The 82,371-nt window shown below is 66.7% G+C and carries 76 protein-coding genes; 43 read left to right on the forward strand and 33 right to left on the reverse strand.

Annotated elements, in window-relative coordinates:
* The first annotated feature begins 234 nt into the window (after positions 1-234).
* The 3 genes from AC07M7_RS01080 (at position 235) to AC07M7_RS01090 (ending at position 3,871) form a co-directional block, all read left to right on the forward strand.
* Positions 235-1,713: an AlkA N-terminal domain-containing protein gene (locus AC07M7_RS01080; RefSeq protein ID WP_295381972.1), complete on the forward strand. Its 1,479-nt coding sequence runs from the start codon at positions 235-237 to the stop codon at positions 1,711-1,713.
* Positions 1,710-2,201: a methylated-DNA--[protein]-cysteine S-methyltransferase gene (locus tag AC07M7_RS01085; RefSeq protein ID WP_012510484.1), complete on the forward strand. Its 492-nt coding sequence runs from the start codon at positions 1,710-1,712 to the stop codon at positions 2,199-2,201. The genes AC07M7_RS01080 and AC07M7_RS01085 overlap by 4 nt, the downstream gene beginning before the upstream one ends.
* Before the next feature lie 410 nt (positions 2,202-2,611).
* Positions 2,612-3,871 carry an alkaline phosphatase family protein gene (locus AC07M7_RS01090; protein ID WP_337302003.1) on the forward strand — a complete coding sequence of 420 codons (1,260 nt, stop codon included), beginning with the start codon at positions 2,612-2,614 and terminating at the stop codon, positions 3,869-3,871.
* 153 nt (positions 3,872-4,024) lie between these two features.
* On the opposite strand, the gene AC07M7_RS01095 is transcribed toward AC07M7_RS01090, so the two are convergent.
* Both AC07M7_RS01095 and AC07M7_RS01100 read right to left on the reverse strand, forming a co-directional pair.
* Positions 4,025-4,204, reverse strand: a complete 180-nt coding sequence (locus tag AC07M7_RS01095) for a 30S ribosomal protein THX (protein WP_004150462.1) — start codon at positions 4,202-4,204, stop codon at positions 4,025-4,027.
* 110 nt (positions 4,205-4,314) lie between these two features.
* Complete coding sequence (locus AC07M7_RS01100; RefSeq protein WP_136640070.1) at positions 4,315-4,728, reverse strand: MerC domain-containing protein; 414 nt, start codon at positions 4,726-4,728, stop codon at positions 4,315-4,317.
* Between the two features lie 136 nt (positions 4,729-4,864).
* Between AC07M7_RS01100 and AC07M7_RS01105 the strand changes: the two genes are divergently transcribed.
* The 4 genes from AC07M7_RS01105 to AC07M7_RS01120 all read left to right on the forward strand — a co-directional run bounded on the left by AC07M7_RS01105 (position 4,865) and on the right by AC07M7_RS01120 (position 10,679).
* Positions 4,865-7,069 carry a TonB-dependent receptor gene (locus tag AC07M7_RS01105; RefSeq protein ID WP_495206557.1) on the forward strand — a complete coding sequence of 735 codons (2,205 nt, stop codon included), beginning with the start codon at positions 4,865-4,867 and terminating at the stop codon, positions 7,067-7,069.
* A 199-nt stretch (positions 7,070-7,268) separates the two neighbouring features.
* Positions 7,269-7,835, forward strand: a complete 567-nt coding sequence (locus AC07M7_RS01110; RefSeq protein WP_010483118.1) for a TetR/AcrR family transcriptional regulator — start codon at positions 7,269-7,271, stop codon at positions 7,833-7,835.
* Positions 7,835-9,508 (forward strand): MFS transporter, encoded by a 1,674-nt coding sequence (locus AC07M7_RS01115; protein ID WP_136640073.1) that lies wholly within the window; start codon positions 7,835-7,837, stop codon positions 9,506-9,508. The genes AC07M7_RS01110 and AC07M7_RS01115 overlap by 1 nt, the downstream gene beginning before the upstream one ends.
* Positions 9,509-9,518: 10 nt before the next feature.
* A complete protein-coding gene (locus tag AC07M7_RS01120; RefSeq protein WP_136640152.1) occupies positions 9,519-10,679 on the forward strand; it encodes an HlyD family secretion protein in 1,161 nt (386 codons plus the stop codon).
* Positions 10,680-10,773: 94 nt separating this feature from the next.
* Here AC07M7_RS01120 and AC07M7_RS01125 read toward each other — a convergent pair whose 3' ends face one another.
* The 7 genes from AC07M7_RS01125 to creB form a co-directional block, all read right to left on the reverse strand.
* A complete protein-coding gene (locus AC07M7_RS01125; protein ID WP_004150412.1) occupies positions 10,774-11,265 on the reverse strand; it encodes a Fur family transcriptional regulator in 492 nt (163 codons plus the stop codon).
* Between the two features lie 34 nt (positions 11,266-11,299).
* The gene (gene gltX, locus AC07M7_RS01130; RefSeq protein WP_495206558.1) at positions 11,300-12,703 is read right to left on the reverse strand and encodes a glutamate--tRNA ligase; all 1,404 of its coding nucleotides are present in this window, start codon (positions 12,701-12,703) and stop codon (positions 11,300-11,302) included.
* Positions 12,704-12,860: 157 nt separating this feature from the next.
* On the reverse strand, positions 12,861-14,444 hold the full coding sequence (locus tag AC07M7_RS01135; protein WP_495206658.1) for a M28 family metallopeptidase: 1,584 nt from the start codon (positions 14,442-14,444) through the stop codon (positions 12,861-12,863).
* A gap of 190 nt (positions 14,445-14,634) precedes the next feature.
* Positions 14,635-15,045, reverse strand: coding sequence for a hypothetical protein (locus AC07M7_RS01140; protein WP_004150406.1), 411 nt, complete (start codon positions 15,043-15,045; stop codon positions 14,635-14,637).
* Positions 15,046-15,055: 10 nt separating this feature from the next.
* Positions 15,056-16,375 (reverse strand): cell envelope integrity protein CreD, encoded by a 1,320-nt coding sequence (gene creD, locus AC07M7_RS01145; protein WP_253077670.1) that lies wholly within the window; start codon positions 16,373-16,375, stop codon positions 15,056-15,058.
* An 81-nt stretch (positions 16,376-16,456) separates the two neighbouring features.
* Complete coding sequence (gene creC / locus AC07M7_RS01150; protein WP_253077671.1) at positions 16,457-17,917, reverse strand: two-component system sensor histidine kinase CreC; 1,461 nt, start codon at positions 17,915-17,917, stop codon at positions 16,457-16,459.
* A 2-nt stretch (positions 17,918-17,919) separates the two neighbouring features.
* Positions 17,920-18,648 carry a two-component system response regulator CreB gene (gene creB, locus AC07M7_RS01155; RefSeq protein ID WP_495206559.1) on the reverse strand — a complete coding sequence of 243 codons (729 nt, stop codon included), beginning with the start codon at positions 18,646-18,648 and terminating at the stop codon, positions 17,920-17,922.
* A 35-nt stretch (positions 18,649-18,683) separates the two neighbouring features.
* On the opposite strand from creB, the gene AC07M7_RS01160 reads away from it, so the two are divergent.
* The 4 genes from AC07M7_RS01160 to AC07M7_RS01175 all read left to right on the forward strand — a co-directional run bounded on the left by AC07M7_RS01160 (position 18,684) and on the right by AC07M7_RS01175 (position 24,458).
* A complete protein-coding gene (locus AC07M7_RS01160) occupies positions 18,684-19,541 on the forward strand; it encodes a 23S rRNA (adenine(2030)-N(6))-methyltransferase RlmJ (protein WP_046987671.1) in 858 nt (285 codons plus the stop codon).
* Positions 19,542-19,636: 95 nt separating this feature from the next.
* Positions 19,637-20,182 carry a GNAT family N-acetyltransferase gene (locus AC07M7_RS01165; RefSeq protein ID WP_046987672.1) on the forward strand — a complete coding sequence of 182 codons (546 nt, stop codon included), beginning with the start codon at positions 19,637-19,639 and terminating at the stop codon, positions 20,180-20,182.
* A gap of 148 nt (positions 20,183-20,330) precedes the next feature.
* On the forward strand, positions 20,331-23,795 hold the full coding sequence (mfd, locus tag AC07M7_RS01170; RefSeq protein ID WP_495206560.1) for a transcription-repair coupling factor: 3,465 nt from the start codon (positions 20,331-20,333) through the stop codon (positions 23,793-23,795).
* A gap of 45 nt (positions 23,796-23,840) precedes the next feature.
* Positions 23,841-24,458: an HD-GYP domain-containing protein gene (locus tag AC07M7_RS01175; RefSeq protein ID WP_495206561.1), complete on the forward strand. Its 618-nt coding sequence runs from the start codon at positions 23,841-23,843 to the stop codon at positions 24,456-24,458.
* Between the two features lie 92 nt (positions 24,459-24,550).
* Here the strand turns inward: AC07M7_RS01175 and AC07M7_RS01180 are convergent, their stop codons facing one another.
* Positions 24,551-26,644 (reverse strand): M13 family metallopeptidase, encoded by a 2,094-nt coding sequence (locus AC07M7_RS01180; RefSeq protein WP_495206562.1) that lies wholly within the window; start codon positions 26,642-26,644, stop codon positions 24,551-24,553.
* Positions 26,645-26,780: 136 nt separating this feature from the next.
* Between AC07M7_RS01180 and AC07M7_RS01185 the strand changes: the two genes are divergently transcribed.
* Positions 26,781-27,242, forward strand: a complete 462-nt coding sequence (locus AC07M7_RS01185; RefSeq protein WP_495206563.1) for a hypothetical protein — start codon at positions 26,781-26,783, stop codon at positions 27,240-27,242.
* Positions 27,243-27,353: 111 nt separating this feature from the next.
* Here the strand turns inward: AC07M7_RS01185 and gpmA are convergent, their stop codons facing one another.
* Positions 27,354-28,103, reverse strand: a complete 750-nt coding sequence (gpmA, locus tag AC07M7_RS01190) for a 2,3-diphosphoglycerate-dependent phosphoglycerate mutase (RefSeq protein ID WP_495206564.1) — start codon at positions 28,101-28,103, stop codon at positions 27,354-27,356.
* Positions 28,104-28,197: 94 nt separating this feature from the next.
* On the opposite strand from gpmA, the gene nfi reads away from it, so the two are divergent.
* A complete protein-coding gene (gene nfi, locus AC07M7_RS01195; protein ID WP_495206565.1) occupies positions 28,198-28,872 on the forward strand; it encodes a deoxyribonuclease V in 675 nt (224 codons plus the stop codon).
* Positions 28,873-28,910: 38 nt separating this feature from the next.
* Here the strand turns inward: nfi and AC07M7_RS01200 are convergent, their stop codons facing one another.
* Entirely contained in the window at positions 28,911-29,891 is a 981-nt protein-coding gene (locus AC07M7_RS01200; RefSeq protein WP_495206566.1) for a cation diffusion facilitator family transporter, read from the reverse strand.
* 218 nt (positions 29,892-30,109) lie between these two features.
* Positions 30,110-32,359, reverse strand: coding sequence for a TonB-dependent siderophore receptor (locus tag AC07M7_RS01205; RefSeq protein WP_495206567.1), 2,250 nt, complete (start codon positions 32,357-32,359; stop codon positions 30,110-30,112).
* 286 nt (positions 32,360-32,645) lie between these two features.
* Between AC07M7_RS01205 and AC07M7_RS01210 the strand changes: the two genes are divergently transcribed.
* Entirely contained in the window at positions 32,646-34,061 is a 1,416-nt protein-coding gene (locus tag AC07M7_RS01210) for a GGDEF domain-containing protein (RefSeq protein WP_253077679.1), read from the forward strand.
* Positions 34,062-34,085: 24 nt separating this feature from the next.
* On the opposite strand, the gene AC07M7_RS01215 is transcribed toward AC07M7_RS01210, so the two are convergent.
* Complete coding sequence (locus tag AC07M7_RS01215; protein ID WP_136638301.1) at positions 34,086-35,270, reverse strand: MFS transporter; 1,185 nt, start codon at positions 35,268-35,270, stop codon at positions 34,086-34,088.
* Positions 35,271-35,347: 77 nt separating this feature from the next.
* Between AC07M7_RS01215 and AC07M7_RS01220 the strand changes: the two genes are divergently transcribed.
* The 18 genes from AC07M7_RS01220 (at position 35,348) to AC07M7_RS01305 (ending at position 52,282) form a co-directional block, all read left to right on the forward strand.
* Entirely contained in the window at positions 35,348-35,797 is a 450-nt protein-coding gene (locus AC07M7_RS01220; RefSeq protein ID WP_136638302.1) for a winged helix-turn-helix transcriptional regulator, read from the forward strand.
* Positions 35,798-35,870: 73 nt separating this feature from the next.
* The gene (locus tag AC07M7_RS01225) at positions 35,871-36,998 is read left to right on the forward strand and encodes a metallophosphoesterase (protein WP_495206568.1); all 1,128 of its coding nucleotides are present in this window, start codon (positions 35,871-35,873) and stop codon (positions 36,996-36,998) included.
* A gap of 132 nt (positions 36,999-37,130) precedes the next feature.
* Positions 37,131-37,814 carry a response regulator gene (locus AC07M7_RS01230; RefSeq protein ID WP_004150098.1) on the forward strand — a complete coding sequence of 228 codons (684 nt, stop codon included), beginning with the start codon at positions 37,131-37,133 and terminating at the stop codon, positions 37,812-37,814.
* Positions 37,811-39,190 (forward strand): sensor histidine kinase, encoded by a 1,380-nt coding sequence (locus AC07M7_RS01235; protein ID WP_428709212.1) that lies wholly within the window; start codon positions 37,811-37,813, stop codon positions 39,188-39,190. The genes AC07M7_RS01230 and AC07M7_RS01235 overlap by 4 nt, the downstream gene beginning before the upstream one ends.
* 80 nt (positions 39,191-39,270) lie before the next feature.
* A complete protein-coding gene (locus tag AC07M7_RS01240; protein WP_046983242.1) occupies positions 39,271-40,107 on the forward strand; it encodes an alpha/beta hydrolase in 837 nt (278 codons plus the stop codon).
* A gap of 1 nt (position 40,108) precedes the next feature.
* Positions 40,109-40,468 carry an EamA family transporter gene (locus tag AC07M7_RS01245; RefSeq protein ID WP_012510464.1) on the forward strand — a complete coding sequence of 120 codons (360 nt, stop codon included), beginning with the start codon at positions 40,109-40,111 and terminating at the stop codon, positions 40,466-40,468.
* Positions 40,465-40,863: a DMT family transporter gene (locus tag AC07M7_RS01250; RefSeq protein ID WP_041864489.1), complete on the forward strand. Its 399-nt coding sequence runs from the start codon at positions 40,465-40,467 to the stop codon at positions 40,861-40,863. Before AC07M7_RS01245 ends, AC07M7_RS01250 begins: the two co-directional genes overlap by 4 nt.
* Positions 40,864-40,873: 10 nt before the next feature.
* Complete coding sequence (locus AC07M7_RS01255; protein ID WP_495206569.1) at positions 40,874-42,076, forward strand: DegT/DnrJ/EryC1/StrS family aminotransferase; 1,203 nt, start codon at positions 40,874-40,876, stop codon at positions 42,074-42,076.
* 174 nt (positions 42,077-42,250) lie between these two features.
* On the forward strand, positions 42,251-42,967 hold the full coding sequence (locus tag AC07M7_RS01260; RefSeq protein WP_046983244.1) for an MtnX-like HAD-IB family phosphatase: 717 nt from the start codon (positions 42,251-42,253) through the stop codon (positions 42,965-42,967).
* Positions 42,968-43,031: 64 nt separating this feature from the next.
* Complete coding sequence (locus tag AC07M7_RS01265) at positions 43,032-44,432, forward strand: aspartate aminotransferase family protein (RefSeq protein ID WP_046983245.1); 1,401 nt, start codon at positions 43,032-43,034, stop codon at positions 44,430-44,432.
* Between the two features lie 29 nt (positions 44,433-44,461).
* On the forward strand, positions 44,462-45,526 hold the full coding sequence (locus AC07M7_RS01270; protein WP_495206570.1) for a GNAT family N-acetyltransferase: 1,065 nt from the start codon (positions 44,462-44,464) through the stop codon (positions 45,524-45,526).
* Between the two features lie 3 nt (positions 45,527-45,529).
* Positions 45,530-46,414: a hypothetical protein gene (locus tag AC07M7_RS01275; protein ID WP_046983247.1), complete on the forward strand. Its 885-nt coding sequence runs from the start codon at positions 45,530-45,532 to the stop codon at positions 46,412-46,414.
* Positions 46,415-46,590: 176 nt separating this feature from the next.
* Positions 46,591-46,950, forward strand: coding sequence for a bleomycin resistance protein (locus AC07M7_RS01280; protein WP_046983248.1), 360 nt, complete (start codon positions 46,591-46,593; stop codon positions 46,948-46,950).
* Positions 46,951-47,018: 68 nt separating this feature from the next.
* Positions 47,019-47,231 (forward strand): ParD-like family protein, encoded by a 213-nt coding sequence (locus tag AC07M7_RS01285; RefSeq protein WP_478474990.1) that lies wholly within the window; start codon positions 47,019-47,021, stop codon positions 47,229-47,231.
* A gap of 10 nt (positions 47,232-47,241) precedes the next feature.
* Complete coding sequence (map, locus tag AC07M7_RS01290) at positions 47,242-48,033, forward strand: type I methionyl aminopeptidase (RefSeq protein WP_428709304.1); 792 nt, start codon at positions 47,242-47,244, stop codon at positions 48,031-48,033.
* A 91-nt stretch (positions 48,034-48,124) separates the two neighbouring features.
* A complete protein-coding gene (locus AC07M7_RS01295; protein ID WP_495206571.1) occupies positions 48,125-48,508 on the forward strand; it encodes a BlaI/MecI/CopY family transcriptional regulator in 384 nt (127 codons plus the stop codon).
* Entirely contained in the window at positions 48,505-49,974 is a 1,470-nt protein-coding gene (locus AC07M7_RS01300) for a M23/M56 family metallopeptidase (RefSeq protein WP_136638311.1), read from the forward strand. Before AC07M7_RS01295 ends, AC07M7_RS01300 begins: the two co-directional genes overlap by 4 nt.
* A gap of 253 nt (positions 49,975-50,227) precedes the next feature.
* Positions 50,228-52,282, forward strand: a complete 2,055-nt coding sequence (locus AC07M7_RS01305; RefSeq protein ID WP_495206572.1) for a TonB-dependent receptor plug domain-containing protein — start codon at positions 50,228-50,230, stop codon at positions 52,280-52,282.
* Between the two features lie 96 nt (positions 52,283-52,378).
* On the opposite strand, the gene AC07M7_RS01310 is transcribed toward AC07M7_RS01305, so the two are convergent.
* Positions 52,379-52,999, reverse strand: coding sequence for a LysE/ArgO family amino acid transporter (locus AC07M7_RS01310; RefSeq protein WP_046983254.1), 621 nt, complete (start codon positions 52,997-52,999; stop codon positions 52,379-52,381).
* Between the two features lie 107 nt (positions 53,000-53,106).
* Here AC07M7_RS01310 and AC07M7_RS01315 point away from each other — a divergent pair, with 107 nt between their 5' ends.
* The 5 genes from AC07M7_RS01315 to AC07M7_RS01335 all read left to right on the forward strand — a co-directional run bounded on the left by AC07M7_RS01315 (position 53,107) and on the right by AC07M7_RS01335 (position 58,781).
* Positions 53,107-54,000, forward strand: a complete 894-nt coding sequence (locus tag AC07M7_RS01315; RefSeq protein WP_046983255.1) for a LysR family transcriptional regulator ArgP — start codon at positions 53,107-53,109, stop codon at positions 53,998-54,000.
* A 78-nt stretch (positions 54,001-54,078) separates the two neighbouring features.
* A complete protein-coding gene (locus tag AC07M7_RS01320) occupies positions 54,079-55,479 on the forward strand; it encodes a TolC family protein (protein WP_495206573.1) in 1,401 nt (466 codons plus the stop codon).
* Positions 55,472-56,485, forward strand: coding sequence for an HlyD family secretion protein (locus AC07M7_RS01325; RefSeq protein ID WP_495206574.1), 1,014 nt, complete (start codon positions 55,472-55,474; stop codon positions 56,483-56,485). Before AC07M7_RS01320 ends, AC07M7_RS01325 begins: the two co-directional genes overlap by 8 nt.
* Positions 56,470-57,657 (forward strand): ABC transporter permease, encoded by a 1,188-nt coding sequence (locus tag AC07M7_RS01330; RefSeq protein WP_495206575.1) that lies wholly within the window; start codon positions 56,470-56,472, stop codon positions 57,655-57,657. Before AC07M7_RS01325 ends, AC07M7_RS01330 begins: the two co-directional genes overlap by 16 nt.
* On the forward strand, positions 57,654-58,781 hold the full coding sequence (locus tag AC07M7_RS01335) for an ABC transporter permease (RefSeq protein ID WP_428709294.1): 1,128 nt from the start codon (positions 57,654-57,656) through the stop codon (positions 58,779-58,781). Before AC07M7_RS01330 ends, AC07M7_RS01335 begins: the two co-directional genes overlap by 4 nt.
* A gap of 119 nt (positions 58,782-58,900) precedes the next feature.
* Here AC07M7_RS01335 and AC07M7_RS01340 read toward each other — a convergent pair whose 3' ends face one another.
* Both AC07M7_RS01340 and AC07M7_RS01345 read right to left on the reverse strand, forming a co-directional pair.
* Entirely contained in the window at positions 58,901-59,269 is a 369-nt protein-coding gene (locus AC07M7_RS01340; RefSeq protein ID WP_032127541.1) for a glycine zipper 2TM domain-containing protein, read from the reverse strand.
* 167 nt (positions 59,270-59,436) lie between these two features.
* A complete protein-coding gene (locus tag AC07M7_RS01345; RefSeq protein WP_447780998.1) occupies positions 59,437-61,659 on the reverse strand; it encodes a methyl-accepting chemotaxis protein in 2,223 nt (740 codons plus the stop codon).
* Positions 61,660-61,972: 313 nt separating this feature from the next.
* Between AC07M7_RS01345 and AC07M7_RS01350 the strand changes: the two genes are divergently transcribed.
* Positions 61,973-62,365, forward strand: a complete 393-nt coding sequence (locus AC07M7_RS01350) for a barstar family protein (RefSeq protein WP_495206576.1) — start codon at positions 61,973-61,975, stop codon at positions 62,363-62,365.
* A gap of 27 nt (positions 62,366-62,392) precedes the next feature.
* Here AC07M7_RS01350 and AC07M7_RS01355 read toward each other — a convergent pair whose 3' ends face one another.
* Both AC07M7_RS01355 and AC07M7_RS01360 read right to left on the reverse strand, forming a co-directional pair.
* The gene (locus AC07M7_RS01355) at positions 62,393-63,385 is read right to left on the reverse strand and encodes a glycosyltransferase family protein (protein WP_447780997.1); all 993 of its coding nucleotides are present in this window, start codon (positions 63,383-63,385) and stop codon (positions 62,393-62,395) included.
* The gene (locus tag AC07M7_RS01360) at positions 63,385-64,662 is read right to left on the reverse strand and encodes an O-antigen ligase family protein (RefSeq protein ID WP_447780996.1); all 1,278 of its coding nucleotides are present in this window, start codon (positions 64,660-64,662) and stop codon (positions 63,385-63,387) included. Before AC07M7_RS01360 ends, AC07M7_RS01355 begins: the two co-directional genes overlap by 1 nt.
* A 350-nt stretch (positions 64,663-65,012) precedes the next feature.
* Between AC07M7_RS01360 and mutS the strand changes: the two genes are divergently transcribed.
* The 3 genes from mutS to AC07M7_RS01375 all read left to right on the forward strand — a co-directional run bounded on the left by mutS (position 65,013) and on the right by AC07M7_RS01375 (position 70,117).
* The gene (gene mutS, locus AC07M7_RS01365) at positions 65,013-67,568 is read left to right on the forward strand and encodes a DNA mismatch repair protein MutS (RefSeq protein WP_295377622.1); all 2,556 of its coding nucleotides are present in this window, start codon (positions 65,013-65,015) and stop codon (positions 67,566-67,568) included.
* A gap of 194 nt (positions 67,569-67,762) precedes the next feature.
* The gene (locus tag AC07M7_RS01370) at positions 67,763-69,406 is read left to right on the forward strand and encodes a catalase (protein ID WP_447780995.1); all 1,644 of its coding nucleotides are present in this window, start codon (positions 67,763-67,765) and stop codon (positions 69,404-69,406) included.
* A 108-nt stretch (positions 69,407-69,514) separates the two neighbouring features.
* On the forward strand, positions 69,515-70,117 hold the full coding sequence (locus AC07M7_RS01375) for a DUF937 domain-containing protein (protein ID WP_295377619.1): 603 nt from the start codon (positions 69,515-69,517) through the stop codon (positions 70,115-70,117).
* Positions 70,118-70,189: 72 nt separating this feature from the next.
* Here the strand turns inward: AC07M7_RS01375 and AC07M7_RS01380 are convergent, their stop codons facing one another.
* From AC07M7_RS01380 to AC07M7_RS01390, 3 genes are all read right to left on the reverse strand, one after another.
* Positions 70,190-71,377, reverse strand: a complete 1,188-nt coding sequence (locus AC07M7_RS01380) for a glycoside hydrolase family 5 protein (RefSeq protein WP_482997615.1) — start codon at positions 71,375-71,377, stop codon at positions 70,190-70,192.
* Between the two features lie 113 nt (positions 71,378-71,490).
* Positions 71,491-71,898, reverse strand: coding sequence for an RNA-binding S4 domain-containing protein (locus AC07M7_RS01385; protein WP_004149153.1), 408 nt, complete (start codon positions 71,896-71,898; stop codon positions 71,491-71,493).
* Between the two features lie 9 nt (positions 71,899-71,907).
* Positions 71,908-72,147 carry a hypothetical protein gene (locus tag AC07M7_RS01390; RefSeq protein WP_317233314.1) on the reverse strand — a complete coding sequence of 80 codons (240 nt, stop codon included), beginning with the start codon at positions 72,145-72,147 and terminating at the stop codon, positions 71,908-71,910.
* 62 nt (positions 72,148-72,209) lie between these two features.
* Here AC07M7_RS01390 and AC07M7_RS01395 point away from each other — a divergent pair, with 62 nt between their 5' ends.
* Positions 72,210-73,682 carry an MATE family efflux transporter gene (locus tag AC07M7_RS01395; protein WP_046983268.1) on the forward strand — a complete coding sequence of 491 codons (1,473 nt, stop codon included), beginning with the start codon at positions 72,210-72,212 and terminating at the stop codon, positions 73,680-73,682.
* Between the two features lie 97 nt (positions 73,683-73,779).
* On the opposite strand, the gene AC07M7_RS01400 is transcribed toward AC07M7_RS01395, so the two are convergent.
* From AC07M7_RS01400 to ffh, 10 genes are all read right to left on the reverse strand, one after another.
* The gene (locus AC07M7_RS01400; RefSeq protein WP_495206577.1) at positions 73,780-74,187 is read right to left on the reverse strand and encodes a DUF1801 domain-containing protein; all 408 of its coding nucleotides are present in this window, start codon (positions 74,185-74,187) and stop codon (positions 73,780-73,782) included.
* Positions 74,188-74,225: 38 nt separating this feature from the next.
* Complete coding sequence (locus tag AC07M7_RS01405; RefSeq protein WP_495206578.1) at positions 74,226-74,660, reverse strand: DUF1801 domain-containing protein; 435 nt, start codon at positions 74,658-74,660, stop codon at positions 74,226-74,228.
* Between the two features lie 79 nt (positions 74,661-74,739).
* Positions 74,740-75,120, reverse strand: coding sequence for a DUF6404 family protein (locus AC07M7_RS01410; protein WP_012510438.1), 381 nt, complete (start codon positions 75,118-75,120; stop codon positions 74,740-74,742).
* An 82-nt stretch (positions 75,121-75,202) separates the two neighbouring features.
* Complete coding sequence (gene rplS / locus AC07M7_RS01415; protein ID WP_004149090.1) at positions 75,203-75,604, reverse strand: 50S ribosomal protein L19; 402 nt, start codon at positions 75,602-75,604, stop codon at positions 75,203-75,205.
* 154 nt (positions 75,605-75,758) lie between these two features.
* A complete protein-coding gene (gene trmD, locus AC07M7_RS01420) occupies positions 75,759-76,517 on the reverse strand; it encodes a tRNA (guanosine(37)-N1)-methyltransferase TrmD (protein WP_136638325.1) in 759 nt (252 codons plus the stop codon).
* Between the two features lie 8 nt (positions 76,518-76,525).
* Positions 76,526-77,038 carry a ribosome maturation factor RimM gene (rimM, locus tag AC07M7_RS01425; RefSeq protein ID WP_004149035.1) on the reverse strand — a complete coding sequence of 171 codons (513 nt, stop codon included), beginning with the start codon at positions 77,036-77,038 and terminating at the stop codon, positions 76,526-76,528.
* Positions 77,039-77,082: 44 nt separating this feature from the next.
* Positions 77,083-77,343, reverse strand: coding sequence for a 30S ribosomal protein S16 (gene rpsP / locus AC07M7_RS01430; protein ID WP_004149033.1), 261 nt, complete (start codon positions 77,341-77,343; stop codon positions 77,083-77,085).
* Between the two features lie 100 nt (positions 77,344-77,443).
* Positions 77,444-78,256: an aminotransferase class IV family protein gene (locus AC07M7_RS01435; protein WP_495206579.1), complete on the reverse strand. Its 813-nt coding sequence runs from the start codon at positions 78,254-78,256 to the stop codon at positions 77,444-77,446.
* Positions 78,253-79,329, reverse strand: a complete 1,077-nt coding sequence (locus tag AC07M7_RS01440) for an NAD(P)H-dependent flavin oxidoreductase (protein WP_295377587.1) — start codon at positions 79,327-79,329, stop codon at positions 78,253-78,255. Before AC07M7_RS01440 ends, AC07M7_RS01435 begins: the two co-directional genes overlap by 4 nt.
* Before the next feature lie 145 nt (positions 79,330-79,474).
* Positions 79,475-80,851, reverse strand: a complete 1,377-nt coding sequence (ffh, locus tag AC07M7_RS01445) for a signal recognition particle protein (RefSeq protein WP_004149025.1) — start codon at positions 80,849-80,851, stop codon at positions 79,475-79,477.
* Between the two features lie 122 nt (positions 80,852-80,973).
* On the opposite strand from ffh, the gene AC07M7_RS01450 reads away from it, so the two are divergent.
* On the forward strand, positions 80,974-81,768 hold the full coding sequence (locus tag AC07M7_RS01450; protein ID WP_495206580.1) for a cytochrome C assembly family protein: 795 nt from the start codon (positions 80,974-80,976) through the stop codon (positions 81,766-81,768).
* Between the two features lie 102 nt (positions 81,769-81,870).
* Here AC07M7_RS01450 and AC07M7_RS01455 read toward each other — a convergent pair whose 3' ends face one another.
* Entirely contained in the window at positions 81,871-82,335 is a 465-nt protein-coding gene (locus tag AC07M7_RS01455; protein WP_495206581.1) for a YqhG/Tai3 family protein, read from the reverse strand.
* Positions 82,336-82,371: the final 36 nt, after the last annotated feature.

Here is an 82,371-nt window from a genome sequence, read left to right on the forward strand (position 1 = left end):
CACCCACCAACAGCAGTGCAGAACGCCGTCCCGACAGGTCGCAGGAACCTGTCGAAGGCGGGGTGGGTCTTGCAGCGCCCCCTGCAACCGGACCCACCCCGCCCTCCCGGAAGTCCGCTGTTGCTGTTGCTCTGGCCTCGGCGGGTGCAGGGCGCGGCCCTGCCAGAACCCCCCTCCAGCATCCATGTCCGAATCCGGCGAGTATCCCCGCCCGCACGCGCCTAGACTGGCGCCATGGACACCGCCCTCGCCCTCGACACCGCCGCCTGCGACCGCGCCCGCCTGGCCCGCGACGCACGCTTCGACGGCGTGTTCTTTACCGCGGTGCGCAGCACCGGCATCTATTGCCGCCCTGTGTGCCCGGCACCGCCACCGAAGCCGCGCAACATCACCTACTACCCGACGGCGGCCGCTGCTGCGGCAGCCGGTTACCGCCCGTGCCTGCGCTGTCGCCCCGAGCTGGCACCGCAGGCGCAGCAGGCATTGGCCGGGCAGACCGTGCAGCGCGCACTGGCCCTGATCCATGGCGGCTTCCTGCAGGAGCAGCCAGTAGCCGACCTCGCAGAGAAGATCGGACTCAGCGCGCGCCAGCTGCAGCGCCTGTTCGTCGAACATCTGGGCGCAACGCCAGGGCAGATCCACGCCACCCATCGACTGCTGCTGGCCAAGCAGCTGCTGACCGAAACCACGCTTCCGGTGACCGATGTCGCACTGGCCGCCGGCTACAACAGCCTGCGCCGTTTCAATACCGCGTTCCTGCAAGGCTGCGGCATGGCGCCGACCGCACTGCGTCGCCAGCACCAGCCGCTGGCCACCGACGATGGCTGCCTGGTGCTGCGTCTGGCATACCGGCCACCACTGGATTTCCCGCGCATGCTGGCTTTCCTGCGCAAGCGCAGCCTGCCCGGCATCGAGCTGATCGGCGAAGACAACTACCAGCGCGTGCTCGGCACACCGGAGCGCTCCACCCTGCTGCGCGTCACCGCCGACCCGAAACGCCCGGAACTGCGGCTGCAGCTGGGCGCGGTCGATCCGCGACTGATCCCGGACATCGTGCGCCGCGTACGTCGCGTGTTCGATCTGGACGCCGACCTGCAGCAGGTACACACCGCGCTCGGCGAAGAGCCGCTGCTGGCGCGCGGCATTGCCGAACGCCCCGGGCTGCGCGTGCCCGGCGGCTGGGATGGTTTCGAAGTAGGCGTGCGCGCAGTGCTCGGCCAACAGGTCAGCGTGGCTGCGGCCACTACCTTCGCGCGGCGGCTGGTGGATGCCTATGGCGCGCACCTGCCGGGCATGCCGCCGGAATTCGATCGCCAGTTCCCGGCCCCCGAGCTTCTGGCCGAAGCGCCGCTGGAATCGATCGGCCTGCCACGCAGCCGCGCCGCCACCGTACGTGCGCTTGCCGCCGCCTGTGCCAGTGGCGCGCTCGACTTCGGCCCGGGCCAGGCGCTGGAAGAGTTCGTTTCCCGCTGTGTGGCACTGCCTGGCATCGGACCGTGGACTGCGCAGTACATCGCCCTGCGCGGGCTCGGCCAGCCCGATGCCTTCCCCGCCGGCGACCTCGTACTGCAGCAGGTGCTCGGCCATGCGCAGGGCCAGCGCCTGAGCGAACGTGCCACCGAAGCACGCTCGCAACCGTGGCGCCCTTGGCGCGCCTATGCCGTGCTGCATCTTTGGCACCTGTCCGGCACATTCGTTGGAGAACCGACATGACCCTGTTGTTCGACCGTTTCGACAGCCCGATCGGCGTGCTGACCATCGCCGGTGACGAGCGTGGTCTGTCGCACGTGCTGTTCCCGGAAAACCGTCACCCGGCACGCGGCCGCGACGACTGGCACTACGCGCCGGATGCGCTGCCGGAAGCACGCGAGCAGCTGCTGCAGTTCCTGCACGGCGAACGCAGCAGCTTCGACCTTGAACTGGCGCCACGCGGTACGCCGTTCCAGCTGCGCGTGTGGCAGGCGCTGGCGCTGATCCCGTTCGGTCAGACCTGGAGCTACCTGCAGTTGGCGCAGCATCTGGGGCAGCCCAGCGCGACCCGTGCCGTCGGCGCCGCCAATGGACGCAATCCGCTGCCGATCATCCTGCCCTGCCATCGTGTGATCGGCAGCAACGGCGCGCTGACCGGCTTCGGTGGCGGACTGGAAACCAAGGCCGCACTGCTGCGACTGGAACAACGCCAGGCTCCGCTGTTCGCCTGAGAGGGCTGGCCGGGCTGCGCCCGGCACCCGCAGAGGCAAGGGCAAGGTCAATAGCCAATACAGCTCCGATTTTCTACGCGTTGGGCGGGGCGGTATGGGTGGGCAGGACACGCCGTGAACCCGTCCATGGGGGCTGGATGGCGCCATCCATGGCGCCAACGGTCCTGCCCCCCCCCATACCGCCCCACCTGCGACAGATTCCCGCGGCGGTGGGTAGGTGTCGACCTTGGTCGACACGACAGATCCACGCCATGCGTGGATGGAAGCATCAGGAACATGTCTGAGGAAAAGCCCCTTCTTGTTGAAGACGGCGCGCAGACAGGCGCGGGGACAAGGAAAAATGCGCGGACACGGCGCGCGATAGCGCGCCGTGTCTTGGGCGCGTCATTGCACCCGCTTATCATGGGCGGATGACTTCCGTACGCCTGACCTGCGCGCTGGCGCTGCTGCTGCCATTGGCCGCCTGCACCACCACCGCGCCCGCCCCTTCCGCCTCCGCCTCCGCTTCCACTTCCGTCGCTGCGGCTGTGCCGCCGAAGCTGCTGCTGATCTCCATCGACGGCCTGCGCGCCGATGCGCTGGACCGCGGCCTGACCCCGAACCTGCAGCGACTGATCGATGGCGGTGTGCGTGCTCGCTGGATGACCCCGTCCTATCCGTCGCTGACGTTCCCCAACCACTACACCATCGTCACCGGCCTGCGCCCGGACCACCACGGCATCGTCAACAACAGCATGGACGATGCAACGCTGGGCAGGTTCGAGCTGAGCAACCGTGAGGCGGTCACCACCAGCGGCTGGTGGGGCGGTGAACCGATCTGGGTCGGCGCCGAAAACGCCGGCGTACGTTCGGCCACCACCTCGTGGCCGGGCAGCGAATCGGAAATCCGTGGCGTGCGCCCGAGCCAGTGGCGCGTGTACGACGGCAAGGAACCGCTGGAACAACGCGCGGGCACCGTGCTGGACTGGCTTGCACAGACCGATGCCGACGCACCGCGCCTGACCACGCTGTACATGGAGCACGTGGACAAGGCCGGCCACAATCACGGCCCCGAATCGAAGCAGTACGCCGACGCCATCGTGCGCGCCGACCAGATCATCGGGCAGGTACTCGACGGCCTGCTGCAACGAGGCCTGGCCGCGACCACCAACGTCATCGTGGTCTCCGACCATGGCATGGCCAGCGTCCCGGTCGGCCAGGTGATCTCCACCGAATCAATGGTCGACCCGGCCATCGCGCGCAATGTCAGCCAGGGCCAGTCGGTGGGTTTTGCGCCGTTGGCCGGTCACGAAGCCGCCGCCGAGCGCGCCCTGCTCGGTCGTCACGACCGGTACGAGTGCTGGAAGAAAGAGAACCTGCCGGCGCGCCTGCACTACGGCACTCACCCGCGCATTCCCGCCATCGTCTGCGTGATGGATGAAGGCTGGGATGCCCTGCATCAGGAGAAGATCGCCAAGCGCGACCATCAGGATCGTGGCTCGCACGGCTATGACAATGCCCTGCCGTCGATGCGTGCAGTGTTCGTGGCCAGCGGCCCGTCGTTCCGCCAGGGCCTGGTGATCGACGGCTTCGACAATATCGACGTCTACCCGCTGCTGGCCCACCTGCTGCAGGTACCGGCGGCGCCGAACGACGGCAATGCGGAAACGCTGAAGAAGACGCTGCGCTGATCGAGCGTCATCCGCCGGGCATGGCCCGGCGCTACCGTGCCAGCAATGGGTAGCGCCGGGCCATGCCCGGCGAACGCAGCAACCGGAACGACGGGCATAAAAAAACGCGGCGCCAAGCGCCGCGTTTTTCTTCGAAGCAGTCGACCGGCCGGATCAGGCCTTGGCGACGGCCTTCTTCGCCACAGCCTTCTTCGCCGGAGCCTTGGCCACGGTCTTCTTGGCAACCGGGGCGGCGGCGCCTACGGCGACCTTGCTCGCGGTGTGCGAACGGGCGTTGCCGTAGCTGGCGTTGTAGCGCTTGCCCTTGGCGGTCTTGCGGTCACCCTTACCCATGTCTTCAACTCCTCAAATGTGAAATCTGGTTACCCCGTACTGACACGGGTTCGGCGGGGCCGCCTTGCTGGGCGCCCCCGCGCACGATCGGAGAGCCTATCACGGAGCGCCTAGTGCGCGCAGCTGGCGTCGTGCACGTGGCCGTGGTTGAGGCGCAGGTTGACCAGGTGCGCGACGCCGACCAGCAGGCCGCCGATGGTCATCACCACCGCATGCGGCACCGCGCTGTGGTGCAGCGGGTCGTACAGCACGCCAGCCCACAACGCGACCAGGCCAGGGATCAGGAAGCCCAGCGCACGCAGCGCGCCATGCCGGCGATAACCCCAGACCAGACTGAACAGCCCCAGCAGGGTCACGAACACCACCAACGCCTGTTCCACGCCGTCGCTCAGCCAGAACGACAGACCCAACGAAGGCGCTGCGGCCAGAAGCACGGGGATCACTGCGCAGTGCACCGCGCACAGCATCGAACCGGTGGCGCCGAAACGGTCAAGCAGGTGGCGCAGGCGTGAGGACAGGGACATGACTTCCAGCAGGGTCGGCGAATCGTTATGGAATAATATAACATCCGTTCCCGACCCGCACGGTTTCCTTCCCCCTGTCCCGCCGACGGGATACGTGCGCCTAGCGATTGATACACTGTAACAAAGGACCCGTTCCATGCCCGCCCACACCCCGCGGTTGAAGCCGCATTCCCTCGCTCTGGCCCTCGCCGCCCTGCTGCCTTCGGTTGCCTTTGCCGCCGGCGATGACAGCGCTCATCGTGACCGCCACCTGACCGAACTGTCGTCGGTGCAGGTGACTGCCTCGCCGCTGCAGGGCGATGCCGAATCGCTGGCGCGCCCGGTCGATGTGCTGGCCGGTGAACGACTGGACGAGCAGAAGGCCGGCACCCTCGGCGATACCGTAGCCAAGCTGCCCGGCGTGCAGAGCACCTTCTTCGGCCCTGGCGTCGGCCGCCCGATCATCCGTGGCCAGGAAGGCCCGCGCGTGGCCGTGCTGTCCAATGGCATGGGCAACATGGATGCCTCCACCGTCAGTGCCGACCATGCCACCAGCATCGAGCCGTTCCTGGCCGACCAGATCGAAGTACTGAAGGGCCCGGCCACGCTGCTGTTCGGCAGCGGCGCCATCGGTGGTGCGGTCAATGTGGTCGACGGCCGCATCGCGCGCGAGCTGCCGGAGCGCCCGCTCAGCGGCCGCGCCGAACTGCGCGGCAATTCGGTGAACAACGAGCGCAGCGGCATGTTCCGCCTCGATGGCGTCAGCGGCAATGTCGTGCTGCATGTGGACGGCCTGGTGCGCAATGGCGACGACTACCGCATTCCCGGCTATGCAGTGATCGACAGCCTTGAAGACCATCACGATCACGACCATGACCATGCGGGCGAGGAAGGCGAAGAGCCGCGTCGCGGCCGCCTCGACAACAGCTCGATCCGTACCCGCGCCGGTGGCGTCGGCGCAACGTGGCTGGGCGAAGGCGGCTACTTCGGTGCGTCGGCCAGCACCTACCGCACCAACTACGGCATTCCCAACGGCGCGCACGTGCACGCCGATGGTGATGATCATGGCCATGACCACGGTCACGACCATGGCGATGAAGAGGAAGGCGGCGACGAGCATGACGTGCGCATCGACATGGTGCAGAACCGCTTCGAGACCAAGGCCGGCATCTACAACCCGGTCTCGTTCCTGAAGAACATCAATGCACGCGTGGCCTACACCGACTACGAGCACGTGGAGCTGGAGGCCGGCACGCCGTCCACCCGCTTCACCAACCGCGGCATCGAGGCGCGCCTGGAAGCCGTGCAGCAGCAGATCGGCGGCTGGGACGGCGCCTTCGGCCTGCAGTTCGGCAACAGTGATTTCGGTGCCAAGGGCGAAGAGGCGTTCGTTCCGGATACCGGCACGAAGAACATCGGCCTGTTCGTGCTGCAGGAAAAGCAGTTCGGCCCGTTCAAGCTGGAACTGGGCGGCCGCCACGACCAGGTCAAGCTGGACCCGACCGGTGACTATCGCCGCCGCACCTTCGGCGCCACCAACCTGTCTGCCGCCGGCATCTGGAAGCTCAACGATGCCGTTGACCTGCGCATCGGCGTGGACAGCTCCGAGCGTGCACCGACCAACGAAGAGCTGTATGCCGCCGGCGCGCACATTGCCACCCGCTCGCTGGAAATCGGCGACGCCAACCTGAAGACCGAGCGCGGCCAGCGCGTGGAACTGGGCATCCACACCCACAGTGAACGCCTGGACTTCTCCGCCTCGGTCTACCAGACGAAGTTCAAGGACTTCATCTACCTGGCCGACACCGGCGTTACCGAGGGGCTGCCGGTTCGCGCCTGGACCCAGCAGGACGCGGTGTTCCGCGGTGCCGAGGCCGAAGCGCTGGTGCACCTGTTCGAGGGTGGCGCCGGTGACTGGGATCTGCGCCTGTTCGGCGACTACGTGAAGGCCAAGCTGGATGGCAGCGGCAGCCGCAACCTCGACATTGCCGTGCCGCATGGCGACCACAACCACAACTACAGCGTGGAGCTGGCCAACACCGGCTACCTGCCGCGCATCGCCCCGGCCCGCGTCGGTGCCGACCTGCGCTGGTCGAAGGACGGTTGGCGCGCCTCGGTCGGTGCGGTGCGTTACAGCCGCCAGAAGGATGTCGCCCAGAACGAAGCCCCGAGCGACGGCTACACCCTGGTCGATGCGCACCTGGCCTACCGCTGGGATCGCAACGCCAGCAACAGCTACGAGGTGTTCCTGGATGGCAGCAACCTGACCAACCGCGAAGTGCGCCCGCATACCTCGCTGCTGCGCGACTACTCGCCGCTGCCGGGCCGTGGCGTCGCATTCGGCATCCGCGCGTTCTTCTGATCGCGCACGGCGGGGTCGGCTCCCTTTCCGAAGGAAGGGGCTCTGACCCCACGCCATCCCACGGGGGCCTTCGGGCCCCCGGTTTTGTTTCGGCCGACTCCATCACGCACCCGTCACAAAGATGTGCGTACCACAACAAGCGGACAATCCCGTCACTCAAAGTCTCGCCAATCGGACATTTTTGTCCGAAAATAATTCCATGACTGCCCAACGTGCCGATGCTGCTGCCCGCCGTGCCCTCATCCTCGACGCCGCCGATCATGTGTTCGGCCAACACGGTGTCACCGCCCCGCTGGACCTGGTGGTCGAACGCGCCCAGGTGGGCCGCGCCACCCTGTACCGCAACTTCCCCGACCGAACCGCGCTGATCCAGGCGCTGCTGCAGCGTACGGTCGACCGCATCCGGCGCCAGGTCGAACAGCTCGGCGACCGCGACGATGCCCTGTTCGAAGTGTTCGAGGGTATGGCCCAGCGCATCATCGATTCGCCGGCACTGGCCGATTACTGGCGTGCAGTCGATTCGGATGTGCCAGCCATGCGCACCGCGCGCGAGACCGTGCGCGATCTGCTGGAAGCACCGATCGCCCGCGCCAAGGCCGCCGGCCTGTGCCGTGCCGACCTGGAGAAGACGGACATTTCACTGATCTCGGGCATGCTGGGCGCAGCCCTGCGCGGCAAGACCCGCGACGAGCGCGCCCACCTGGCCGGGCGTGCCCTGCAGCTGCTGCGCGGGGGTCTCCAGGGAGCAACCAGCGAGGCCCGCTGATGGTCCAGCCGTATCTGAAGCCGGTTCCGGATTGGGAGGAGCACGAGAAGCCGACCATGCCGGGTTCGGCTTCAATGCCCTGGCACCCACCGTATCGACGTGTGGCCTATGCACTGGTGTCGCTGCTGGTGGCGATCACCGGTGGCCTCGGCAATGCGCTGGTCACCGCCAACCTGCCATTCCTGCAGGGCCAGCTGGCACTGACCCCGACCCAGGGCAGCTGGCTGGTGGCTGCCTATGCAATGGTCAACGTCACGGCCAACCTGCTGGCCTTCAAGTTCCGCCAGCAGTACGGCATCCGCCTGTTCGCCGAGATCGGGCTGGGCCTGTACGCAGCCCTGGCCGTCCTGCATCTGTTCGTCGGCAGCTTCGAGACCACGATGCTGACCCGTGCTGCCAGTGGCTTCGCCGGCGCTGCCTGTTCGACACTGGGCACGCTGTACATGCTGCAGGCGCTGCCGCGCCGCTTCACCGGCAACCTGCTGGTGGTTGGCGTGGGCCTGTCGCAGCTGGCGGTGCCGATTGCCTGGATCGTCTCGCCAGGCCTGGTCGATACCGGCCAGTGGCACCAGCTGTACTCGTTCGAAGCCGGGCTCGCCCTGTGCGCGTTCGCGGCAGTGGTGGTGCTGAAGCTGCCGCCCGGCATCCAGGTGAAGGCCTTCGAGCCGCTGGACTTCCTCACCTTCGCCCTGCTCGCCCCCGCCGTCGCCCTGCTGGTGATCGTGCTGGCGCAGGGCTACACCCGCTGGTGGCTCAACACACCGTGGCTGGGCTGGGCGCTGGTCGCCTCGATCGCGCTGTCCACCACCGCCTTCATCATCGAACATTACCGGCGCAATCCGCTGCTGCAGATCCGCTGGCTATCGAAGTTGCCGGTGCTGCACTTCATCGTCGGCGCGTTCCTGATCCGCTTCCTGACCACCGAACAGTCCTATGGCGTGGTCAACCTGATGCGCACGCTGGGCATGGGCCCGGACCAGATGCGCCCGCTGTTCGTGGTGATCCTCGCGGGCGTGGTCACGGGCATCGCCGGTGCATCGCTGACCTTCGGCCCGAAGCGGCTGATCGCCCAGCTGCTGATGGCGATCCTGCTGCTGGGCGCTGCCGCCTTCTTCGATCAGCACCGCACCAGCATGGATCGACCGCACGATTTCTACGTCAGCCAGTTCCTGGCTTCGGTGGGCGCTGGCATGTTCATGGGTCCGCTGATCATGCTCGGCATTTCCGCTGCGCTGAAGCAGGGTGTGGATCACATGATCACCTTCCTGGTGACGCTGTCGATCACCCAGACCCTGGGCGGCTTGGCCGGTTCAGCGGTGCTGGGCACCTTCCAGCTGCACCGCGAGCAGCTGTACTCCAGCGCGTTGACCAGCCAACTCGACCCGGCCGACCCGGTGGTGGCGCAGCGCCTGCGCATCCAGCAACAGCTGTACAGCGCACAGATCACCGACCCGGTGCTGCGCAGTGCGCAGGGCAGCGCGCAGCTGGCGCAGACCACGCGCCGCGAAGCCAACGTGCGCGGCTTCAACGACGTGTTCACCCTCAGCGGCTGGCTGGCGATCGGCTTCCTGTGCTGGTTGCTGCTGCTGTCACTGCGCACCGCCGTGCTCAAGCAATGGCGCAAGCGCCACCCCACCTCCCTCGCTGCGGCCACGCCGGCCGCGCCCCGCTGAGTCCTCCTCCATGCCTCCCGTCCCGCCCCGCCCCGACGACATCGACGCCGACAACGTCACTCCACCGCCGCCGACCGATGCGGCGCCTGCGCCCACGCCGGCGGCACCGGCTGCCGCGCCGAAATATCTCAAGCCCAGCGCGCGCAGCGTGGTGGTGATGGTGGTAGTGGCGCTGCTGGGCATCGCGTTGATCCTGCGCGCCTGGCACCTGTGGCCGTTCACCAGCAGCGTGATGGTGACCGACAACGCTTATGTACGCGGACAGATCACGGTGATGGCGCCACAGGTGAACGGTTACGTGACCGAAGTGCTGGTGAAGGACTTCCAGCACGTGAGGGAGGGCGAGCCGCTGCTGCGCATCGATGACCGCATCTACACGCAACGTGTCGCCCAGGCGCAGGCGACGCTGGACAGCGCACGCGCAGCATTGGCCAACTCGGACCAGTCTCAGGCGCAGAACCGTGCGCAGATCGCCTCCGCGCAGGCCACGTTGTCAGCCGGCCAGGCGGAGCTGCAACGCTCGCGCAACGAGCTGAAGCGCTACGAGGAGCTGGCCGCGCAGCAGCTCGTATCGATCAACGACCGAGACAAGTTCCGCACCACCCAGGCCTCGGCACAAGCCAGCGTGCAGCAGTCGCAGGCGCAGATCCGCATCGCCGAGGAAACGCTGGTATCGACCCAGGTGGCGCGCAAGAGCCTGGAGGCCCAGGTGGAAAGCGCGCAGGCGCAGCTGGAACTGGCGCGCATCGATCTGGCCAACACGGTGATCCACGCGCCGCGCGACGGCCAGATCAGCGAAGCCAGCGTGCGCGTGGGCCAGTACGTCGCAGCCGGTTCGCAGCTGCTGTTCCTGGTGCCTGACACGCTGTGGGTGGTGGCCAACTACAAGGAAGGCCAGACCTGGGGGATGGCGATCGGCCAGCCTGCCTCGTTCTCGGTGGACGCGTTCCAGGGCCAGGTGCTGCGCGGCCGCGTGCAGGAGATCGCGCCAGCCACCGGCTCGGAATTCAGCGTGCTGCGCCCGGACAACGCCAGCGGCAACTTCACCAAGGTGGTGCAACGGCTACCGGTGCGCATTTCAATCGACGGGGAGCAGAAGCTGGCAGCACAGCTGCGGCCTGGCATGTCGGTGATCGTGCGGGTGGATACGGCGAGCAAGCCGATGGACTAGCCTTGTCATGAAACGGGGTCAGATCCCTTTGCCAATGGCAAAGGGATCTGACCCCCGCTCCTCATGCCGGCCAGCGGCCGGCACTACCGTTGCGTCACCCGGCGCAGCGCGCGCAGAGGCCGTGCACTTCCAACGTCTGCGCCTGCGGCTGGAAGCCCAGCTCCTTGGCGCGCTTTTCCAGCTGGGTGACGATCTCGCGGTCTTCCAGTTCCACCGCGCTGTGGCAGCTATTGCAGATCAGGAACGGCACCGAGTGCGCGGCACTGCTGGGGTGGTGGCAGGCCACGAAGGCATTCACCGATTCCAGCTTGTGCACGAAGCCATTGGCCATCAGGAAGTCCAGCGCGCGGTACACGGTAGGCGGGGCATCAGCGCCCACGCCCTTGCCGTTGCGCACCCATTCCAGCAGCTCGTAGGCCTTGACCGGCTTGCCGGCCTCGGCAATCAGCTTCAGCACATTGGCGCGGATCGGGGTTAGACGCAGCCCGCGTTCGCGCGAGACACGCTCGACCACCGCCACGAAATCCGATGCGTCGTGGACGTGATGGTGCGGGGCGGTACAAGCAGTGGCGGTCTTGGCGGGCATGCGTGTTCTCCGGTTCGGGCCTGGCAAGGATGCCTCAGGCCGTTGCTACCTTGGTGATGGCCACATCAATGCGTTTCAAGGCCTGATCGCGTCCGGCCAGATACACAGTATGGGAAATGTCAGGGCTGACCTGGGTGCCGGTGATGGCCACGCGCAACGGCTGGGCGACCTTGCCCATGCCCATCTCCAGCGCGGCGGCGGTGTCGTGCAGGGCCACGCCCACCGCCTCGGCGGTCCATTCTGGCAGGGCCGCCAGCAGCTCGCGGGCCTTGCCCAGCGCCACCTCGGCACCGGCCTTGAAGTGCTTGGCCACCGCTGCTTCGTCGTACTCGTTCAGCGGCTGGTACCAGACCACGGCCTTCTCGGCCATTTCCTTCAGGGTCTGTACGCGTTCACGCAGGGCGATCACCACGTCCACCGGTGCCGGTCCAGCGGCCACGTCCAGGCCCAGCTTCCGCAGCTGGTAGACCAGGTGCGGCGCGATGCTGGCCGGCTCCTCGGTCTTCAGGAAGTGCTGGTTGACCCAGCCCAGCTTGGCCATGTCCAGGCGCGAGGCCTTGGAATTGCAGTCCTTCACGTCGAACAGCTCGATCAGTTCCTGACGGCTGAACAGCTCCTGGTCACCGTGCGACCAGCCCAGGCGGGCCAGGTAGCTCAGCAGCGCATCAGGCAGGTAGCCGGCGTCCTTGTACTGCATCACGTCGGCCGCGCCGGTGCGCTTGGACAGCTTGGCGCCCTGCTCGTCCAGGATCATCGGCATGTGGCCGAACTTCGGCACCGGCGCGCCGATGCCTTCGTACAGGTTGATCTGGCGCGGGGTGTTGTTGATGTGGTCGTCGCCGCGGATGACCTCGGTGATGCCCATGTCCCAGTCATCCACCACCACCGCGAAGTTGTAGGTGGGGTAGCCGTCCGGGCGGAAGATGACCATGTCGTCCAGCTCGCTGTTGGCGATCTCGATGCGGCCCTTGATCAGGTCGTCGAACACCACGGTGCCTTGCAGCGGGTTCTTGAAGCGGATGACGCGGTTCGGGTCGTCCTTGCGCGGCAGGCCCAGCTCGCGCGCGGCGCCGTTGTAGCGCGGCTTCTCCTGCTTGGCCATGGCCGCCTCGCGCATCGCGTCCAGCTCTTCGCGGGTCTCGTAGGCGTAGTAGGCCTTGCCGTCGGCCACCAGCTGCTCGGCCACTTCCAGGTAACGGGCAACACGGTCGGTCTGGTAGATCGGGCCTTCGTCATAGTCCAGGCCCAGCCATTCCATCGCCTCCAGGATGGCGTCGATCGCGCCCTGGGTGCTGCGTTCACGGTCGGTGTCCTCGATGCGCAGCACGAACTCGCCGCCACGGTGGCGGGCCTCCAGCCAGCAATACAGCGCAGTGCGGGCACCACCGATGTGCAGGTAGCCGGTGGGACTGGGGGCGAAGCGGGTGCGGCAGGTCATGGACGGCTCGAGGAACGGGAATCCCCCGATTTTACCAGCCCACCGCCGCCTACGGAAAAAGGGGACGGAGGGGATTAAGTCGCGACTGCCCAGTTCCTGGGGCTGCAGCCGGGAAACGGAGGGGAGAAACGACTTAATCCCCTCCGTCCCCTTTTTGTCACGGCTGCGGTTCGGGCTTGCGTGGGAAGGACTGCTCGCGCGTCGCGGCGTTGTAGGCGAACGAGGCGACGATGGCCGCGGCCTGCTTCAGGTCTTCCGGCTCGGCGTGATCCCAGGTGTCTAGGTGGCTGTGGTGGACGTTGGTGAAGTAGTCCAGCCGGTCCTGGATGAACTGGAAGCCCGGCAGGCCGATGCGGTCGAAGCTGATGTGGTCGGTGCTGCCGGTGTTGCGAGTGGCCACTGTGGTGGCGCCGACGTCATGGAACGGCGCCAGCCACGCTTCGAAGATCGGCATCGCTGCCAGGTTTTCCTGCGCATAGATGCCACGGAAGCGACCCGAGCCGTTGTCCATGTTGAAGTAGACCTGGAACCTGCTGTAGTCGCGGGTCTTCTGCAGCGCGCCGGTCGGTTCGCGCAGCGAGGCCGGCAGCGCCTTCTGTGCCGGGTCGGTGGGTTCCGGGAACCGGCCGAAGTGCTTGGCCACATAGGCCTGCGAGCCGATCAGGCCCTGTTCCTCACCGCTCCACAGCGCCACCCGGATGGTGCGCTTGGGCTTGGCGCCGGTGGCCTTGAGGATGCGCATCGCCTCCATCATCACCGCCACACCGGCCGCGTTGTCGGCCGCACCGGTACCGCTGTGCCAGGAATCCAGGTGCGCACCGATCATCACCACCTCATCGGGTTTGCTGCTGCCACGGATCTCGGCCAGCGTGTTGTAGCCGGGCTGGTCGGCCTCGTCGGTGAAGCGCGCGGCCACGTCCACGCGCAGGCGCACGGTCTGCTTGGCCTCCAGTGCGCGCACCAGCGGATTGAAGTGCTCGGCGATCATCGCCAGATCGGGGATGCCCACCGACTCATTGGCCTTTCGCGAACCACCACCGGCGACACGGATGATGCCATTGTCCCAGCTGCTGATGCTGATCGAGGCCAGCGCGCCCTCTTCCACGAAGAACGCATTGACCTTGGTCGCCAGCTGCTGGCGCTCCTGGTACTCCTTGACCCGCTTCGCACGCTCGGCGGTGGCGTCCTTGTCCTTGGGCAGGGTGAACTCCTGCAGGCCCTCCAGCGAGGTGGCATCGTGGCGATGCGAATCCGCCTCGGTTCCACGCTTGTACTCGCGCGCCTCGCCCAGCAGCAGGATCTTGCCGCGCAGCTTGCCGCGGTACTTCTCGATGTCTTCGGGTTTCTTGATTTCGACCTGCACCAGCTCGCCTTCGACCGGGCCCTTGGTACCGGGGGTCCAGGCCTTGGGCAGCGCATGCAGCGGCTGCACGCGGTCACCGAGCATCTCTACGCTGGCTGAAGTGAACTCCCAGCCACGGCCGAAGTCATCGAAGGCTTCGTCGTGGACGTTGTCCAGCTTCCATTCGTTGAACTTGCCGCGGGTCCAGGCGTTGGCGCGCCCCATCGCCGGCGAGTTGGTCAGGCGCGGGCCGATGCGTTCGGTGAGGTAGCTGAAGGTGTCCATCACCTGCGAACGATGGAAGGCCTCCTGGCGGATGCGGCTGACCATGTCCAGGTCCACCGTCTCGCGCTGCTGCGCGCCTGCATTGCCACCCATTGCCAGCGCTGCGGCCAGCATGCCCCACTTCAGCCCGCTCCACTTCAACACGAACACGCTACACCCCTGCCCTTCGGCTCGATCATCAACCCATCGAGTCTAGCCAGCAGGGGCGCGGCGATACCGTCCCATCGGTCATGGGCGGCATGGAAGCGTGCAAACCAAGGCTCGCACCCACGGGAGAGTGGTTGGTTCGCACCTGCCAGCCACCTCATCCACTCCATCCCAGCCACAACTGCGCCCGTTCCGGCAGCAGCAGCAACCAGTGCCGCCGGTCGATGCTGCTGCAGCCATACACCGCCGCATGTGCGGGCCAGTCACCTGGCAGGCCACCGATACCGATCTCGGCCAGCGCCTGTGCCCCGGCCTTCCATGGCCGGTAGCGCGGCACCCTGCCTGCCAGCGCGCCGCGTCCCTGCCGCGCGCCCTGCAGCCAGGCCAGTCCCTGGCCCTGCAATCCCTCGCAGGTCACCGCTGCCAGCTGGAAGCGGACCAGGCCAGGGGCGATCCGTGCCCCCGGCAGGGCCGCCAGCACGCCATGTGCCTGCAGCAGCGCATCCACTTCCAGCAGGGCCGGAATGCCCTGCCGTGCCCGTTGCCGCAATCCCTGGCGCCAGCTCATGGCCTGCTCCTTACTTCAGGTCCGCGCCAAGCGCGTACCAGTCGACCCGGCGGGTCACCCACATCGCCAGCGCCAGGATCACGAACAGCAGCAGCGAGCCCATCAGCAGCGCGTTGTTTTCCGATACCAGCAGGCCATACAGCGCGCCATACAACACGGTCAGCAGCGCGGCGAAGCCAAGGCCGCGCTTCCAGTGACCCAGCACGTTGGCCAGGTACACCGCCTGCAGGCCGATACAGGCCACCGCAGAGACCAGATAGGCCTTCCAGAACGCAATGTGCTCGGACAGACTGATCAGCAGCAGGAAGAAGATCGCCAGTGCGAGGCCGACCATCAGGTACTGCAGCGGATGGATGCGCAGCGACTTGATCAGCTCGAACAGGATGAAGCCGACGAAGGTCAGCACCACGAACAGCACGCCATATTTCGAGGCACGGTCGGCCTGGGTGTAGGCATCGACCGGATCGACCAGCGACACCGTCACCGCCTGCGAGTCGACCGAACCGTCATTGCGCAGCTGTCGCTGTGCATCGGAGGCCAGCGAGGACACCGCCCAGCGTGCATCGAAGCCCTGTGCATCGACACGACGCTCGTTGGGCAGGAAGGCACCGCTGAATGACGGGTGCGGCCAGCTGGAGCGCAATGCGATCTTGGTGTCATCACCCACCGGCACCACCGACAGCATGCGGCTGCCGTCCAGGCGCAGCTCCAGTTCAACCTCACTGCCGGCCAGGGTACCGCCGTGATCCTCGGCGAAACCGGCTACCGCTGCATGCAGGCCACGACCCACCTCACTGGCCGCGCCCACACCCGGCAACAGGCGCAGCTGCTTGCCATCCACGCGCAGGTTCGGTGTGCCAACCAGGCCACGCACATCGGAAATGCCCAGCGCCACGTACGGCTGGCCATAACTGCGGCCGGCCTTCACCGGATAGTCGTCAGCGGCGAAGGTGGCCTTCATCTGGCCGTTCCAGCTGTATACCGGCACCTTGAACAGGCCCACCTCGCGCTGGCTCGGCAGCATCTCGCCGCCGACCTCCAGCGACGCCGGCATCTGCAGCCAATGGCCCTCGGTGACCTGCACCTCGGTCTTCTTGACTCCCAGCGGGTCGACCAGTTCAACTTCCTTGCGTTCCACCCACGGCACCACACGCACCGGACCCACCAGGCGCTGCACGCCGGCGCGGCTGTCGGCCACCCGCGCAAACGCCTCATCGCGGTACTGGCTGCGCTCGTTGATGACCCCGCGGATCATCATCAGCGGGATCAGCAGCAGCAGGATCAGCCCGCCGACAATGGCAAACCTCAGCAGCATCTTCAGGGATTTCATGGTCCATCCTCGTTGGAGAGGGCTGCAGGATGGACCGCTGCGGTGAGCAGGGTTTGTGGCGAATTTGAAGCGAGTGTGAAGTCAGCGCCGCGGGCGCTGGCCCGGCACGGCCAGCGGCAACCACAGGCTGGCCACGGTGCCGCCACCCTCGCGGTCGTCGACGCTCGCGCGGCCGTCATGCAGGCGCGCAACCTCCTGCACGAACGGCAGCCCCAGCCCGGAGCTGCGCCGGCCACTGCCGGGGCGGGCCAGCGAGTAGAAGCGTTCGAATACGCGTTCGCGCGCATAGTCGGGAATGCCGGCACCGCGGTCCGCCACCTGCAGGCGCACGCCCTGCCCGTCCACCTCGGCCTGCAGCGCGATCTCCGCGCCGGCCGGAGAAAACGCAATTGCGTTGTCGATCAGGTTGTGCAGCGCCTGCCGCAGCAGATAGGTATCGCCCTGCACGCGCAGGTCGGGCACGCTGCCGATGCGGACCTGCACCCCGGCCGCCTGTGCGCGCACCTGCGCCGCCGCAGCAGCATCGGCCAGCAGCACCGGCACTGCGATCGGGTCGCGGGTCTGCAGCCAGCCGTGCTGCTCTACCTCGGCCAGCGCCAGCAGCTTGTCGATGGTCTCGGTCAGGCGTTCCTGCTGGTCGACGATGCTGCGTGCGAAGTGCATGCGGTCGGCCTCGGGCAGCGGCTCCTGCAGCAGCTCGGCGGCACCACGGATCGCTGCCAGCGGGCTCTTCATCTCGTGCGTCAGTGACTGCACGTACTGCTCGACGTAGGCCTTGCCTTCCAGCTTGCGGCGCATGGTTTCCAGCGCCTGGCCGAGATCGCCGATCTCGTCGCGGCGGCGGCGTGGCGGTGGCACCGGTTCACCGGCAGTGACCGCGCGCGCATAGCGGCTGAGCTGGCCGAGACCGGTGGTCAGCCACATCGTCACCAGCACACCGACCAGCGCCGACAACCCGATCAGCCACGCACCACGCTCGATGATGGCGCGCTGGCTGGCGGCGATGAACGGATCGATGCTGCGGTTGGGCTGGGCCAGGCTGAGCACGCCGATCAGCGTACGGCCATCCACCGGGTCGTATACCGGTGCAGCCACGTGCATCACCGTATCGCCCTCTTCACCGGCAATCTCGGGGCTGGAACGGGCGCCGTACTCGCCACGCAGGGTGCGGTAGACATCGTTCCAGCGCGAGTTGTCGCGGCCCAGGTCACGGCCCAGCGAGTCGTAGATGACGACGCCCTTGGCATCGGTGATGGTCACCCGGTAGTCGAGCGAGCGCTTCGGGAAGCGCCAGACCATCGCCTTCAGGTCGCGCTGCCGCGCCTTGGCCAGATTGCGGGTGAAGCTGCCGCTGCGGATGGTGCCGTCCTTGACGTCGGCGGCAGCCATCTCGGCCAGCACGTTGGCCGCGTCGACCAGGGTCGATTCCATCGCCTGGCGCACACCGGGCTTCACTTCGTTGACGAACACGCGCATCACGAAGAACGCGGCGATGCCGGTGATCAGGAAGAAGCCGAGGAACAGCTTCAGCACCAGGCGCATCGCTAGACCTCCAGCGCGTAGCCGAGGCCACGGTGGGTACGGATCGGATCGTCGCTGGCACTGGCCGCACGCAGCTTGGCGCGCAGCGTCTTGACATGGGTATCGACGGTGCGGTCGGCACTGTCGGCGCTGCTGTCCCAGCCCCGGTCCATCAGCTGGGCGCGGCTGAGGATGGCGCCGGGACGCTGCAGCAGCGCCTCCAGCAGCGCATATTCGTAGCGGGTCAGGTCCAATGCCTGGCCACGGAAGCGGATACGCCGGCCCTCGCGGTCGATGGCGAAGGTGCCCCGCTCCTGCCAGCCACCTTCGGTGCTGGCTGTGGCCGATGCCGCTGGCAGCGCACGGCGCAGGCGCGCGCGCACCCGCGCCACCAGCTCGCGCGGCGAGAACGGCTTGGTCATGTAGTCATCGGCGCCCAGCTCCAGGCCGAGTACGCGATCCACCTCGTCGTTGCGGGCAGTCAGGAAGATCACCGGCAGCTGCGCCACGGGGCCCGGCAAGGCGCGCAGCCGGCGGCAGACCTCGAAACCGCCGAGGTCGGGCAGGCCGACATCCAGCACCACCACGTCGATGCCGCCGGCCTGCAGCCGCAGCAGAGCCTCACCGCCGAGCAGACAGTGGCTGGCGGCATAGCCTTCGCTGCGCAGCGCATAGAGCACGGTTTCGGCAATGGCGGCTTCGTCCTCGACCAGCAGGACATGGGCAACGGGAGCTGTCATGGCGCGCAGCATAGCCGCTGCGGCCGCCGCCCCGTACACTGCCGCCCATGAACTATCGCCACGCCTTCCATGCCGGCAACCACGCCGATGTGCTCAAGCACATCGTGCAGCTGGCCCTGATCGACAGCTTCAAGCGCAAGGACAGCCCGTTCTTCGTGCTCGACACCCACGGCGGTGCCGGCCGTTACCTGCTGGCCAGCGAAGAGAGCCGCAAGACCCTGGAGGCCGAGTCCGGGATCATGCGGTTGATGGCCCAGCCCAAGCTGCCGGAGGTGGTCGAGCGCTACCTGAAGGCGGTACAGGCCGGCAATCCGGTCGGCGCGATGACCACCTATCCGGGCTCGCCGCTGCTGAGCGCGCAGGCGATGCGCGCACAGGACCGCATGGCGGTCTGTGAGCTGCAGGAAGCCGAAACGGCCACGCTGAAAGCGCTGTTCGCCCATGACAGCCGGGTCGGCGTGCATCCGGGCGACGGTTATGCGCTGCTGCGCTCGCTGTTGCCGCCGAAGTTCAACGGCAGCAAGATCGGCCGCGGCCTGGTGCTGATCGATCCGCCCTACGAGGCCCAGGATGCCGAATACCAGGCGGTCCTGGCCGCCCTGGCCGAGACCCTGGCGCGCTGGCCGCAGGCCACCTGTGCGGTCTGGTTCCCGATCAAGCAGCGCCGCACCATCCTGCATTTCCTGCGCAAGGCCAGCGCGCTGCCGGTGAAATCGGCGATGACGATCGAATTCCTGGTGCGCCCGGACGACTCACCGCTGCGCCTCAACGGCAGTGGCATGCTGCTGCTCAACCCACCCTGGCAGTTCGACCGGGTGGTCGGCCCGGCCCTGCCGGCCTTGCGCCAGCACCTGGGCGAGCCCGGCGCCAGCACCCGCCTGGATTGGCTCAAAGCACCCGAATAACGGCCTTCACGAGGCTGTACCGCCGTGAGCCTTTCGTTCACGGAATGCAGCCCCGGTGATGCCACAATCGATGGACCACCAAGGAATCACCCGGTATGGCCACTCGCAACCGCATGCCGCCCTGGCATGAGATCTTCAAGGCTCCCAGCGGCCACGAGCTGCTGATCCGCCCCATCCGCCCGGAAGATGGCGCGCCGCTGCAAGCAGCGTTCAGCCTGTTCGGGCCGGAAGAAATCCGTGATCGTTTCCTGCAGGCGGTGACCGAGCTCTCGCCGGAAACCACCCAGCGCCTGACCCACCCGAATCCGAAGACCGAGATCACCCTGGTCGCTGCCGAATCCCTGCCCGCCGGTGAGGCGGTAGTCGGCGCGGTCGCCCGGGCCTCGATCATCCCCGGCACCCGTGAAGCCGAGTATGCGATCCTGATCAGTCGCTTCCTGATCGGCCAGGGCCTGGGCCGGCAGCTGATGCGCAAGCTGGTGAAATGGGCCCGTGGCAAGTACCTGGACCGCCTGTACGGCGACGTTGCCGCCGAGAACGAGCCGATGAAGCAGCTGGCCGCCTCGCTGGGCTTCAAGCCGGTCCCGCACCCGACCGGCGCCGAGGGCCTGGTGCGGATGGTGCTGGAACTGGACAACTGAAGGATGCGCCGGGCGTGCCCGGCGATGCATTCCGGTAGTGCCGGCCGCTGGCCGGCATTGCGTTCCCCCAACGGCACATGAGGCTGCCGGCCATCGGCCGGCGCGACCCACCGGGCTTCGATCAGGCTTCTGCTAAAATCCGGGGTCCATGTCGCGTACCTCATACCCCGCCCCGCCGCTGCCACGCGCCGGCCAGCTCCGCGCCTGGTGGCGCGCCCCCGCCTCGCCGACCGCCCTGGCCTGGTATCTGGCCCAGGCCGCGCGTGCGCACGACGCCCCGCTGCTGGTGATCGCCCGTGACAACCACGGCGCCAACCAGCTGGAAGCCGACCTGCACACCCTGCTCGGCGGCGACCCTGCCCTGCCGGTGGTTGCCTTCCCGGACTGGGAAACCCTGCCCTACGACCGCTTCAGCCCGCATCCGGACATCATCTCGCAGCGCCTGTCCGCCCTGCACCGCCTGCCCGCGCTGAAGCGCGGCCTGGTGATCGTGCCGGTGCAGACCCTGCTGCAGCAGCTGGCCCCGCGCAGCTACGTGATCGGTGGCAGCTTCGACCTGAAGGTCGGCCAGCGCCTGGACCTGGAAGCCGAGAAGCGCCGCCTGGAAAGCGCCGGCTACCGCAACGTGCCGCAGGTGATGGATCCGGGTGACTTCGCCGTGCGCGGCGGCCTGCTCGACGTGTACCCGATGGGTGCCGACGAGCCGCTGCGCGTGGAGCTGCTGGACGAGGACATCGACTCGATCCGTGCCTTCGATCCGGAAAGCCAGCGCTCGCTGGACAGGGTCGAGGCGGTGCACATGCTGCCGGGCCGCGAAGTGCCGATGGACGAGGCCACCATCGCCCGCGTGCTGGCCACGCTGCGCGAGCGTTTCGATGTCGATACCCGGCGCAGTTCGCTGTATCAGGACCTGAAATCCGGGCTGGCCCCGGCCGGCGTCGAGTACTACCTGCCGCTGTTCTTCGAGCGCACCGCGACCCTGTTCGACTACCTGCCCGACGGCAGCCTGCCGGTGGTCTGCGCCGGGGCCGGCGAAGCTGCCGAGGTGTTCTGGGCGCAGACTGGCGAGCGCTACGAGCAGCGCCGCCACGATGTGGAACGGCCGCTGCTGCCGCCATCGGCGCTGTACCTGTCGCCGGAGCTGCTGCGCGAGCGACTGAACGACACTCCTCGCATCGAGGTATGGTCGGCTGACCACGCGCGCATCGCAGATGCCCATGCGCTGGGCGACCAGCCGCTGCCGCCGCTGCCGGTGGCCGCACGCGAAGCACCGGCCGGCGATGCGCTGAAGTCCTTCCTCGGCCACTACCCGGGCCGCGTGCTGATCGCCGCCGATTCACCCGGCCGCCGCGAGGCATTGCTGGAAGTGCTGCAGGCCGCCGAGCTGAAGCCACCGGTGGTGGCCGACCTGCCCAGCTTCCTTGCCGACGATGCGCGCTTCGCGATCGCGGTGGCGCCGCTGGAGGATGGCTTCGCGCTGGACGATCCGCGCATCGCGGTACTGACCGAGCGCCAGCTGTTCCCCGAGCGCGCCGGCAGCACCCGCCGCACGCGCCGTGCCGGCCGTGAGCCGGAAGCGATCATCCGCGACCTCGGCGAACTGACCGAGGGCGCGCCGATCGTGCACGAGGACCATGGCGTCGGCCGCTACCGCGGCCTGATTGCGATGGACGTCGGCGGCATGCCCGGCGAATTCCTGGAAATCGAATATGCCAAGGGCGACCGCCTGTATGTACCGGTCGCCCAGCTGCACCTGATCAGCCGCTACTCCGGCGCTTCCGCGGAAACCGCGCCGCTGCATTCGCTCGGTGGCGAGCAGTGGAGCAAGGCCAAGCGCAAGGCCGCCGAGAAAGTACGCGACGTTGCTGCCGAACTGCTGGAGATCCAGGCCCGGCGCCAGGCACGTGCCGGCCTCGCACTGCAGGTGGACCGCGCGATGTACGAGCCGTTCGCCGCCGGTTTCCCGTTCGAAGAAACCCCGGACCAGTTGGCTGCGATCGACGCCACCCTGCGCGACCTGTCCAGCAGCCAGCCGATGGACCGCGTGGTCTGCGGCGATGTCGGCTTCGGCAAGACCGAGGTCGCCGTGCGCGCCGCGTTCGCCGCCGCCAGTGCCGGCAAGCAGGTTGCCGTGCTGGTGCCGACCACGCTGCTGGCCGAGCAGCACTACCGCAATTTCCGCGACCGCTTCGCCGACTATCCGATGAAGGTCGAGGTGCTGTCGCGCTTCAAGAGCACCAAGGAAATCAAGGCCGAGCTGGAGAAGGTTGCCGCCGGCACCATCGACGTCATTGTCGGCACCCATCGCCTGCTGCAGCCGGACGTGAAGTTCAAGGACCTGGGCATGGTCATCGTCGACGAGGAGCAGCGTTTCGGCGTGCGCCAGAAGGAAGCCCTGAAGGCGCTACGTGCCAACGTGCACCTGCTGACCCTGACCGCTACGCCGATCCCGCGCACGCTCAACATGGCCATGGCCGGCCTGCGCGACCTGTCGATCATCGCCACGCCGCCGCCGAACCGGCTGGCGGTGCAGACCTTCATCACCCAGTGGGACAACGCGCTGCTGCGCGAAGCCTTCCAGCGCGAGCTGGCGCGTGGCGGCCAGCTGTACTTCCTGCACAACGACGTGGAAAGCATCGGCCGCATGCAGCGCGAGCTGTCCGAGCTGGTGCCGGAGGCGCGCATCGGCATTGCCCACGGACAGATGCCGGAGCGCGAACTGGAAAAGGTGATGCTGGATTTCCAGAAGCAGCGCTTCAACGTGCTGCTGTCGACCACGATCATCGAATCGGGCATCGACATCCCCAACGCCAACACCATCATCATCAACCGCGCCGACCGCTTCGGCCTGGCCCAGCTGCACCAGCTGCGCGGCCGCGTCGGTCGTTCGCACCACCGTGCCTACGCCTACCTGGTCGCCCCCGACCGTCGTTCGATCACCCCTGACGCGGAAAAGCGCCTGGAAGCGATCGCCTCGATGGACGAACTCGGCGCCGGCTTCACCCTGGCCACGCACGATCTGGAAATCCGCGGTGCCGGTGAACTGCTGGGCGAAGACCAGAGCGGGCAGATGGCCGAGGTCGGTTTCAGCCTCTACACCGAGCTGCTGGAACGCGCGGTACGCAGCATCAAGCAGGGCAAGCTGCCCGACCTGGATGCCGGCGAGGAAGTGCGCGGTGCCGAGGTCGAACTGCACGTGCCGGCACTGATTCCGGAAGACTACCTGCCGGACGTGCACACTCGCCTGACCCTGTACAAGCGCATCTCCAGCGCGCGCGACAGTGATGCGCTGCGCGAACTGCAGGTGGAGATGATCGACCGCTTCGGCCTGCTGCCGGATGCGGCCAAGCACCTGTTCGCCATTGCCGAGCTGAAGCTGAAAGCCAACACGCTGGGCATCCGCAAGCTGGATCTGGGCGAGAACGGTGGCCGCATCGTGTTCGAGTCCAAGCCGAACATCGATCCGATGGCGGTGATCCAGCTGATCCAGAAACAACCGAACCTCTACGCCATGGAAGGGCCTGACAAGCTGCGCATCAAGCACCCGCTGCCGTTGCCGGAAGACCGCTTCAATGCGGCCCGCGCCCTTCTGACCACCCTCGCCCCGGGTTGATCGCCCCCCGAACACCCCGCACCGGCCCCCACCCGGTGCGGGCGGATGACCATGTTCCCTGACGCCGTACCCGCCCCCGACCTGCTGCATGCGCAGGCCTGCCTGATCGATGCCCTCTCGATGTCGCTGCAGATGCGCGACGCCTACACCCGCCACCACTGCGACCGCGTCGGCCTGCTCGCACAGCGCCTGGCCGCACGCTGCGACCTCGACGACGATGCCTGCTCGCAGATCGGCCTGGCCGCGCGCTTCCATGACATAGGCAAGATCGGCATTCCCGACGATGTATTGCTGACACCGCGCCGGCACACCGACGAGGAACGCGCAATCATGCGTGAGCATCCGGTGCGCGGCGAACACATCTTCCTCGCCACCGGCCGTAGCGACGCGACACCGGTCGCACGCCTTATCCGCGCCCACCATGAAGCGTTCGATGGCAGCGGTTATCCCGACGGCCTACGTGGCGAGAGCATTCCGCTGGGCTCACGCATCGTCACCGTTGCTGATGCCTACGATGCCATGACCAGCGTACGCCCCTACCGCGCGGCGATGGAACGCGAGACTGCGTTGCGCATCATCGACGAGCAGTCCGGCGGACTGATCGATCCCTATGTTCTGCAGCGCTTCCATCGCATGCTGGCGCAGGAACCGGCGCTGGCCTGAGATCCGCCGGGCATGGCCCGGCGCTACCGATCAGACAAAAAAAAGGCCCGGCGTTCGCCGGGCCTTCTGCTTCACGCATCACCTGCGATCGGTTACCAGATCACCACGCGCTTGTCGTCGGCACGCACCATCGCGTCACCGGCCTTGCACTGGAACGCAGCGGCATACGACGGCATGTTCGACGGCGCGCCGTTGGCACGGAAGTTCGCCGGGGCATGCGGGTCGGTGTTCAGGCGCACACGCAGCTCACCATCGGTGAAGTTGCGGCGCCACACGGTGGCCCAGTTCATGAAGAAGCGCTGGTCCTGGCTGTGGCCGTCGACTTCCACGTTCGCCTTCGGGTCTTCCTTCAGCGCCATCTGCAGCGCGTCATACGCCACGGTCAGGCCACCGAGGTCACCGATGTTTTCGCCCAGGGTCAGCTTGCCCTTGACGAACACGCCCGGCACCGACTCGTAGCCATCGAACTGCGCGACCAGCTGGTCGGTACGCTCGGTGAAGGCCTTGCGGTCAGCGTCGGTCCACCAGTTGTCGAAGTTGCCGTTGGCGGCGAACTGGCTGCCCGAGTCATCGTAGCCGTGCATCATTTCGTGGCCGATGACCGCACCGATGCCGCCGTAGTTCAGCGCCGGATCGGCCTTGGCGTCGAAGAACGGTGCCTGCAGGATCGCCGCCGGGAACACGATCTCGTTCTTGGTGGCGTTGTAGTAGGCATTGACGGTCTGCGGGGTCATGCCCCACTCGGTCTTGTCCACCGGCTTGCCGATCTTGTCCAGCATGTAGCGGTAGTTGAACGCGCGCGCGGCCTGCATGTTGCCCAGGTAGCTGTCACCGTTGGTCTGCAGGCCCGTCCACTCGCGCCACTTGTCCGGGTAGCCGATCTTCGGGGTGAAGCTGGCCCACTTCTCCAGCGCCTTCTTCTTGGTCTCTTCGCCCATCCACGGCAGCTGCTCCAGGCGCGCCTTCAGCGCCACCGAGAGGTTCTCCACCAGGTGCTGCATGGCCACCTTGGACTCGGCCGGGAACACGGCGTCGACGTACAGCTGGCCCAGGGCTTCACCCATGCCGCCGTTGACCGACTCCAGTACGCGCTTCCAGCGCGGCTGCATTTCCTTCTGGCCACGCAGGGTGGTGCCATAGAAATCGAAGTTGGCCTTCTCGAACTGACTGCTCAGGTACGGCGAGGCGTCGTCGATGGTGTGGAAGCGCAGGTACGCCTGCCAGGTGCTGGCCGGCACGTCGGCGAGCATCTTGTCCATTTCACCGAAGAAGCCCGGCTGGGCCAGCGAGAACTTCTGCGCGGCCGGCACCTTCAGGGTGTCGAACAGCGCGGTCCAGCTGAAGTTCGGGGTCAGCTTGTCGGCATCGGCGGCGCTGAGCGGGTTGTAGCGCTTGGCCGGGTCACGCATTTCGATGCGCGACATCGAGGCCTTGGCCAGGCGCGTTTCAAAGGCCATCACGGCCTTGGCCTGCTCGGCAGCCTGCGCCGCGTCCACGCCGGACAGCGTCAGCACCTGCGCGATGTAGGCCACGTAGGCGTCTCGGATCTTGGCTTGCGCATCGTCGAAGTAGTAACCCTTCTCCGGCAGGCCCAGGCCGCCCTGGCCCACGTAGGCGATGACGTTGGCCGAATCCTTGTAATCGGCATTGGCGAACAGCGAGAACAGCACGCCCTTGCCCTCGGCCTGGCTGTCGCGCAGGTACTGGGTGATGGCGGCGGTGTCGTTCAGCGCTGTGATCTTGTCCAGCTGCGGCTGCAGCGGAGCGAGGCCGGCGGCTTCGATCTTGGCTTCATCGTTGCCGGTCTTCCAGATGTCACCGATCTTGGCTTCCACCGAGCCGGCCTTGGCCTGGCTGGCGGCGGCCTGCTGCACCAGTGCGTGCTGCACTTCCAGCGAGCGCTCGCGAAGGATCTCGAAGCTGCCCCAGGTGGTCTGGTCGCCCGGCACCGGGTTGGCCTTCAGCCACTTGCTGTTGACGAAGCCATTGAGGTCGGTACAGGCCGAAATGGCCGGATCGAGGTCGGCGCTGTTGAGGCTGATCAGCGCGGTCTTGATCTGCGACTGGTCGAAGGCCGGCTTGGCGTCGGCGTTGGCGGCCGGCGCGGTTTCATTCTTGCCACAGGCGGCCAGCGAGGCGGCGATGGCGATGGTCAGGCCCAACGGGGCCAGGTTGCGGAAGTTCATGAGGCTCTCCTGCTGGTAATTTCACAGGGTAGCCGGGCAGGCCCGCGGCGGGGACCGCCAAAGGTCACGAGCCCCGGCGCGGCTTCCGCCACATGCCGGTATGCTCTGGCCTCCGCGATCACTGGACCTCATGACCATGGACGAACCTGCACTGCTGCTGGCCGTCGACGCCTGTGAGTTTCTGTTCCTGACGGGCATTGGTGAGCCGGAAGCGAATCGTCTGCGCCTGGTCGTCGAAGAAGGCCAGGTGGTCGGAAAGCCCTCCCGCGTGGCGCTCGGTCATGGACGTTCAATCGATGGTGTGCGTGCGATAGATGTGGTGCCCCACTCGCAGCGGTTTGAACTGATCTGGGATCACTACATCAGCTACGCCGTGCACAACGAGTCCTACCAGAGCTGGGACGACTCCGAAGCCTGGAGCGGCAACCTGTTCCGCCGTTACAGCCGTTCGAAGTTCCTCGATTATCTGGAACGTGCCACCTTCGCTGATACCCGTTACCCGGGCCCATTCACGCATTATCAAGTGATATGCCAGGACCACGTCATCGACATTGCCGCGTTGCAGCCGCCGAAGGTGCGTCTGCTGGGTCCTTCGTAGCGGACAGAAGCAGCCACCCATGGGGAGGCTCTACTGGGTTGTGAGAGCGTCAGCCGAGCGTGGGCTCTGCTCTAAAAAAGGAAAGGCCGGCTTGCGCCGGCCTTCTGCTTCTTACTTCGCCTTGCCCTGGTTGGCCACGGCTTCAGCGGCCTTGCGGGCCGCTTCCGGGTCGCCCAGGTAGCGGAACGACTTCACCGTCAGGTCGTCGTTCAACTCGAACAGCAGCGGAATGCCGGTCGGGATGTTCAGCTCGAGGATTTCCTCGCGCGACACGTTGTTGAGGTACTTGTACAGCGCGCGCAGCGAATTGCCATGGGCGGTGACCAGCACGGTCTTGCCGTCCTTCAGCTGCGGCGCGATGGCGTCGTGCCAGTACGGCAGCACGCGGTCCAGCGTGGTCGCCAGCGATTCGGTGCCCGGCAGCGCGTTGCGATCCAGGCCGGCGTAGCGACGGTCATGGATCGGGTGGCCCGGATCTTCCAGGTCCATCGCCGGCGGCGGGATGTCGTACGAACGACGCCACAACTTGACCTGGTCCTCGCCATGCTTGGCAGCGGTCTCAGCCTTGTCCAGGCCCTGCAGGCCACCATAATGGCGCTCGTTGAGGCGCCAGGACTTGTTCACCGGCAGCCAGTCCTGCTCCAGCTCGGCCAGCGCACCCTGCAGGGTGTGGATGGCGCGCTTCAGCACGGAGGTGTGGGCGACGTCGAACTGCAGGCCTTCCTCGCGCATCAGGCGACCCGCGGCGGCCGCTTCCCGGCGCCCCTGCTCGGTCAGGTCGACATCGACCCAGCCGGTGAAGCGGTTGTCCAGGTTCCACTGGCTCTGGCCATGGCGCAACAGTACGAGTTTACGGGTCACTGCAGGGTCTCCAACGCGAGGAAAGGCAGGCCGCCATTGTAGCCCCGGGCGCCGCTCACCGGGCCGTGGCACCGCGCATGCGATGCTGTGACCAATGAATACGGTGATCGACCCCGGGCGCTGGGAAGGCAGCGTCGCCGCGGCACGCGCGCAGCAGCTCCAGCTGGCAGGCCGCGTGGAGCGCCAGGACCGCCTGCCACGCACGGTGCGCTGGCTGGCCGGGCTGGATGTCGGCTTTGAAGACGGTGGCGCCATCACCCGCGCCGCGGCGGTACTGCTGGACGCGGAGACGCTGCAGCCCGTGGCGCAGCAGATCGCGCGCGTCCCCACGGTGATGCCCTACATCCCCGGCCTGCTCAGCTTCCGCGAGTTGCCGGCGCTGCTGGCCGCGCTGGCGCTGCTGCCGCGCACGCCGGACCTGGTGTTCGTCGATGGCCATGGCATCAGCCACCCGCGCCGGCTGGGGGTGGCCGCTCACCTCGGTGTGGTCACCGACCTGCCAAGCATCGGCGTCGCCAAGTCGAAACTGGTGGGCCGCTTCGTCGAACCGGGCACAGACGCCGGCGCGCATACGCCGCTGCTGGACGGTAACGAGCAGCTCGGCTGGGTGCTGCGCAGCAAGGTGAAATGCAAGCCGCTGTTCGTGGCCGGTGGCCATCGGGTCAGCGCCGATACTGCGCTGGACTGGGTGCAGCGCACGCTGCGCGGTTACCGGCTGCCGGAGCCGACCCGGCTGGCGGATCGGCTGGCCTCGCGGCGGGGCGAATGACCGCACCGGGCATCATCCAGCGCGGTCGCCATCCTCGATCAGCGATGCACGTGGCCGCGGTGGCCCTGCGCGTCCTCGCCGTGGTCGTGGCCTTCATGGCCCTCATGCTCACCGCCCTTGGCCGGTCCCGGCTCACCACAGGCTTCGCCGCAGTGGTCGGCCTCGATCTGCAGCGTCACGTGCTCGATACCGAAGTCATCGTGCAGGCGGCCGCCCAGCTCTCGACGCAGTGAATCAGCGTCGGTGCCATCACGCATCACGATGTGCGCGGTCAGCGCCGGGGTGCTGGAGGCCAGCGCCCACACATGCAGGTCATGCACGTCCAGCACGGCGGCATGACCTGACAGGCTGTCGCGCACCTTGGCCACGTCCATGCCCTTGGGCACGCCTTCCAGCAGCACGTTGATCGCCTCGCGCATCAGCACATAGGTGCGTGGCAGCACCCACAGGCCGATCAGTACCGCCAGGATCGGGTCGATCGGCTTCCAGCCGGTCCACTTGATCAACAACGCGCCGGCAATCACCGCCACCGAGCCAAGCATGTCCGCCCACACTTCCAGGTAGGCGCCCTTCACGTTGAGGCTCTCGCCACTACCGGCCTGCAGCAGGCGCATCGAGATCAGATTGATGACCAGGCCCGCGGCGGCGATCACCAGCATGCCGGAGGAGGCAATCTCCTGCGGTTCGCGGAAGCGCCCGATCGCCTCCCACAGGATGTAACCAGCGACTACGAACAGCATCGCGCCGTTGATCATCGCGCCCAGCGCTTCCAGGCGTGCATAGCCGTAGGTGCGACGCGCATCCGGCGGGCGCCGGCTCAGCCTCACCGCAACCAGCGCGATCATCAGCGCCAAAGCGTCGGTGGCCATGTGCGCGGCGTCGGACAGCAGCGCCAGGCTGTTGGTCCAGAACGCACCCACCACTTCGACAACGAGGAAGGTGGAGGTCAGGCCGAGTGCCCACCACAAGGGTTTCTCGTGGCGGATCTCGGACGGCAGGTGATCGTGGTCGTGGCCCATGGCAACAGCTCCTTTGCGATGGGAGGCAGGCTACGCCGGAGGGCGTTGGGAAACTATCACGGTGTTTATAACATTGCAGGCCACCGATACCTTCGCCGGGCATGGCCCGGCGCTACCGGGGCGCGGATTGCTGGGCGATACCATCGTGCACGGCCCGGCGCTACCCCGTAGCGCGAGGCCATGCCTGACGAACGCAGCGGGCCGTTACCCGCGTGTGCTCAGAACCCGAATCGCAGGCTGGCCCAGTAGGCGCGGCCCGGTTCGTTGTAGGTGGCCGCGCCGGCATCGCTGCTGTTGGCCTCGCGGAACAGGCGCTTGTCGGCCAGGTTGTTGACGCCGAAGCCGAAGCTGACCGTCTCGGTCACCTTGTAGCGTGCGCTCACGCCCCAGATGTTGTACGCACCGCGATCCTGCAGTGCGATCGACGGATCGCAGGTGCCGGTGCAACGCGGATCATTGTTGATGTTGGTGGTAGCCGGCTTCTGCTTGCCATAGAACGTGCCGGTCAGCAGCAGCGACAGCTTGTCGGTGGCCTGCCAGTCCAGCATCGTGTTGATCGTGTACTTCGGAATCACCGACAGCGGCTGGCCGGTGCTCTTGTTCTCGTTCTCCACCATGTAGGTGAAGTTGTTGCTCCACTTCAGGCGGTTGCCCTGCTCGCCCAGCAGCGGAATCACCAGGTTGCCTTCCAGCCCCTGCACGATCGCCTTCGGTGCATTCTCCCAGCGGAAGATGCGGCCCTTTGTATCGGCAGTCAGCCCGATCTGGGTGTAGCCGGCCTGGATCTTGTCCTTGTAGTCGTTGTGGAAGTACGTCAAGGACGCCTGCCAGCCGCTCTGCGGTGCCCACTCGACGCCCAGTTCCTTGTTCAGGCTGGTTTCCGCCTTCAGGTCCGCATTGCCCCGCATGTAGCAGCCGGCACCCAGGCTCGGCAGTGCGTTCGGGCAGCCATTGCCACGGGTGTAGTACAGATAGTCCGGATTCGACTGGTACAGGTTCGGCGCCTTGAACGCGCGCGCGATGCCGCCCTTCACCACCCAGTCGCTGTTGATGCGGAACTGCGCATTGAGGCTGGGGCTGGTGTTGTTGCCGAACTGGCTGTGATGGTCGAAGCGCAGGCCCGGAGTGATGATCCAACGCTCGCCCAGGTAGATGTTGTCTTCCACGAATACGGCGGTGGTCTGCGCATCGGCCTTGCCGCGCGCACGGTCGGCCGACAGCCCCGGGAAGCCGCCGCCACTGCTGCTGGACTGGCTCATCGAATACGGGTCGGTCAGGCGGCTGTCGAGGTATTCAAAGCCCAGCGTCCAGATGTTCTCGGCACCACCCAGCGTGGTCGGGAAGCTCAGTTCGCCATCCAGCTGGTAGTTGCGCAGGCGCGAGGTCGACCAGTCGGTGCCGTTGAAGCTGCCTTCCGGGCCGCCGGCCAGGCCTTCATTGATGCGCGAGTTGTTCACCGCTTCCACTGCCGCCGTTACCCGCGAGGTCACGTCTCCCCAGCGGCCGCGATGGGTGATCGCGCCGGTATTGCGGTACATGCGGTTGGTCTCGGCCTGCTGCTCGGCCAAAGCCCCCAGATCGATCGGTGTCGAGGTGCCGGTGGTACTGACGGCGCGGTCGCCGGCATAGATGTTGCCCTGGCGGCTGGTGCCGGCTTCGAACTCGACCACCTGGTTGGCGGTTACGTCCCAGCGCAGCAGCGCGTTGACGTCGCGGTTCTTGACGCCCTCGCGGCCGGCTGGCGGCACTGCGTTGGGGTTGGTGGCGTACTGGCGGTTGAGGTCCAGTGAGTCGGCATCGGTCTTGTTGAGATTGCCGTACAAGCGGAACGACAGGGTGTCGGTCATCGGCCCACTCAGCTGCAGGCCGACGCGCTCGCTGCCGCCTTCGGCGCTGTGCTCGGGCACCAGGCCATACAGGTCGACCGCACCGGTCAGATCGCCGGTCGGGCGCTTGGTGATGATGTTGACCACGCCACCGGAAGCACCGGAGCCATAGCGCGCCGCTGCAGGGCCGCGCAGCACTTCGATGCGCTCGATCATTTCCGCCGGCACCCAGTTGGTATCACCGCGGGTATTGCGCTCACCGCTGCGGCCCATGCGCACAGCATCACGCGCGCCGATGCGCTTGCCGTCAACCAGGATCAGGGTGTTTTCCGGGCCCATGCCACGCAGATCGATCTGGCGGTTGTTGCCGTACTGGCCCGACGCGCTGTTGCCGGTCAGGTTGACACCTGGCATGGTCCGCAACAGTTCGGCGATGTCGTTGGCCGGCGGCCGCTTGGCGATGTCCTCGGCGGTGATGGTCGAGGTGCCCAGCGCCTGCCGTGCGATCTGCGAAGCGGTGACATGCACCGTGTCGATATCGGTGGCGTCGGTTTCAGCGTGGGCGGTCAGCGCGCTGCCGGCCAGCAGGGCGGCAACGGCGAGCGCCAGCGGGCGCGGCGAAGGGACAACGGCTCGGGACATGATCTGGACCTTCTGGCAGGGCAACGGGGCCTCTGGCAAAGGGCTTGAGGCAACGACGAGGGGGAGGCGGAGCGCCGCTGCAGGTAGCCACAGCCCGATCCGTGCGCGCATTCTCCCATCAATGCGAGTGATTCTCAAATGCGTTCACGCATTGCCGCAGCCGTGCCGATGTGCTTTGCGCACCGCGCAAGCCTGCATCGCGCTTAAACTGGTCGGCTAGCCCGCCATCAACCGCACGCCGCCACGGCCGATACCCGTGGTTTGCCGTACGCAATCAGAGATCGACGTGGAACCACCCCAGTTGGACGACGCCAGCCAGCCGCTGGCCGAGGCCTGGCAGCAGTGCCTGCTGCAGGCCGGCCCTGCCGCCACCGCGCTGCTGCATGCCGCGGCCGCCGATGCCCCACCGGCCCTGGCCCAACGCTTCTACGAAGTGCTGCTGCAGGACACCCGTGCGCGCCGTTTCCTTTCCCACGACCAGGTCAAGCAGCGCCTGCAGCCGGCCATGCAGCGCTGGCTGGCGCAGCTGCTGACCACCGATGCCAGCGGCATCGCCAACACGGTGGCCTCGCAACGGATCATCGGCGACGTGCACGCCCGCGTCGGCATTCCGGTCGACCTGGTCACCCGTGGCGCACGCGTGCTCAAACATGAACTGTTCGTGCGCCTGCGCGACGATGCGCCGGACAGCGACACTGCGTTCGCCGCCATCGACTGCCTCAGCGCGATCATGGATATCGCCATGGAAGGCATGACCCTGGCCTACACCCATGCCCGCGAACGCTCCACCCGCGCCGATGCTGCGTACCGGCTGTTCTCGCTGGTGCAGAACGTCAGCACCGAGCGCGAGCGCCAGCGCGCGCTGCTGCTGGACTGGGAAAACGCGCTGCTCTACGCCCTGGCCGGCCATGTGCAGGGCAGCGACGGCGCCAGCCTGGCCACTTCCGAATTTGGCCTGTGGTTCACCCACAAGGGCATTCCCAGCTTCGGCGAGAGCAGCGAGACACAGCAGGTCGACCAGCTGATGGCGCGTATCGACGGCTGCCTGCAGCGGGCCGCCGCCGATGATCCTGCGCAGCGGCTTACAGTGCTGCCAGCGATCCGCGAGGACCTGGCCGCGATCCGCACGTTGATGACCCTGCTGTTCGAGCGCATCGGCGAACTCGATGCCGGCAGCGACGCGCTGACCAACCTGCTCAACCGCCGCTTCCTGCCGACCGTGCTGCGCCGGGAAATCGAGCTGGCTACACGCAACCGTACGCCGTTCTCGCTGTTGCTGCTCGACCTGGATCATTTCAAGGCGATCAACGACGGCCACGGCCACGATGCGGGTGACCGCGCACTGCAGCATGTGGCTGGGGTGCTCGGCCAGCTCACCCGTGGCAGCGATTATCTGTTCCGCTACGGTGGCGAGGAATTCGTGGTGGTGCTGGTCGCCGCCAGCGAATCACAGGCGGCAGTGATTGCCGAAAGCCTGCGCCGGCAGATCGCACAATCGCCGGTACCGCTGGCCAACGGCCAGGTATTGAGCCTGACCGCCAGCATCGGTGTCGCCGGCCATGATGGTCATCCGGACTACGAGCGGCTGATGGCCCGTGCCGACGCGGCGATGTACGAGGCCAAACGCAGTGGCCGCAACCGAGTGGTGGTGGCCAGCGATGCACTGCAGGAAGCCCCCGGGCGGCGGGCATTGCAGCGGTAGCGGCAACCCCGGGCGCGCGCGTCGCTACATTGCGGTACGGCGCGGTATCCGCCACGCCGCCCACCACAGCAGCGCCAGCAACGCGATGCCGGCGCCCAGCAGGCATACCGCCGGCCAGCCATGGCGCGCCTGCATCCAGGGCCCGGCCGCTGCACCAGCACCACTGCCCAGCGCATAGAACAGCATGTACAGCGCCACCAGGCGCCCATGCTGTTCGCCCGGCGCGCGCAGCAACAGGGCCTGGTTCGATACATGCAGCGCCTGCCCGCCCAGATCGAGCACGACCACGCCCAGCAACAGCATGCCCACCGAATGCGGCAACCCCAGCAGCGGCCACCACGCGACCAGCATGAGCAGCAGCGCGCCGAGGCTGACCCGATGCGCGAATCCACGGTCCATCCAGTGCCCGACCCGCGCCGCAAGCAGCGCACCGATCACCCCAGCCAGGCCCAGCGCACCGATGGCGGCAGTCGACCAGTGCAGCGGTGGCGCCGACAACGGCAGTGGCGCTGCCGCCCAGAACACATTGAGGCCGGCAAACAGCAACAGTGCCAACGGACCGCGCTCACGCAGCGTCCGGTCATCGCGCAGCATGCCCAGCATCGACCCCATCAAGGCACGCCAGCCCGGCGGCACCACCGGTACCGGCACCGCCGGCAGACGCCGCCACAGCAGCACTGCCAACGCCGCCATCAGCGCCGCCGACAGCAGATAGACCGCGCGCCAGCCAACGGCGGCCGCCACCACGCCGGACACTACACGCGCCAGCAGCAGGCCAATGAACACACCGCCCTGCACCATGCCGACCACGCGCCCGCGCTGCTGAGCCGGTGCCAGCGATGCGGTGTAGGCGATCAACCCCTGGGTCAGCGCGGTGCCCAGCAGGCCGGCCAGAAGCATGCCCGACAACAGCCACACGGCCGTTCGCGCGGCCGCCAACCACAGCAATGCGACCACCAGCGCCATCAACTGCAGGCGTAGCAGGCGCCGGCGATCGCCCCTGTCGGCCAATGGCAGCAGGCCCAGCAAGGCCAGCACGCTGCCCGCCTGGGTCGCTGCCAGTACCGCCCCGGCCAGCGCGGGGTCCAGCGCAAAGGCCTGTGCCAGGCGTTCCAGCAATGGCTGTGCGTAATAGACGTTGGCAACGCTGGCACCTGCGGCAACCGCGAGCAGGACCAGCAGGGGGCGTGGGATGGGTGCTGCAGTCATGATGTAGTTGCAATTTGAAACTTGATGCAGGCTACTGCCATTGGTTTTAAACTGCAACCACATCAGAGAGGTCCACCATGCACGCCGACAGCCCCTGCCCCGTTGCCCGCAGCGCCGATCTGCTCGGTGACCGTTGGGCGCTGCTGGTCATCCGTGATGCCTTCGATGGCGTCACCCGCTTTGGCGATTTCCAGCGCAGCCTCGGTGCGGCCCGTAATATCCTCAGCGACCGCCTGCGCCGGCTGGTCGAAGCAGGCATCCTGCGGCTGCAGCCCGCCTCCGACGGCTCGGCATATCAGGAATACGTGCTCACCGCCGCTGGCCTGGAACTGTTCCCGCTGCTGGTCGCCCTGCGCCAGTGGGGCGAGCGCCACCGCTTCGGCGCCGGTGAAGCGCACTCCCAGCTGATCGAGTCGAGCACACGGCGACCGCTGCCCTACATGCAGCCACGCGGTCGCGATGGCGAACCGCTGCCAGCGTCTGCAACCCGTGTGCGCAAGCTCAAGGACGGGAGCGGCAGCAGCTGACCCGCCCGTTCGCGCACACCGCCGCCCGGCCACGCCGGTTAGGATCAGGCCTTTCCGCTGCCGGATGCTGCCGATGTCGCGCTATCGCCCTTCCCTGTTGACCGCCCTGCTGCTGCCGGTGCTGGCCTGCGCCGCAGCAACCACGCAGGCACGCGAGGTCGCGGCCCCCGCCGCCCATGTGGACGCCGATGGCCCCTATGTGTTCCGCCAGGGCGAGCAACTGCTGGCCAAGTGGATCTGCGCCGACAAGGTCGAGTCGCGCACACTTGCCATGGGCACTGCAGGCACCGATATCGCAGCGCGCTGTGGCTACGGGCACACCGTGCATGTGGCGGTACCGAACGCGCCTTCGGCCTCCGTGCTTCCGGCTGCGCCGCGCATCGTCGCGCTGTCCGACATCCATGGCCAGTACGGGCTGCTGGTGCGCCTGCTGCGCGCCAACCAGGTCATCGATGCGCAGGACCGTTGGGCACTGGGCAAGGACACGCTGGTGGTCGCCGGCGATGTGTTCGACCGCGGCCCGCAGGTAACCGAGGCGTTCTGGCTGCTGTACGGCCTGCAGCAGCAGGCGGCCGCCGCCGGCGGCGCGGTGCATTTCGTGCTGGGCAACCACGAAACCATGGTGCTGTACGACGACCTCCGCTACGTCAATCCGAAGTACCTGCGCAGCGCGCAGCTGCTCGGCCGCAGCTACCCGCAGCTGTACGGTGCCGATTCGGTGATCGGGCAGTGGCTGCGCACCCGCCCGGTACTGCTGAAGATCGGCGACACTCTGTTCCTGCATGGCGGCATCTCGCCCGAGGCGGTGGAGCTGGCGCTGGAACCGGCTCGCACCAATGCGGCCTACCAGGCGTCGCTGGGCCTGCCCAAGGCCGAAGTGAAGGCCGACCCGGCCACCGCGCCGCTGTATGACGGCAAGACCAGCCCGATCTGGTACCGCGGCTACTTCGATGGCCGCCTCGATACGCAGGGCGTACAGGCGGTGCTGGATCGCCTGCAACTCAAGCGCATCGTGGTCGGCCACACCTCGATGCCGCACGTCAGCAGTTTCCATGGCGACCGCGTGATCGCCATCGACAGCAGCATCAAGAACGGTGAAAACGGCGAACTGCTGTTCATCGAGAACGGCACGCTCAGCCGGGGCCTGCTGGATGGCTCGCGGGTGCCGCTGGCGCAGGGCGAGCCCGGCCTGCAGGACTGAATGGAAGGACAGCGCGGCGGCGCCTGCAAGCGCCAGCGCGCTCCCCCTTCACCCGGTTTGCGGCTACCCTCGGCAGCCGAGAGGCCCACCGCGATCATCCGGCCGGCCTGACTGCTACTGGAGCCCACGCGCATGCGCGTTCTGATTGCTGAAGACGACCCGGACATCGCCTCCGGCCTGTGCGCCTCGTTGCGCCGGCAGGGCCATGTGGTCGACCACGTCGACAACGGCGCGCACGCCGATGCCGCGCTGGGCTCGACCCAGTACGCGCTGCTGGTGCTGGACCTGGGCCTGCCGCAGCTGGACGGCCGTGACGTGCTGCAGCGCCTGCGCCAGCGCGGTGATGGCCTGGCAGTGCTGGTGGTGACCGCCCGTGACGGCCTGGCCGAACGCGTGCGGGTGCTCGACCTTGGCGCCGATGACTACCTGGTCAAGCCGTTCGCGCTGGACGAATTCGAGGCGCGCGTGCGTGCGCAGCTGCGCCGGGTCACCAGCAATGGCAACCCGGACCTGCGAATCGGCCGCCTGCGGCTGGATCTGGCCGGACACCGCGTGTGGATCGACGAGCAGTCGCTGGAGCTGACCGCACGCGAATTCGGCCTGCTGTCCGCACTGGCGGTGCGTGCCGAACGCATCGTCTCGCGCGCACAGCTGGTCGAAGCGCTGTGCGACTGGGGCCAGGACCTGACCGACAACGGCCTGGACATCGCCCTGCATCGCCTGCGCCGCAAGCTGCAACCCGGCGGCATCGGCATCCGCACCGTACGCGGGCTGGGCTACATGCTGGAAGACGCGCAGGACGACAGCACGCCGTGATCAGTGGCCCGCCCAGCCTGCGCCGGCGCCTGCTCGCCTTCCTGGCGCTGCCGATGCTGGGCCTGTTGATCTTCAACACGGTCCTTGCCTATTACGTTGCGCTGGACTATTCCAATCGCATCCACGACCGCAACCTGATCGACGACACGCATTCGTTCGCACAGATGCTGAGCACCATGCCGGTGACCAGCGACCTGTCTCCGCAGGCGCGCTTCCTGATCGAGTACGACCCCGACGGCCATCGCTACTTCAACGTCGACAGCAGCCGCATGGGTACGCTCAGCGGCAATGCGGACTTCAGCCCGTACGCTCCTTCGCAGGACTGCACCGGTGTGCATCCTGCGCTCTACGACGGTACCCTCAACGGCCAGCAGGTGCGCATGGCCACCGTCTGCACGCAGGCGATGAACGACCCGCAGGACCAGCTGGCGGTGACCGTGGCCGAGAGCATGGCCGACCGCCGGCAGCGTGCGCGCGAGATCCTGATGATCATCATCCCGCTGATGACCATGCTGGCGCTGGGTACCGCGGCGCTGGTCTGGTTCGGCGTGACCTATGGCCTGCGCATCCTGACCCCGTTGACCACCCGCCTGGCACAGCGCCGTGGCGAGCTGGCGCCGATCTCCGATGCCGACGTGCCGGAAGAAATCCAACCGCTGATCAGCACCATCGATGGCCTGTTCGCCCGCCAGGCGGAGATGATCACGCTGCAGAACCGCTTCATCGCCGATGCCGCGCATCAGCTGCGCTCGCCCTTGGCCGGCATGGCCCTGCACGTGGACCAGGCGCTGGCACATGGCGACCCGGACACCGTGCGCGAGGCGCTGCAGCACATCCGCCGGCTCAACCAGCGCACCGCGCGGGTCAGCACCCAGCTGCTGGCGCTGAGCCGCGCGCAGACCGTGCCGGAAACCGTCGAAGCGCTGGCTCTTGGCACCCTGCTGCCGCAATGGGTGGGCACCCGCGTGCCGGAAGCGATCCGCGATGGCATCGACCTCGGCTACCGCGGCAGCAGCCAGCCGCTGCGTGTGCTCGGCAACGGCGCCCTGCTGCAGGATGCGCTGGACAACCTGATCGACAATGCCCTGCGCTATGCAGGCCGCGGCGCCACCGTCACGGTCGGCGTGCAGGCGCTGGACGACAATGATGTGGAGCTGTACGTGGAGGACAACGGCCCCGGCGTGCCCGAGGACGTGATGCCACGGCTGGGCGAGCGTTTCTTCCGCGCCCCGGGCACCACGTCCAGCGGCACCGGCCTGGGCCTGGCCATCGCCCACGAGGCCGTGGAGCACTTCGGTGGACGCCTGGGCTTCCTCAACCGTGCCGGCGGCGGACTGAAGGTCACCATCACGCTGCCGCTGCTGAAGGCCCCCTGACCCGGTCCGGGGCGCTGAAAGGCTGGTGAAAATCGCGCTTGCGATCCTGACCATCCCCACTGCCGCCCCGGAGCCGCCAGGTGACCGAAACGCACGACTTCTTCCTCCCCGGTGGCCCGCAGGGCGTGCTGCTGGTTCACGGCCTGACCGGCACGCCAGCGGAAATGCGCATGCTGGGCAAGGGCCTGAACAATGCCGGTTTCACCGTGCACGGCGTGCAGCTGCCCGGCCATTGCGGCAGCGTCGACGACCTGCTGGCGACCACCTGGGAACAGTGGTACCAGGGCGTGGAAGATGCGGCAGCGACCCTGCGCGGCAAGGTTGACCAGCTGTTCGTCGGCGGCCTGTCGATGGGCGCGGTACTGTCGCTGGCATTAGCTGCGCGCCGCCCGGAATGGGTTTCCGGCGTGGGCGTATACGGCGCCACGTTCCGCTACGACGGTTGGAACATTCCGGCCGTGGCCCGCTTCTCGTTCCTGCTGCCGTGGTTCAAGCGCTTCAACATCGGCCGCGATCGCATGTTCATGGAAGAGCCGCCCTACGGCCTGCGTGACGAGCGCCTGCGCGCGCAGGTCAGCGCAGCCATGCTGTCCGGCGACAGCGCCGCCGCCGGCCTGCCTGGCAACCCCTGGCATGCCCTGGCCGAAATGCGCGCCCTTAGCAACTGGACCCGCCGCCACCTGCACCAGGTCACCGCTCCCTGTCTGGTGATGCACGCCCGCGAGGACGACGTGGCCAGCATGAGCAACGCCGAGCTGGTGATGGCGCGGGTCAGCGGCCCGAAGGAACTGGTGGTGCTGGAAGACAGCTACCACATGATCACCATCGATCGCGAACGGCGCGACGTGATCCGTCGCAGCGCGCGCTTCTTCAGCGAGATCGGTGAACGCAGCGGCGTCCTCAAGGCGGTGGCCTGAAATGGGGTCACTCGCCACGCTGTTGTGGCTGGTCAACGTGGTGCTCGATACCGGTGGCCAGCTTGCGTTCAAGGCCGCCGCCAGCGACCCGAATGAAGCAGAGGGCTTGCAGCGCTGGAAGCACATGCTGAGCCGGCCCTGGTTGTGGTTGGGAATCGCCTGCTATGTACTCGAATTCGTCGCCTGGATCGCGTTCCTGTCACTGGTGCCGTTGTCCAAGGGCGTGCTGCTCGGCTCGATCAACATCGTCGCGCTGATGATCGCCGGCCGTATCCTGTTCCGCGAGAAACTGACACCGCTGCGGGTGACCGGCATGCTGCTGGTCACCGCCGGCGTGGCGGTGGTGGGGGCCGGCTCGTGAGGCGCCTGTATGTGATCGGTTTCCCGCTGCTGATGGCCTTCGATACGCTGGCCCAGCTGTGCTTCAAGTACGCCGGCGATGCCGCGCTGCCGGTCGAAGCCAATACCGCCTGGCTGTTGCGCGTGCTGTCGCAGCCTTGGGTGTACGGCGCGATCCTCGGCTACGTGGGCGCGTTCTTCACCTGGATGAGCCTGCTGCGCCACGCGCCGATCGGACCTGCCTTCGCGGCCTCGCACCTGGAGGTGATCAGCGTGCTGCTGCTGTCGGCGTGGCTGTTGAATGAACCACTGACGCTGCATCATCTGCTCGGTGCGGTACTGATCGTGGCCGGCATCGTCTGCCTCGGCCGTGCCGAGGCGGACGACCCGCACAGCCCTGCCGAAGCCACGACGTGAGCGCGTTGCGATGAGCCTGTTCGCGCGCGAACTGCCGCCGACTGCTGGCCTGCCAATGCAGGCCAGCGACTTCCTTCCCGGCGGTGGCGACCTGCGCGAGATCCTGGCCAGCCAACTGGGTACCCCTCCGCTGCAGCTGACCTGCTCCGGTACCCACGCGCTGCTGATCGCGCTGCGTACGCTGCGCAGGCGCGCGCCCAGACGCGATACCGTGATCATGCCGGCCTATACCTGCCCACTGGTACCGATCGCGGTGCACAGCCTGGGCCTGCGTGTACAGCTGTGCGACACCCGTCGCGGTCATTTCGACTTCGATCCGGGCCAGCTCAAGCGGCTGGCCGATGCGCGCACGCTTGCGATCCTGCCTACCCACCTGGGAGGACGCATTGCCGACGTGGATCTGGCCAATGAAGTGGCGCGCGCAGCAGGCGCCTGGGTGATCGAAGATGCCGCACAGGCGCTGGGTGCACGGGTCGGCAACAGCAGTGTCGGCCTGCGTGGCGATATCGGATTCTTCAGCCTCGCCGCTGGCAAGGGCCTGAGCCTGCATGAAGGCGGCCTGCTGGTCAGTCGTGACGATGCGTTGCGCGCGGCGCTGGCCGAGCACGCCGCCGAGCAGACGCGTTTCAACCTTCGGTGGGAGCTGCTGCGCAGCGTTCAGCTGTTCGGCCTGGCCACCTGCTACCGCCCGTCGTTGCTGTCGCTGGTGTATGGCAATCCGCTACGCCGTGCGCTGCAGCGTGGCGATCCCGAAGAAGCGGTGGGTGACATCTTCGCGCTGGATATCCCGCAGCACCGGGTCAGCCGATGGCGGCAGAACATCGGAGCCAATGCCGCGCGGCGCCTGCCTGCCTTCCTGCAGGCCGGACGCCTGCGCGCCCTGCAACTGCGGGTGCAGTTGGCGCAACTGCCGGCGGTGGAAGTGGTCGATGGACTGGCCGGTACCGGCGGCACCTGGCCGATGCTGATGCTGCTGCTGCCCAGCCAGCAGGCCCGCGATGGCGTGCTGAAAGAGCTGTGGCCGCGCGGGCTCGGAGTCAGCCGCATGTTCATCCATGCCCTGCCCGACTACACCTACCTGCGCGGCATCGTGCCGGGTGACCCGATGCCCAACGCGCGCGACTTCGCCGCACGCATGCTGACGCTCGGCAACAGCGCTTGGCAGACCCGTAAAGACACCGCCGAAATCCTGCAGGCACTCGCCCGGGCCTGACCTTCAGGCGCAGGCATGACCTGCGCCACACGCATTCATCCCTGCACCTTCCTGAACGCTTTCCCCGACCGGAAATGCGGGCTTTCAACAGGAAAGGAACGAGAAAGGCTGCCTGCCTACATTGAGCCTGCCCCGGCATCGCGCCGGACGTTTCTTTCATCGACGGACCTGCCCATGCGCTGGAGCATCCTGTGTGACTTCGATGGCACCATCAGCCTCGAAGATGTCATCGACTCGCTGCTGGAGAAGTACGGCCAGCCGGGCTGGCAGGACCTGGAAGAACAGTGGAAAGCCGGCCGGATCGGTTCGCGTGAATGCATGCAGGGCCAGGTGCGGCTGTTGAAGCTCGACCCGGCCACGCTCGATGCCCACCTGGACCAGGTGCAGATCGATCCGGGATTCGCCGCCTTCGTCACCCGTGCCGACCAGCTCGGCCTGCCGCTGCGCATCGTCAGTGATGGTCTGGACTATGCGATCCACCGCATCCTCGCCAACCATGGCCTGCCGCCGCTGCCGGTGGTGGCCAACCACCTGCGCTGGTGCGATGACCATTGGGAACTGGAATCGCCCTACCAGGCCGAAGGTTGCCGCAGCGGCACCTGCAAATGCACCTGCGCCGCACAGGCACGCGCCAAAGAAGCACCGCGCGTGCTGATGATCGGCGATGGCAGCTCGGACTTCTGCGTGTCCGAAGACGCCGACTTCGTGTTCGCCAAGCGTCGCCTGATCACCCATTGCAGCAATGCCGGCATCGAGCATGCCGCCATCGACACCTTCCACGATGCAATCGCACTGTTGCCGCGCCTGCTTGATGGCAGCCTGCTGCAGCCACGTCGCATCGACGCCAGCCCGCAGCCTGCCGCACTGCCGCTGCTGCTGGCCACCGCCTGAGCACTCCCTTCCAAGCACGCCCCCTGTTGTCCTCTTTCGAACGTCCTTCACGGAACCGAACTGCATGAACATTTTTGACAAGAACGCCGACGCAGCCGCCTCCGACGCGCAGCTGCTGGCCGACGAAGCCCGTTACAGCTCCTTCGGCGACACCGTCCACTACGTCGACCCGCCGAAGATCTTCCAGCGCGGTGAAGGCAGCTACATGTTCGACGGTGCGGGCGTGCCCTACCTCGACCTGCAGATGTGGTACTCGGCCTGCAACTTCGGCTACAGCAACAAGCGCCTGAACGACGCGCTGAAGGACCAGATCGACACCCTGCCGCAGGTGGCCAGCCAGTACCTGCACCCGACCCGCGTGCAGCTGGCCAAGACCATTGCCGTGGACATGCACGAGAAGTTCGGCCTCGACGGCCGCGTGCATTTCAACGTCGGCGGCGCGCAGGCCATTGAAGACTCGCTGAAGATCGTGCGCAACGCGCGTGGCGGCAAGAGCCTGATGTTCGCCTTCGAAGGTGGTTACCACGGCCGCACCCTGGGTGCGTCGTCGATCACCTCCAGCTACCGCTACCGCCGCCGCTACGGCCACTTCGGCGAGCGCGCGATGTTCATCCCGTTCCCGTACCCGTTCCGTCGCCCGAAGGGCATGACCCCGGACGAGTATTCCGACCACTGCGTGTGGCAGTTCGAGCGCCTGTTCGAAAGCGAGTACAACGGCGTGTGGGATCCCAAGGTCGGCCAGGCCGAGTACGCCGCGTTCTATGTCGAGCCGATCCAGGGCACCGGCGGCTACGTCATCCCGCCGCGCAACTTCTTCACCGGCCTCAAGCGCGTGCTGGACAAGTACGGCATCCTGATGGTCGTCGATGAAATCCAGATGGGCTTCTGGCGCACCGGCAAGCTGTGGGCGATCGAGCACTTCGGCGTGACCCCGGACGTGCTGGTGTTCGGCAAGGCGCTGACCAACGGCCTGAACCCGCTGTCGGGCCTGTGGGCGCGCGAAGAGCTGATCAACCCGACCGTGTTCCCGCCGGGCTCCACCCACTCCACCTTCAACTCCAACCCGCTGGGCACCCGCCTGGGCCTGGAAGTGCTGAAGCTGGGCAAGGAAATGGATTACGAGCGCACCGTGCCGGAAAAGGGCGCGTACTTCCTCGACGGCCTGCGTGGCCTGCAGAAGCGCCACCCGGAAATCGGCGATGTCGACGGCCTGGGCCTGGCCCTGCGTGCGGAAATCTGCCAGACCGACGGCTACACCCCGAACAAGGAACTGCTGGACCGCATGGTCGACATCGGCCTGGCCGGTGACCTGCTGCACGACGGCAAGCGCATGGGCCTCGTGCTCGACGTGGGTGGCTGGTACAAGAACGTGATCACCTTCGCGCCGTCGCTGGACATCAGCTACGAAGAGATCGACCTGGCGATCACCCTGCTCGACCAGGCGCTGACCAAGGCCAAGGGCTGAGGTCGGATGCGCTGCCGGTTCCCGTGCCGATGGAGATGACGTCACGTGCATCCAGCACTGCGCTGGAACCGGCCGCGCTGTTGGAAGGCTTCCTGGCCCACCCGCCGCTCGGTTTCGAGGCAGGCCGCCTGCCCAGTGGCCTGCCGACCTTCCGTGCGCCGCTGGACCTGACCACCACGATGGACGACGCACTCCGCGGCAAGCTGCTCGGCCTGCCGCTGTCGCGCCTGTGGCGGCCGTGGATCACCTGGCAGACCCGCTTCATCGGTGCCACCAGCACCGAGTACACCCCGCTGCCGGCGCACGTCGCGCCGGAGGCACTGGCCGAGGACGTGACGCGTCACGCGACCGGCGATACGCGCCTGCTGGTGGTCAAGGACCTGGACATCGATTCACCGCTGCTGGACGACGCAGCCAACGCACACAGCGGCGCGTTCCTGCAGGCATTGCTGGAACGCGGCTTCGTTGAACTGGAAGGCATGCCGCTGGCCTGGGTGGCGATCGATTTCGATTCGCTCGACGGCTATCTCGGCCGCCTGTCCTCCTCGCGCCGCAAGAACATCCGGCGCAAGCTGCGCTCGCGTGATGACCTGCAGATCGACTGCGTAGCCACTGGTGATCCGGCGCTGGCCGACCCGCAGCTGCAGGCCGAACTGTACGCGCTGTACCTGGGCGTGTTCGCGCAGAGCGCGGTGCATTTCGACCAGCTCGACCTGCCCTATTTCCAGTACCTTCTGGCCGACAGCCAGGGCCAGGGACGGATGTTCCTGTACCGCCACCAGGGCCAGCTGATCGGCTGGAACCTGTGCTACGTGCATGCCGGCAAGCTGGTGGACAAGTACATCGGCCTGGCCTATCCGCAATCGCGCGAGCACAACCTGTACGCGGTGAGCTGGATGCACAACCTCGAGTACGCGCTGCAGCACGGCCTGAGCCACTACGTGGCCGGCTGGACCGATTCGCGGATCAAGGCCGAACTGGGTGCCAGCTTCACCTCCACCCGGCATGCGATCCACGCCCGTTCCCCGCTGCTGCGTGCTGCCCTGCGCAGGCTGGCACCGTACCTGCAGGGCGAACCTGATGGAGGCGGTTGAACGATGCCGTTGCGTTCCCCGCTGATCCTGGACCTGGACGGTGGCGTGCTGCCGCTGCCACAAGCGCAGACCCTGGCCCTGTCGCAGTGGCACGATCCACTGCGCTTCGCCTGCAGCAATGCGACCCTGGAGCGTTTCGCCACTGAAGTGCTGGCACCGCTGCCCGCGCAGCTCGGCACGGTGATGCTCGGCAGTGGCGACTTCCATCACCTCAGCCTGCCGCTGCTGCAGCGCATGCGCATGCAGGCGCCGTTCCAGCTGGTGGTGCTGGACAACCATCCGGACAACATGCGTTTCCCGTTCGGCATGCACTGCGGTTCGTGGGTGAACGCCGCCAGCAAGCTGCCACAGATCTCGCACATCCACGTGCTCGGCATCACCTCCAGCGACATCGGCCTCGGCCATGCCTGGGAGAACCACTGGCGCCCGCTGATGAGCGGCCGGCTGACGTACTGGTGCATGGACGTGGACGTGGGCTGGGGTCACCGCCTGGGCATGGGCCATGCATTCCGCCGCTTCGAGCATCCGGAGGCGCTGGTCGCCGCATTCGCCGCCGAGCAGGCCAAGTCGCCGCAGCCGACCTACCTGTCGATCGACAAGGACGTGTTCGCCGAGGACGTCGCCCGCAGCAACTGGGACCAGGGCCGCTTCCAGCTGGAACACGCACTGGTGGTGATCGAAGCGCTGCGCGCCGGTGGCCTGGCCGGCAGTGACATCACCGGCGAAGTGTCGCTGGCCCACTACCAGAGCCGCTTCAAGCGCTGGCTGTCGTCGCTGGATGGCCAGCCTGACGTCAGCGCCGGGGATCTGCCGGTGTGGCAGGCGCGGCACCAGCAGGTGAACCGGGAGCTGCTGGCGGCGATGGCCTCGGTGCCGACGGCCTGCTGACCGCTTCTGGTCGTGCCGGCCGCTGGCCGGCAATGCCAACCAAGGTTGGCAACTACCAGGCCCAGGCAGAGTCGGTAGTGCCGGCCGCTGGCCGGCAACCTCATTGTTCCCGGGCTCACGAGGATGCCGGCCAGCGGCCGGCACTACACTGGACGCCTGCCCCAGGAGCCCTCGCCATGCCCCAGACCGTCATCCCGCAACTGCGCATGCGCCACGCCGATACCACCGTGCCGTTCTACGTACAGGGGCTCGGTTTCGTGGTTGACTGGGAACACCGCTTCGAACCCGGCTTCCCGCTGTTCGCCCAGCTCACCCGCGACGGCCAGACGATCTTCCTCACCGAACACAGCGGTGACTGCGAGGTCGGCGGCGCGGTGTACTTCATCGTCGACGACGTCGACAGCCTGCACCGCGCCTTCAGTGCCGCCAACGTGCCGATCGAGCAACCGCCACACGACACCGAATGGGGCAGCCGGGAGATGCTGCTACACGACCCGGACGGCAACCGCCTGCGCTTTGCCACCGACGCCAGCTGAACCGCCTGGCCTTGAGGTGGATATACGAAACGTATACGATTCGTATATCAACTCCTCCAGGACCGCCCATGGGCATCGTCAACATCGATGACACCCTGCACGACCAACTGCGCCGTGCCTGCACCGTTTCCAGCCGCTCGATCAATGCCCAGGCCAATTTCTGGATCAGGGTCGGCATGCTGTGCGAGCTGAACCCCACGCTCAGCTTCCAGGACATCGTCGCCAACGAACTGCGGGCGGCGGGCGTGCAGCCGCCGCTGTTGCCGCCGGGCCAGGCCTGAGCCAATGGCGATCATCAAGCGTCCCGACGAGATCGCGCTGATGGCCGAATCCGGCCGCCTGCTGGCGCAGGTGTTCGCCGCACTCGACCGGCTGCCGCTGCAGGGCCGTAGCACCATGGAGATCAACGATTTCGTCGAACGCATGATCGTCGATGAACTGCAGGCGCGGCCGGCCAGCAAGGGCCAGTACGGCTTCCCCTACGTGCTCAACACCTCGATCGACAACGTGATCTGCCACGGCGTGCCCAGCACCACCGACGTGCTGCGCAACGGCCAGATCGTCAACCTCGACATCACCCTGGAAAAGAACGGGTACATTGCCGACTCCAGCACCACCTATCTGGTCGGTGAGGTCGACTACGCCGCGCGCAGGCTGGTGCAGACCACCTACCAGGCGATGTGGAAAGGCATTGCCGCCGTGCGTCCTGGTGCGCGGCTGGGCGACATCGGCCACGCCATCGCCCGCCATGCGCGCAGCCACGGCTACAGCGTAGTGAAGGAATACTGCGGCCACGGCATCGGCCAGGAGATGCATGAGGAACCGCAGATCCTGCACTACGGCCATCCCAATACCGGCATGGTGCTGGAAGAAGGCATGGTGTTCACCATCGAACCGATGCTCAACCAGGGAAAGCCGGCCATCCGCCAACAGCCTGACGAATGGCCGGTCTACACCCGCGACGGCAAGCTGTCGGCGCAGTTCGAGCACACCGTGGCGGTCACCCGCAGCGGCGTGCGCGTATTGACCCTGCGCCCCGGCGAAACGCCGTTGTGCGACATCGACCGGATGGCGATCGACTGACCTCAGCACTTCCGCGCTTCGATGCCCCTCTTGCATGGCATGCGACAGATGTCGCACACTCGCGACATCAATCGCACGCACAGGTCTGGCCATGCCCCGCGCCCCAACACCTTCGAACGCCGAACTGGAGTTGCTGAAGTGCCTGTGGCGCGATGGCGCCTGCAGTGCGCGTGAACTGCACAACGCGGCAGCTGCTGCACTGGACTGGTCGTATTCGTCCACGCGCAAGACGCTGGAAAGGATGGTCGACAAGGGGCTGGTGAAAGAGGGCAGCCAGCACGGCCTGAATGTCTACAGCGCCCAGGTCGGCAAGGTGGCCACCCTGGCCGCACTCAGTGCCGACTTCGCTCGCCGCGTACTGGAGATCGACGGGCCGCTGCCGACCCAGGCCTTCGCCGAAAGCCGCCTGCTGAGCGACAAGGAAATCGAGCAACTGCAGGCGCTGCTGCTCCAGGGCGACGAGGACCAGCCATGAGCCTGTCATCAACCGGCCTGTGGATGATCAGCCTCACTGCAAGCCTGTTCGGGGCTGGCCTGGTCTGGTACGGCGCGCAACTGTTGCAGCGCCAGCTCGGGCTCTCGCATGCGTCGGCGCGTTTCTGGCTGGGGGCGTGGTTGTGCGCTGTGCTGCCCCCCTTGCTGGCGCTGATGCTGCCGATGCAGGCCGCGCCGCTGCAGGAGCTGTCCAGCACATTGCCGGTTGCGCTGGACAGCGGCACCGGCGCACTGCTGTCCGTGCAGCTGCCTGCACTCGCGGCGACCGAACCCTTGATGGCCTGGCTGACGCCACTGCTGCTGACCGTCCATATCGCAGGGGCCCTGCTGGCCCTCGCTCGGTGGGCGTTGGCCAGCCGCCGGCTGCGCGCCCTGTTGCGCGAGAGTCAGCCGCTGCAGTCAATGCAACTGCCGGGACCGCAATCGCGCCAGATCATGCGGGAGCTGCAGCAGAAAGGGGTCGCGCTGCGTTTTGTAGCCGGCAACGGCACGCCGTTCGCCCTGTGCAGGCCGCAACCACAGATCATCCTGCCGGCGGCCAGCCTGGCCCTGCCGGATCGAACGCTACGCCTGGTCATTGGCCATGAGGCGGCCCATCTGCAGCGCCGCGATCCCCAGCGCGCTGCATTGATGCGACTGGTCGGTGCGCTGTACTGGTTCAATCCGTTCGTACGACGCATTGCCGCGCGCGTGCAGCTGGCCGCCGAGTTGCAATGCGATGCGCGTGCACTGGCCGAGGGGGGTGCCAGCAACGATGGCCGCCTGTTGGCCCACGCCTATATCCAGACACTTCGCCATGCAACGGGAGAGCAGCCAGCCAGTGCCCTGACCCATCGCGATTTCGGCGGCCACCAGCTACGCCTTCAGCATATGCTGCAGGGCGATGCGGGTCGCCGCCCCGGTATCACCAGCGTCCTGCTGCTGGTCGCGCTGGGCGCCGCCTGCACGGTCGGTCTGGCCACCGTCCAAGCCGCCGCGATGGCAGGGCCGCCGTCTCTTCCGCTTCCATTGCCGGTCACATCAGTAACAGTCCTGGAAGAAGCGCTGCCGCCAGCCCCTTCATTCGCTGCGCCGCTGTCCAATACGCGGGTTACCAGCGTATTCGGTCATGTTTCCGACTTCCGCCAGCGCGCCCATCGCGGCACCGACTTCGCCGCGCGCCGAGGCACCGCCGTGCTCGCCCCCGCCGACGGCACAGTGATCGCTGCCACCCACGCCTATCCCGATGGCGCCAACTACGGCACGGTTGTCGTGATTGATCATGGCGCTGGCTGGCAGTCGCTGTTTGCGCACCTGCAGGACTTCGCGGTACAGCCAGGCCAGCGCGTGCGCAGGGGCGATCCCATCGCCCGCAGCGGCAACACTGGGCGTACCACCGGGCCACACCTGCACATGGAACTGCTGCGCAACGGAACACGAGTGGACCCGCAGGACTGGCTGCAGTAATGCACTGATCGGCGCTCTGCCGCCGCCCTCCATGCATCGTTTCGATACCCGGCCGCGGGAGGACCTCCTGCGGCCCGCTGTCCCGCCGTGACAAAGGAACTGCACGACCATGCGACGATCATCGCCTTCCCCGACAACGCTGCGGCCACACACTGGCATGTGGCTCACTATTGGCTGCCTGATGGCGCCAGCGAATGCTGCGGCCCTTCCACCAACGACACCCGCCCCTTCAAACACGACCGATCTGGATGCAGTGCACGTCCAAGCCGAGCGTTACGATGCTCGCCGTGACGACACCGCGAGTCGCATCGTGGTGGACCGCGAGGCACTGCAACGGCATGGCGACACCGACCTGCTGGAGGCACTCAAGCGCTTGCCCGGCATCAGCGTTTCCAGTGGTGCTCCGGGCCGCCCAGGCAGCGTATCACTACGCGGCCTGGGCGCCGGCTACACGCAGATCCTGCTGGACGGCCAGCGTACGCCCGCTGGCTTCAGCCTGGACTCGCTGGCCACCGATCTGATCGAGCGCATCGAAATCCTGCGCGCGCCTACTGCTGACCAGGGCATGGGTGCCGTCGCCGGTACACTCAACATCGTCACCCGCGCGCCGATTGCAAAAGACAGCCAGCGACTGACACTTTCATGGGCCGAAAATCAGGGTCGCAGCACCCCATCGGCAAGCTGGCGGCAGACCCATGCCGGCCTGGACCGAGATCTTGCACTGACCGCCACAGCTACTGCCCGTGGCTTCCTGGTGGAGGAACGCAGCAGAGAAGATGCTTGGGATGGTGTTGGCGCGCCGTTGCTGCATCGACAATCCCGCCTGCGCGCCACCGGGCATCGTGACAGCGTCTCGCTCGCCCCCTCACTGACGCTCAGAACCAGCGAGGACACCACTCTTTCACTGCAGGCCCTGGTGGATGCATCCGACTTCCGTCGCGACATGTACATCGATTGGGAAACGGCGCTGGGTGCGGAACTGCGTACTCCACATTACCAGCAGCGCACGCGCCTGCGCCTTGACCAGGGCCAGGCCAGCGCGGAATGGGAGAAGGAGCTACCGGACGGCGGCAGCCTGAACCTGCGTCTGGCACTGGATGGCAACCGCGAAAACTACCGCTTCCGCGAGCAGGGACAGGATGCGGGGCAGCAGGACAACCTTCTCGATCGCACCGATGCGCAGCTGCATGTGCTGGGCGGCACTACCCGCGTGCAGTGGACTCTGCCGGCGCGGGGTCGCCATACATTGCAGGTCGGTGCCGAAAGCAGCATGGATTCGCGCCGCGAATCACGCCTGCAGCAACTCCGGTATTCCCCGGATGAGCCATCGACGATCAGCGACCTTTCCTTTGATGCGCGCCTGCACCGCATCGCCGTCTATGCGCAGGACGAGTTCCCACTGGGAACGCGCAGCGCCTTCTATGTCGGCGGTCGCTGGGAACAACTGCAGACCCGCAGCGAAGGGCGTGGCTTCGCTGCGATGCGTCACCGGGCCAGCGTTTTCACGCCAGTCCTGCAGGGTCTCTGGAAGCGCGCAAAGGGCAAGGACCAGCTACGGGTATCACTGAGCCGCAGTTTCCGCGCACCGGCACTGCGCTCACTGGTCCCGCGGCCGTATACCTCCACCAACAACCGCCCACTGAACCCCGACGAGATCGGGAATCCAGCGCTGCGTCCGGAACTGGCATGGGGTCTGGATGCGGCCTGGGAAATGCACGGCCGTGAAGGTACACAGGGGAGCATCGGCGGTTACCTGCGCCGCATCGACGCGCCGATCCGCAATGAAACCATCCTGCGTGAAGGGCGTTGGGTATCGACGCCGGTCAACGGTACCCGCGCCACGGCCTGGGGCATCGAAATGGATGGCAGGATGCCGCTGGCACGTCTGTACCGCAGAGCGCCGGATATCGAGCTGCGCGGCAACGCCACCTGGAACCACTCCCGAGTCAGGGATCTTCCCGGGCCTGACAATCGGATTGAAGACCAGGTGCCATTCACCGCCAGTGCGTCGCTCGATTACCGCATTTCATCGCGCTGGAGCAGTGGCCTGGCGTACACCCATCGCAGCGGAGGCAGAATACGCTACAGCCTGAGCGAGCTGGACATCACGTCCTATCGACGCGAGCTGGAGGCTTGGGCGCAGTACGCAAGCGAACGGCGCGGCAAGCTGCGCTTGACCGCCTCGAACCTGTTGGCGCAGGACCTCGAGACCGGCCAGTGGCGTTTCGACGAAGGCGGATCGCAGGTACTTCGCAACACCCGACGTTCCGTGCCCGGTCTTCGCCTGCAATGGGAACTCCCGCTGTGATCAGCGTACGCAAGGGGTACAACTCAAGCGTGGGATAGCCGGCCGCGTGAAACGTATCGGCAGATCAAGCACACAACAGCGGCGTGGGTCATGCACTCATGGCGATAGCGGGCGCAACAGCAGCAGTATGGCGAGGCAGAACATGAAGACCGCCACGCCCGCGTCCAGCATCCGCCAGGCACTCGGCCTGCGGAACACCGGCTGCAACAGGCGTGCACCATAGCCCAACGTGCAGAACCAGGCCACACTGGCAATGCAGGCACCGGCGGCGAAGGCCCAGCGCAGATCGCCGGGGTAACGCGTGGACAGGCTGCCCAGCAGCACCACGGTATCCAGATAGACGTGCGGGTTGAGCAGGGTGAAGGCCAGGCAGGTCAGCAACACCTGTCGTCCACTGCCGCCCTGTGCGTCAGCTGCGGCCAGCGCACCGCCACCCTGCCACGCGCGCAACCCCGCCTGCAGGCCGTACCAGAGCAGGAATGCCGCGCCACCGAAACGCAGCACCTGCAGCAGCAGCGGCCACTGCAGCACCAGCGCGGCCATCCCGCCCACCCCGGCCAGGATCAGCACGATGTCTGCGCCGGCGCAGGCCAGTACCACTGTTCCCACATGATGCTGCTGCAGGCCCTGGCGCAGCACGAAGGCGTTCTGCGCACCGATGGCGATGATCAGGCCAGCACCTGCGAACAGACCGGCGGCGGTAGCGGCAATCCACATCAGGGACGGGCCAGGCAGTGAAGGGACGCGCAGGGTGCGGCCAATGGTCCCGTTAAGACAATCTGCTTTTTCTTTATCCTGTGCAGAAAAACTGAAGAGGCTTCCACGTGGACCTGGTACATCCGCAATTGGCCGCCTTCGCCGCGGTGCTGGAAGAAGGCAGTTTCGAGGCGGCCGCGCGCCGCCTGTCGATCAGCCCGTCGGCGCTGTCGCAGCGGATCAAGGCACTGGAGGATCGGCTCGGCCAGGTGCTGGTCGTGCGCCAGGCACCGTGCCGGCCCACCGCCGCAGGTGAAGCGCTGCTGCGCCGGGTACGGCCGATGCAGGCGCTGGAGGCCGAGGCACTGGCCGAGCTGTTGCCCGAACGCGGCAGCGATGCCGCGCGCACACCGATCCCCTTGGCGGTCAATGACGACTCGCTTGATACCTGGTTCGTGCCAGCCATCGCCGAACTGCACCAGCGCCATGGCTACCTGTTCGACCTGCGCATGGACGACCAGGATCACACCCTGCAGCTGCTGCGCGATGGCAGCGTGCTCGGCGCGGTCACCGCCGAAAGCCAGCCGGTGAAAGGCTGCAACGTGCACCCGCTCGGCGCGATGCGCTACCACGCTGTCGCCTCGCCCGGCTTCGCCCGCCAGTACTTCAGCGACGGCATGCAGGCTGCGGCACTGGCGCGCGCACCGATGCTGGTGTTCAACCGCAAGGATGAACTGCAATGGCGCTTCGTGCGGCGCCTGACCCGCGCCCGCCTGCAGCCACCGCTACACTACCTGCCCTCCTCCACCGGTTTCGTCGAAGCCGCTGCGTGCGGACTCGGCTGGGGCATGGCCCCGGAAACCCTGGTCGCGCCCGCCGTGCGCGCGGGCCGCGTGGTGGTACTGGAACCCCGCCGCTGGCTCGATGTGCCGTTGTACTGGCAGCATGCCGCCGTACGCTCAAGCACGCTGCAGCACATCACCCAGGCGCTGCGCACTGCGGCCAGCGGCACCCTACGATGAGGACAATCCAATGACCGCAGACCCGGGCTTCACGCCGCGCGCACTACCGTTTGCGCACTTCTTCACCATTGGGACGGCATGGGCGTGATCGGCCGACGTACAAGGATGCACTGCGCGAAGGCCGCGCTGGCACTGGCAGCCTGCCTGCCACTGGCTGCAGCGGCGCAGACTCTCACCGATGCACCCGCATTGGACTGGGAACAGGCTCGGCAGCGGCTGGAGCAGGTCTCCGACGCACTGGCCGCCTCCGATGCCGCCGTACGCAACAAGCAGGACCTGCAGGAAGCCACGCGCCTGCTGCGCCTGCCGGAGATCACCGGCGAGGTACGCCGCCTGCAGTTCCAGAAGACCCTCACCCTGCCACTGGGTTCGCTGGCGCCGGTGGCCGAGGCCTATGGCATCGACTCGCCGCTGTCATTCACCGAACGCGACTGGCGTACCCGGCCCGTGGTCACTGCGGTGCTGCCGTTGTACACCGGCGGCGTGATTCCGGCCGCGCAACGTGCCGCCAGCGCTGCCCACGAGCAGGCCAGCGCCGAGCGCGAGGCTCAACGCCAATCGCTGACCGTGCAGCTGGCCCAGGCCTATTTCGGCCAGCGCCTGGCCGAGCAGGCGGTGGATGTGCGGCGCGACGTGCGCGATGGCCTCAACCGCCACCTGTCCGACGCGGAGAAGCTGGAACGTGAGGGCTTCGCCACCCGTGCACAGCGCCTGCAGGCCACCGTGGCCCGCGACAAGGCCGAGCGCGAGTACCAGAAGACAATGAACGACCTGGCCACGCTGAAGGCGGCGCTGGCCACACTGCTGCGCAGTGGTGGCGAAGTACAGCCGGTATCACCGCTGTTCGTGCAGCGCGTGCCGCTGGATCCGGTCACCAGCTTCGAGCGCACCGCGCAGGCACGCCAGCCGCAGATCGCACGCCTGCGGGCGATGGTGGCGCAGGCCGAACAGGGCGTGCGCGTGCAGCAGGCCAAGCTGAAACCGCAGATCTTCGCCTTCGGCCAGTACGACTTCCGCCGCCGCGACGAGATGCTGACCGATCCGGACTGGGCGTTCGGCATCGGCCTGAAGTACACCTTCCTGTCGCCAAACTCGCGACCGGCGCAGATCAGCGCCGCGCGTGCGCAGCAGGAGCAGGCCGAAGCGGGCCTGCGTGAGGCCGAGAACCAGGTCGCGCTGGGCGTGCGCAAGGCCTGGAACGAGCTGGAAACCGCGCGCCAGCAGTACGTGCTGCTCGACAGCAGCATTGCCCAGGCACAGGAAAACCTGCGCCTGCAGGAGTTGGCGTTCCGCGAGGGCCAGGCCACCTCGCTGGATGTGATCGATGCACGGCTCGGCCTCGGCGGCGCCCGCGTCGAGCGCGCGCAGGCCGCCTATCAATACGATATTGCGCTGGCACAGTTGCTGGAGATAAGTGGACAGATGGACCGTTTCGAAGAATTCCGGCGCCGTGCGGACGAGGTGATCGACCATGAGTGATGTGCTGCACGACGAATTGACGACACCGCCGGGCAAGCGCCGGTTGGGGCCGATCCTGGTGCTGGTCCTGTTGATCGTGGTGGTGTTGGGCCTGTGGTTGGCCTGGCGCAGCCCGGGCGACCAGATCCAGGGCATGGCCGATGCGGACACGATTAACGTGGCCGCCAAGATCACCGCACGCGTGGCCGAACTGAAGGCGCGCGAGGGCGACCGCGTGCAGCCCGGGCAGGTGCTGTTCCTGCTCGACAGCCCCGAAGTGGCCGCCAAGGAACAGCAGGCGCACGGTGCATTGGCCGCCGCACAGGCGGTGGCCGACAAGGCCGACGAAGGCGCGCGCAGCGAAGACATCCGCGCCGCCGAAGCGAACTGGAAGCGGGCCGAAGCCGGTGCGACGCTGGCTGAAGCCACCTACCGGCGCGTGCAGAACCTGTTCAACGAAGGAGTGATGACCCGGCAGAAGCGCGATGAGGCGCATGCCCAGGCCACCAGTTCCCGGGAACTGGCGCGTGCCGCGCGTGCGCAGTACGACATGGCACTGGCCGGCGCACGCGAGCAGGACAAGCGTGCCGCGCAGGGCCAGGTGCAGCAGGCACAGGGCGCGGTGGCCGAAGTCAACGCTGCGCGTGTCGAGGTCGAAGGGCGCGCACCGGTGGCCGGCGAGATCAACAAGCGCATGGCTGACCCGGGCGAACTGGTGCCGGCCGGCTACCCGGTGTTCACACTGGTCGACATCGACCGCATGTGGGTGGCGATGAACCTGCGCGAATCGCAGATGCAGGGCCTGAAGGTCGGCAGCAAGCTGCGCGGCAGGGTGCCGGCGCTCGGCCAGGACGGCGAATTCGAGGTCTACTTCATCAACCCGGCCGGCGACTATGCAACCTGGCGCACCACCCGCCAGTCGTCCGGCTACGACGTCCGCAGCTTCGAGGTGCGGGTGCGCCCGGTACGCCGCATCGAGGGCTTCCGCCCGGGCATGAGCGTGCTGTTCGCATGGCCCCAGCACTGAGCCCCGACCGCGGCGGCTTCGCCGGCTCCTGGCGGCGCGAACTGCGTGCGCTGCGCGGCAGCCGCGCCGATCTGATGCTGGTCACTTTGCTGCCGCTGTTGATGCTGGCCGTGATGGCGTGGATGTTCACGCCCTCGGTGATGCGCGACATACCCATCGCCGTGGTCGACCTCGACCACAGCGGTGACAGCCGCCTGCTGCTGCGCATGCTCGATGCCAGTCCCGGCGTGCGCATCGCCAGCCAGCCGGCGGACCTGGAAGACGCACGCTCGCAGCTGCGCAGCCTGGACGTGTTCGCCATCGTGCTGGTGCCGCGCGACGTCACCCGGCAGGCGCTGCGTGGCCGCCAGGGCACGGTGTTCGCCTATTACAATGCTACCTACATGACCACTGGACAATCCGCTGCGCGCGATATCGGCGACGCGGTCTCGGCCTGGAACGCGCGCCTGCTACGCGAGCGCATCGGCCTGCAGGTCGGCCCGGGCAAGCTGCGTGCGGCGCCGATCGCGGTGCAGTCGGACATCCTCTACAACCCTGCACGCAGCTACGAACTGTTCCTGCTGCCGCTGATCTTCCCGGCGGTACTGTCACTGGTACTGGCGCTTGCCGTGGCCGGCAGCCTCGGCCGCGAGATCCGCGACGGCACCCTGCGCGCCTGGCTGGGCCGCACGCCGTGGCCGGCGATCGCCGGCAAGGTCGCGCCATACATCCTGCTGTTCTCGCTGTATGGCGCACTCGGCATCGGCTACCTCGCCTGGCTGCGCGGCGATGGCGTGGCGGGCAGCGTGCTCCTGCTGCTGCTCGCACAACCCTTGTTCTATCTGGCTACCGCCGCCTACGCGCTGTTCTTCGTCGGCGTCACCCGCGACATGGGCACCGCGCTGTCCGCGGTCGGCCTCAGCATCGGCACCGCGCTGGCGTTCTCCAGCGCGACCTTCCCGGTGCTGGACGGCCCGTTGTTCACCCGCATCTGGCACCAGCTGCTGCCACTGAGCGCCTACATCAAGCTGCAGACCCAGCAGCAGTTCATCGGTTCGCCGCTGCTGGTCTCGTCGTGGCCGCTGGCCACGCTGCTGCTGATGTCAGTCGTAGCCGGCGGCATCGGTGGGCTGCGCCTGATCGCCTTCGCGCGTGCGCCCGAGGCCGCACAACCGGCAGGGGCCGACGCATGAGCGCACTGTGGCGCAGCCTGCGGCAGACCCTGATGGCGGTGCTGTGCGACCGCTATGCGATCGTGGTGATGGTCGGCGCGGTGATCCTGTATTCATTCTTCTACCCGGCCGCATACCGCCACCAGGTGGCCAGCAACCTGCCGGTGCTGGTGGTGGATGAAGACCACAGCGCGACCAGCCGCGAACTGCTGCGCAAGCTCGATGCGCTGCGGGTCGCGCGCGTGGTCGGGCAACCGGCCGACATCGACAGCGCACGCCAACAGCTGGAAGCCGGCCACGCCGAAGGCATCGTGCTGATCCCGGCCAACCTGGAGCGCGACATCCTGCGCGGCCATCCTGCCAAGCTGGTGCTGCTCGGCAACGGTGCCTACCTGGGCCGCGCCAGCTGGGTGCTGGGCAGCGTGGCCGATGCACTGGGTGCCTTCGGACGTGACGCCGTGGTCGGCCAGGCCGCCTTCATGGGCGCGCCGCAGGCACCACCGATCACCCTGGTGCAGCGCCCGCTGTACAACACCCAGGAAGGCTACGGCAGCGCCATCGTGCCCGGCGTGGCCGAGCTGATCGTGCACCAGACGCTGCTGATGGGCATCGGCGTCCTGCTCGGCGGCCGCCGCCTCGCACTCGGCCGGCGACTCCGCTTCGACCTCCCGACTTTGGGGGGCATGGCATTGGGCTTCGGCCTGATCGGACTGTTCGGCCTGTTCTACTACGCCGGTTTCACCGCCTGGGTGCAGGACTATCCGCGCGGCGGCAACCCGCTGGGCCAGCTGCTGGGCGGCACCCTGTTCATCGCCGCCACGGTGGCGTTCGGCCTGTTCGTCGGTAGCTTCTTCCGCACCCGCGAGCGTGCGTTCCAGTACATCATTGCCACCTCGATCCCGCTGTTCTTCCTGGCCAACCTGTCGTGGCCGGCGGTGATGACGCCGCAACCGCTGGTCTGGCTGGCGCAGTTGCTGCCGACCACCTCGGGCATCAACCTGATGGTGCGCCTGAACCAGATGGATGCCAGTCTTGCGGAAGTCAGCCACGAGCTGATCACCCTCAGCGCCCTGCTGCTGCTCTACGGTGCCCTCGCCGCCTGGCGCCTCCTCGCAAAAAAGGGGACGGAGGGGATTAAGTCGTAAGCGGCCGGTTGGGGGGATTGCGACTTAATCCCCTCCGTCCCCTTTTTGCATAACGACGAACGCCGGCGTGGGGCCGGCGTCCGAGTACTGCAGTGTGGAAGGGGTGACGGGTCGATCAATCAGCGGTAGACGCGCTCGCAGCGGCGTTCGACCACGCGATCACCATTCTTCTGCTGGCTGTTGCCCTGGATCTGTCGGCCCGCCGCACCACCGGCGACGGCCCCTGCCACGGTGGCCAGCTTCTTGCCGTTGCCGCCGCCGACCTGGTTGCCGAGCAGGCCACCGATCACGGCGCCAGTCGCGGTACCCGTGATGCGGTTCGGGTCGCGCGAGTTGCGCTGCACTTCCACGTTCTTGCAGACCACGCGGCTGCCGTCATTGAACTTGCGTCCTTCATCACGTGGTCCGTAGGTCTGTGCGCCGGCAACGGACGATGCCGCCAGCAGCGTGCCCAGCACAAGCAATCGGGTCGAAGTCTTCATGGCCATCTCCTGAGGTCCGGTATGGCACAAGTTTCCTCCCGCGGTTGGCAACCGGAAGTGAAATGCATGTGTCCGCCACTTCATCGGCCATCACCCGTTCAGGAAGAAAATCCGCGCCCATCACGATCAGCCATCGCGATGGGCGCCGTCTCCCTGCCGGCATTTCAACCCTGCTAGAACTCTTCCCAGCCGCCCGCATTGGCCGCCAGCGTCGGTTCGATGCGTGGCGACAGCGGTGCAGAACGGCGCACCGGGGTAACGGTGGCAGCCACTGCAGCCAAGGCCGGGCGTACCGCAGCTGCGGCCGTCACTGCGCCGGTGCGGAATACCGATACCGCCTCGGCCAGCAGGTTGGACTGCTCCTCCATCGAGCGTGCGGCGGCGCTCGCTTCTTCCACCAGGGCCGCGTTCTGCTGGGTGGTCTCGTCCATCTGCACCACCGCCTGGTTGACCTGCTCGATACCCGAGCTCTGCTCCTGCGAGGCGGCGGAGATGTCGGCCATGATGTCGGTCACCCGCTGCACGGAGGCCACGATCTCACCCATCGTGGTGCCGGCCTGGCGGACCAGGGCCGATCCGTCGGCGACCTTGCCGACCGAGTCTTCGATCAGGCCCTTGATCTCCTTGGCCGCGCCTGCCGAACGCTGCGCCAGTGTGCGTACCTCGCTGGCAACCACCGCAAACCCCCTGCCCTGCTCGCCGGCACGCGCGGCTTCCACCGCGGCGTTCAACGCCAGGATATTGGTCTGGAACGCGATACCGTCGATGACCGAGATGATCTCAGCGATCTTCTTCGACGACGCCTCGATGGCCGTCATCGTGGTGACCACCTGGCCGACCACCTCGCCGCCCTGCGAGGCGACACCATGCGCGCCGATGGCGAGCTGGTTGGCCTGGCGTGCATGCTCGGCATTCTGCTTCACGGTGGAGGTCAGCTCCTCCATCGATGCCGCCGTCTCTTCCAGGTTCGCCGCCTGCTGCTCGGTACGCCGCGACAGGTCGGTGTTGCCCGAGGCGATCTCACCTGCCGCAAGGTTGATGCTGGATGCACTGGCCTGGATGCGACCGACGATCTGCTTGAGCTGATCGACCGTGGCATTGCAGTCATCACGCATGCGCGCGAACACACCATGGAAATCGCCCTGCATGCGCACGGTCAGGTCACCGCGCGAGATGGCCTGCAGCAGGGTCGAGACCTGTACCAGGTTCTCGTCGGTGGTCTGCATCAGGCGATTGAGCCCCGCCACCATGTCGCGGAAATCGTAGGCGAAGCGATCCTCGTCACCACGCAGGCTGAAGTCACCTGCCGCAGCGGCGGTTGCCAAGCGGCGGATCTCGCTGTTGATCGCCGACAGGCTGCTCTTGGTCTCATCCATCGCCTGGGTGATCGCCGCCTTCTCGCCGGGCAATGGATCCATGTCCACCGACAGGTCGCCACGCGCGTAGTGCTTCATCACCTCGATCAAGCGGTTCTGCACCTGCACGTGCGAGCCGACCAGCGCATTGGTCTCGTGCACCATGCGCCCGTAGTCGCCGGGGAACGCGCTTTCATCCATGCGGTAGCTGAGGCTGCCGGCATCGTGCTGGCGGGCCAGCTCGCCCTGTGCCGCCATCACCGACTGCAACTGTGCCTGCATGCGCTGCATCGACTTCAGCAGCTGGGTCACCTCGTCATTGCCGGTGGCGTCGATGCTGCTGTCCAGACGGCCATTGGCGATGCCATCGGCCAACTTCACCGCTCCTTCCAGCGGGCGGGTCAGGCTGCGGGTGATCGCCCAGGCCGCCAACGTGCCCAGCAACAGGCTCAGTGCCCCGAACGCGATCGATAGCGTGCCGGTCCACGATTCGGTTGCGCGGTACTCTTCGCGGCTGCGTTCGGTCAGCGTTTCCTGATGGCGCAGCAGGGCCGAAATGGATTCATTCCAGGCCGTTGCCAATCCGTGCTCGGCCAGCAGCTCCTTCGCTGCGCCATCAAAATCCCCGGACTTCATGCGCTCATGCAGTTGCTGGGTTGACGCATCGGTGGCCTTGCGGGCGGCCTCGATGCGTGCGACCAGGGTATCGCCGGTAGCATCACGCGGAATCTTGATGTACTTGGCCCAGATACCGTCATAGGTCCGCGACAACTCCTGGGCACGCTGGTAATCCTTGTCGAACTCGTCACCACGCTTGATCACCATCAGGCGGCGATGCATCAGCACCGCGTTGTTGGTATCAAGCATGTCATTCAACAAACGCATCTTCACCATGTTGACGTCCACCACTTTCTCGAACTGGGCGGACTTCAGGTGATTTCCATACAGCACGAGGCCGACGATGGCCATGATGAACAGCAGCAGCAGACCGAAGCCGGCGCCAAGCCGGGATCCCACACGGAGATTACGTAAGGCAAGCATCTCAATTCCCTTGATCGTGGCCGTACGTTCGATGGCGGCGCAGCGACGGGAAACTTTACGGGACTTTATATATGGACCGATCCAAATACATGAAACTGTGCAGGTAGTCAGAAAATAAGGAAGCGGATAATGGCGCCATATCATTTATCGAATACCGCTGACACGCCAGCGCCCGATGAAAATCACATGGATTTAACGCCATAATCACGCCACACCCTGTGCACGATGACCCTGGATTATCTGCACATGACAGAACTGTCCCGGACCGGGCATGTCATGGCATGGCGACGCCCGGGACGGCTACAGTCGGCAGATGACCCGGATCCTGCACATCGAAGGCGCGTCCATCAACGACATCGCCAGTCTCTACGTGGAAATCAATCGCGTGTTCATGGCCGACGAAGACTGGCAGCTGGGACCCAGCCTGGACGCGTTGGATGATCTGCTGTGGGGTGGCTACGGCGCTCTCGCTGGTCATGCCTCCACCACGGTTGTGTGGCGCGACATCGAGCACAGCCGCGAAGCACTGGGCCGCGGGACCACCCAGGCCTGGCTGCAGTCAAAACTCGATCAGGCCGGCACCTTCAACACCGCGGTGATCGCCGACCAGCTGGCGGCGCTGCAACAGGGCCAGGGACAGACCTACTTCGAGATCGTGATGGAGATCTTCAACGGCCACCCGCAGGTCACGCTGGTCCCCGCCTGAGCACGCACCAACCACAGCGTGTTCGCCTCAGAGCTTGGCCAGGGCCTCACCCAGCCGCTTCGGGAACGCGACCTCGCTGGCCAGATGCCACGCGCGCGCATCCGCGCCCAAACGGCTCCACTCCAGCGCATCCATCGCCAAGGCACGCTCGATGGCCTGTTCCAGCGCCGCCTCGTCCACGTGCCAGGTCCTGGACAGGTGGCAGGGCTGGCCCTCATGGGCAGCAACGAGGATGCCACGACTGTCGTCGATCATCTGGTTCATCGGCGCGCCATCGCAGGTGATCACCACCGCCGCACAGCTCATCGCCTCCACCAGGTAGTGGCCCCAGCCTTCCGTCTGCGACAGGCACAGGTGGAACGCATGTTCGTTCTGCAGGCGCTGCACTTCCTCATCGGGCAGGCGCTCGCGGACGATCCGCAGGTTCGCGGCACCGCCCTCGTCCTCGTCCGAAGGACCACTCCGCAGGACGGTCAGCAACGGCCACTCCGGATGGCGCTTCCAGACCTCGACCAGCGTTGCCGTGCCCTTCATGCGACTGGCACCAGCTGCATGCAGGAAGCTGCGCGGCTTGCGCGGTACCGAAGGGTCGTGACGGTCACGACTGCAGAAGCCGACCTCCAGCGCGCGCAGGCCAAGCGCATTGAAGATGCGCGTGGCTTCTTCGGTCTTGGTCAGCAGTGCATCGAACCGCGGCAGGATGCGCAGGCTGCGTGCAGACACCCATTCCGGATTCGGAATCAGCAGGTTGACCTTCGCCAGGCCGAAGCTTGCCGGCCGGACATGCTCCAGCGAGATGTTGATGTCGAACCGTGCCGGCTTCCGGCCCAGGCTCAGCCACGAGGCCAGCAGCCTGCGCAGGCGCATCCCGCGCAGCTTCCAGGCGCCGCCATTGCGCACTGCATCCAGACGGCTGACGGTCACCTCGTGCCCCAGCTGCTGCAGCGAGCGCTCGATCACCTGGATGTCATGGGACAGGCCACGCTGGTTGTCGGCGGCCAGCAGATGGATATGTGCCATCAGCGGGCACTCCCTTCCCGGTGCAGGTTGCGCGCAGGCAATGCGGTCGCCAGCATGAAGCCCAGCACCAGGTAGAAATAGAACGAATGCGGCATCGCCCGGTAGAACACGTTGTCCGTGAACGCCGAGAGTGCGTAGACAATGACCACGGCAAGTCCTGCGGTGGCGATCATCGCGGTCGTCTCATCGGCATGGCCGAGACGTCGCGCGAAGTGGATGCCGGGCAGGATGAAGATCAGCAGCATGATCACCAACAGCGGCACACCTCCGGTCGCCGCCGCTTCCAGGTATTCGTTGTGCGGGTGGTTGTAACGTACGATCGAGTCGGAGACCTCGCCGCGGGCGATACCTTCGCGTGCATAGGTGCCGAACTGGTTCAGGCCAACACCGGCCAACGGGTGCTCCGCGAAGGCGTCGACCGCCACGCCCCACATGGCAATGCGCTCGCGGACCGAGCCGACCTCGTTCTCCTGGCTGAAACCGGAGATTTCGCCACTGACCTCACCGAAGCGCTGGATGACCTGATGGTTCAGCATGGTGGTGGCACCGGCCACGCCGATGACCAGCGCACCGACAAAGGCCAGCGCGCCGCGCCAGCGACGGGTGCGCCGGACGTGCACGGCGATCACCATCAACATCGCGGGAATGAACGCCAGGATCGGCCCCCGGCTCTGCGCCAGGATCGAACCGTAGACGCCCACCGCGATGGCGATGCCGTGCAGCCAGCGCTCGGCCGGATGGACGTTCGGCTGGATCAGCCGGATGACCGAAAACAGCGCCATGCACAGCGTGACCATGGTGAACTCGATGGCCGTCCACTCGCCACCGCTGAAACCATGTGCGCGTTCCAGCCCCATCATGTGGTGCTGCACGATGCACGAGCCACCGAAGATCAGGGTCGACAACGCGAAGATCTTCCAGATCAGGCGCCAGTCCAGGGCGGTGGCGAATACCGCGGCCGTGCCCAGGTAGATCAGTGTCTGTGCCGGAAGGTCCAGTTCGTTCCAGCGCAGCCCGTGCCAGCCGATGCTGTAGAAGGCATAGGCCAGGCGCAGCAAGCAGACGATCACGATGAACCGGGCGATGCGGTAGCGCAGGCGGACATCGGGCTGGCGGCGGATCAGGACCACGCCGGTGACCAGCAGGGCCAGCAGCAGCACCGCCTTCAGCAGGTTGTAGGGTGCGGATCCGGCAAGCGGGACAAGGGCGACCAGAATGCTGAGCAGGACGGTACGCCAAGTGTAACGAGGTTCGGCGGCCGTGCTGGCTGCAGTCATGCTTGTTCTTTCCATCAACGCCCGCCCGGGGATGAGTTGCCCCGGTTTCCATGGAGGCCGTTTGGCGGAAATCGCCGGGGCTGACACTACCGTGGGGGCCTACGGAAATCAACCAAACCACAGGTGTATGGGCGTGTGGCGTTGGCCTGCAGACAGCCCGGCCAACGGCCCTGCCCGGACCACCGACGCTGCGGATCACCGACCGCCCCAGGTCGCTACACTAACGGCCCTGCCGGCCGTGGTCGCATGGCCACGCCCCGACGCCCTGCCCAAGACGCGAAACGCCCCAAGTGACTGATACAAAAGACAACACCAGCAACGCCAAGGCGTCCAAGGACCACACCCCGCTGATGAAGCAGTTCTTCGCGGCCAAGTCCGACCATCCGGACCTGCTGCTGTTCTTCCGCATGGGTGACTTCTACGAGCTGTTCTACGATGACGCCCGCAAGGCGGCACGGCTGCTGGACATCACCCTGACCCAGCGCGGCAGCTCCGGCGGCGCGCCGATCCCGATGGCCGGCGTACCCGTGCATGCCTACGAAGGCTACCTGGCACGGCTGGTGGCACTGGGCGAATCGGTGGCGATTTGTGAACAGATCGGCGACCCGGCCCTGGCCAAGGGCCTGGTCGAACGCAAGGTGGTGCGCATCGTCACCCCCGGCACGGTCACCGACGAGGCCCTGCTGGATGAACGCCGCGACACCCTGCTGATGGCGCTGTCGCGCAGCAAGCAGGGTTACGGCCTGGCGTGGGCCGACCTGGCCGGTGGCCGCTTCCTGGTCAACGAAGTGGAAACCGACGACGCACTGGAAGCCGAGCTGGCACGGCTGGAACCGGCCGAACTGCTGGTGCCCGACGAGGAAAACTGGCCGGAATTCCTGCGCCAGCGTACCGGCGTGCGCCGCCGCGCACCGTGGCTGTTCGACGCCGACAGCGGGCGCCGCCAGCTGCTGGCCTTCTTCAAGCTGCATGATCTGAGCGGCTTCGGCATCGATGACAAGCCCCGCGCCACTGCAGCAGCCAGCGCCCTGCTCGGCTATGTGGAGGAAACCCAGAAGCAGCGCCTGCCGCACCTGACCTCCATCGCGATGGAAACCGCCGGCGAAGCGATCGCGATGAATGCAGCAACACGCCGCCATCTGGAACTGGACACGCGCGTAGACGGCGATACCCGCAACACCCTGCTGGGCGTGCTCGACAGCACGGTGACGCCGATGGGCGGACGCCTGCTGCGGCGCTGGCTGCATCGCCCGCTGCGCCTGCGCGAGGTACTGGTACAGCGCCACCACGCAGTGGAAACGCTGATCGACCGCGGCAGCGATGCTGACATCCGCGAGCAGTTCCGTCGCCTCGGCGATCTCGAACGCATCCTCACCCGCGTCGCCCTGCGCTCGGCGCGCCCCCGCGACTTCTCTACCCTGCGTGATGGCCTGGGCCTGCTGCCAGCCGTGCGCGACGTGCTGGCACCGCTGGATTCGCCGCGCCTGCAGGCCCTGCACGCCGCACTCGGCGAGCACGACGAATGCGCGCACCTGCTGGCCAGCGCCATCGCCGAGATGCCGCCGCTGAAGCTGAGCGATGGTGGCGTGCTGGCCGACGGCTTCGATGCCGAGCTGGACGAACTGCGCCGCCTGTCCACCCATGCCGACCAGTTCCTGATCGACCTGGAAGCACGCGAGCGCGAAAGCAGCGGTATTGCCACCCTGAAGGTGGGCTACAACCGCGTGCACGGCTACTACATCGAAATCAGCAAGGGCCAGTCCGATCGTGCCCCGGTGCACTACACCCGCCGGCAGACGCTGACCAATGCCGAGCGCTACATCACCGAAGAGCTGAAGGCTTTCGAGGACAAGGTGCTGTCCGCGCGCGACCGTTCGCTGTCGCGCGAGAAGTACCTGTACGAGCAGCTGCTGGATACCCTCGGCGGGCAGCTGGAACCGCTGAAGCAGTGTGCTGCCGCGCTGAGCGAACTGGACGTGCTGGCCGGCTTCGCCGAACGCGCGCAGTCTCTGGACTGGGCACGCCCGGAACTGCAGGCCGAGCCCTGCCTGAAGATCGAGCGTGGCCGCCACCCGGTAGTCGAGGCGGTGCGCGAGCAGCCGTTCGAACCGAACGACCTGGACCTGCATCCGGACCGTCGCATGCTGGTCATCACCGGCCCGAACATGGGTGGTAAATCGACCTACATGCGGCAGAACGCGCTGATCGTGCTGCTGGCCCACATCGGCAGCTTCGTGCCGGCCAGCCGTGCGCTGATCGGCCCCATCGACCGTATCCTCACCCGCATCGGCGCCGGTGATGATCTGGCACGCGGGCAGTCGACCTTCATGGTCGAGATGGCCGAGACCAGCTACATCCTGCATCACGCCACCGCGCATTCGCTGGTGCTGATGGACGAGATCGGTCGTGGCACCTCCACCTACGACGGGCTGGCCCTGGCCGATGCCGTGGCGCGCCACCTCGCCTATGAGAACCGCTGCTACACGCTGTTCGCGACCCACTACTTCGAACTGACCGCATTGGCCGACGAGCAGCACGAAGGCGGCCGCAGCGGCATCGCCAACGTGCACCTGGATGCGGTCGAGCACGGTGAGGCGCTGGTGTTCATGCATGCGGTGAAGGATGGCCCGGCCAACCGCAGCTTCGGCCTGCAGGTGGCCGCGCTGGCCGGTCTGCCGCGCGCCACCGTGGCGCAGGCACGGCGCCGCCTGGCCGAGCTGGAGCAGCGCGGCGGTGAAAGCCATGCCGCCGAGCTGGCGCCGCAGGCGCTGGATGCACCGCAGCAATTCGGCCTGTTCGCGGTACCGTCGAGCAAGGCACAGGAAGCACTGGCCGCGATCGACCCCGACGAACTGACCCCGAAGCAGGCGCTGGAAGCGTTGTACCGGTTGAAGGCGCTGCTGTAACCGCAGCGCACGCCCATGGCCTCCCGCCGCCTTGCGGGAGGCCCATCGAAAGGTTGCGCAAATCTGATTCTGCGTTCCAATTGACAGAATCTATCAACCTGAATGAATCATTCGATTATTCATTTCATCTGGCCATAGCTAAAGTCGAGTGAAGATGTTTCTCCCACGTCTTCACCGCCACCAGGAGCCAGCCGATGAGCCAGTCCGACAACAACAACGCCAAGTGCCCTTACCACAGCGCCCCGTCGCCTGAGGAAGGCGCCCAGCAGCAGCGCGAGCTGAGCACCACGCCGAAGCAGAAGCATGGTGATGATCCGGTCACGCCGATGACCACGGCCTTCGGCGCACCGGTGGTGGACAACCAGAACAGCAAGACCGCCGGCCCGCGTGGCCCGCTGTTGATGGAAGACGTCTGGCTGCTGGAAAAGCTGGCCAACCTCAACCGCGAGATCATTCCCGAGCGCCGCATGCACGCCAAGGGCTCGGGCGCGTTCGGCACCTTCACTGTCACCCACGACATCAGCAAGTACACCCGCGCCAGGCTGTTCGAGAAGGTCGGCAAGCAGACCGAGATGTTCGCCCGCTTCACCACGGTAGCCGGCGAGCGCGGTGCCGCCGACGCCGAGCGCGACATCCGCGGCTTCGCGCTGAAGTTCTACACCGAAGAAGGCAACTGGGACCTGGTCGGCAACAACACCCCGGTGTTCTTCCTGCGCGACCCGCGCAAGTTCGCCGACCTCAACAAGGCGGTCAAGCGCGACCCGCACACCAACCTGCGCAGCGCGCGCAACAACTGGGACTTCTGGACGCTGCTGCCCGAAGCCCTGCTGCAGGTGACCGTGGTGATGAGCGACCGCGGCATCCCGCGCAGCTTCCGCCACATGCACGGCTTCGGCTCGCATACCTACAGCTTCACCAATGCCGACAGCGAACGCTTCTGGGTCAAGTTCCATTTCGTCAGCCAGCAAGGCATCGAATCGCTGACCGACGCGCAGGCACAGATCCTGGTCGGCCATGACCGCGAAAGCCACGGCCGCGACCTGTTCGCCGCGATCGAGAAGGGCGACTTCCCGAAGTGGAAGCTGTTCATCCAGGTCATGCCGGAGCTGGACGCGGAAACCTACCGCGTGCATCCGTTCGACCTGACCAAGGTGTGGCCGAAGAGCGACTACCCGCTGATCGAAGTGGGCCAGTTCGAACTGAACCGCAACCCGGTCAACTGGTACCAGGACGTGGAGCAGTCGGCGTTCGCACCGAGCAACCTGGTGCCGGGCATCGGCCCGTCGCCGGACAAGATGCTGCAGGCGCGCCTGTTCGCCTATTCCGATGCGCAGCGTTACCGCTTGGGCGTGAACCACCACCAGATTCCGGTGAACGCGGCGCGCTGCCCGGTGCACAGCAATCACCGCGATGGTGCGATGCGCGTGGATGGCAACTACGGTGGCCTGCCGCACTATGAGCCGAACAGTTACGGCCAGTGGCAGGAGCAGCCGGCATACCGCGAGCCGCCAATGAAGATCCGTGGCGACGCCGACTTCTGGAACTTCCGTGAGGACGACGCCGACTACTTCAGCCAGCCCGGTGCGTTGTTCCGCAGCTACAACCAGGCGCAGAAGGAACGCCTGTTCGCCAACACCGCCCGCGCCCTCGGCGATGCGCCAGATTTCATCAAGCAGCGCCACATCGACAACTGCAACAAGGCCGACCCGGCCTATGGTGCCGGCATCGCTGCGGCCCTGAAGGCGCTGGCCGGCCAACCGTCCGACCCGTTCAAGCCTGCACAGCCGGACGCGGACTTCCCCGCTGCGACCCCGGGTGCGGAAGACATCGAGCTCTGATCGCCCTCCCCTGCGTACGGCACGCCGCCTCCCCGTGAGGCGGCGTCGCCGTTTTAACGGTCCGCGTCGTACCTTCTGCACGCCCAACCCCAATCGAGGATTCCCCAGATGAGCCTGACCGATGAACTTCTGACCAAGTTGCAGGGCGCCCCGCTGCAACAGGTGTCGCAGCAGCTTGGCATCAGCGATACCCAGGCTTCCGGCGCGATCAGTGCCGCGCTGCCGGTGCTGATGGGCGCGCTGGGCAACAACGCCTCGCAGCCACAGGGCGCACAAGCGCTGCTCGGCGCATTGCAGAACAACCACAGCGGCCTGGACCTGGGCAGCGTCCTCGGTTCGGTGTTGGGCGGTGGCGGCGGCGGTGCGGCCAGCGATGGCGCCGGTATCCTCGGCCACATCTTCGGCGGCAGCCAGCAGAAGGTGGAAACCGGCCTGGCCCAGGCCACCCAACTCGACAGTGGCCGCACCAGCCAGCTGCTACAGATCCTTGCTCCCATCGTGATGGCCTTCCTGGCACAGCGTCTGGGCGGCGGCCAAGCCGATGCCGGCTCGCTCAGCCAGGCCCTGGGCCAGGAAAAGCAGCAGGTGCAGCAGCAGGGTGGCCTGGCCGGTGGCCTGCTCGGCAGCCTGCTGGACCAGGACGGTGATGGTCAGCTGGGCGTGGGCGATCTGTTCAAGCTGGGCGGCAATCTGCTCGGCGGCAAGCGCTGACGGAAAGCCTCGCCGGGCATGGGCCGGCGCTATCGGCATCTCCATGGGTAGCGCCGGGCCATGCCCGGCGGCTTACTGGTTGCCCGCCTTCAAACGCTGCAGGATCGGTGCGAACAAGGGCGCCTGCATCAAGCGCGGCGGCTCGACATGGCGGCCCTTTTCCTGCGCCTGCCAGTACGACCACGGCAGCGGCTTGTCGCCCAGTTCGTAGTCCATGCCGTCCCAGCCATCCTCGCGGAAGGCGTAGAAGGCCCAGTGCACCTTGTCCTGTTCCAGCACCTGCAGCACATCCTGCAGGTAGCGGCTGCAGTCCGGCCATCGCCGCATGCAGCCGAATTCGGCCACCACCATGCGGTTGGCACCGACACCATGCGAGGCGGCCCACGTCATCGGCTGCTGCAGGTAACGGCGTACACGCGCCGCATCCCAACGCTCGCTGCCTCCACCGAACGGCACCTGTGCCGGATAACGCCAGGGCTTGGCGCGCGTCTGGTTCGGCGCACTGGTTGCCGCGTACGGCTCGTACATGTGCACGCTGTACAGCAGTTTCGAATCCGCCAACGGTGCCGGCCAGTAGTTGAAACCGTCGGCGGCGGCGTACCAGCCCGCATCCAGCATCAGCGGCATCGCGGCGTCGACCTCGCGGATGCTGGCGATCAACCCGGAATAAAAGCGGCGCAGGTCGCGTGGGCCGTCCTGCACACCGGCATACCACTGCTTCATCGCCTCGCTGGACGCATGCTCGGCCAGGCCTGCACCGTACTCGGGCACCGGTTCATTGATGAGATTGTAGGCGGCCAAGGCAGGATGATCCTTCAGCGCCGTGGCCAGATCGCGCCAGAAACGCCGGGCGGGCTCCTGGTTGTCGAAGGACTGCCACAGGCGCTGGTCGACCACATCGCCGTTGTGCTGCTTCCAGCGCAGTAACGGCAGCGACAGCGGCGTCAGCACCACTTTCAGCCCGGCCGCATCGGCGTCATCCAGCACCCGCCGCAGCGTGGCCAGGTCGGCTGGAACCAGTCCGCGATAGTCATCGGCGTTGCCGATCAGAAAGTCACGACCGCCCTGCCCCTTCCACTTGTCCGGCACCAGCCGCACCCAGGTCGCACCGGTCGCACGCAGCGCCTCGAAGTATTTCCGGTCCGGAGGCGACATGTTCATGCTGTTGCCACCGCGTTGCGGTACGTCCCAGAAGGTGATGTCGGCAGCGTGCAGTGGCGCAGCAGCAAGCAGGGACAGGCATAACAGCAGACGACGCATGGGCAGGCCTCCGATAGGTGAAAAACCAGCCTGCCCAGCGCAATCCGAACGCACCGTGACCGGCGCCCTCTTTCGCACCGCGATAGGAACAATCCGTTGGAATCAGGATTTCGCTACAGCGCGTCGATGTCGCCCAACGCCCGGATCAAACGCCGCGCGCGCTTGTCCGGCTTGTGTTCCGGCGGCTGGAAACCATCGCGTGCCGCGATGCGCAGTGCACGCTGTTCGGCACGGCGCGCCTTCGAAGCCTCGCTCTCGGCATACAGCTGCTGTGCCGTTGGCGCCGGCCCGCGCTGGTCGCTCAGGCCCAGCACCTGGATCTCGAAATGCTCCTCGCCACGATCCACCTGCAGCTGCTCACCCACGCGTACCGCGCGCGAGGACTTCGGGCGCTGCCCGGCCACGCTGACCTTGCCGGTCTCGATGGCCTGCTTGGCCAGGCTGCGGGTCTTGAAGAAACGGGCCGCCCACAACCAGATGTCCAGGCGGACACTGGGCGACAACGGGGAAAGCTCAGGCATCGGTGCGGACTACTCCGGTGGCTTGTTCAGAGGGCGCGGATGGTCGGGGTCGGTGCGGCAGCCGCTGCCCCCGATCAACGTGGGTACACCGGCGGACAGGTCCTGGCGCTGGCTGCCGACCAGGCACTCGGGACGGTCGGTCGGCCGCACCTGGGTATCGCCCAGCCGGTCACCTGTCGAACATGCGGCCAGTACAACGCCGATCAAGGCCAACGTCATGCTCCGCTTCACCCGCAGTCGTTGATGCATTGCCACATCCCGCAAACCGGCTTGGTGCTAGTGTGCGCCTCCCGGGATTCGATCACCACTCCATGGCCAAAGCGCCGCTTGACCTGACCTCCGGCCCGATCGGCCGCAATCTCCTGCTGTTCTCCCTGCCGATCCTGGCCGGCAACATCGCGCAGTCGCTGAACGGTTCGGTGAATGCGGTATGGGTGGGGCGCTTCCTCGGCGAGGCGGCACTGACCGCCACCGCGAACGCCAACAACATCATGTTCTTCCTGATCGGCTCGGTGTTCGGCTTCGGCATGGCCTCGACCATCCTGATCGGCCAGGCCATCGGTGCGCGCGACATCGCGCAGGCGCGGCGCGTGGTCGGTACCAGCGCCACCTTCTTCATCGGCCTGTCGGTGATCATCGCCATCGCCGGCTGGTTCATGGCGCATCCGCTGCTGGCAGCGATGGGCACGCCGGCTGCCTCGCTGCCGCTGGCCGAGGCTTACCTGCAGATCATCTTCCTGGCGATGCCGACGCTGTACGCGTTCGCCTTCCTCACCGCCGCGCTGCGCGGTGCCGGTGATTCACGCACGCCGTTCCGTTTCCTGATGGTGTCGGTGGCGCTGGACATCGTGCTGAATCCGGTGCTGATCTTCGGCATGGGACCATTCCCCGCGCTGGGTATCGCCGGATCGGCCTGGGCCACGCTGGTCGCGCAGACGCTGTCGCTGGCCGGCCTGCTGCTGTACATGCGGCACAAGCGCCACACGTTGTGGCTGGGCCGTGCCGACATGCGCCTGCTCAAGCTCGACCTGACCATCCTCAAGGCGCTGGTGATCAAGGGCGTCCCGATGGGCCTGCAGATGGTGCTGATCTCACTGTCGGTGATTCTTTTGATGACCATGGTCAACCAGTACGGCACCGACACCGGGGCCGGTTACGGCGCCGCGCTGCAATTGTGGAACTACCTGCAGATGCCGGCGATGGCAATCGGTGCGGCGTGCTCGACGATGGCCGCGCAGAACGTCGGCGCACAGCGCTGGGACCGCGTGCGCGGCACCGCGCGGCAGGGCGTGCTGTTCAACTTCCTGCTGACCGGCGCGCTGATCCTGCCGCTGGTGCTGTTCGATCGGCAGCTGCTGGCGCTGTTCCTGCCGCCGGCCAGCGAGGCGCTGGACATCGCCCGCCACCTCAACCATGTGGTGATCGGTTCGTTCCTGTTCTTCGGCGTCAGCTTCGTGATCTCCGGCGTGGTGCGCTCCACCGGCGCGGTGATTCCGCCGCTGCTGATCCTGGCCGGCTCGCTGTGGGGCGTGCGCGTACCGTTCGCCGAGCTGCTGCAGCCGTACTGGGGCGCCGATGCGATCTGGTGGAGTTTCCCGGTCAGCTCGCTGGTGTCGATGCTGCTGTCGCTGGCGTATTACCGCTGGGGTGGCTGGCGCAAGGCCACGATGATCGGCAAGCCGTCGCATGCCGAGGAACTGGCCACGCCGTCGGAGATCCCGGCCTGCCCACCCTCGCCGGTGGCCGACCCGGATGCCGCACTGGAGTCAGCGCCGCCACGTTAGTACTGACCGCCGGTGATTACCACGGTAGTGCCGGCCGCTGGCCGGCAGCTTCATGCCTCTCCGGAAGCATCGCGCAACAGCCGGCCAGCGGCCGGCTCTACCGCTTCTTTTTCGCCGCGTTGAACTTAGCCGCTTCGCGCAACAGCGCCTTCAATGGCGCGGCATCGGGCATCGCACCTTCGTGGATGTCGATCGCACGTCGTGTGTTGCCTTCCAGGCTGGCATTGAACAGGCCTTTCGGGTCGGCCAACGCCGCACCATGGGCAAAGGTCAGCTTCACCGCCTGCTTGTAGGTTTCGCCAGTGCACAGGATGCCGTTGTGCTCCCACACCGGCGTGCCGCGCCATTTCCAGGTTTCCTGCACGTCGGGCAGTGCCTCATGGATCAACGCGCGCACGCGCGCCAGCGTTTCGCCACGCCAGTCGCCCAGCTCGGCGATGCGTGCATCGATCAGTTCAGCTGCCGGGGTCCCGGCATCATCAGGGTTCGGCGCGTGCGTGGCCATCAGCGGTTCTCGTCGGCAAGCAGATCGGAACGGTGGGCTTACATGCGCTCGCCGGGCAATGCCGCGGCTTGGCGCACCCAGTCAAGGAACCGGGCTTCATCCAGCACGCCGTCCTGTGCAATGTGCAGGTAGCGCGTGTCTGCGCTCCTGGACGGCTCGGGCGGTATCGGCTTCAGTGCGGCGCCCCGGAAGAATGCCACCTTGATGTAGCGGGTGAAGCAATGGAAGCTGAGGAACCAGCCCTCGCCCTTGGCAACCGCATACATCGGCGAATTCCACTTCACCGCCTTGTGCACACCGGGCACGGCCTGCTCGATCAGCGCATCCAACCGCGCGCCGAGCGGTCGTTTCCAGTCCGGCATCGCCGCGATATAGGCCTGCACCGTGGTATCGCCCTCGCCCTTGGCGATCTGCGGGCTACCACCGGACAGCAGCCTGGGCGCGGCAGAGGGTGCGGTTCGCTTGGCAGGCATCGCACGGCACGTCCATCAGGATGAAACGGCAGCCTAGCGCGACGCGCGCCTGTCGGTCATGGCGCGGTGCGCCATCGGCTCAGTCCGCCTGACGGGCCAGGAACTGCCGCCAGTCCGGTAGCTTGCGGTGACGCCGCAGCGAGCGCATCAGGGCCGCCATCACGATACCGAACAGGGCACCGGCCAACAGACCGGCCAACAACAGCAGCACCAGCGGGCGCTCGCTGCCCTGCCACAACATCAGCCACATCAGTCCGGTCCAGAACAGCCCGAACAGCAGGCCCTGCACCAGTGCGTTGGTGGCGAAGCCGGCCAGGATCGGCGGCGGCAGTGCGATGCCCATGCGCCACAACAACCGGTGCAGCAACGGTGCCGACTGCACGCGCGCCAGCCCCTTGCCGTCAAGGAAGCGCAACGCCGACTGGATCACGGCGGGATAGCGTGGGTTGATCTCGTTCATCGCCTGATCGTGGCCGATGCGATGCCGGAAACGCAAACGGCCACCCGAAGGTGGCCGTCGCGGCAACAACCGAAGTTGTTTATCAGGCCTTTTCGGCCAGACGGGCAGCCTTGGCGGCAGCAGCGGCAGCCAGGTCTTCCTTGATGCGGGCAGCCTTGCCTTCCAGGCCACGCAGGTAGTACAGCTTGCCGGCGCGGACCTTACCACGACGCTTCACTTCGACCGAGTCGATGATGGCGCTGTGGGTCTGGAAGACGCGCTCGACGCCGTAGCCGTGCGAGATCTTGCGGACGGTGAACGAGGAGTTCAGGCCGCCGTTCTTGGTCGCGATGACAACGCCTTCATAGGCCTGCACGCGCTCGCGGGCACCTTCCTTCACCTTCACGTTGACGACAACGGTGTCGCCCTGGCTGAACTTCGGCAGTTCGCGGGTGATCTGGGCGGATTCGAATTCCGCGACGATGGACTTGTTCAGCTTGCTCATGGGTTACACCGATTCTTGTTCGGGTGGGCGTGTCGTTTCGACAACGTAGGCTGATGCAGTCACTGGACTGTGCTGCACGTTTGTTGTGGGTACTGCGCGCGCCGGCCGAGGCTGGCGGTAATTGGCCATGATAGCCGAAAAAGCCAGCCCTGCGCTAGGGGCTGGCCTTCTGTTTCCGGGCTTGGCGGGCCTGGTCAAGGAGTTTTCGGTCGGCCTTGCCCAGTACCTGTTCATCCAGCAGGTCCGGGCGCCGCTGCGCGGTCCGGACCAGCGACTGCTGGCGGCGCCAGGCGGCGATGGCCGCATGGTTGCCCGAGCGCAGCACCTCCGGCACGTCACCCAGCGGATGCTGGGCCGGCTGGCTGTAATGCGGGCAGTCGAGCAGGCCCAGGTCACCTTCGAAGCTGTCCTGGGCGGCCGATTCAGCATCGTTCAGGGCACCGTCCTGCAGACGGGCCACGGCGTCGATGATCACCGCCGCGCCCAGCTCACCGCCGGACAGCACGTAATCGCCAAGGGAAATCTCCTCGTCGACATTGGCTTCCAGGAAGCGCTCGTCGATGCCCTCGTAGCGGCCGCAGAGCAGGACCATGCGCGGCAGCGCCGCCAGTTCCCGCACTTTGGCCTGGGTCAACGGCGCACCCTGCGGGCTGAGATGGATCACCCGCGCCGGGGTCGGATCAGCATCGCGGATCGCCTGCAGGCAGGCCTGCAGCGGCTCGATCAGCATCACCATGCCCGGGCCACCGCCGAACGGACGGTCGTCCACCCGGCGGTAGTTGCCTTCGGCGTAATCACGGGGATTCCAGCCGTGCAGGCTGAACAGGCCCTTCTCCTGCGCACGCCCGACCACGCCCAGTCCGGCGGACTGGGCGAGGAACTCGGGGAACAGGGTGATGACGTCGAAACGCATGCTCACACTCAGAACTCGGGATCCCAGTCGACCACGACCAGGTTGGCCTCGAAGTCGACCGACTTGACGAACTCCGGCAACACGAACGGAATCATCCGCTCACGATCGCCGCGCACGACCACCACATCGTTGGCGCCGGTGCTGAACAGGTGCGAGACCTGGCCCAGGGCAACGCCCTCGGTGGTCTTCACATCCAGGCCTTCAAGGTCGACCCAGTAATACTCATCGGCATTCGGCGGTGGCAGTGCACTGCGGGCCACGTAGACCTCGGTGCCATGCATCGCCTCGACCGTATCGCGATCTTCGATGCCCGGAAAACGGGCCACCAGATGCTTGCCGCTGTCGCGGCCACGGGCGCCTTCAAGCGTCGATTCCTGCCCGTTGGGGCTGCGCAGGATCCACGGCTGGTAACGGAAAATAGCGGAACGCGGCTCGGTCCAGGACTCGAGCTTTATTTCGCCGCGCACACCAAAAGCGCCGACAATCCTGCCCAGCAGGATGCGGCGCTCGTTATCTTTCATCTGCGTTCAACCAGACGGGCCGCGCCAGGCGCGGCCCTTCGGGATCAGGCCGCAGCGGCCTGGGACTTGGCCGCTTCCTTGATCAGGTTGCGGACCTTTTCAGTCGGCTGGGCGCCGTTCTTGACCCAATGGTCAACACGGGCCAGATCCAGCTCGATGCGCTTCTCGCCACCCTGTGCAACCGGGTTGTAGAAGCCGACGCGCTCGATGTTGCGGCCATCACGGGCGCTGCGAACGTCGGTCACGATGATGTGGTAGAACGGACGCTTCTTGGCGCCGCCGCGGGTCAGTCGAATCTTGACCATGGTCTTTTTTCCTATTGCCCAGTCGCCAGGATGGCGCGGTAAGCCGGCGATTATAGCGGCAGTGTCGGCCGGAGCCAACCCCGGGGTTGGCCAGCCGGGGTCAGATCCCTTTTGCAGGGGACAAGGGATCTGACCCCAATCCCCGCCAGGGCACCGCCGCCAGCACCGCCCTGCCCTGTTCCGCCAGCGCCTGCGAACCCGGCAGGGCATGCCCGTCGATGGCGTCCAGCGCCCACAGGCCGCTGGCGTTGCAGGCGAAGGCCGCCTTCACACCCCCCAGTTCAGCCAGCGCCAGCGGTCGCGTGGCCTGTGGGCCGGGCCAGTGCTGCTTCAGCAAGGCCTCGGCGGTACCGCGCAGGGCTGGCGCCTGCGGCCAGAGCAGCCGCTCACCATCGTGCAAGGCCAGGTTCCAGGTGCTGCCTTCACCCATTTCGCCATCGGCGGTCACGAACAGCACATCGTCGAAACCGTCAGCCATTGCCGCGCGGCGCTCGGCGAACAGGCCGAAGGTGCCGACATGCTTGATGTGCGGCAGTTCGCGCTGCCAGGCCACGCTGCACACACGCTTGGGTGCGGCCAGCGTCACCGGCGAGGACACCGCCACCAGTACGTCCACCGGTACCACCGCCAGCGGATTGCGGAAATCGAAGTGGCGCGAGTACACCGTCACCCGCAGCGAGGCATCAGCCAGCCCAGCCAGCTGCAGGGCCTGCGCCATCCAGGCCTGCACCTGCGCCACAACCAGCTCGCTGCCGAAAAGTTCACGCGTAGCGTGCGACAACCGCGCCAGATGCAGCTCCAGTCCCTGCACCGCCCCACCCCGCACCTGCAGCGAGGTGAAGTGGCCGTAGTTGACCAGCGCTGGCAGTAGATCCTCGACCTGTACTGGCCGGCCGTTGCAGGTCACCGTCATTTCAGCAATGCCTGCGCCTGGCTCCACATGTCGTGCAGCACATCGGCAGCCGGTCGTGCCGGCGCCATCCATGCCGATTGCCCCGCCCAGGCCTGCATTGCGGCCAACCGGTTTTCCTGCGCTGCCTGCTTGCGCATCGGCGCGGTCAGGCCGCGCTGCACCGGGTACGGGCGCGGCGCCGGCGCACCTTCGGCGGCGGCAGCGCGCACGTAGGCCGTGGCAAGGCCGCGACCCAGGCGGCCACTGAAAGCACGGGTCGGCCAGGTGTCTTCTGGTTCGCTGGCCGCCAATCCATCGGCCCACGCCGAAGCGATCGCCGCTTCGGGCGTGCGCAGGAATGCAGTGCCGATCTGCACCGCGCTGGCACCCAGGGTGAGCGCGGCGGCAATGCCACGGCCATCGGCAATGCCACCGGCGGCGATCACCGGAATCTGCAGGTGGTCGGCCAGGCGTGGCAGCAGCGCGAACAGTCCAACCAGCTGACGCTCGGCCATCGCCGGATCAAATGAACCGCGATGACCACCGGCCTCCACGCCCTGCGCCACCACCGCGTCGGCGCCAGCATCCTGTGCAGCACGCGCTTCAGACAGCGTGGTCGCACAGGCAATCCAGGCAATGCCCGCATCCTTCAGTTGCTGCACGTGGCGCGGCGAAAGCACGCCCATGATGGTCGAGGCCACCTCCGGGCAGGCGGCCAGCAGCGCTGCGAACTGTTCTTCGAAACCGGCAGGCGTGGCGTCGGCAGCACTGGCCGGTACATCCGGTCCCCATTGCGCGAGGAAAGCACGACTGGCTGCCTCGGCGGCGACGTCACGGGTCGCTGCCGGGTCCGGCAACCACAGGTTCACCTGCGCCGGGCCGGTGGAGACGGCGCGGAAGTCATCCATCCAGCGGCCGATATCGGCTGGCGACGACAACACCGCGCCCATCGCGCCCATGCTGCCGGCATTGGCCAGCGCGGCCGACAACGGCACCGGGCAGGCACCGGCCATCGGTGCCAGCAGGATCGGAACGGAAACGTCGAAGCGCTGGCAGAACGCCTCGGCGCGGGAAGCAACAGCGGACATCTGCATGGCGGCCCATCGTTTCGGACAGGCCTCCATGGTGCGCGCAGGACGGGGGTAGAGTCGAGCTTGCTCGACTGTTTGATGCGGCGCCTCGGCGCCGCCGCCCGAGCATGGGCTCGGGCGCTACATCAGAGTGCGGACGGGTCCCGCATCAACGGAACGGCATGCCGCGACCGCCCATGGCACCCATCATGCCCTTCATGCTTCGCATCATGCCCTTCATGCCGCCGCCGGCCATCTTGCTCATCATCTTTTCCATCTGCATGTACTGCTTCATGAGCTTGTTGACGTCAGCCGGGGTCACGCCCGAGCCCTTGGCGATGCGCGCGCGGCGCGAGCCATTGAGCAGGTTCGGGTTGCGCCGCTCCTTCTTGGTCATCGAGCTGATGATGGCGATCATGCGTGGCACTTCCTTGCCCTGGCTGACCTGCTGCTTCAGGTGGTCGGGGATGTTGCCCAGGCCCGGCAGCTTGTCCATCAGGCCGCCGATGCCGCCCATGTTCTGCATCTGCTCAAGCTGGTCACGCATGTCGTTCAGGTCGAACTTCTTGCCCTTGGCGACCTTCTCGGCCAGCTTGGCGGCCTTGTCCTTGTCGACCTGCTGCTCGACCTGCTCGACCAGCGACAGCACGTCGCCCATGTCGAGGATGCGGCTGGCGATACGGTCCGGATGGAACACGTCCAGGCCTTCCGGCTTTTCGCTGACACCGACGAACTTGATCGGCTTGCCGGTGATGTAGCGCACGCTCAGCGCGGCACCGCCACGCGCGTCACCGTCGGTCTTGGTCAGCACCACGCCGGTCAGCGGCAGCGCATCGCCGAAGGCCTTGGCGGTGTTGGCCGCGTCCTGACCGGTCATGGCATCGACCACGAACAGCGTTTCGGCCGGGTTGACCGCCGCGTGCAGGGCCTTGATCTCGGCCATCATCGCTTCGTCGATGGCCAGGCGGCCGGCGGTATCGACCAGCAGCACGTCGACGAACGACTTGCGCGCATCGTCAATGGCGGCGCGGACGATGGCTTCCGGCTTCTGGTCGGCGCTGGACGGGAAGAACAGCACGCCGACCTGCTCGGCCAGGGTCTTCAGCTGTTCGATCGCGGCCGGACGGTAGACGTCGGCCGAGACCACCATCACCTTCTTTTTGCGCTTTTCCTTCAGGTGCTTGGCCAGCTTGCCCACGGTAGTGGTCTTGCCGGCGCCCTGCAGGCCCGCCATCAGGATGATCGCCGGGGCCGGGACATTCAGGTTCAGGTCGCTGGCTTCGGCGCCCATCACCGCGGTCAGCTCGTCGCGCACGACCTTGATCAGGGCCTGGCCCGGGGTCAGCGACTTCAGCACTTCCTGGCCGACCGCACGCACCTTGATGCGCTCGATCAGGGCCTGCACCACGGGCAGCGCGACGTCGGCTTCGAGCAGCGCGATGCGGACCTCGCGGGTCGCCTCGCGGATGTTCTCTTCGGTCAGGCGGCCGCGGCCACGCAGGCGCTCGATGGTGCCGGAAAGGCGCTGGGTCAGGGACTCGAACATGCGGTACGACCTGTCTGAAAACGGGGGACAATAAGGCACACAGTATAGCGGGTCCGCCCTGCCCGCCGGACTGCGACGCTGCGGCCGTCGCCACCACCGCGGGGGTATGCGAAACTGCAACGATGACAATCGTTCTCATCGCCGTCCTGCTCTACCTGGCTGCCAGTGCCCTGCTGGTGCGCGCGCTCGGCCGCGATGAAACCACCGCCTCCCCGGTCTGGCTGTGGCCGGCCCTGCCGGCGATGCTGCTGCATGGCGGCTACCACGTGATGGTGGCGATGCGCACCAACGGCGGGCCGGACATGCACTTCTTCGCCGCACTGTCGCTGGTCGGCTTGGGCATGGCCTGGCTGACCTCGCTGGTCGGTGCGCGCGGGCGCATGTCGGCACTGGGCGTGGTGGTGTTCCCGCTGGCCGCGGTACTGCTGCTGGCCTACCACGGCTACGGCCACGAACCGAGCAAGGTGCTGGGCTGGCGCCTGGCCAGCCACGCCTGGCTGGCGCTTCTGGCCTACGCCACGCTGAGCATCGCCGCGCTGCTGGCAATCATGCTGTGGCTGCAGGAGCGCGCCCTGCGTCGCCGCGAGTTCCGCCCGTGGCTGCGGGCGCTGCCGCCGCTGGCCGACCTGGAATCGCTGCTGTTCCGGGTGATCACCGTCGGCTTCGCGCTGCTGACCCTGACCCTGGTCACCGGCGTGTTGTTCGTCGACGACCTGCTGGCGCAGAAGCTGGTGCACAAGACCGTGCTGAGCGTGCTGTCGTGGATCGTATTCGGTGTGCTGCTGATCGGCCGCCGACGCTACGGCTGGCGCGGCATGAAAGCGGTGCACTGGACGCTGGCGGCGATGCTGTTGCTGTTGCTGGCGTTCTTCGGCAGCCAGTTCGTGATCGAACTGGTGTTCGGGCATTCGCGATAAAGGCGTGCCGACCAACGGTCGGCACCCACCCCGGTAGTGCCGGCCGCTGGCCGGCAATCGCAGATGGAGTAGCTCCACGCCATGCGTGGATGCCGTAGACGGTCAAGGCACCGGCTGGGCCAGGATCTTCCGTACCGAACGACCGCTGTTGGTAAGGATGTCGTCCACCTGCCAGCAGCCCTGGCCCTGGCGCTCCATCGGCAGGCGGGTCAGGTAGGCCGTATTCCATACCGAATAGCGCATTTCAACCTGGCCCGTCGTGGCCGAGATCTCTTTCCAGCTGTAACGCACCGGGCTGTCGATGTCACCGTCCTGGGCGTCCAGCCACGGATCGGAATCGATGGTGCAGATGCCTTCCTCACGCACCTGGCAGGCGCGCTCGCCACGCAGGGCCTTGACGAAGGCCGGGCTGACCAGCGCCGGCGGCGGTTCCAGCAGATCGCCATTGCCGGTGGTTGCCTCGTAGAAGGCACGGGCCACAGCCACTGGTTCCTGGCAGGCCGGCGCGGCCTGCACGGCGGGGGCCAGCAGCAGCCCGGCGATCACGAACATCCCTGTCTTTCGCATGTGTATCTCCTTGAGGTAGTGCCGGGGGCGGGGGGG

The sequence above is a fragment of the Stenotrophomonas sp. GW821-FHT09E08 genome (assembly GCF_059416125.1).

Coding starts and splice junctions, on each gene's coding strand:
- AC07M7_RS01175 (WP_495206561.1), top strand. CDS start 23,841: ATGACCATGTTCCCTGACGCCGTACCCGCCCCCGACCTGCTGCATGCG.
- rpsP (WP_004149033.1), bottom strand. CDS start 77,343: ATGGTCAAGATTCGACTGACCCGCGGCGGCGCCAAGAAGCGTCCGTTC.
- AC07M7_RS01215 (WP_136638301.1), bottom strand. CDS start 35,270: ATGACTGCAGCACCCATCCCACGCCCCCTGCTGGTCCTGCTCGCGGTT.
- trmD (WP_136638325.1), bottom strand. CDS start 76,517: ATGCGTTTCGACGTCATCACCCTGTTCCCCGAGTTCCTCGCCCAGTCC.
- AC07M7_RS01350 (WP_495206576.1), top strand. CDS start 61,973: ATGACCCGGATCCTGCACATCGAAGGCGCGTCCATCAACGACATCGCC.
- AC07M7_RS01200 (WP_495206566.1), bottom strand. CDS start 29,891: ATGGGCCACGACCACGATCACCTGCCGTCCGAGATCCGCCACGAGAAA.
- AC07M7_RS01295 (WP_495206571.1), top strand. CDS start 48,125: ATGCCCCGCGCCCCAACACCTTCGAACGCCGAACTGGAGTTGCTGAAG.
- rplS (WP_004149090.1), bottom strand. CDS start 75,604: ATGAGCAAGCTGAACAAGTCCATCGTCGCGGAATTCGAATCCGCCCAG.
- AC07M7_RS01225 (WP_495206568.1), top strand. CDS start 35,871: ATGTCGCGCTATCGCCCTTCCCTGTTGACCGCCCTGCTGCTGCCGGTG.
- AC07M7_RS01310 (WP_046983254.1), bottom strand. CDS start 52,999: ATGTGGATTGCCGCTACCGCCGCCGGTCTGTTCGCAGGTGCTGGCCTG.
- AC07M7_RS01140 (WP_004150406.1), bottom strand. CDS start 15,045: ATGAGCTGGCGCCAGGGATTGCGGCAACGGGCACGGCAGGGCATTCCG.
- mutS (WP_295377622.1), top strand. CDS start 65,013: ATGAAGCAGTTCTTCGCGGCCAAGTCCGACCATCCGGACCTGCTGCTG.
- AC07M7_RS01380 (WP_482997615.1), bottom strand. CDS start 71,377: ATGCGTCGTCTGCTGTTATGCCTGTCCCTGCTTGCTGCTGCGCCACTG.
- rimM (WP_004149035.1), bottom strand. CDS start 77,038: ATGAAAGATAACGAGCGCCGCATCCTGCTGGGCAGGATTGTCGGCGCT.
- AC07M7_RS01085 (WP_012510484.1), top strand. CDS start 1,710: ATGACCCTGTTGTTCGACCGTTTCGACAGCCCGATCGGCGTGCTGACC.
- AC07M7_RS01090 (WP_337302003.1), top strand. CDS start 2,612: ATGACTTCCGTACGCCTGACCTGCGCGCTGGCGCTGCTGCTGCCATTG.
- AC07M7_RS01450 (WP_495206580.1), top strand. CDS start 80,974: ATGACAATCGTTCTCATCGCCGTCCTGCTCTACCTGGCTGCCAGTGCC.
- AC07M7_RS01345 (WP_447780998.1), bottom strand. CDS start 61,659: ATGCTTGCCTTACGTAATCTCCGTGTGGGATCCCGGCTTGGCGCCGGC.
- AC07M7_RS01185 (WP_495206563.1), top strand. CDS start 26,781: ATGGACGAACCTGCACTGCTGCTGGCCGTCGACGCCTGTGAGTTTCTG.
- ffh (WP_004149025.1), bottom strand. CDS start 80,851: ATGTTCGAGTCCCTGACCCAGCGCCTTTCCGGCACCATCGAGCGCCTG.
- AC07M7_RS01375 (WP_295377619.1), top strand. CDS start 69,515: ATGAGCCTGACCGATGAACTTCTGACCAAGTTGCAGGGCGCCCCGCTG.
- AC07M7_RS01165 (WP_046987672.1), top strand. CDS start 19,637: ATGGCCACTCGCAACCGCATGCCGCCCTGGCATGAGATCTTCAAGGCT.
- AC07M7_RS01435 (WP_495206579.1), bottom strand. CDS start 78,256: ATGACGGTGACCTGCAACGGCCGGCCAGTACAGGTCGAGGATCTACTG.
- AC07M7_RS01095 (WP_004150462.1), bottom strand. CDS start 4,204: ATGGGTAAGGGTGACCGCAAGACCGCCAAGGGCAAGCGCTACAACGCC.
- AC07M7_RS01125 (WP_004150412.1), bottom strand. CDS start 11,265: ATGCCCGCCAAGACCGCCACTGCTTGTACCGCCCCGCACCATCACGTC.
- AC07M7_RS01340 (WP_032127541.1), bottom strand. CDS start 59,269: ATGGCCATGAAGACTTCGACCCGATTGCTTGTGCTGGGCACGCTGCTG.
- AC07M7_RS01280 (WP_046983248.1), top strand. CDS start 46,591: ATGCCCCAGACCGTCATCCCGCAACTGCGCATGCGCCACGCCGATACC.
- creD (WP_253077670.1), bottom strand. CDS start 16,375: ATGAAATCCCTGAAGATGCTGCTGAGGTTTGCCATTGTCGGCGGGCTG.
- AC07M7_RS01220 (WP_136638302.1), top strand. CDS start 35,348: ATGCACGCCGACAGCCCCTGCCCCGTTGCCCGCAGCGCCGATCTGCTC.
- AC07M7_RS01230 (WP_004150098.1), top strand. CDS start 37,131: ATGCGCGTTCTGATTGCTGAAGACGACCCGGACATCGCCTCCGGCCTG.
- creC (WP_253077671.1), bottom strand. CDS start 17,917: ATGCGCCTGGTGCTGAAGCTGTTCCTCGGCTTCTTCCTGATCACCGGC.
- AC07M7_RS01395 (WP_046983268.1), top strand. CDS start 72,210: ATGGCCAAAGCGCCGCTTGACCTGACCTCCGGCCCGATCGGCCGCAAT.
- AC07M7_RS01330 (WP_495206575.1), top strand. CDS start 56,470: ATGGCCCCAGCACTGAGCCCCGACCGCGGCGGCTTCGCCGGCTCCTGG.
- AC07M7_RS01405 (WP_495206578.1), bottom strand. CDS start 74,660: ATGCCTGCCAAGCGAACCGCACCCTCTGCCGCGCCCAGGCTGCTGTCC.
- AC07M7_RS01385 (WP_004149153.1), bottom strand. CDS start 71,898: ATGCCTGAGCTTTCCCCGTTGTCGCCCAGTGTCCGCCTGGACATCTGG.
- mfd (WP_495206560.1), top strand. CDS start 20,331: ATGTCGCGTACCTCATACCCCGCCCCGCCGCTGCCACGCGCCGGCCAG.
- AC07M7_RS01160 (WP_046987671.1), top strand. CDS start 18,684: ATGAACTATCGCCACGCCTTCCATGCCGGCAACCACGCCGATGTGCTC.
- gltX (WP_495206558.1), bottom strand. CDS start 12,703: ATGACCTGCCGCACCCGCTTCGCCCCCAGTCCCACCGGCTACCTGCAC.
- AC07M7_RS01300 (WP_136638311.1), top strand. CDS start 48,505: ATGAGCCTGTCATCAACCGGCCTGTGGATGATCAGCCTCACTGCAAGC.
- AC07M7_RS01455 (WP_495206581.1), bottom strand. CDS start 82,335: ATGCGAAAGACAGGGATGTTCGTGATCGCCGGGCTGCTGCTGGCCCCC.
- AC07M7_RS01180 (WP_495206562.1), bottom strand. CDS start 26,644: ATGAACTTCCGCAACCTGGCCCCGTTGGGCCTGACCATCGCCATCGCC.
- AC07M7_RS01245 (WP_012510464.1), top strand. CDS start 40,109: ATGGGGTCACTCGCCACGCTGTTGTGGCTGGTCAACGTGGTGCTCGAT.
- AC07M7_RS01440 (WP_295377587.1), bottom strand. CDS start 79,329: ATGCAGATGTCCGCTGTTGCTTCCCGCGCCGAGGCGTTCTGCCAGCGC.
- AC07M7_RS01370 (WP_447780995.1), top strand. CDS start 67,763: ATGAGCCAGTCCGACAACAACAACGCCAAGTGCCCTTACCACAGCGCC.
- AC07M7_RS01205 (WP_495206567.1), bottom strand. CDS start 32,359: ATGTCCCGAGCCGTTGTCCCTTCGCCGCGCCCGCTGGCGCTCGCCGTT.
- AC07M7_RS01355 (WP_447780997.1), bottom strand. CDS start 63,385: ATGGCACATATCCATCTGCTGGCCGCCGACAACCAGCGTGGCCTGTCC.
- AC07M7_RS01260 (WP_046983244.1), top strand. CDS start 42,251: ATGCGCTGGAGCATCCTGTGTGACTTCGATGGCACCATCAGCCTCGAA.
- AC07M7_RS01320 (WP_495206573.1), top strand. CDS start 54,079: ATGGGCGTGATCGGCCGACGTACAAGGATGCACTGCGCGAAGGCCGCG.
- AC07M7_RS01255 (WP_495206569.1), top strand. CDS start 40,874: ATGAGCCTGTTCGCGCGCGAACTGCCGCCGACTGCTGGCCTGCCAATG.
- creB (WP_495206559.1), bottom strand. CDS start 18,648: ATGCTGCGCGCCATGACAGCTCCCGTTGCCCATGTCCTGCTGGTCGAG.
- AC07M7_RS01335 (WP_428709294.1), top strand. CDS start 57,654: ATGAGCGCACTGTGGCGCAGCCTGCGGCAGACCCTGATGGCGGTGCTG.
- AC07M7_RS01400 (WP_495206577.1), bottom strand. CDS start 74,187: ATGGCCACGCACGCGCCGAACCCTGATGATGCCGGGACCCCGGCAGCT.
- AC07M7_RS01270 (WP_495206570.1), top strand. CDS start 44,462: ATGGAGATGACGTCACGTGCATCCAGCACTGCGCTGGAACCGGCCGCG.
- AC07M7_RS01080 (WP_295381972.1), top strand. CDS start 235: ATGGACACCGCCCTCGCCCTCGACACCGCCGCCTGCGACCGCGCCCGC.
- AC07M7_RS01115 (WP_136640073.1), top strand. CDS start 7,835: ATGGTCCAGCCGTATCTGAAGCCGGTTCCGGATTGGGAGGAGCACGAG.
- AC07M7_RS01110 (WP_010483118.1), top strand. CDS start 7,269: ATGACTGCCCAACGTGCCGATGCTGCTGCCCGCCGTGCCCTCATCCTC.
- AC07M7_RS01135 (WP_495206658.1), bottom strand. CDS start 14,444: ATGCTGGCCGCAGCGCTGGCAATGGGTGGCAATGCAGGCGCGCAGCAG.
- AC07M7_RS01265 (WP_046983245.1), top strand. CDS start 43,032: ATGAACATTTTTGACAAGAACGCCGACGCAGCCGCCTCCGACGCGCAG.
- AC07M7_RS01100 (WP_136640070.1), bottom strand. CDS start 4,728: ATGTCCCTGTCCTCACGCCTGCGCCACCTGCTTGACCGTTTCGGCGCC.
- AC07M7_RS01390 (WP_317233314.1), bottom strand. CDS start 72,147: ATGCATCAACGACTGCGGGTGAAGCGGAGCATGACGTTGGCCTTGATC.
- AC07M7_RS01285 (WP_478474990.1), top strand. CDS start 47,019: ATGGGCATCGTCAACATCGATGACACCCTGCACGACCAACTGCGCCGT.
- AC07M7_RS01410 (WP_012510438.1), bottom strand. CDS start 75,120: ATGAACGAGATCAACCCACGCTATCCCGCCGTGATCCAGTCGGCGTTG.
- AC07M7_RS01120 (WP_136640152.1), top strand. CDS start 9,519: ATGCCTCCCGTCCCGCCCCGCCCCGACGACATCGACGCCGACAACGTC.
- AC07M7_RS01360 (WP_447780996.1), bottom strand. CDS start 64,662: ATGACTGCAGCCAGCACGGCCGCCGAACCTCGTTACACTTGGCGTACC.
- AC07M7_RS01105 (WP_495206557.1), top strand. CDS start 4,865: ATGCCCGCCCACACCCCGCGGTTGAAGCCGCATTCCCTCGCTCTGGCC.
- AC07M7_RS01325 (WP_495206574.1), top strand. CDS start 55,472: ATGAGTGATGTGCTGCACGACGAATTGACGACACCGCCGGGCAAGCGC.
- AC07M7_RS01275 (WP_046983247.1), top strand. CDS start 45,530: ATGCCGTTGCGTTCCCCGCTGATCCTGGACCTGGACGGTGGCGTGCTG.
- nfi (WP_495206565.1), top strand. CDS start 28,198: ATGAATACGGTGATCGACCCCGGGCGCTGGGAAGGCAGCGTCGCCGCG.